This is a genomic window from Pantoea sp. EKM103V (assembly GCF_011800365.1).
Classification (GTDB): Bacteria; Pseudomonadota; Gammaproteobacteria; order Enterobacterales; family Enterobacteriaceae; genus Pantoea; species Pantoea anthophila.
The window spans coordinates 269,771-383,459 of sequence record NZ_JAALFQ010000001.1 but is presented as its reverse complement, the minus strand read 5'-3'; the positions used below and the strand labels follow the sequence as shown (position 1 = coordinate 383,459).

At 57.9% G+C, this 113,689-nt stretch carries 106 protein-coding genes, 8 tRNA genes, 1 pseudogene and 1 riboswitch (1 of these 116 only partly in view); of the genes and pseudogenes, 43 read left to right on the top strand and 72 right to left on the bottom strand.

What is annotated here, in order from left to right; all coding sequences use genetic code 11:
- From HFD97_RS01945 to HFD97_RS22230, 3 genes and pseudogenes are all read right to left on the bottom strand, one after another.
- On the bottom strand, positions 1-3 hold the start of the coding sequence (locus HFD97_RS01945) for an OsmC family protein (protein ID WP_167431100.1). Its footprint begins 468 nt before the window's first position; the window shows 3 of its 471 coding nt (coding positions 1-3); it begins with the start codon at positions 1-3; its stop codon lies off the left edge, out of view.
- A gap of 132 nt (positions 4-135) precedes the next feature.
- Complete coding sequence (locus HFD97_RS01940; RefSeq protein ID WP_046101469.1) at positions 136-363, bottom strand: hypothetical protein; 228 nt, start codon at positions 361-363, stop codon at positions 136-138.
- Positions 364-379: 16 nt separating this feature from the next.
- Positions 380-520 (bottom strand): annotated as a pseudogene (locus HFD97_RS22230) (suppressor of fused domain protein); the annotation flags it as partial.
- Positions 521-594: 74 nt separating this feature from the next.
- Between HFD97_RS22230 and HFD97_RS01935 the strand changes: the two are divergent.
- Positions 595-1,401: a DUF4225 domain-containing protein gene (locus HFD97_RS01935; RefSeq protein ID WP_167431101.1), complete on the top strand. Its 807-nt coding sequence runs from the start codon at positions 595-597 to the stop codon at positions 1,399-1,401.
- Positions 1,402-1,403: 2 nt separating this feature from the next.
- Here the strand turns inward: HFD97_RS01935 and HFD97_RS01930 are convergent, their stop codons facing one another.
- The 3 genes from HFD97_RS01930 to bglX all read right to left on the bottom strand — a co-directional run bounded on the left by HFD97_RS01930 (position 1,404) and on the right by bglX (position 5,225).
- On the bottom strand, positions 1,404-1,718 hold the full coding sequence (locus tag HFD97_RS01930) for a hypothetical protein (RefSeq protein ID WP_167431102.1): 315 nt from the start codon (positions 1,716-1,718) through the stop codon (positions 1,404-1,406).
- A 247-nt stretch (positions 1,719-1,965) separates the two neighbouring features.
- The gene (locus HFD97_RS01925) at positions 1,966-2,841 is read right to left on the bottom strand and encodes an oxygenase MpaB family protein (RefSeq protein ID WP_167431103.1); all 876 of its coding nucleotides are present in this window, start codon (positions 2,839-2,841) and stop codon (positions 1,966-1,968) included.
- A gap of 86 nt (positions 2,842-2,927) precedes the next feature.
- Positions 2,928-5,225, bottom strand: a complete 2,298-nt coding sequence (gene bglX / locus HFD97_RS01920) for a beta-glucosidase BglX (protein WP_167431104.1) — start codon at positions 5,223-5,225, stop codon at positions 2,928-2,930.
- Between the two features lie 156 nt (positions 5,226-5,381).
- Here bglX and dld point away from each other — a divergent pair, with 156 nt between their 5' ends.
- Both dld and HFD97_RS01910 read left to right on the top strand, forming a co-directional pair.
- The gene (dld, locus tag HFD97_RS01915) at positions 5,382-7,085 is read left to right on the top strand and encodes a D-lactate dehydrogenase (protein ID WP_046101465.1); all 1,704 of its coding nucleotides are present in this window, start codon (positions 5,382-5,384) and stop codon (positions 7,083-7,085) included.
- Between the two features lie 285 nt (positions 7,086-7,370).
- Complete coding sequence (locus HFD97_RS01910) at positions 7,371-7,865, top strand: carbohydate-binding domain-containing protein (RefSeq protein WP_244319725.1); 495 nt, start codon at positions 7,371-7,373, stop codon at positions 7,863-7,865.
- Between the two features lie 17 nt (positions 7,866-7,882).
- On the opposite strand, the gene HFD97_RS01905 is transcribed toward HFD97_RS01910, so the two are convergent.
- The 3 genes from HFD97_RS01905 to HFD97_RS01895 form a co-directional block, all read right to left on the bottom strand.
- The gene (locus tag HFD97_RS01905) at positions 7,883-10,324 is read right to left on the bottom strand and encodes a DUF3772 domain-containing protein (RefSeq protein WP_058957733.1); all 2,442 of its coding nucleotides are present in this window, start codon (positions 10,322-10,324) and stop codon (positions 7,883-7,885) included.
- Between the two features lie 215 nt (positions 10,325-10,539).
- On the bottom strand, positions 10,540-11,487 hold the full coding sequence (pbpG, locus tag HFD97_RS01900; protein WP_009091304.1) for a D-alanyl-D-alanine endopeptidase: 948 nt from the start codon (positions 11,485-11,487) through the stop codon (positions 10,540-10,542).
- A gap of 177 nt (positions 11,488-11,664) precedes the next feature.
- Positions 11,665-12,252 carry a Yip1 family protein gene (locus HFD97_RS01895; RefSeq protein WP_009091306.1) on the bottom strand — a complete coding sequence of 196 codons (588 nt, stop codon included), beginning with the start codon at positions 12,250-12,252 and terminating at the stop codon, positions 11,665-11,667.
- A 204-nt stretch (positions 12,253-12,456) separates the two neighbouring features.
- On the opposite strand from HFD97_RS01895, the gene HFD97_RS01890 reads away from it, so the two are divergent.
- The 4 genes from HFD97_RS01890 to HFD97_RS01875 all read left to right on the top strand — a co-directional run bounded on the left by HFD97_RS01890 (position 12,457) and on the right by HFD97_RS01875 (position 18,019).
- The gene (locus HFD97_RS01890; protein ID WP_009091308.1) at positions 12,457-13,035 is read left to right on the top strand and encodes a DedA family protein; all 579 of its coding nucleotides are present in this window, start codon (positions 12,457-12,459) and stop codon (positions 13,033-13,035) included.
- Between the two features lie 76 nt (positions 13,036-13,111).
- The gene (locus HFD97_RS01885; RefSeq protein WP_167431105.1) at positions 13,112-14,926 is read left to right on the top strand and encodes a glycoside hydrolase family 15 protein; all 1,815 of its coding nucleotides are present in this window, start codon (positions 13,112-13,114) and stop codon (positions 14,924-14,926) included.
- Positions 14,927-15,123: 197 nt separating this feature from the next.
- Complete coding sequence (locus tag HFD97_RS01880) at positions 15,124-16,233, top strand: L,D-transpeptidase family protein (RefSeq protein WP_009091312.1); 1,110 nt, start codon at positions 15,124-15,126, stop codon at positions 16,231-16,233.
- Between the two features lie 187 nt (positions 16,234-16,420).
- Positions 16,421-18,019: an inorganic phosphate transporter gene (locus tag HFD97_RS01875; RefSeq protein ID WP_167431106.1), complete on the top strand. Its 1,599-nt coding sequence runs from the start codon at positions 16,421-16,423 to the stop codon at positions 18,017-18,019.
- 12 nt (positions 18,020-18,031) lie between these two features.
- Here HFD97_RS01875 and HFD97_RS01870 read toward each other — a convergent pair whose 3' ends face one another.
- The 4 genes from HFD97_RS01870 to HFD97_RS01855 form a co-directional block, all read right to left on the bottom strand.
- A complete protein-coding gene (locus HFD97_RS01870) occupies positions 18,032-19,222 on the bottom strand; it encodes an MFS transporter (RefSeq protein WP_046101459.1) in 1,191 nt (396 codons plus the stop codon).
- A 70-nt stretch (positions 19,223-19,292) separates the two neighbouring features.
- Positions 19,293-20,243, bottom strand: a complete 951-nt coding sequence (gene dusC / locus HFD97_RS01865) for a tRNA dihydrouridine(16) synthase DusC (RefSeq protein WP_140028245.1) — start codon at positions 20,241-20,243, stop codon at positions 19,293-19,295.
- Between the two features lie 2 nt (positions 20,244-20,245).
- On the bottom strand, positions 20,246-21,607 hold the full coding sequence (gene rhlE, locus HFD97_RS01860; RefSeq protein ID WP_009091317.1) for an ATP-dependent RNA helicase RhlE: 1,362 nt from the start codon (positions 21,605-21,607) through the stop codon (positions 20,246-20,248).
- Positions 21,608-21,825: 218 nt separating this feature from the next.
- Entirely contained in the window at positions 21,826-22,218 is a 393-nt protein-coding gene (locus HFD97_RS01855; protein WP_009091318.1) for a YbhQ family protein, read from the bottom strand.
- Positions 22,219-22,397: 179 nt separating this feature from the next.
- Between HFD97_RS01855 and HFD97_RS01850 the strand changes: the two genes are divergently transcribed.
- From HFD97_RS01850 to HFD97_RS01840, 3 genes are read left to right on the top strand one after another with little or no spacing between them, the layout of a single operon-like run.
- Positions 22,398-23,159 carry an endonuclease/exonuclease/phosphatase family protein gene (locus HFD97_RS01850; protein WP_009091319.1) on the top strand — a complete coding sequence of 254 codons (762 nt, stop codon included), beginning with the start codon at positions 22,398-22,400 and terminating at the stop codon, positions 23,157-23,159.
- Complete coding sequence (gene clsB, locus HFD97_RS01845; protein ID WP_009091321.1) at positions 23,156-24,400, top strand: cardiolipin synthase ClsB; 1,245 nt, start codon at positions 23,156-23,158, stop codon at positions 24,398-24,400. Before HFD97_RS01850 ends, clsB begins: the two co-directional genes overlap by 4 nt.
- A complete protein-coding gene (locus HFD97_RS01840) occupies positions 24,400-25,368 on the top strand; it encodes a lysylphosphatidylglycerol synthase domain-containing protein (RefSeq protein WP_009091322.1) in 969 nt (322 codons plus the stop codon). The genes clsB and HFD97_RS01840 overlap by 1 nt, the downstream gene beginning before the upstream one ends.
- Positions 25,369-25,452: 84 nt before the next feature.
- Here HFD97_RS01840 and HFD97_RS01835 read toward each other — a convergent pair whose 3' ends face one another.
- Both HFD97_RS01835 and HFD97_RS01830 read right to left on the bottom strand, forming a co-directional pair.
- The gene (locus tag HFD97_RS01835) at positions 25,453-26,160 is read right to left on the bottom strand and encodes a Bax inhibitor-1/YccA family protein (RefSeq protein WP_046101458.1); all 708 of its coding nucleotides are present in this window, start codon (positions 26,158-26,160) and stop codon (positions 25,453-25,455) included.
- 103 nt (positions 26,161-26,263) lie between these two features.
- Positions 26,264-27,358 carry a DUF1615 domain-containing protein gene (locus HFD97_RS01830; protein ID WP_058958322.1) on the bottom strand — a complete coding sequence of 365 codons (1,095 nt, stop codon included), beginning with the start codon at positions 27,356-27,358 and terminating at the stop codon, positions 26,264-26,266.
- A gap of 106 nt (positions 27,359-27,464) precedes the next feature.
- Between HFD97_RS01830 and HFD97_RS01825 the strand changes: the two genes are divergently transcribed.
- Entirely contained in the window at positions 27,465-28,250 is a 786-nt protein-coding gene (locus HFD97_RS01825; RefSeq protein WP_167431107.1) for an OBAP family protein, read from the top strand.
- Positions 28,251-28,257: 7 nt separating this feature from the next.
- Here HFD97_RS01825 and moaE read toward each other — a convergent pair whose 3' ends face one another.
- The 5 genes from moaE to moaA form a co-directional block, all read right to left on the bottom strand.
- Positions 28,258-28,710 (bottom strand): molybdopterin synthase catalytic subunit MoaE, encoded by a 453-nt coding sequence (moaE, locus tag HFD97_RS01820; protein ID WP_009091326.1) that lies wholly within the window; start codon positions 28,708-28,710, stop codon positions 28,258-28,260.
- A 1-nt stretch (position 28,711) separates the two neighbouring features.
- Positions 28,712-28,957, bottom strand: a complete 246-nt coding sequence (gene moaD / locus HFD97_RS01815) for a molybdopterin synthase sulfur carrier subunit (RefSeq protein ID WP_009091327.1) — start codon at positions 28,955-28,957, stop codon at positions 28,712-28,714.
- Complete coding sequence (gene moaC / locus HFD97_RS01810) at positions 28,950-29,435, bottom strand: cyclic pyranopterin monophosphate synthase MoaC (protein WP_111207711.1); 486 nt, start codon at positions 29,433-29,435, stop codon at positions 28,950-28,952. Before moaC ends, moaD begins: the two co-directional genes overlap by 8 nt.
- Positions 29,436-29,437: 2 nt before the next feature.
- Positions 29,438-29,953: a molybdenum cofactor biosynthesis protein B gene (moaB, locus tag HFD97_RS01805; protein WP_009091329.1), complete on the bottom strand. Its 516-nt coding sequence runs from the start codon at positions 29,951-29,953 to the stop codon at positions 29,438-29,440.
- A gap of 14 nt (positions 29,954-29,967) precedes the next feature.
- On the bottom strand, positions 29,968-30,954 hold the full coding sequence (gene moaA / locus HFD97_RS01800; protein WP_167431108.1) for a GTP 3',8-cyclase MoaA: 987 nt from the start codon (positions 30,952-30,954) through the stop codon (positions 29,968-29,970).
- A riboswitch (molybdenum cofactor riboswitch) is annotated at positions 30,944-31,077 on the bottom strand. (Overlaps the previous gene by 11 nt.)
- Before the next feature lie 204 nt (positions 31,078-31,281).
- Here moaA and yvcK point away from each other — a divergent pair.
- Entirely contained in the window at positions 31,282-32,205 is a 924-nt protein-coding gene (gene yvcK / locus HFD97_RS01795) for a uridine diphosphate-N-acetylglucosamine-binding protein YvcK (protein ID WP_009091333.1), read from the top strand.
- On the opposite strand, the gene uvrB is transcribed toward yvcK, so the two are convergent.
- Positions 32,189-34,210 (bottom strand): excinuclease ABC subunit UvrB, encoded by a 2,022-nt coding sequence (gene uvrB / locus HFD97_RS01790; protein WP_009091335.1) that lies wholly within the window; start codon positions 34,208-34,210, stop codon positions 32,189-32,191. The genes yvcK and uvrB overlap by 17 nt on opposite strands.
- A gap of 893 nt (positions 34,211-35,103) precedes the next feature.
- On the opposite strand from uvrB, the gene HFD97_RS01785 reads away from it, so the two are divergent.
- Positions 35,104-35,826 carry an ABC transporter ATP-binding protein gene (locus HFD97_RS01785; RefSeq protein WP_009091339.1) on the top strand — a complete coding sequence of 241 codons (723 nt, stop codon included), beginning with the start codon at positions 35,104-35,106 and terminating at the stop codon, positions 35,824-35,826.
- A 53-nt stretch (positions 35,827-35,879) separates the two neighbouring features.
- On the opposite strand, the gene bioD is transcribed toward HFD97_RS01785, so the two are convergent.
- Genes bioD through bioB form a run of 4 tightly spaced genes read right to left on the bottom strand, consistent with a single transcriptional unit; the run spans position 35,880 to position 39,469 of the window.
- Positions 35,880-36,551 (bottom strand): dethiobiotin synthase, encoded by a 672-nt coding sequence (gene bioD / locus HFD97_RS01780; protein ID WP_046101450.1) that lies wholly within the window; start codon positions 36,549-36,551, stop codon positions 35,880-35,882.
- Positions 36,548-37,303, bottom strand: a complete 756-nt coding sequence (gene bioC / locus HFD97_RS01775) for a malonyl-ACP O-methyltransferase BioC (RefSeq protein ID WP_167431109.1) — start codon at positions 37,301-37,303, stop codon at positions 36,548-36,550. The genes bioD and bioC overlap by 4 nt, the downstream gene beginning before the upstream one ends.
- Complete coding sequence (bioF, locus tag HFD97_RS01770) at positions 37,287-38,438, bottom strand: 8-amino-7-oxononanoate synthase (protein ID WP_167431110.1); 1,152 nt, start codon at positions 38,436-38,438, stop codon at positions 37,287-37,289. The genes bioC and bioF overlap by 17 nt, the downstream gene beginning before the upstream one ends.
- The gene (gene bioB / locus HFD97_RS01765; RefSeq protein WP_009091343.1) at positions 38,438-39,469 is read right to left on the bottom strand and encodes a biotin synthase BioB; all 1,032 of its coding nucleotides are present in this window, start codon (positions 39,467-39,469) and stop codon (positions 38,438-38,440) included. Before bioB ends, bioF begins: the two co-directional genes overlap by 1 nt.
- Before the next feature lie 85 nt (positions 39,470-39,554).
- On the opposite strand from bioB, the gene bioA reads away from it, so the two are divergent.
- Both bioA and HFD97_RS01755 read left to right on the top strand, forming a co-directional pair.
- Positions 39,555-40,859, top strand: a complete 1,305-nt coding sequence (gene bioA / locus HFD97_RS01760) for an adenosylmethionine--8-amino-7-oxononanoate transaminase (RefSeq protein ID WP_167431111.1) — start codon at positions 39,555-39,557, stop codon at positions 40,857-40,859.
- 74 nt (positions 40,860-40,933) lie between these two features.
- Positions 40,934-41,410, top strand: coding sequence for a kinase inhibitor (locus tag HFD97_RS01755; RefSeq protein WP_009091345.1), 477 nt, complete (start codon positions 40,934-40,936; stop codon positions 41,408-41,410).
- 135 nt (positions 41,411-41,545) lie between these two features.
- Here the strand turns inward: HFD97_RS01755 and pgl are convergent, their stop codons facing one another.
- Positions 41,546-42,547, bottom strand: a complete 1,002-nt coding sequence (pgl, locus tag HFD97_RS01750) for a 6-phosphogluconolactonase (protein ID WP_167431112.1) — start codon at positions 42,545-42,547, stop codon at positions 41,546-41,548.
- 155 nt (positions 42,548-42,702) lie between these two features.
- Between pgl and HFD97_RS01745 the strand changes: the two genes are divergently transcribed.
- Positions 42,703-43,521 (top strand): pyridoxal phosphatase, encoded by an 819-nt coding sequence (locus HFD97_RS01745; protein WP_167431113.1) that lies wholly within the window; start codon positions 42,703-42,705, stop codon positions 43,519-43,521.
- Here HFD97_RS01745 and modC read toward each other — a convergent pair whose 3' ends face one another.
- The 4 genes from modC to HFD97_RS01725 all read right to left on the bottom strand — a co-directional run bounded on the left by modC (position 43,522) and on the right by HFD97_RS01725 (position 46,341).
- Positions 43,522-44,580, bottom strand: coding sequence for a molybdenum ABC transporter ATP-binding protein ModC (gene modC / locus HFD97_RS01740; protein ID WP_009091349.1), 1,059 nt, complete (start codon positions 44,578-44,580; stop codon positions 43,522-43,524). It abuts the gene before it with no gap.
- Entirely contained in the window at positions 44,580-45,269 is a 690-nt protein-coding gene (modB, locus tag HFD97_RS01735) for a molybdate ABC transporter permease subunit (RefSeq protein WP_167431114.1), read from the bottom strand. The genes modC and modB overlap by 1 nt, the downstream gene beginning before the upstream one ends.
- Positions 45,266-46,039, bottom strand: a complete 774-nt coding sequence (gene modA / locus HFD97_RS01730) for a molybdate ABC transporter substrate-binding protein (RefSeq protein ID WP_058958447.1) — start codon at positions 46,037-46,039, stop codon at positions 45,266-45,268. Before modA ends, modB begins: the two co-directional genes overlap by 4 nt.
- Positions 46,040-46,185: 146 nt before the next feature.
- The gene (locus HFD97_RS01725; protein WP_009091356.1) at positions 46,186-46,341 is read right to left on the bottom strand and encodes an AcrZ family multidrug efflux pump-associated protein; all 156 of its coding nucleotides are present in this window, start codon (positions 46,339-46,341) and stop codon (positions 46,186-46,188) included.
- 140 nt (positions 46,342-46,481) lie between these two features.
- On the opposite strand from HFD97_RS01725, the gene modE reads away from it, so the two are divergent.
- From modE to gpmA, 6 genes are all read left to right on the top strand, one after another.
- On the top strand, positions 46,482-47,264 hold the full coding sequence (gene modE, locus HFD97_RS01720; protein WP_009091358.1) for a molybdenum-dependent transcriptional regulator: 783 nt from the start codon (positions 46,482-46,484) through the stop codon (positions 47,262-47,264).
- Between the two features lie 69 nt (positions 47,265-47,333).
- The gene (gene modF, locus HFD97_RS01715; RefSeq protein ID WP_167431115.1) at positions 47,334-48,806 is read left to right on the top strand and encodes a molybdate ABC transporter ATP-binding protein ModF; all 1,473 of its coding nucleotides are present in this window, start codon (positions 47,334-47,336) and stop codon (positions 48,804-48,806) included.
- Between the two features lie 234 nt (positions 48,807-49,040).
- Entirely contained in the window at positions 49,041-50,087 is a 1,047-nt protein-coding gene (gene galT / locus HFD97_RS01710) for a galactose-1-phosphate uridylyltransferase (RefSeq protein ID WP_009091362.1), read from the top strand.
- Positions 50,084-51,232, top strand: coding sequence for a galactokinase (galK, locus tag HFD97_RS01705; protein WP_058958449.1), 1,149 nt, complete (start codon positions 50,084-50,086; stop codon positions 51,230-51,232). The genes galT and galK overlap by 4 nt, the downstream gene beginning before the upstream one ends.
- Positions 51,226-52,260 (top strand): galactose-1-epimerase, encoded by a 1,035-nt coding sequence (gene galM, locus HFD97_RS01700; RefSeq protein ID WP_167431116.1) that lies wholly within the window; start codon positions 51,226-51,228, stop codon positions 52,258-52,260. The genes galK and galM overlap by 7 nt, the downstream gene beginning before the upstream one ends.
- A gap of 151 nt (positions 52,261-52,411) precedes the next feature.
- Positions 52,412-53,164: a 2,3-diphosphoglycerate-dependent phosphoglycerate mutase gene (gpmA, locus tag HFD97_RS01695; protein WP_009091367.1), complete on the top strand. Its 753-nt coding sequence runs from the start codon at positions 52,412-52,414 to the stop codon at positions 53,162-53,164.
- 429 nt (positions 53,165-53,593) lie between these two features.
- On the opposite strand, the gene aroG is transcribed toward gpmA, so the two are convergent.
- A complete protein-coding gene (gene aroG / locus HFD97_RS01690; protein WP_009091369.1) occupies positions 53,594-54,646 on the bottom strand; it encodes a 3-deoxy-7-phosphoheptulonate synthase AroG in 1,053 nt (350 codons plus the stop codon).
- A gap of 287 nt (positions 54,647-54,933) precedes the next feature.
- Here aroG and HFD97_RS01685 point away from each other — a divergent pair, with 287 nt between their 5' ends.
- From HFD97_RS01685 to zitB, 4 genes are all read left to right on the top strand, one after another.
- Positions 54,934-55,296, top strand: coding sequence for a YbgS-like family protein (locus HFD97_RS01685; protein WP_033736370.1), 363 nt, complete (start codon positions 54,934-54,936; stop codon positions 55,294-55,296).
- Positions 55,297-55,395: 99 nt separating this feature from the next.
- Positions 55,396-55,977 carry a response regulator transcription factor gene (locus HFD97_RS01680; RefSeq protein WP_009091372.1) on the top strand — a complete coding sequence of 194 codons (582 nt, stop codon included), beginning with the start codon at positions 55,396-55,398 and terminating at the stop codon, positions 55,975-55,977.
- Positions 55,959-59,036, top strand: a complete 3,078-nt coding sequence (locus tag HFD97_RS01675) for an ATP-binding protein (RefSeq protein WP_167431236.1) — start codon at positions 55,959-55,961, stop codon at positions 59,034-59,036. Before HFD97_RS01680 ends, HFD97_RS01675 begins: the two co-directional genes overlap by 19 nt.
- A complete protein-coding gene (gene zitB, locus HFD97_RS01670; RefSeq protein WP_167431117.1) occupies positions 59,014-59,997 on the top strand; it encodes a CDF family zinc transporter ZitB in 984 nt (327 codons plus the stop codon). The genes HFD97_RS01675 and zitB overlap by 23 nt, the downstream gene beginning before the upstream one ends.
- A 45-nt stretch (positions 59,998-60,042) precedes the next feature.
- Here the strand turns inward: zitB and pnuC are convergent, their stop codons facing one another.
- From pnuC to HFD97_RS01655, 3 genes are all read right to left on the bottom strand, one after another.
- Positions 60,043-60,777, bottom strand: coding sequence for a nicotinamide riboside transporter PnuC (pnuC, locus tag HFD97_RS01665; protein WP_167431118.1), 735 nt, complete (start codon positions 60,775-60,777; stop codon positions 60,043-60,045).
- Between the two features lie 24 nt (positions 60,778-60,801).
- On the bottom strand, positions 60,802-61,863 hold the full coding sequence (nadA, locus tag HFD97_RS01660; protein WP_009091379.1) for a quinolinate synthase NadA: 1,062 nt from the start codon (positions 61,861-61,863) through the stop codon (positions 60,802-60,804).
- Between the two features lie 127 nt (positions 61,864-61,990).
- Positions 61,991-62,536, bottom strand: coding sequence for a methylated-DNA--[protein]-cysteine S-methyltransferase (locus tag HFD97_RS01655; protein ID WP_140028230.1), 546 nt, complete (start codon positions 62,534-62,536; stop codon positions 61,991-61,993).
- A gap of 158 nt (positions 62,537-62,694) precedes the next feature.
- Here HFD97_RS01655 and HFD97_RS01650 point away from each other — a divergent pair, with 158 nt between their 5' ends.
- Positions 62,695-64,170, top strand: coding sequence for an AlkA N-terminal domain-containing protein (locus tag HFD97_RS01650; RefSeq protein ID WP_167431119.1), 1,476 nt, complete (start codon positions 62,695-62,697; stop codon positions 64,168-64,170).
- Between the two features lie 452 nt (positions 64,171-64,622).
- Here the strand turns inward: HFD97_RS01650 and HFD97_RS01645 are convergent.
- The 22 genes from HFD97_RS01645 to sdhC all read right to left on the bottom strand — a co-directional run bounded on the left by HFD97_RS01645 (position 64,623) and on the right by sdhC (position 84,291).
- A tRNA-Lys gene (locus tag HFD97_RS01645) sits at positions 64,623-64,698 on the bottom strand.
- Positions 64,699-64,744: 46 nt separating this feature from the next.
- Positions 64,745-64,820 (bottom strand) — tRNA-Lys (locus tag HFD97_RS01640).
- Positions 64,821-64,887: 67 nt separating this feature from the next.
- Positions 64,888-64,963, bottom strand: a tRNA-Lys gene (locus HFD97_RS01635).
- Positions 64,964-65,127: 164 nt separating this feature from the next.
- Positions 65,128-65,922, bottom strand: coding sequence for a cell division protein CpoB (cpoB, locus tag HFD97_RS01630; protein ID WP_009091386.1), 795 nt, complete (start codon positions 65,920-65,922; stop codon positions 65,128-65,130).
- A 9-nt stretch (positions 65,923-65,931) separates the two neighbouring features.
- Positions 65,932-66,459, bottom strand: coding sequence for a peptidoglycan-associated lipoprotein Pal (gene pal / locus HFD97_RS01625; RefSeq protein ID WP_009091388.1), 528 nt, complete (start codon positions 66,457-66,459; stop codon positions 65,932-65,934).
- A 51-nt stretch (positions 66,460-66,510) separates the two neighbouring features.
- Positions 66,511-67,806 (bottom strand): Tol-Pal system beta propeller repeat protein TolB, encoded by a 1,296-nt coding sequence (tolB, locus tag HFD97_RS01620; RefSeq protein WP_167431120.1) that lies wholly within the window; start codon positions 67,804-67,806, stop codon positions 66,511-66,513.
- A gap of 115 nt (positions 67,807-67,921) precedes the next feature.
- Positions 67,922-69,262 carry a cell envelope integrity protein TolA gene (tolA, locus tag HFD97_RS01615; protein ID WP_167431121.1) on the bottom strand — a complete coding sequence of 447 codons (1,341 nt, stop codon included), beginning with the start codon at positions 69,260-69,262 and terminating at the stop codon, positions 67,922-67,924.
- Between the two features lie 26 nt (positions 69,263-69,288).
- Positions 69,289-69,717 carry a colicin uptake protein TolR gene (tolR, locus tag HFD97_RS01610; RefSeq protein WP_009091394.1) on the bottom strand — a complete coding sequence of 143 codons (429 nt, stop codon included), beginning with the start codon at positions 69,715-69,717 and terminating at the stop codon, positions 69,289-69,291.
- Between the two features lie 13 nt (positions 69,718-69,730).
- Complete coding sequence (gene tolQ, locus HFD97_RS01605; protein WP_009091396.1) at positions 69,731-70,417, bottom strand: Tol-Pal system protein TolQ; 687 nt, start codon at positions 70,415-70,417, stop codon at positions 69,731-69,733.
- A complete protein-coding gene (gene ybgC / locus HFD97_RS01600; protein WP_009091398.1) occupies positions 70,414-70,818 on the bottom strand; it encodes a tol-pal system-associated acyl-CoA thioesterase in 405 nt (134 codons plus the stop codon). Before ybgC ends, tolQ begins: the two co-directional genes overlap by 4 nt.
- A gap of 177 nt (positions 70,819-70,995) precedes the next feature.
- The gene (ybgE, locus tag HFD97_RS01595) at positions 70,996-71,289 is read right to left on the bottom strand and encodes a cyd operon protein YbgE (RefSeq protein ID WP_167431122.1); all 294 of its coding nucleotides are present in this window, start codon (positions 71,287-71,289) and stop codon (positions 70,996-70,998) included.
- Entirely contained in the window at positions 71,289-71,393 is a 105-nt protein-coding gene (gene cydX, locus HFD97_RS01590; RefSeq protein ID WP_009091402.1) for a cytochrome bd-I oxidase subunit CydX, read from the bottom strand. Before cydX ends, ybgE begins: the two co-directional genes overlap by 1 nt.
- 15 nt (positions 71,394-71,408) lie before the next feature.
- Positions 71,409-72,548 (bottom strand): cytochrome d ubiquinol oxidase subunit II, encoded by a 1,140-nt coding sequence (gene cydB, locus HFD97_RS01585; protein WP_046101429.1) that lies wholly within the window; start codon positions 72,546-72,548, stop codon positions 71,409-71,411.
- An 11-nt stretch (positions 72,549-72,559) separates the two neighbouring features.
- Positions 72,560-74,131, bottom strand: a complete 1,572-nt coding sequence (cydA, locus tag HFD97_RS01580) for a cytochrome ubiquinol oxidase subunit I (protein ID WP_058956301.1) — start codon at positions 74,129-74,131, stop codon at positions 72,560-72,562.
- A 572-nt stretch (positions 74,132-74,703) separates the two neighbouring features.
- Positions 74,704-75,579, bottom strand: a complete 876-nt coding sequence (sucD, locus tag HFD97_RS01575) for a succinate--CoA ligase subunit alpha (protein WP_009091407.1) — start codon at positions 75,577-75,579, stop codon at positions 74,704-74,706.
- Entirely contained in the window at positions 75,579-76,745 is a 1,167-nt protein-coding gene (gene sucC, locus HFD97_RS01570; protein WP_009091408.1) for an ADP-forming succinate--CoA ligase subunit beta, read from the bottom strand. Before sucC ends, sucD begins: the two co-directional genes overlap by 1 nt.
- Positions 76,746-76,815: 70 nt before the next feature.
- Positions 76,816-78,039: a 2-oxoglutarate dehydrogenase complex dihydrolipoyllysine-residue succinyltransferase gene (gene odhB, locus HFD97_RS01565; protein ID WP_009091410.1), complete on the bottom strand. Its 1,224-nt coding sequence runs from the start codon at positions 78,037-78,039 to the stop codon at positions 76,816-76,818.
- Between the two features lie 15 nt (positions 78,040-78,054).
- On the bottom strand, positions 78,055-80,862 hold the full coding sequence (gene sucA, locus HFD97_RS01560; RefSeq protein ID WP_009091412.1) for a 2-oxoglutarate dehydrogenase E1 component: 2,808 nt from the start codon (positions 80,860-80,862) through the stop codon (positions 78,055-78,057).
- 200 nt (positions 80,863-81,062) lie between these two features.
- On the bottom strand, positions 81,063-81,779 hold the full coding sequence (locus HFD97_RS01555; protein WP_009091413.1) for a succinate dehydrogenase iron-sulfur subunit: 717 nt from the start codon (positions 81,777-81,779) through the stop codon (positions 81,063-81,065).
- 14 nt (positions 81,780-81,793) lie between these two features.
- The gene (gene sdhA, locus HFD97_RS01550) at positions 81,794-83,560 is read right to left on the bottom strand and encodes a succinate dehydrogenase flavoprotein subunit (protein WP_009091415.1); all 1,767 of its coding nucleotides are present in this window, start codon (positions 83,558-83,560) and stop codon (positions 81,794-81,796) included.
- Complete coding sequence (gene sdhD / locus HFD97_RS01545; RefSeq protein WP_009091417.1) at positions 83,561-83,908, bottom strand: succinate dehydrogenase membrane anchor subunit; 348 nt, start codon at positions 83,906-83,908, stop codon at positions 83,561-83,563.
- Positions 83,902-84,291 carry a succinate dehydrogenase cytochrome b556 subunit gene (sdhC, locus tag HFD97_RS01540; RefSeq protein WP_009091418.1) on the bottom strand — a complete coding sequence of 130 codons (390 nt, stop codon included), beginning with the start codon at positions 84,289-84,291 and terminating at the stop codon, positions 83,902-83,904. Before sdhC ends, sdhD begins: the two co-directional genes overlap by 7 nt.
- 633 nt (positions 84,292-84,924) lie before the next feature.
- Between sdhC and HFD97_RS01535 the strand changes: the two genes are divergently transcribed.
- Positions 84,925-86,208: a citrate synthase gene (locus HFD97_RS01535; RefSeq protein WP_009091420.1), complete on the top strand. Its 1,284-nt coding sequence runs from the start codon at positions 84,925-84,927 to the stop codon at positions 86,206-86,208.
- A gap of 362 nt (positions 86,209-86,570) precedes the next feature.
- Here the strand turns inward: HFD97_RS01535 and nei are convergent, their stop codons facing one another.
- From nei to HFD97_RS01480, 11 genes are all read right to left on the bottom strand, one after another.
- Complete coding sequence (gene nei / locus HFD97_RS01530) at positions 86,571-87,359, bottom strand: endonuclease VIII (RefSeq protein ID WP_167431123.1); 789 nt, start codon at positions 87,357-87,359, stop codon at positions 86,571-86,573.
- An 11-nt stretch (positions 87,360-87,370) separates the two neighbouring features.
- Positions 87,371-88,018: a pyroglutamyl-peptidase I gene (pcp, locus tag HFD97_RS01525; protein ID WP_046101426.1), complete on the bottom strand. Its 648-nt coding sequence runs from the start codon at positions 88,016-88,018 to the stop codon at positions 87,371-87,373.
- Between the two features lie 6 nt (positions 88,019-88,024).
- Entirely contained in the window at positions 88,025-89,044 is a 1,020-nt protein-coding gene (locus tag HFD97_RS01520; RefSeq protein ID WP_141629823.1) for a DUF979 domain-containing protein, read from the bottom strand.
- The gene (locus tag HFD97_RS01515) at positions 89,041-89,769 is read right to left on the bottom strand and encodes a DUF969 domain-containing protein (RefSeq protein WP_009091426.1); all 729 of its coding nucleotides are present in this window, start codon (positions 89,767-89,769) and stop codon (positions 89,041-89,043) included. Before HFD97_RS01515 ends, HFD97_RS01520 begins: the two co-directional genes overlap by 4 nt.
- Positions 89,770-89,819: 50 nt before the next feature.
- Positions 89,820-90,557 carry a 5-oxoprolinase subunit PxpA gene (gene pxpA, locus HFD97_RS01510; RefSeq protein ID WP_009091428.1) on the bottom strand — a complete coding sequence of 246 codons (738 nt, stop codon included), beginning with the start codon at positions 90,555-90,557 and terminating at the stop codon, positions 89,820-89,822.
- Positions 90,547-91,476, bottom strand: coding sequence for a 5-oxoprolinase subunit PxpC (pxpC, locus tag HFD97_RS01505; RefSeq protein WP_167431124.1), 930 nt, complete (start codon positions 91,474-91,476; stop codon positions 90,547-90,549). The genes pxpA and pxpC overlap by 11 nt, the downstream gene beginning before the upstream one ends.
- Positions 91,470-92,126 (bottom strand): 5-oxoprolinase subunit PxpB, encoded by a 657-nt coding sequence (pxpB, locus tag HFD97_RS01500; RefSeq protein WP_046101422.1) that lies wholly within the window; start codon positions 92,124-92,126, stop codon positions 91,470-91,472. The genes pxpC and pxpB overlap by 7 nt, the downstream gene beginning before the upstream one ends.
- Before the next feature lie 248 nt (positions 92,127-92,374).
- A complete protein-coding gene (locus tag HFD97_RS01495) occupies positions 92,375-93,118 on the bottom strand; it encodes a type 2 GTP cyclohydrolase I (RefSeq protein WP_167431125.1) in 744 nt (247 codons plus the stop codon).
- Positions 93,119-93,136: 18 nt separating this feature from the next.
- Positions 93,137-94,561: a deoxyribodipyrimidine photo-lyase gene (gene phrB / locus HFD97_RS01490; protein WP_167431126.1), complete on the bottom strand. Its 1,425-nt coding sequence runs from the start codon at positions 94,559-94,561 to the stop codon at positions 93,137-93,139.
- Between the two features lie 12 nt (positions 94,562-94,573).
- Complete coding sequence (locus HFD97_RS01485; RefSeq protein ID WP_009091437.1) at positions 94,574-95,533, bottom strand: 2-thiouracil desulfurase family protein; 960 nt, start codon at positions 95,531-95,533, stop codon at positions 94,574-94,576.
- Between the two features lie 153 nt (positions 95,534-95,686).
- The gene (locus HFD97_RS01480; protein ID WP_009091439.1) at positions 95,687-95,887 is read right to left on the bottom strand and encodes a YbfA family protein; all 201 of its coding nucleotides are present in this window, start codon (positions 95,885-95,887) and stop codon (positions 95,687-95,689) included.
- A gap of 258 nt (positions 95,888-96,145) precedes the next feature.
- Here HFD97_RS01480 and kdpE point away from each other — a divergent pair, with 258 nt between their 5' ends.
- The gene (kdpE, locus tag HFD97_RS01475) at positions 96,146-96,820 is read left to right on the top strand and encodes a two-component system response regulator KdpE (RefSeq protein WP_009091441.1); all 675 of its coding nucleotides are present in this window, start codon (positions 96,146-96,148) and stop codon (positions 96,818-96,820) included.
- Positions 96,821-96,985: 165 nt separating this feature from the next.
- Here kdpE and pgm read toward each other — a convergent pair whose 3' ends face one another.
- Both pgm and seqA read right to left on the bottom strand, forming a co-directional pair.
- The gene (gene pgm, locus HFD97_RS01470; RefSeq protein WP_009091443.1) at positions 96,986-98,626 is read right to left on the bottom strand and encodes a phosphoglucomutase (alpha-D-glucose-1,6-bisphosphate-dependent); all 1,641 of its coding nucleotides are present in this window, start codon (positions 98,624-98,626) and stop codon (positions 96,986-96,988) included.
- A 26-nt stretch (positions 98,627-98,652) separates the two neighbouring features.
- Positions 98,653-99,201 (bottom strand): replication initiation negative regulator SeqA, encoded by a 549-nt coding sequence (gene seqA / locus HFD97_RS01465; RefSeq protein WP_009091446.1) that lies wholly within the window; start codon positions 99,199-99,201, stop codon positions 98,653-98,655.
- Positions 99,202-99,451: 250 nt separating this feature from the next.
- Here seqA and ybfF point away from each other — a divergent pair, with 250 nt between their 5' ends.
- The 4 genes from ybfF (at position 99,452) to fur (ending at position 102,112) form a co-directional block, all read left to right on the top strand.
- The gene (gene ybfF, locus HFD97_RS01460) at positions 99,452-100,216 is read left to right on the top strand and encodes an esterase (protein WP_009091448.1); all 765 of its coding nucleotides are present in this window, start codon (positions 99,452-99,454) and stop codon (positions 100,214-100,216) included.
- 168 nt (positions 100,217-100,384) lie between these two features.
- Positions 100,385-100,660 (top strand): LexA regulated protein, encoded by a 276-nt coding sequence (ybfE, locus tag HFD97_RS01455; RefSeq protein WP_009091450.1) that lies wholly within the window; start codon positions 100,385-100,387, stop codon positions 100,658-100,660.
- A 132-nt stretch (positions 100,661-100,792) separates the two neighbouring features.
- On the top strand, positions 100,793-101,323 hold the full coding sequence (gene fldA, locus HFD97_RS01450; protein ID WP_167431127.1) for a flavodoxin FldA: 531 nt from the start codon (positions 100,793-100,795) through the stop codon (positions 101,321-101,323).
- Between the two features lie 345 nt (positions 101,324-101,668).
- Positions 101,669-102,112 carry a ferric iron uptake transcriptional regulator gene (gene fur, locus HFD97_RS01445; protein ID WP_009091454.1) on the top strand — a complete coding sequence of 148 codons (444 nt, stop codon included), beginning with the start codon at positions 101,669-101,671 and terminating at the stop codon, positions 102,110-102,112.
- Between the two features lie 68 nt (positions 102,113-102,180).
- On the opposite strand, the gene HFD97_RS01440 is transcribed toward fur, so the two are convergent.
- From HFD97_RS01440 to nagE, 3 genes are all read right to left on the bottom strand, one after another.
- On the bottom strand, positions 102,181-102,576 hold the full coding sequence (locus tag HFD97_RS01440; RefSeq protein WP_009091456.1) for a hypothetical protein: 396 nt from the start codon (positions 102,574-102,576) through the stop codon (positions 102,181-102,183).
- Positions 102,577-102,810: 234 nt separating this feature from the next.
- Positions 102,811-104,478 carry a glutamine--tRNA ligase gene (glnS, locus tag HFD97_RS01435; RefSeq protein ID WP_009091458.1) on the bottom strand — a complete coding sequence of 556 codons (1,668 nt, stop codon included), beginning with the start codon at positions 104,476-104,478 and terminating at the stop codon, positions 102,811-102,813.
- A gap of 152 nt (positions 104,479-104,630) precedes the next feature.
- Positions 104,631-106,661, bottom strand: coding sequence for an N-acetylglucosamine-specific PTS transporter subunit IIBC (nagE, locus tag HFD97_RS01430; protein WP_167431128.1), 2,031 nt, complete (start codon positions 106,659-106,661; stop codon positions 104,631-104,633).
- Between the two features lie 326 nt (positions 106,662-106,987).
- Between nagE and nagB the strand changes: the two genes are divergently transcribed.
- The 10 genes from nagB to HFD97_RS01380 all read left to right on the top strand — a co-directional run bounded on the left by nagB (position 106,988) and on the right by HFD97_RS01380 (position 113,689).
- Complete coding sequence (nagB, locus tag HFD97_RS01425) at positions 106,988-107,788, top strand: glucosamine-6-phosphate deaminase (protein ID WP_009091462.1); 801 nt, start codon at positions 106,988-106,990, stop codon at positions 107,786-107,788.
- A gap of 62 nt (positions 107,789-107,850) precedes the next feature.
- Entirely contained in the window at positions 107,851-108,999 is a 1,149-nt protein-coding gene (gene nagA, locus HFD97_RS01420; protein WP_058956312.1) for an N-acetylglucosamine-6-phosphate deacetylase, read from the top strand.
- Positions 109,000-109,006: 7 nt separating this feature from the next.
- The gene (locus tag HFD97_RS01415) at positions 109,007-110,227 is read left to right on the top strand and encodes an N-acetylglucosamine repressor (RefSeq protein ID WP_046101417.1); all 1,221 of its coding nucleotides are present in this window, start codon (positions 109,007-109,009) and stop codon (positions 110,225-110,227) included.
- A gap of 39 nt (positions 110,228-110,266) precedes the next feature.
- Positions 110,267-111,019, top strand: coding sequence for an HAD-IIA family hydrolase (locus tag HFD97_RS01410; protein ID WP_009091467.1), 753 nt, complete (start codon positions 110,267-110,269; stop codon positions 111,017-111,019).
- Between the two features lie 308 nt (positions 111,020-111,327).
- Positions 111,328-112,995, top strand: coding sequence for an asparagine synthase B (gene asnB / locus HFD97_RS01405; RefSeq protein WP_009091468.1), 1,668 nt, complete (start codon positions 111,328-111,330; stop codon positions 112,993-112,995).
- 218 nt (positions 112,996-113,213) lie between these two features.
- A tRNA-Met gene (locus HFD97_RS01400) sits at positions 113,214-113,290 on the top strand.
- A gap of 9 nt (positions 113,291-113,299) precedes the next feature.
- A tRNA-Leu gene (locus HFD97_RS01395) sits at positions 113,300-113,384 on the top strand.
- Positions 113,385-113,406: 22 nt separating this feature from the next.
- Positions 113,407-113,481 (top strand) — tRNA-Gln (locus tag HFD97_RS01390).
- 34 nt (positions 113,482-113,515) lie between these two features.
- Positions 113,516-113,590 (top strand) — tRNA-Gln (locus HFD97_RS01385).
- A gap of 22 nt (positions 113,591-113,612) precedes the next feature.
- Positions 113,613-113,689 (top strand) — tRNA-Met (locus tag HFD97_RS01380).

Genomic DNA, 113,689 nt, shown 5'->3' with positions numbered 1-113,689 from the left:
CATTTTTCTGACTCCTTTATTAAGGATAAAACGGGGGGAAACAGAGAGGGAGCTTCTGCTGTTTACTAAACCACACTCTGTCGGGTGATAAAATCAGCACAATGAAAACGCGTGCAGGTACGTGTACAACCCTGCTCAATGCTTTCTGAAAATACGTTTCAGCATCCACAAAAGCGCAACAGACATCAGGACAGAAACAACGATATTAGCTGTGAGTACAAAGTCGGGGATTGCCTCATCGCCATTGATATGAAAAACATCTGCAATGGCATAAAAGAACTCTACAGGCACGATGAGAGCAATAGCTTTTGATATGGCGATGACACAAAAAACAAAAATAAAAACAGGTAAAATAAAGCGCATTATCAGTAACCCTTTAATTTCGCAGCCAGCAGACGCACACCGCATACTGACTAAGGAGCAGGTCGGTGAGCCAGATGTAAAAACAGGCGTTGCGCGCATCCTGTTCAATAATGACGATCAGGGTACGCTGCTTATTATTACCCCTGCTGATGCCCAACGGAGCAACCTGCCGCTGTTTACAGCTAATAATCAAAGAGTATTATCGAAGATGCGATGCATAGGGAGATAAAAATGGACGCAGTCTTGCTTGAAATGATGCGCTCGGGTGGGAGGAATAAAGCCTGGGCTGAAACAATGGTCAACCTTGAAGCCAGAAAGCTAATCAACACAGCCAATAGGCTGTCTGCTTTCCATCTCAAGGATGGGCTTACCCGTATACAATTTGTTCAGGAAATAAAATCGCTTATTGACAAGCAGTTCACTGCTGCCCGTCAGGCTAAGTCTGATGAAGAATGCCTGGAGTGCGTCAGGAACCTCAGATCTGAAACAGAGAACCTTGAAGAGCAGGCGCGATTATTGCGTTCCAGGACAGCAGAACTCTACGCCAAAGTAGAGTTTGTGCGTGAAAACAACAAAATTGTGGGTTACATGATTTCCGCTGTTCGTGTCGTGATTTCAGGTTTTGCTGTTGTCGGCGGTGGTTTGATGATCTCGACAATGACACCTGTTGGCGTACTGGCTGGTGCCGTTCTCGTTGTGGACGGGCTTAATGGCCTGTCCAAAGAACTTATTACCAGCCTGTCTGACGTGCAAACAGAAGGTATGTTTGCCGATGGTGTAATGCAGGCTGCGAAATTCATGGGATTCAAAGCAGAGTCAGGACTGGCTTTTTACAATATGGCAACGCTTTCAGCCAGTATTTACAGCGTCTGGGGGCTGGCGAGAAAGCCCGGTGCATGGCGACTATACAGATGGATGGCCCGTGATTACACCCGTGAAATTGACACCATAAGTCGCCCAAAGCTGACCATGAAAATAATCGGCTGGGGTGTAACAGCTAAGGTGACATTCGATTTACTCAGCGTAAGTAACCAATGACGCTAAGCCTTTTTCAACCGCCAGTAGCGCCATGACTTCCAGGCCAGGACTGGCGGTTGAATAAACGTCACTAAGACTATCCCGATAAGCAATGACAGGCCACCGCCTAAGATGTATGGCTTAGTTGAGAAACTGAGAAGAAATATAAATACGAGCGTGCAGGCGGAAACAATCCACAATAGCATTCTGAATCTGTTTTTTAAATCCACTACAGCCTCATCCAGCGTACCACCGTAGCTTTCAAGATTATTTTTGATTTTTTTCAAATCAGCATCAGTAAAGCCCGACTTCAACAGCTCTGATTCACTAACTATCATTGTGCACTACCTTTCATCTTTAAAACGTGCAGTCATTCTAACGCAATTATATACGTGTTTGCTTCTCATGCGGCAACTTGCTCTGTTGGCACAAACGGACATTACTATCTTCCCTATCAGTCTGAGGTGGCTAGCGCCATTTAATTGACTGTCTGAACGAAAGCCTTTACTTATAACCTTTTATTAACGACTACGGTTAGATGATCTTATTATAAACGGCAATAACCCGCTTTTTCTGGTGAACCTCTTACCCCACCTCCCTCCCCATCCTCACCATCGCCCGATACCAAGCTCCTCTCTGAATCGACCAGCGCAACCCGACCGCAATCGCATTAATCTTCCGATCAATCATCGCCTGCTGAAAGCGCCCTGTCTCACGGCCGGACATCGCCTGCGCCCATGCTGGCATCAGCCCGAACCCCGACGCCAGCATCACTTTCATCACCGGCTTCGCCTGCCAGCTCGGGGCTGGCGCATTCATCAGCAGTCGTGTCACTTCAGCGGTGCGCGCATCAAAGCGTAACTCCGGACGCATCTGCTGCAGATAATCCGCCACATCCACGACGCTTTTCGGCACCCGCTCCGCGCCCAGCGACTCAGCAATCAGCGCCGCTTCCTGATAGTACCGATCCTGTTCGGCGCATGTGAGGTGAGGATTTTTGTAGCGCAGATGGGCCGCCAGGAAACGGCTGGTCTCCGCCACATGCACCCAGGTCAGCAGATGCGGATCGCTGGCGGCATAAGGTTTGCCTTCGCTGTCGACGCCGCTGACTTTAAGGTGAATGCGTTTCACCCGGTCGATCAGCGTCTGCGCATCCTGCTGATTACCGTAGGTGGTTACGGCGATGAACTGACTGGTACGTCGCAGCCTGCCCATCATATCTTCGCGGAAATTGGAGTGATCCCAGACGCCCGCCAGCGCCGCCGGATGCAGCATCTGCAATAGCAGCGCGCTGATCCCGCCGCACATCATGGAGGTAAAGTCGCCGTGGACGCGCCAGATTACGCTGTCCGGGCCAAACAGGCCGGGATCGCCAGGCGGCTGGGAGAGGTCAAACTCATTCATCGACAGGCCGTTAAGGCGAAAGACCTGCTGCTGAATACGGTCTCGCAGATTTATCATGGTGGCTCTAGTGAAATGACGCGGCGCGCCGTAGCAGGACGCTAACGACGCGCCGCACCCCCCTTTCTCAGGAGAAAGGCGGGCGGTTACAGATAGTTGAACTGCGCATCCTGAGTACGAACGGAATCGAGTCCAATCATCACGTTGAACTTGCCGGGCTCCGCCACATGCTGCATCTGCTGGTTCCAGAACTTCAGCGCATCGACGTCGATCTTAAAGGTCACGGTCTGAGACTCGCCCGCTTTCAGCATGATGCGTTTGAAACCACGCAGCTCCTGCACCGGACGGCTGATGGAGGCGACCGGATCGTTGAGATACATCTGCACCACCGTCGCACCGTCGCGCTGACCGCTGTTGGTCACCGTCACGCTGGCTTCGATGCTGCCGTTACGCGGCATGGTCGGCGACGACATTTTCACCGGAGACACGGTAAAGCGGGTGTAGCTCAGGCCGTAACCAAACGGATAGAGCGGGCCGTTAACCGCATCATAGTAGTGCGACGTATATTTGTTCGGCTTAGCAAAGTTGTAAGGCCGGCCGGTGGGCAGATGGTTGTAGTAGATCGGAATCTGCCCCACGGAACGCGGGAAGGAGACCGGCAGCTTGCCCGACGGGTTATAGTCGCCAAACAGGACATCGGCGATGGCGTTACCGCCTTCCGTACCGCTGAACCAGGTCTCCAGCATCGCATCGGCCATACGATCTTCATTCACCACCGACAGTGCGCGTCCGTTCATCAGCACAATCACCAGCGGTTTGCCGGTGGCTTTCAGCGCGGCCAACAGCTTCTGCTGGCTCGGCGGGATCACCAGGTCGCTGCGGCTGGAGGCTTCGTGGGCCATACCCTGCGCTTCACCCACGGCAGCAACGATGACATCCGCCTGCTTCGCTTTGGCGACCGCGTCATCGATCATCTGCTGCGGTGAACGCGTGTCGATGGAAACCGCCGGTTCATAGAGGTTCAGGAAGTCCTGAATGCCCTTATTATCGGAAACGTTGGCGCCCTTCTCATAGAGCAGCGTCGCTTTGCCTTCGGTGGCGTTGCGCATCCCCTGCAGCAGCGAGACAGATTGTTTCGCCACGCCCGCCGCGGACCAGCTGCCCATAATGTCGCGCTGGCTGTCGGCCAGCGGCCCGATCAGCGCAATGGTGCCCGATTTCTTCAGTGGCAGCGTTTCCAGCCGGTTTTTCAGCAGCACGATACTCTTGCGCGCTACGTCGCGCGCTTCGGCCCGATGCAGACGGCTCTCGGCGTTGGTGTCCTGCGGGTCGCTCTCTTTCGGCCCTAAATGGCTGTAGGGATCGTTGAACAGCCCCATATCATATTTAACGTTAAGCACATGACGCGCCGCATCATCAATTTCGGCCATGCTGACGTCGCCGCGCTTCACCAGATCCGGCAGATATTTGCTGTAATACTCGTCGCTCATGCTCATGTCGACGCCCGACTTCAGGGCGATGCGCACCGCGTCCTGCGGATCGCTGGCGACGCCATGCTTAATCAGCTCTTTAATGGCGCCGTGGTCGCTGATGGTAATGCCTTTGAATTTCCACTGACCGCGCAGCAGATCCTTCAGCAGCCAGCTGTCCGCCGTCGCCGGTACGCCATTAATGGAGTTCAGCGCCACCATGACGCCGCCGCTGCCCGCATCCAGAGAGGCTTTATAAGGCGGCAGATAGTCCTGGAACATGCGCTGCGGACTCATATCCACCGTGTTGTAATCCCGGCCGCCTTCGACCGCGCCATAGAGCGCGAAATGCTTGACGCTGGTCATCACGCTGTAGCGATCGGCGGCGCTTTTACCCTGCATCGCCTGCACCATGCTGCGGCCCATCTCGCTGGTGAGATAAGTATCTTCACCAAACCCTTCCGAGCCACGCCCCCAGCGCGGTTCACGGGTGACATCCACCATCGGTGCCCAGGTCATATTCAGGCCATCGTCGGCCGCCTCATAGGCGGACACGCGCCCGACCTCTTTCACCGCATCCAGATCCCAGCTCGACGCCAGCGCCAGGGGAATAGGAAAAATGGTGCGCTGGCCGTGGATGACGTCGAAGGCGAAAAAGAGCGGGATCTTCAGCCGGCTGAGCTGCATCGCCTGATCCTGCATGGCGCGGATATCCGGGCGGGTCACCGTGTTAAAGATCGCACCAACCTGACTCTTCTGAATCATGTCGCGAATCGCTTCTTTGGGATTATCCGGTCCGACGCTGATCAAACGCAGCTGACCGATCTTTTCGTCCAGCGTCATTTTTTTCAGCAGCTGGTTAACGAAGGCATCCCGCGCCTGTTCGGTCATCGGGTGGTGACCTGGCACGGTCTCAGCCAGTGCCGGTTGCATCGCGAGGGAAACAGCGAGACTAACAGAGTAAATCCATTTCATCAGGTTGGGTTCTCTTAAGTAACTGCGCAATATCGTATTAACAGGCGGCAGTGTGCCACAAGATGAGAATAGCAGGTAGCCTGCCGCTGTCACACTGCGAGGAGATGAGCGGACGTGCTACAGTTAAGGCGCACTGATAAGACAAGGGAATTGCTCATGATACCAACCTCTGCCCTGCTTTCTGACCTGCGCCGCCTCGTCGGCCCCTCTCATCTGCTGACTGAACCTGAACAGACCGCCCGCTATCGCAAAGGCTTTCGCTCCGGCGAAGGGGATGCGCTGGCCGTGGCGTTTCCCGGAACGCTGCTGGAGCTCTGGCGGGTTCTGCAAACGCTGGTCAGGGCGGATGTCATCATTCTGATGCAGGCGGCGAATACCGGCCTGACTGAAGGCTCGACGCCGCACGGCGACGACTACGACCGCCCGCTGGTGATTGTCAGCACCCTGCGGCTGGATAAGCTGCAGCTGATCGACAACGGCCAGCAGGTGCTGGCTTTCCCCGGCAGCACCCTCTATCAGCTGGAAAAAGCGCTGAAGCCACTGGGACGCGAACCGCACTCGGTGATCGGCTCCTCCTGCATCGGCGCGTCGGTCCTGGGCGGCATCTGCAATAACTCCGGCGGATCGCTGATCAAACGCGGTCCGGCCTACAGTGAAATGGCCCTGTTCGCCCGAATCGATGCGGAGGGCAAACTGCGGCTGGTGAACCACCTGGGCATTGAGTTAGGCAGCACGCCGGAAGAGATTCTGGGCCGGCTGGATGACGATCGCTGGCAGCCCGGTGATGTGCAGCACGATGGCCGCCACGCCTCTGACCACGAATATGCTGACCGGGTGCGTGACGTGAATGCCGATACGCCCGCCCGCTATAACGCCGATGCGCGCCGTCTGTTCGAAGCCTCGGGCTGTGCCGGTAAGCTGGCGGTGTTTGCCGTGCGACTGGACACCTTTGCCAGTGAACCCCAGCAGCAGGTGTTCTATATCGGCACCAACGAGCCTGGCGTCCTCACCGATATCCGCCGTCACATCCTGGCGCACTTCACCCATCTGCCGGTGGCGGGCGAATATATGCACCGCGACATCTATGACATTGCGGAGGTCTACGGCAAAGATACCTTCCTGATGATCGACAGGCTGGGCACCGACAAAATGCCGCTGTTCTTCACGCTGAAGGGACGGGTCGATGCCTGGCTGAACAAACTCGCCTTCGTTAAACCGCACTTCACCGACCGCCTGATGCAGCGCCTGAGCCGGCTGTTCCCGGCGCATCTGCCCAAACGCATGAAGCAGTATCGCGACAGATATGAACATCATCTGATGCTGAAGATGTCTGGTGAAGGCGTTGCGGAAGCGCGTAACTACCTGCGCGACTACTTCCGTGAAGGCGGAGGCGAATTCTTTGAGTGCGAAGGCAAAGAGGGGGCGCACGCTTTTCTGCATCGGTTCGCGGCTGCAGGGGCGGCCGTGCGCTATCACGCGGTGCACGCTGACGAGGTCGAGGATATCCTGGCGCTGGATATCGCCCTGCGTCGCAACGATGCTGACTGGTTTGAAACGCTGCCTGAAGCGATCCGCGCTTCGCTGAGCCATCGCCTCTACTATGGTCACTTCTTCTGTCACGTCTTCCATCAGGATTACATCGTCAGAAAAGGTGTCGATGTGCATGCCCTGAAAGCGCAGATGCTGGAGATTCTGCAGGCGCGCGGCGCGGAATACCCCGCCGAGCACAATGTGGGCCATCTCTATCAGGCGAAACCGCAGCTGGCGGCCTTCTATCGCCAGCTCGATCCCACCAACAGCTTCAATCCCGGCATCGGCAAAACCAGCAAGCAAAAAGGCTGGGCCGTAAAGCAGCCGTAATCGGCTAACCGGCCCGCCTGCTCATCAGCGCCGGCGGGCTGATTAAGGCTATTCAGATAACATCCGCATTAAAAACAGTTAACCTCCTTTCTGATATTCTCCCTGATTATTTATAAAGCGATTCTGTTCTGCGTAATATCTCACAAAAGATTGCCCTGCCAATTGATCATCCGCCAGCCGGAAAATAGAGTGCCGCTGAAAAATAACAGAAAAAGAGAGAATGCCTTATTCAGGCAGCGCTAACCCTCACGGGTAGCGCACTATCCGTTTCAGCAGGGATGAATCATGATGTTAAAGCGATACCTTATGGCGCTCACGCTGCTGAGCCTTACAGCCTCAGCTTACGGCAGCGCCTCAGTTCAGCGGGGAGTGAATCCAATTCGTCACTTCAGGCTCACCTGTCAGGTCAACGATAATCAGGCTGCCCTTCATGGCACCGACTGTGCCGCAGTGGGTGGCGACTACGCCGCCTGCAATCGCGCCACCCTTACCCTGACTAACAACGGCCCGGCCCTGACGGACAGGCACTGGGCCCTCTACCTGAGCAACGTCCACCAGAGGCTGCGGGTCGATCATTACCAGTTCAGAATGACCCACCTTGTCGGCGGTTTAACCCGGCTGGAGCCGACAGAGAAGTTCACCGGCCTTGGCGCAGGCGAATCGGTGCAGGTTCCCGTCGTCCATGAATACTGGCAGCCGTTCGCGCACAAACGCCCGGACAGAGCAGAGGATCGCCGCCTCGCCTCGCTGCGCTCGCGGAACGACGATCAGGGCCGGTAAAACCCGGCCCTTTTGCCTTAAACCAGCTTCTCTTCGGGTTCCGCATCCGGCTGCTGACGGCGTTCGATAATCATGGTCTGCGGTGTGGAAAGCAGGATGCCCTCTTTACGCAGGCGCGTCAGAATATCGAACAGCAGATCGCTTTTGGCGCCGGAAATCTGGCGCTGCCCGGCCACGTTACCGGTCACGCTCAGCACAATGCCCTGCTGGGTCAGATCTTTAAACGAAACAGACGGCTCTGGCGTCTCCAGAATACGTTCGTTTTCGTTGTAAACATCGAGCAGAATATCGCGCACTTTCACCGGATCGATGTTGAGCGGGAAGGTCAGCGTAATTGTCACCACACCCTGCGCATTGCCCATCGTGGCGTTGCGCACGTTCTGCGAGATAAACTGCGAGTTAGGCACGATGACCGTGGATTTGTCACCCAGCTGGATCTCGGTGGCACGCACGTTAATCCGGCGGATATCCCCTTCGATGCCGCTGATGGTCACCAGATCGCCCACCTTCACCGGCCGCTCGGTTAACAGAATCAGGCCCGAAATAAAGTTCTTCACGATCTCCTGCAGGCCGAAACCGATACCGACCGACAGCGCACTGACGATCCAGGCCAGCTTGTTCCACTGCAGCCCCATGATCGACAGGGTCAGCAGGATGATCAGCACGTAACCGATGTTGCTGAACAGCGTCACCAGCGACACCCGCATCCCCACGTCCATGGTGGTTTTTGGCAGGAAGTCGGTGTCGAGCCAGCGGCGCACCGAGCGCAGCACATAGATGCCGACAATCAGGCAGATCAGCGCATTAACCATGTGTGCCGGAACGATATTCAGGGACTCCAGCCCTTTCCCGCCCCAGAACTCAATCACCTTCTGCAACAGCTCAATCGGCGTTGAGGAGGCAAACGTCCCGTTGACCAGCGCCAGCGCCACAAACAGCACCAGGATGGTCTTACCAATCGCCGTCAGCAGCGTGGCGGTTTGCTGCAGATGCCGCTCATTGATGTTGAGCGAACTCTGAATGCGGCGGCCGGTTGCATTGCTGGTCGAAAAGAGACTCTCGCAGCCATCGTTGAGCAGATGGCTCAGGAAGTAGAAGGAGCCAAACAGCAGGCCACACCAGATCACCTCATAACTCAGGAATCGCGCCAGCGTGACATAACCCACCAGCAGCGAGATCAGGATCGCGAGCGCGGTCAGGGTCAGCCCCAGCTGGATCAGCCCGACCAGCGTAGAGCGGGCTTCCGGCGGCGTGCCTGCCAGCGTCATGCGACGACGAACGCGGTTGGTTCGCATGCTGATGGCCAGCGCGGTACTGCCTATCAGCAGCGCCGTCAGGCCGTTGGCAAAAATGGTGGTATTCAGACTGGTGCCGACGCTGTAGTTAAAGGCCTCCACCGTCTGGAAGATAAACACCAGCACCGCGGTAATGGGCGGGAACGGTTTGAGCGCCAGCGCCACTTCATTGGAGATGGTGGGCAAACGCCAGCTCGGCCGCCGCGTGGAGAGAAACGCACGCCCCAGTCCGGCGATCAGGCCGCAAAAGACGCTAAGCTGAACCAGCCGGTCGACAAAGTCCTGCACATTTTCCGAGACCTCATCGCGGCGGGTAAACGCCAGAGCGATAAAGTTAAAGGTGAGTACCACCGCCACCAGCGTGGTCAGGGCTATCGCGGCCGCCAGGAAGCTGCGGCGCAGTTTGCCTTCCGGCATTTTATGAATGCTGACCCAGGCGAGAAACTCCTCGCTGTAGCGACGACCCACCGTCATCACCAGCAGCGCCGCCAGCAGCCAGAGCGTACTGCCTATGCGCCAGCCCGGCTCCCAGGAGAGCGCCGCGGTGTCCTGCAGCTCCTGCAGAAACTCGCCGATCTTCTCACCGTCCAGGTCCTGGCTGTTGGTCAGGGGAGACCAGAAACGCGCACCGAGAATGGTACCGGAGTTGAGCGCCAGCTGACTTTTCAGCTGGTCACGGCGCAGGTTAACAATCTGCGACGACAGCGTTAAGGCACCATTTTTAATGCCCTCTGCCTGCTTGATCTGGTCGTCGAGTTTGCTTTTCTGACTCTCCAGCGCGTTTCGCTTGCGCGTCACCTCCGGCGTCTCTTTTACCCCGCTGTCAGCTTTGGGGGCCGGACCCAGCACCTGCAACTGCGCTTCCAGCTGCTGGCGATCGGGGATAAGCGCCTGACCCAGCGTGTCGGCATTGCCGGAAAGCTCCAGCGCCATCTCATTCAGCTGATTCAGTTTGTTTTCGCCCGCGTCGCCTGACACCTGGCTCTTAATCTTATCGAGGATCTTCTGCATTTTCGGCAGTTCAACCGAAGCATTCAGCTTCGGCTGGGCATCCTGTTCCTGTTCCTGTGCCGCCGCGGTGATATCATCCGCCGCCTGCGTCACCGCCGGGGCAAACACCACCAGCGTCAGCATTAACCATGCAAAAAAGGATCTTATAAACATATGAGTAAAATTCCGGCAGCTTATATCAGGCGATCGTCCCTCGCCAGTCGCGCGTAGTGTAGGACTTTGCAAGGGATGGCAATATAGGAATAACGGGTATTTTTCGGGCTAATTCCGGGCAGACCGCGCGCGTTACGCCGCTGCCCGGCTCGCCCGGCGCGCCTGCTCAGACAGCAGACAGCGCCGGGTAACACAGCAGACGTTCTCTGCTCTCTTTACTCCACGCCGGCACTGCTGTCCCCGTTGCTGGCGACCTGGCCCGACTTCTGCTTTTTGTACGCCAGCGCAGCCGCAGGCACCGGCGCGGCTTTGCCGGTCTCGATCCAGCTGCGCAGACGGTTGGCATCCGCGAAATGGGTATATTTGCCGAAGGCATCCAGCACCACCAGCGCCACCGGACGATTATTGATCATGGTGCGCATCACCAGGCAGTGCCCCGCCTCGTCGGTGTACCCGGTCTTGGTCAGCTGGATATGCCAGTCATTTTTGTAGACCAGATGGTTGGTGTTGCGGAACGGCAGTGCATAGCTCGGATGGGCAAACACGGCCGTCTCTTCTTTGGTGGTGCTGAGGGCGCCGAGCAGCGGATATTCGCGCGTCGCCTTAAGTAATTTGACCAGATCCTGGGCGCTGGAGACGTTTTGCGTCGACAGGCCGGTCGGCTCCACGTAGCGGGTCTGTTTCATGCCCAGCGACCGCGCTTTGGCATTCATCGCCCGGATAAAGGCGTTGTATCCGCCCGGATAGGCATGAGCCAGGCTGGCGGCGGCGCGGTTCTCCGAGGACATCAGCGCCAGCAGCAGCATGTTGCGGCGGCTGATCTGGCTGTTGAGCTTCACGCGTGAGAAGACGCCACGCATTTCCGGCGTCTGGCTGATATCGACGGTTAACATCTCGTTCATCGGCAGGTGCGCATCCAGAACCACCATCGCCGTCATCAGCTTGGTGATAGAGGCAATCGGCCTGACCCGATCCGGGTGACTGGAGAAGAGCACTTTATTATTGGTGAGGTCGACAATCATCGCACTGCCAGAGGCAATCTGCGGCTGAGCAATAGGCGTAAGCTGCGACAGGGAGGTGGTCGCCTGAGCCGGAAGTGAAACAATCTGCCCGGAAACGAGCAGTGCCAGCGAAAGCAGGCTGGAACGAATTTTTGCAGACATCGTAGAAAAACCCGGTTGGTGTTATGTACTGTGCCAGAGAGACACAGGCCGCCCGCCTCAGTCACGTCGGCGCGCGGGCTGGCAGCAGCATCATACGCGGAAGGTTAAGAAATTTCCTGGGGAGAGTGTATCCGGGCGTAAAAAGAAAACTGCCGCCAGGCCGGCGGCAGCGGTTGTCTAGAACAGGCGGGGACCATATCCCCACAGCACCACGGTCAGGGCCAGTAACACTTCAAACACCAGCACGCCGATCGCCAGGGTGGAACCGGAGAAGCGCAGGCTCTCTTCACGGTCAATGTTCAGAAACAGCGGAATGCCGATATAGAGCAAATAGCCGGTGTAGAGCAGCGCCAGCGCACCCGCCAGCACGCAGAGCCAGACCAGCGGATAGAGCGCCACCAGCCCGCTGAGAAACAGCGGTGTCGCCACATAACCCGCGAAGACGGTACAGCGCTGCACGCCGGGCCGCTGCGGATAATCACGTGCCATCCAGTGGATCACCCGCCCCATCACCGCGACGCCACCGAGAATAATCAGATAGAACAGGATGCCGAGCCCAAGCCCGGTCGCCAGATTAAGTTGCACATATCGCCCCTCGCCCAGGTTCCACCCCAGCTGAGTGGTCCCGATGAAGGCGCAGATCACCGGGATCGCCGCCATCAGCAGAACATGGTGGGTATAGTGGTGCGATACACTCTCATTCTCTTGCTTAATATCACGCATTTCCTGATTCGGATGCGCCAGAAGTCCCCAGACATGGTTCATACAGTCACTCCTCTGATGCAGTGGGCCGCCCGATGAGCATGCGTCTTTGGGGGCAGCGTCTTCTCAAGTATAAACGGCAGCAAAACTTTCGTGGCGACCGGACAAAAAAACAGCAGAAATAAACGCACCCGCGCGGCCCGGGCGGAAGCGAAGCCAATTCGCGTATAGACTTGAAGAAACAGCCACCGAACAGGGAGTGTCACTTTGCATCTGGATATCAACGCATTAATTACGCAGTACGGTTATCTGGCACTGTTGATTGGCTGTATTGCCGAGGGGGAGACATTTACCTTACTGGGTGGCGTGGCTGCCCATGAAGGACTGCTGCACTATGCGGGCGTGGTGCTGGCTGCGATGGGCGGCGGGATCATCGGCGACCAGCTGCTCTACTGGGTTGGCCGCCGCTGGGGGACGCGCATCCTGCGCCGCTTTAAAAAGCATCAGGATAAGGTGGTGAAGGCGAACCGCCTGATCAAACGCCGTCCCAGCCTGTTTGTGATCGGCGTGCGCTTTATGTATGGCTTTCGCCTGATTGGTCCCATCATCATCGGGGCCAGCCGCCTCAATCCGATGAAATTTTTTATCCTCAATATCATCGGTGCGGCCATCTGGGCGCTGATCTTTGTCACCCTGGGCTATTTTGCGGGCGGCATTATCGCGCCGTGGCTGCATAAACTCGATCAGCATCTGAAACATCTGCTCTGGCTGGTGGGTGCGGTAGTGTTCGCCTTTGTCCTGCGCTGGGTGATCCGGCGCTGGCATAACCGTCGGGCCGATCAATAAGCGCTGACAGCTCTCCAAACGAAGCCGCATTGGCATGCTCAGCTATAGTTAACAGCACACTGACAGGGAGATGAGCATGAGTAAGGTAAAACGTAAGATTGAAGAGCATGGCGTCATTGGCGATCTCCGCACCTGTGCACTGGTGGCGAATGACGGGACGATTGATTATCTCTGCTGGCCTGAACTCGACAGCCCGTCGGTCTTCTCTGCCCTGCTCGACAGCGACGATGCCGGCCTCTTCTCACTCTCGCCGGACTGGCCCGATGCGCGCCGTCAGCAGCTCTACCTGCCCGACACCAATATTCTGCAGACCCGCTGGCTGGATGAGCAGGGGGTCGCAGAAATTACCGACTATATGCCGATTTGCGATGACAGGGAGAAGCTGCCGCGCCTGATCCGGCGGGTCAAAATGGTACGCGGCAGCGCGACCTTTACCCTGCGCTGTTCACCACGTCACGACTACGCCCGGGCGCAGACGCGCGCCGAGGCTCATCACGGCTGTATCGATTTTCATGCCGAAGGTCAGCCCTCGCTGCGCCTCGCCGCCAGCGTCGTCATGACGCTGGAGGATGAGAGCGCGACCGCCGTCTTTACCCTGCAGCCGGGTGAACATGCGCAGTTTGAATTTGGCAGCGTCGACGATGCGCATATCGAAGCGCTGGCGACCGAACACTGCTTTGAAGATACCCTCAACTACTGGCGCCGCTGGAGCGCAAAGAGCACCTATCAGGGACGCTGGCGTGAAATGGTGCAGCGCTCCGCACTGGTGCTGAAGCTGCTCACCTCCCATCAGTATGGCTCTATTGCGGCGGCGGCAACCTTTGGCCTGCCCGAAGAGCTGGGCGGTGAACGAAACTGGGACTACCGCGCCTCCTGGATCCGCGACGCCTCATTCAGCATGTATGCCCTGATGCGGCTGGGCTATACCGATGAAGCCAAACACTTTACGGAGTGGGTGGGTCGCTGCGTCGAGAACAGTCATCACGACAAGATGCGCCTGCAGGTGATGTACCGGCTGGACAGCGGCACCGAACTGCATGAGATGGAGCTGCTCAACCTCTCCGGCTACGGCGATTCCCGGCCGGTGCGCATCGGCAACGATGCCTGGCAGCAGACCCAGCTCGACATCTATGGCGAGCTGATGGATGCGATCTATCTGGCCAATAAATATGGCGAGGCGATCTCTCAGCGCGGCTGGGAGCACGTAGTGAAGATGATCGACTGGCTGAGCGAGAACTGGGATCAGCCCGATGCCGGGATCTGGGAGATGCGTGGTGAACCGGAACATTTTCTGCATTCCCGTCTGATGTGCTGGGTGGCGATGGACCGCGCGCTGCGTCTGGGCATGAAGCGATCGCTGCCGATGCCCTATCAGCGCTGGGATGAGGCGCGGCGTAAGATCCGCGAAGATATCTGGGCCAATTTCTGGAACGAGGAGCGCGGGCACTTCACCTCCACACGTCACGGCGACTATCTCGACGCCTCCATGCTGCTGATGCCACTGGTGCGCTTTGTCGGTGCCACTGACCCGGACTGGCTCTCTACGCTGGACGCGATCAAAAAGGACCTGGTCAGCGATGGCATGGTGCGGCGTTACAATATTCATGAAACCCCGGCCGATGACCTGCAGGGAGGGGAAGGCTCTTTCGGTGCCTGTTCCTTCTGGTATGTAGAGTGCCTGGCGCGCGCAGGCCGGATACAGGAGGCGCATTTTGAGTTTGAGAAGCTGCTGAGCTACGCCAATCCGCTGGGTCTTTACGCCGAGGAGTTTGACAGCCACGGCCATGCGCTGGGCAATACGCCGCAGGCGCTGACGCACCTGGCGTTAATCAGCGCCGCCTTTTTCCTGAACCGGAAACTCAGCGGCGAACAGACCCAGTGGCAGCCTTAGTCATCGCGGTTTTCAGCGCCCTCTTTTCCCGAAAGGCGCTCATCTCTGCACGGTTTTAGGTAAAGTATTACTGTCAGGTTAAAATCCTGATTCACAACATCAGATCAATGAACATATAATGCGCAGCAGGTCACATTGGCCGGCATGAATTCGATACTTTGACCAGCCTGAAACAGGGCGATAAAGACTTGTAAAATATGAAAATGATTCGCGCTTTCGCTTCAATCGCACTGGCTCTGGCGGCGTTCAGCCAGTCAGCCTTTGCTGTGGTTTACCCGTTACCGCCGGCTAACAGCCGTCTGATCGGGGAAAATATTGAAATTACCGTTCCTGAAGACAGCAAATTGCCGCTGGAAGCTTTTGCGGCGCAGTATCAGATGGGCCTCAGCAACATGCTGGAAGCCAATCCGGGCGTTGACGTTTATCTGCCGAAAGCGGGCAGCAAAATGATTATCCCACAGCAGCTGATCCTGCCTGACGCCCCGCGCGAAGGCATTGTGATCAACAGCGCCGAGATGCGTCTTTACTACTATCCGAAAGGCAGCAAAACCGTGGTTGTCCTGCCGATTGGTATCGGTGAGCTGGGTAAAGATACCCCGATCAACTGGACCACGGCGGTTGAACGCAAAAAAGATGGCCCGACCTGGACGCCAACCAAAGGGATGCATGCCGACTACGCCGCTCGCGGTGAAACGCTGCCTGCCGTCTTCCCGGCTGGCCCGGACAACCCGATGGGCCTCTATGCGCTCTACATCGGTCGTCTCTATGCGATTCACGGCACCAACGCCAACTTCGGTATCGGCCTGCGCGTGAGCCACGGCTGTGTGCGTCTGCGTGCGGATGACATCAAGTGGCTCTATCAGAATGTGCCGGTCGGCACCCGCGTTCAGTTCGTTGACCAGCCGGTGAAAGCCTCGGTTGAGCCAGACGGTTCACGTTACCTGGAAGTGCACAACCCGCTGTCGACCACCGAAGAGCAGTTCAACTCCCGTGAGCTGGTGCCGATCACGCTGACTCAGGCCGTGACCAAAGTGCTGGCTGATGGCAGCATCAATCAGGATCAGGTTAACGCCGCGATTCAGGGCCGTACCGGTATGCCGGTAAAAGTGAACGGTGTGGAGAACAACGTTCAGACTGCGCCTGTTCAGGTGCCGGAAAACTCACAGGCCGCCCCTCAGGAGCAGCCAATGACCCCGGTGACGCCTCAGGGTGCCAGCAGTGATGCTGCGCAGCCTCAGCAGCCTGCGACAGAAGCGGCCCCGGTGACCCCGGCCGCCCCGGCAGCCGCCACGAATAACAATTCGTAACGGACCGCCTGTTCTCAGAAGCCAGCGCCTGTCGCTGGCTTTTTTATTGCCCGCGCTATACCGCCCGACCCGCTCTCTCCGGCTAAATTTCCTGCCTGCCCATCATTTTTCTGTCACATAAAGCGCGTATCACACAGCGATAACCCGGTGCAAATCAGCATCCGCTATCCGCCACATGAGGTACACCATGAGCGAAAACAGTCTCCCCTCATCCGTCCGGGGCCGGCCTGATTTCAACGGCAAAGGCAGTCGCTTCAGCAAACCGCTGTTTTTTATTCTGCTGGTCGCGGGTCTCGCGTTCGCCGGCCTCAACCTGGTCAGTGACGTTGAAGAGACCAACATGCCGGTTACCAGCTTCCTGCCCTTCTTTCTGCTGGGCCTGGCGCTGCTGATTGCGCTCGGTTTTGAGTTCGTCAATGGCTTTCACGACACCGCCAATGCCGTCGCCACGGTGATCTATACCCATTCGCTGACGCCCGGCGCCGCCGTAGTCTGGTCCGGTTTCTGTAATTTTATGGGCGTGCTGCTCTCCAGCGGCGTGGTGGCGTTTGGCATTATCTCGTTGCTGCCGGTGGAGCTGATCCTGCAGGCCAGCAGCGGCAACGGCTTCGCGATGGTCTATGCACTGCTCTTTTCCGCCATTATCTGGAATCTCGGTACCTGGTATTTTGGCCTGCCCTCCTCCTCCTCCCACACCCTGATTGGCTCCATCATCGGCGTCGGCGTCGCCAACGCGATGCTACACGGGCGCAACGGCCTGAGCGGCGTGGACTGGGATCAGGCGCTGAAGGTGGGCTATGCCCTGCTGCTCTCGCCGGTGGTGGGCTTCGTCTGTGCCGGGCTGCTGCTGTGGGTCATGAAACGCTTTATCCGCAATCGCCAGCTTTACCGTGCGCCACAGAGCGATCAGCCGCCGCCGGTCTGGATCCGCGGCCTGCTGATCCTGACCTGTACCGGCGTCTCTTTTGCACACGGCTCTAACGACGGGCAGAAAGGGATGGGGCTGATTATGCTGATCCTGGTCGGCACCATGCCGATCGCCTACGCCCTGAACCGATCGCTGCCTGCCGACCAGATCCCGCGCGTGGCCGCGCTGACCGAAGTCACCGCGCATCAGCTGCGCCAGCTGCAACCGGCGGCGGCACACCCTCCGGCGGCCCGCGAGGTGCTGACCGGCTTTGTCGGCAGCAACCGGATGAACAGCGAGGTGTTACCGGCGCTGGCGATGACGCTCAATGAAGTGGGTGATGAGATTCGCCGCTATGGCTCGATGGATAACATTCCGGCGCAGGCGGTGACCAACACCCGCAACCAGATGTATCTGGCATCAGAGTCGATCAAGCATCTGCAGACCGCAAAGGTCACGCTGCCGCAGGAGACGGAACGCAATCTGAAAGCCGTGAAAAGCGAACTCGACAGCGCCACCCGCTTTATTCCGATGTGGGTAAAAGTGGTGGTGGCGATTGCGCTGGGGCTTGGCACGATGGTGGGCTGGCGGCGGATTGTGGTCACGGTGGGAGAACGCATCGGCAAAACCCATCTCAGCTATGCGCAGGGCGCCAGCGCCGAGCTGGTGGCGATGGCGACCATTGGCGCGGCGGACGGTTTCGGTTTGCCGGTTTCCACCACCCATGTGCTCTCCTCGGGCGTGGCAGGCACCATGGCGGCCAATCGCTCCGGCCTGCAGCTTGCCACGCTGCGCAACCTTGCGGTCGCCTGGGTCTTAACCCTGCCGGTCTCCGTTCTGCTCTCCGCCCTGCTCTACTGTCTGTTTACCCGTTTCTGATGACCCGGCGGCTCACCCGCTGGTGAGCCGCTGTTGAGCGCAGAGCCGCAGGGTAATCAGCAGCGCACCCAGGACCATGATCGCCGCCGCGAGGTAGACCGACTGCATGCCCCAGTGTCCGATAAAGAGTCCCGCCACCGGGCCGGTTAAGCCCAGCCCCAGATCAAGAAAGGCGGAGTAGGTGCCGAGCGCCGATCCCTGATCCTGACGCTCGACCCGCTTAACGGCTTCCACCCCCAGGGCCGGAAAGACCAGCGAAAAACCGCTGCCGGTCAGAAACGCCCCCGCCCCCACCAGCCACGCGCTGTCCGCCTGCCAGATCAGCAGCAGTCCCACACACTCCAGCAGAAAGGAGAACAGCGAGACGCGCAGTCCGCCAAAGCGGGTGATAAAGCGTCCGAAGCCGAGACGCACCAGCACAAAACCCAGGCTGAACAGCGTCAGCGCATAGGCCGCGCCCTGCCAGTTGCGGCTGGCAAAGTAGAGGGTAATGAAGGTGGCAATCACGCCAAAGCCGATGGTGCCGAAGCCCAGCGCCAGACCGTAGAGCCAGACGCGGGAAAAGACGCGATGAAACGGAATGCGCTCGCCCAGGCTGACGGTGACGGCGGGTTTGCGGCTCGCCATCAGATAGCCAGCTATCCCCATCACCGCAATCAGGCCAGCAAAGCCGCTCATGCCGAACTGCCCGTTGAGCATCACGCCCAGCGGTGCGCCCACCGCCATCGCCAGATAGGTGGCGACGCCGTTCCAGGAGATCACGCGGGCGGTCTGCAGCGGCCCGACGATGTTCATGCCCCACAGGGTGGAGCCGGTGCTGCTGAAGCTTTCGCCCACCCCAAGAAACAGCCGTCCGACAGCCAGCAGCGTCAGGCTCAGCCACGGCCAGCCGCTCAGCAGGGCGGCCACGATGGTCAGCACCCCGCTCATGCCGCAGCAGAGCAGCCCCAGCATCACCACGCGTTTAGGCCCAAGCCGGTCGGCCAGACGGCCCGACTGAGGACGGCTGAGCAGCGTTGCGAAATACTGAATACTGATAATCAGCCCGGCGATAAATGAGCTGAAGCCGAGGTGATTTTTGACAAAGCCAGGCAGCACAGCCAGCGGCAAGCCGACAGAGAGATAGCAGAAGAAGGTGAAAACGATAACGGAAAGGATACGTTTGTTGAGCTGGCTGTTGCTCAACACGGCGGTGTCAGACATAGCAGAGTTGCGGTGAAGGAAATTTGGCTCACTATACCGTCAGGCCGCTAAGGGGTCGCCTGATTTTTTATCACAAACCATGAACCGTCGCGTGACGATCGATCGCCTGTGCAATGTCGCCCGACGATTTTAACGCCCGGATTTCGCTGAACAGGCCATCCGCTTCTGCATACGCTTTGCGCAGATAGCCAAGCCACTGTTTGATGCGCGCGACGTGATAGAGTCCGGTGTCGCCCTGCTTTTCCAGCCGGCTATATTTTTGCAACAGGTGCACCACCTCAGGCCAGGCCATTGGCGGCTCGTTGTATTTGACCACCCGGCTCAGGTTAGGGATGTTCAGCGCACCGCGGCCAATCATCACCGCATCGCAGCCGGTGACCGCCATACAGTTCTGCGCGCTCTGCCAGTCCCAGATTTCACCGTTAGCAATCACCGGAATGCGCAGCCGCTGACGAATCTCGCCAATCGCCTGCCAGTTGATCGCCTCGGCACGATAGCCCTCTTCCTTGGTTCGTCCATGCACCACCAGCTCACTGGCTCCCGCCTGCTGTACAGCATCGGCGATCTCCAGACTGCGGGCGCTGGAATCCCAGCCGAGCCGCACTTTCACCGTGACCGGTAAGTCAGCAGGCACCGCTTCACGCATCGCTTTCGCGCCGCGATAGATCAGATCGGGATCTTTAAGCAGGGTCGCCCCGCCCCCGCTGCCGTTGACCAGCTTAGAGGGACAACCGCAGTTGAGATCCACCCCCCAGGAGCCCAGCGCCACCGCACGGGCGGCGTTCTCGGCTAACCATTCGGGATGCTGCCCCAGCAGCTGCATCCGCACCCGCGTGCCGGAAGGCGTGCGGCTGTTGTTATGCAGCTCGGGGCAGAGACGATAAAAGGATTTTACCGGCAGCAGCTGATCGACCACGCGCAAAAACTCGGTGATGCAGAGATCGTAGTCGTTCACTTCCGATAACAGCTGGCGCACCAGCGAATCAAGCACGCCCTCCATCGGCGCCAGTAAAACCCTCATACTCAGACGTTCCCGGTGCGCTTCGGTGCCGGACGACGCGGACGGGAAGCGGGCTTGTCGCCCTGAGGCGCAGGCTGTCCCTGACGACGAGGCTGAGAACGCTTGTCGCCGGATGAACGTGGTGCACCCGCACCCTGTCCGCCCTGACCACGACCGCGCCCGCCGCCTGCACCGCCACGCGACTGCTGCTGGCGACCGTTGATGATAGGCTCTGCTTTGATGCTCGGATCGGGTTCATAACCCGGAATCGCCAGGCGCGGGATTTCACGCTTCAGCAGGCGTTCGATATCACGCAGCAGTTTATGCTCATCGACGCAGACCAGTGACAGTGCTGCACCGGTGGCCGCCGCACGGCCGGTACGGCCAATACGGTGAACATAATCTTCGGCGACGTTGGGCAGCTCATAGTTGACCACGTGTGGCAGCTCTTCGATATCCAGGCCACGCGCCGCGATATCGGTCGCTACCAGCACGCGGATCCCGCCGGATTTAAAGTCAGCCAGCGCACGGGTACGGGCACCCTGGCTCTTGTTGCCGTGGATCGCGGCAGCGGTGATGCCATCTTTGCCCAGCTGCTCGGCAAGGTGGTTAGCGCCATGCTTGGTTCGGGTAAAGACCAGCACCTGCTGCCAGTTCCCTTCGCCAATCAGCTGCGACAGCAGTTCCCGCTTGCGCTTCTTATCCACGAAATGCACCTGCTGAGCAACCTGTTCAGAGGCGGTGTTGCGGCGCGCCACTTCCACCATTTCCGGGTTGGTCAGCAGTTTTTCAGCCAGGCCTTTGATCTCATCAGAGAAGGTGGCCGAGAAGAGCAGGTTCTGACGCTTAGCCGGCAGGCGCGCCAGCACGCGACGGATGTCGTGGATAAAGCCCATATCGAGCATCCGGTCCGCTTCATCCAGCACCAGAATTTCGACCTTAGAGAGGTCAACCGCATTCTGATGCGCCAGATCCAGCAGACGACCCGGTGTCGCCACCAGCACGTCGACGCCGCCACGCAGTTTAACCATCTGCGGATTGATGCTGACGCCACCAAACACCACCATCGACCGCAGCGGGAGATATTTGCTGTAGTCACTGACGTTTTCGCCGACCTGCGCCGCGAGTTCACGGGTCGGGGTCAGGATCAGGGCGCGTACCGGGCGACGGCCGCGCACCGGCGTGGTGGTCGCAGAGAGTTTTTCAAGCAGAGGTAAGGTAAAGCCGGCCGTCTTGCCGGTGCCGGTCTGGGCGCTCGCCAGCAGATCGCGGCCTGCCAGCACCACAGGAATCGCCTGGCGCTGGATAGGTGTAGGTTCGCTGTAGCCTTGTTCGGCGACCGCGCGCAAAATATCGGCACTCAGGCCGAGAGAGTCAAAAGACATTACGTGATTTACTCCGGTCCGCTCTGTCCGTGATTCACGGTGTAGTTTTCAGAGGGATAGTGACGGCAGCTGGGGCTGACGCGTGAAAAGGGCACAAACTACGATGCGTAAGCGGGCGAGTGTAGCAGCTTTAGAGCAAGTGTGCGAGATAGCTCACATTTACACACACATCTTCCCGGCCCCATAAACAGGAAGGCCACCTTTCGGTGGCCTTCAACTTAGCTACGTTTTTTTTCGATGCGCCGTGGCGGTTCTTTCGCCAGCAGCGACACCAGCGCCGGACCCAGCAACATCACCACGCCGAGGCACGCCAGCAGCAGGTTGTTGTGGTAGATCCGCGACACCAGGAACAGTGTCATCATGGCAGCGCCAAAGTAGTAAGTGGTGGTCGCTTCTTCAAGATAATCGCCAAGGGTCCGTAAACGGGCGATGCGCTGTGTTGCCAGCATGGCAACAAAAACCAGTGCGTAGACGGCCACCAGCGTGCTGCAGACATCGACCAGGGCCTTGTGCTTCCAGCCCCAGATCAGCGCAGCGATCACCAGCAGATGCATAGCGATATGCATGTACGTCTGACCCGTGATGATTTGAATACGATTAGACCATTTCATTCAGTTCTCCTGGCAGACCCAACAGGTCGCCCAAGTGCTACCGGCACAAGCCGGAAACGGTTTCCTCAATGTAAAACAATTTTCGGATAACGCCTTAATTATCGCCCTCTCTCACCACCCATTTGTGACAAAGACTACACTTTGATTCTGGTGATGATGAAAAGGAGTGCGTCGCGAGTATGCCACAAAACACGCAAGGATTTTCAATAAAAGTCCTGACGATCAATACACACAAGGGTTTTGCCCCGTTTAATCGCCGCTTCATCCTGCCGGAATTACGCGAAGCCGTTCGCGCAACGTCGGCGGATGTGGTCCTTCTGCAGGAGGTGATGGGCACGCATGCCATCCATCCGCTTAACCATGACGCGTGGCCCGAGGCGCCACACTATGAGTTTCTGGCCGACACCATGTGGAACGATTTCGCCTACGGGCGCAATGCGGTCTACCCGGAAGGACATCACGGCAATGCCGTGCTGTCGCGCTTTCCGATTGCAGAGTATGAGAACCGTGATATCTCGGTGGCGGGCAGTGAGAATCGCGGCATGCTGCACTGTCAGATCGCCCTGCCCGAGCCGCATGGCACGCTGCACGTTATCTGCGTGCACCTTGGCCTGAAGGCCTCGCACCGCCGCGCGCAGATGAAGATGATATGTGAAATGGTCACCTCGCTGCCGCCCGACGCGCCGGTTGTGGTGGCGGGTGATTTTAACGACTGGCAACGACGCGCTAACGCGATCTTAAAACAGGGCGCAGGCCTGAAAGAGGTATTCAGCATGAAAACCGGACGCCCGGCGCGCACCTTCCCGGCGCGCTTCCCGATTCTGCGGCTCGACCGCATCTATGTGCGCAATGCCACCGTCACTCATCCGTGGGCGCTGCCGCGTAAGCCGTGGTCCCATCTCTCCGACCATGCGCCGCTGGCCGTGGAGATTCACCTATGAATTTCAGCTGGCAGGAAGGCAACCGGCTGCTGTTGCTGGAAAATGGTGAGGCGTTTTTCCCGCGCGTCTTTGGTGCGATACAGCGGGCCGAGCGCACGGTGCTGATTGAAACCTTTATTCTGTTTGAGGATGAGGTCGGCAATGCCCTGCATCGCGAACTGCTGGCGGCGGCCCAGCGCGGGGTGCGGGTTGAAATCATGGTCGATGGCTACGGCTCCGCCGAACTCTCCGACAACTTTGTGAACAGCCTGACCAGCGCGGGCGTGCGCTTCATCTACTACGATCCGCGCCCGCTGGTGATGGGCATGCGCACTAACGTGTTTCGCCGCCTGCACCGCAAAACCGTGGTGGTGGATGATGTGGTGGCCTTTGTGGGCGGCATCAACTTCTCTGCCGAGCACAACACCGACTACGGCCCCGAGGCCAAGCAGGATTATGCGGTGCAGGTCAAAGGGCCGGTGGTGGGCGATATCGCCCGCTATCTGCAGCAGGCGATTGGCAGTGAACAGCCTACCCGCCGCTGGTGGGGGTCGCGGTCTCACCGTCCGGCGGTCAATGCCAGACCCGGCGATGCCCAGGTGCTCTATGTCTATCGCGACAATGACGAACATCGCGACGACATCGAAATGCACTACCTTGAGATGCTGCGCGAGGCGAAGCGGGATGTGATTATCGCTAACGCCTACTTCTTTCCCGGCTACCGGCTGTTGCGTGAGATGCGCAACGCAGCGCAGCGCGGCGTCAGGGTGCGTCTGATTGTGCAGGGCGAGCCGGATATGCCGATTGTGAAAGTGGGTGCGGAGTTGCTCTACAACTATCTGGTCGATGGCGGGGTTGAAGTCTATGAATATATCCGTCGTCCGCTGCACGGCAAGATCGCGGTGAAGGACGATCAGTGGGCCACCGTCGGCTCCAGCAATCTCGACCCGCTCAGCCTGTCACTCAACCTGGAAGCCAACCTGATCATTCACGACCGGCCGTTTAACCAGACGCTGCGTGACAACCTTGAAGCGCTGCTGGCAAATGATTGTCAGCGGGTGCAGGAGGATCGTCTGCCCCCGCGCAACTGGTGGCAGCTCAGCAAAAGCGTGGTGGTCTTCCACTTCCTGCGCCATTTCCCGGCTATTGCGGGCTGGTTACCGGCGCACACACCGCGGCTGGCCCAGGTGGCAGCCCCGGTGCAGCCAGAGATGGAGACACAGGATCGCGTAGAAGCCGACAACCAGGGAGCAAAATCCTGATGGCAAAAAAACATCCACGCTGGCAACTGGCAAAAAAGATCCTCACCGTGCTGTTCTTTATCGCGGTGGTGGTGCTGCTGGTGGTTTATGCCCGCAAAGTGAACTGGGAAGATGTTTATGACGTCATCGTTAACTATAACCGCTTTGTGGTACTGACCGCCGCCGGACTGGTGGTGCTGAGTTACCTGGTCTACGGCTGCTATGACCTTATCGGGCGCGCCTACTGTGGGCATAAGCTGGCGAAGCGGCAGGTGATGCTGGTGTCGTTTATCTGTTACGCCTTTAACCTGACGCTGAGCACCTGGGTCGGTGGCGTGGCGATGCGCTACCGGCTCTACTCCCGCCTGGGACTCGACAGCGCCACCATCACCCGCATCTTCTCCCTGAGCATCGCCACCAACTGGCTGGGCTACATTCTGCTGGCTGGCGTGGTGTTCAGTGCGGGCATGGTCTCCATCCCCAGCGGCTGGTTTATCGGCGAGACCACCCTGCGGCTGATCGGTGTGGTGCTGCTGGTGCTGGTGGCGATCTACCTCTGGGCCTGTGCCTTCTCGAAACAGCGACGCTGGACGGTCAAAGGGCAGACGCTGCAGCTCCCCTCGCTGCGTATGGCGCTGCTGCAGTTTGGCGTCTCCTGCGCTAACTGGATGGTGATGGGGGCGATTATCTGGCTGCTGCTGGGACGCGATGTCGGCTATCCGATGGTGCTGGGCGTGCTGCTGATCAGCAGTATTGCCGGGGTGATCATTCATATTCCGGCGGGGATTGGCGTGCTGGAGGCGGTCTTCCTGGCACTGCTGAGCGGCCAGCACGCGTCGCATGGCACCATTATCGCGGCGCTGCTCGCCTATCGCGTCCTCTATTTCATCCTGCCGCTGCTGCTGGCGCTGGTGCTCTATCTGGTTCTGGAGAGCCGGGCGAAGCATCTGCGCCAGAAGAACGAGCAGAAGCTTCAGAAGTCATCATAAAACGGGGGAGGCGCAACCGATGCGCCTCCCCCTTTACCTCTCAGCCGTTCAGCGCGGCGCTGGCCGCGAAACGGCTAGCCTGACTCAGCGACGGTTGCCCATAATCCGCAGCAGCATCAGGAAGAGGTTGATGAAGTCCAGATAGAGCGTTAACGCCCCCATGATCGAGTAGCGACGCAGGTTTTCCGTGTCGCGCGCATCAATCTGCTCACCGATATTTTTCAGCTTCTGGGTGTCATAGGCGGTCAGGCCGACAAACACCACCACTCCGATATAGGTAATCGCCCACATCAGCGCCGGGCTCTTCAGCCAGAAGTTCACCAGCGACGCCAGCAGGATGCCGATCAGCGCCATAAACAGCAGACTGCCAAACCGGCTCAGATCGCGTTTGGTGGTGTAGCCGTAGAAGCTCATCGCGCCAAACATCCCGGCGGCGACAAAGAAGGTGCTGGCGATGGAGGAGTAGGTGTAAACCAGGAAGATGCTGGCCATCGTGACGCCGGTCAGCGCCGAATAGAGCATAAACAGCCCGGTCGCCACCGCCCCGCTCAGGCGATGCACCATGCCTGACAGGAAGAACACCAGCGCCAGCTGCGCGATAATCAGCCCGAAGAAGGTGATCCGGTTGGCGAAGACCAGCTCCATGACCGCAGGCGTACGTGCAGCGAACCAGGAGACAAACGCCGTCAGCAGCAGACCACAGGTCATCCAGCCATACACCTGGGCCATGTAAGCCTGAAGCCCGCGCGAGGCGGGTTGAACGATAGAATCATGTCGTGGATATCGATCCATGATGCACCTCTTGATAAGGGGATGAGTAGTAAGACGCTCCACAGGGAGCCCTGTCAGATTTAAGTGTGGCACAGCTCAGCTCAACTGTGCCACAACATGCCGTTTAACGCCGCGACAGGCATTGCTGATAACGGCTGTCGACGCGCTGCGCAAACCACGCCGTCGTGAGATTGCGGGTAATTTTCGGGCTCTCCAGCTTAATGCCCGGCAGCATTTCACGCGGCAGCTTACGGCCCGCCATTTTATCCGCCAGGGTAAAGACCTGCTTCCAGAGTTCGCTGTCACTGAACGACGCTTTCTCCCCTTTCTCCAGATCGCGCCGGATGGCGCTGTTGCTCATGTCGATCTGCTTCGACAGGGTGCGCACCGCCAGTTCGGTGCCGCCCGCCGCGTCTGAGCCATAGAGGATGAGATCGCCATCCAGCGCCAGCTTCATCCCGGTCGCCTTCGCCACCGCCGCCTGGAATGCCGCGTTGCGACTGGCGTACCAGCCCGCATTGAAGTCCGCGAAGCGGTAGAGTGGCTGGCTGTAGTCAGCCGGGTAGCCGAGCAGGTGCATGGTGCCGAAGTAGATCCCGCCGTGACGGGTAAAGACTTCACGCCGGATCGTGCCATCAACCGGCCACGGGTAGCCTTTGGCATGCGCCTCGGCAAAGGCAATGCTGACCTGCATCGGCCCGCCCGTGTGGATCGGATTGAGATTGCCAAACAGCGTCTGGCCCATCGGCACCATGTCGATCAGGTCGTCAAAGATGGCGCTCAGCTCTTTTTCACTGCGCACTTTGTCGAGCCGCGCCGCGTAACTTTCGCCGGTCGGGGATTTAATCAGCAGCGCCGTGCGCACCAGAAAAGCCGGCACATGGACTTTGGCTGCCCGCCGATTGATCTCACCCCAGGCGATTTTAGGCAGGCCGGGCACGGCCGCCTCAGCGCTGAAGTTACTCTCCTGATCCGCCACGGCGATCACCGCGCAGAGGTTGCTGGCGCTGGGATCGATCTGCTGGGTGCGGAAAGAGGTGTAGATATCGTCGCTCCATGCCGCTTTGTTGCTGACATGCGACGGCAGCAGCCGCTGAATTTGTGCTTTCACATCCTCAGGCTGCCGGACCGGCGCCTCGGGGGTTTTCTTGCTGCTACAGCCCGCCAGCACCAGCGCGGCGACCAGTGTCAGACGTTGCAGAATCGGGGTGGATGACATGCCTGTCCTCAGAATGAACCAAAACCCTACTCTATCATCGCCAGCGTTTCACAGGCAGGCGGGAACTGAACTAAGGTTACCTTTTTTAACGTTAAAGGAACTTACGATGTTTAAACTCTGGCCTGTTGCGGCGTTCAGCCTGTTCTTAACCGGCTGCGGCGCCAATAATACGCCTGCTCAGGTGCAGTCACCGGGCGCGCCCACCTCCTCCTCGCTGAAGCTGCTGGAGACCGGCGCCAGCGTGATGCAGTCACGACCGCCGATTGAGGCGATCAACACCTATCTGGATGGCTTCCATTTTTACAATGGTGACCAGAACGGTCAGATGGAGGCACACCACTACGTTACCGTGCTGAACGAGGATGTGATGCAGGCGGTGATCTATGACGGCAACACCCGCGACGCGCGGCTGATGGGGGTGGAGTACATCATCAGCGAACGGCTGTTCAACACCCTGCCCCCGGAGGAGAAGAAGCTGTGGCACAGCCACCAGTATGAGGTGAAGTCGGGCACGCTGATTGCGCCGGGCTTACCCGCCAGCGCCGATCACGCCCTGATGAAACGCATCGTGAATACCTACGGGAAAACCTGGCACACCTGGCATACCGATCGCGATAAAACGCTGCCGCTCGGCATTCCGGCACTGATGATGGGCTTTACAGCGGATGGTCAGATGGATTCCCGGCTGCTGGCCGACCGCGATCGCCGCTTCGACGTCGACAGCAAAGCGATTCGCGCCCAGCGCGCCGATATCGTGGCGCACCCGGCGGCGGCGGGTGCGAACGCGTGGCAGCAGGGCCAGGTGATCCAGCTGAAGCGGACGACGGGCGGCGGTGAGCACAGTCACGGCCAGACCCGCTTTGGCCCGGCGGAGCAGCTGAAGCAGCCGTAATTCCGCGCTACTCCCAGCGCTGAGCGGCCTGGTGATCGCTGTCGCGGGCATCCACCCAGCGGTCACCCTGCTCTGTCGCTTCGCGTTTCCAGAAGGGCGCGCGCGTTTTCAGGTAATCCATGATGAATTCGGCGGCGGAAAAGGCGCTGCCGCGATGGGCGCTGGTCACGCCAACCAGCACGATTTCATCGCCGGGAAACAGCTCGCCGACGCGATGGATCACCGTGACGCGCTGCAGCGGCCAGCGTTCACGCGCCGCCGCCACGATCTCCTGCAGTGCTTTCTCGGTCATACCGGGATAGTGCTCCAGCGTCAGCGCCGCCACATCACTCCCCAGATTGTGGTTGCGGACTTTACCGGTAAAGGTCACAACCGCGCCATCTTCATCACAGGCGGCCAGCCAGCGATACGCTTCCGCCATGTCAAACGGCGCGGGGCCGACGCGAATCTGCGTATCCATCTCAGCCTCCGGTCACGGGCGGGAAAAAGGCCACTTCATCCCCGGCGTGCAGGGGATGCGTCATCGGCACCAGCGTCTGATTGACCGCCGCCAGCAGCTTACCCGACGCCAGCGCCAGCGCCCAGCGGTCGTCCCGTGCAGCGAGGGATGCGCGCAGTGCCGCCACGTCCGGATAGTCAGCGCTGACCTCCAGTGCGGCCGTGCCGGTCAGCTCGCGCACCTGGGCAAAAAACAGCACCTTAATCATGGGCCACCGCCTGAAAATCGCCGCTTTTGCCACCGCTCTTGCTGATTAAACGCAGCTGATCGATGACGATATCTTTCTGCACCGCTTTGCACATGTCGTAGATAGTCAGCGCGGCCACCGAAGCCGCGGTCAGCGCCTCCATCTCCACGCCGGTTTTGCCACTCAGGCGGCAGAGCGAGGTGATGCGGACCCGGCTGTGTGCCGGTTCTGCTTCGAGGTTCACTTCCACTTTGCTCAGCATCAGTGGATGGCAGAGCGGAATCAGCTCCCAGGTGCGTTTCGCCGCCTGGATACCGGCGATGCGGGCGGTGGCAAAGACATCCCCTTTATGATGGCTGCCCTCGATAATCATCTGCAGCGTTTCCGGCTGCATCAGCACCAGCACTTCTGCCCGCGCTTCGCGCACGGTTTCAGCCTTGGCGGAGACATCCACCATGTGCGCTTCGCCCGCGGCGTTAATGTGTGTAAGTTGAGACATGCTTATTGTTTCTTCAGATGTGAGACAAAATTACAGGGCGCGGTGCGCGCATCGATCTGATCGGCAATGATGCGCTCCCAGGCGGTACGGCAGGCGCTGGTCGAACCCGGCACGGCCAGAATCAGCGTCTGATTCGCCAGACCGGCAATGGCGCGTGACTGCAGGGTCGACCCGCCAATCTCCTCATAGGAGATCATCCGGAACAGTTCGCCAAATCCCTCAATCTCGCGGTCAAACAGCGGCAGCAGCGCTTCCGGCGTGCTGTTCTTCAGGTTAAACCCGGTGCCGCCGTTCACGATCACCACCTGCACATCGTCACTGGCGATCCAGCGCGACACGGTGGCACGAATGCGATAGAGATTCTCCGGCACGATAGCGTGATCGACCACGCTGTGGCCCGCTTCCGCCGCCGCGCTGCGCAGGTAGTCACCGGAGGTGTCGTTGCTGGCATCGCGACGATCGGAGACCGTCATCACCGCAATCTGCACCGCCTGAAATTCGCTGGCTGGTTTACCCATACTGCCTCCTGATATTAGCCGCCAATGTAAGAGAGATTCTGTGTAATGCCCGTGTTGCCCTGATGGAGAAAATGGGTCTGCTTCTTCTGCCCCAGGCTGCTGGCAATGCGCGCCTGCAGTTCAGCCTGCTGGTCATCCGACGCCAGCAGATCGCGCAGCGGAATGCCGCCGTCGCCAAACAGACAGAGGTGCAGATTGCCCTGCGCGGAGACGCGCAGACGGTTGCAGCTGGCACAGAAATCTTTGGCGTAGGGCATAATCAGGCCGATCTCGCCGACATAATCGGGATGGTAAAAAACCTGCGCCGGGCCGTCACTGCGTTCGCTTTCGCGACGCTGCCAGCCCTGAGCGATCAGCTGGTCGCGGATCACCGCACCGGAAACGTGCTGATCGCGGAACAGCGAACCGCCGTCACCGGTTTCCATCAGTTCGATAAAGCGCAGCTGAATCGGACGGGTGCGGATCCAGTCCAGGAAGGTGGCGAGATTGCGGCTGTTAAGATCGCGCATCAGCACGCTGTTGACTTTAACCTGGCGAAAACCGGCGTCAAAGGCGGCATCGATGCCGCTCATCACCTGATGAAATTTATCCTGACCGGTAATGACGTGAAACTGGCGGGCATCCAGACTGTCCACACTGACGTTCAGCGCGGTTAAGCCTGCCTCGCGCCACTGCTTCACGTCACGCGCCAGCCGGTAGCCGTTAGTGGTCACCGCGATCTGACGAATGGCGGCGTTTTCACGCACCGCGGCGATGATGTCGGTGAAATCACGGCGCAGCGACGGCTCACCTCCGGTCAGCCGCACTTTTTCCGTGCCGGCTGCCGCAAAGGCCCGCGTGACACGGCGGATTTCATCCAGAGAGAGAAAGCTTTTGTTACGAATTCCCTGCGGCTTGTAGCCGTCCGGGAGACAGTAGGTACAGCGGAAATTACAGACATCCGTGACCGACAGGCGCAGGTAATAGAACTTACGCGCGTATGCATCAGTAAATTGTGACACCAGAACACCTTTCCAGATTGGGAGATGCAGTCATTTCTTCCTGCACCCTGGCAGCTCGATGGCTACGGCCTGAACCCCCTATCCGCAGACTTAGGCATTCAGGCTTGAGTGTACGCTGACCCGTTGATCAGCGCGGTAAACATGATGGTAGCGTGATTCACGCCACTCTTCCATTCGCTGTTTTCGCTATATATTCTTATACATATCGAATTTTCACCGCATTTTCGCGACAGGATACGTTAAAATGCCCGCCTGATTTTGACGTAAGTCATCCGCGCGGGCTTAGCGTTTAGAGCCTCGCCACGCGAAAGGAAAGTAAGGAGAAGTATGAATCGCACACTGGCCGATCTTGATCGCGTTGTGGCACTGGGTGGCGGACATGGTCTGGGCCGCGTGATGTCTGCCCTTTCCCCGCTGGGCTCGCGTCTCACCGGCATTGTCACCACCACCGACAATGGCGGTTCAACCGGCCGTATCCGCCGTTCCGAAGGCGGGATCGCCTGGGGGGATATGCGCAACTGCCTGAACCAGCTGATTACCGAACCCAGCGTCGCCTCTGCGATGTTTGAGTATCGTTTCGCCGGTAATGGCGAACTGGCCGGGCACAACCTGGGTAACCTGATGCTGCGCGCGCTGGATCATCTCAGCGTGCGCCCGCTGGAGGCGATCAACATCATCCGCAACCTGCTGAAGGTGGATGCCTTTTTAATCCCGATGTCGGAGCAGCCGGTGGATCTGGTGGCAATGGATGCGGAAGGCAACATGGTTTACGGCGAAACGGCGATTGACGAGATGAAGCAGCCGCCGCAGGAGCTGATGCTGCATCCCAATGTCCAGCCTACGCGGGAAGCGCTGCAGGCGATTGGTGAGGCGGATCTGATCCTGATCGGGCCGGGCAGCTTTTACACCAGCCTGATGCCGATCCTGCTGATGGATGAGATGGCGCAGGCGCTGCGACGCACGCCCGCCACCATGGTCTTTATCGGCAATCTGGGCCGCGAGCTCAGCCCCGCCGCCGCCAGCCTGTCGGTGGCTGACAAACTGGCGATGATGGAGCGTTACATCGGCAAGCGGGTGATTGATGCCGTGGTGGTCAGCCCGGCGGTCGATACCCGGGGGATTGACGATCGGCTGATCGTCCGTGAACCGCTGGAGGCCGCCGACATTAAATATCGTCACGACCGCCAGCTGCTCAGGGTGGCGCTGGAACACGCCATTCAGGGTTTTAACGGCGCTATGAGGCCGCAATAAACAGCGTACGCAGCTCATGCAGCTGGTCGCGCACGTTCGCCGCCTGCTCGAACTCCAGATTCTGCGCATGCTGCTGCATCTGTCCCTCCAGCTCGTGGATTTTCTTCTGCAGCGCCTGAGGCGTTAAGGTCAGCAAATCGGCCTGAGCCTGCGCTTCGCCCGGGCGGGCCGGTCTGGCTTTGCCACGGGTTTTCACCACGTTGTTGCCGAGTTCCAGAATATCGGTGATCTTCTTGTTGAGGCCCTGCGGCACGATGCCATTCTTTTCATTGTGCAGCTGCTGTTTCTCACGGCGGCGTTCAGTCTCTTCAATGGCGCGCGCCATCGACGGCGTAATTTTATCGCCGTAGAGAATCGCCTTACCGTTGACGTTTCGTGCCGCACGACCAATGGTCTGGATCAGGGAACGTTCTGAACGCAGGAAGCCCTCTTTATCCGCATCCAGGATCGCGACCAGCGACACTTCCGGCATATCCAGCCCCTCACGCAGTAAGTTGATGCCCACCAGCACATCAAACTCACCCAGACGCAGGTCGCGGATGATCTCCATACGTTCCACCGTATCAATATCGGAGTGCAGATAGCGCACCTTCTCGCCATGCTCTGTCAGGTATTCGGTGAGATCTTCCGCCATGCGTTTGGTCAGCACCGTTACCAGGATACGTTCGTTGGCCGCCACACGCTGACGGATCTCCGACAGCAGATCGTCAACCTGGGTGCCGACCGGACGCACTTCGATGATCGGATCGAGCAGACCGGTCGGACGCACCACCTGATCGACTACTTCATTGCCCGATTTTTCCAGCTCATATTTACCCGGCGTCGCCGACACGTAGATGGTCTGGGGCGCCAGCGCCTCAAACTCTTCAAACTTCATCGGGCGGTTATCCAGCGCCGACGGCAGACGGAAGCCATACTCCACCAGCGTCTCTTTACGCGCCCGGTCGCCTTTGTACATGCCGCCAATCTGCGGAATGGTGACGTGGGACTCATCCACCACCAGCAGGCCATCGGCAGGCAGATAGTCAAACAGCGTCGGCGGCGCTTCGCCCGGCCCGCGTGCAGAGAGATAGCGCGAGTAGTTTTCGATGCCGGAGCAGTAGCCCAGCTCGCTCATCATCTCCAGATCAAACTGGGTACGCTGGGTGATACGCTGCTCTTCCAGCAGTTTGTTGTTCTCCAGCAGCACCCGCCGGCGATCCGCCAGCTCCACTTTGATCTCTTCCATCGCCTGCAGGATGCGCTCGCGCGGCGTGACGTAGTGGGTTTTAGGGTAGATGGTGAAGCGCGGCACCACCGACTCGATCTGGCCGGTCAGCGGGTCGAACAGCGACAGCCGCTCAACCTCTTCGTCAAACAGCTCTACGCGCAGCGCAATGTCATCCGACTCCGCCGGGAAGATATCGATCACCTCGCCGCGCACCCGGAAGGTTCCGCGCTGGAACGCCTGGTCGTTTCGGGTGTATTGCAACTCGGAGAGACGACGCAGAATACTGCGCTGATCGATGATCATGCCGCGGGTCAGGTGCAGCATCATTTTCAGATAGAGATCGGGGTCGCCCAGACCGTAGATCGCGGAGACGGACGCCACCACGATCACATCCCGCCGCTCCAGCAGCGCCTTGGTGGCCGACAGACGCATCTGTTCGATGTGCTCATTCACCGAGGCATCTTTTTCGATAAAGGTGTCGGAGCTGGGCACATAGGCTTCAGGCTGATAGTAGTCGTAGTAAGAGACGAAGAACTCCACGGCGTTATCCGGGAAAAACTCTTTCATTTCGCCATAAAGCTGGGCGGCCAGCGTCTTATTGGGCGCCAGCACCATGGTCGGACGGTTGAGGTCGGCAATCACGTTGGCGACGGTAAAGGTTTTACCGGAGCCGGTTACCCCTAATAAGGTCTGATGGGCCAGTCCATCCTCCAGTCCCTCTTCCAGGCGACGGATCGCCTCAGGCTGATCGCCTGAAGGTTTAAAGGCAGAGTTTAATTTAAAGGCTTTGCTCATGAATGCATTTCCTGCTGGAGAAGTCGGCGGGCAGGCACTTATTTTACTCGGCTATGGTGATTTTGCCAGAAAATAATACTGGATATAAAAACAGTAATGGTGCAATGTTAACCCTGTTGCGGTTCCGCTCCCCTCTCTGGCGCGCGATGAAAATCCAGGCGAAGCGTGTTGCGCAAGGTTATCCCCAGGCAGAGATCGGATTTAACATTTGTCAATAGAGCGTCACAAAATTACAGTCTGGTTACCTGACAGAGAAATCGCAGGCTTGTTTTTTAATAAAATACTGATTTTACTGGCTTTAGCTTATGAGGCCAGAATCTCGTCATTATGTTACCAGGCCCCGTATTTCCTCGCTTCCAACTGGTTTTCATTACCTAATGCACAAGGTTATCCACAGGAATAGTGGATAAGTGATGGCAGCCCCGCCGCCATCAGCTGTGTATAGTTTTTCCCTGCCCTTCTGACACCGCGAAAATAATTTTTTTTCCGTTAAATTTCGCGCCCGCGGCTGGCGGAATAGTCTGCATTTTTAATCCTTCCCCCCGCTGGCCAGGCAAATTTCCGGGCGCCGACTAGAATTCTTAATCAGATTCGTTGCCTTCTCAGAGCACGCCTGCACCAGGAACAGCGCCGCCAGGCACTGCAAAAGTGCAGGTGCGTAATGACCGTGGGGAATTGATAAGTTTTTCTCACCTTTCCTTCCCCGAAAGCAGGCACAGCAGCAGAAAACAGGGCCGTTTTAAGATCTGGCCTGGGAATTGCAGGACTCTCTGGCACCAACGCGCACCAGGCGCACTGAGCTGCAACGGCGACAGGGCCGCTGCTGATGACTTGTTTGCCAGACGACAGAGAGCGGAAGCATTCAGGCTAATGATCGGGAAGGAGAGTGTCAGATGCTGAGTTTACGTTCGGTGAATCAATTTTACGGTCAGAACCACATTCTCTGGGATGTGGACCTCGATCTGGCGCCTGGCACCTGCACCGGCGTTCTGGGCCGGCCTGGCATGGGCAAAACCACGCTGGTGAACTGCATCATGGGCAGACTGCCTATCAACAGCGGCTCTATCTCCTGGAAGGAAGATGGCTCCCCGCCGGAAGATCTGCTGCTGCAACCGGCTGAACAGCGGGCACAGATGGGGATCGGCTACGTGCCGCAGGGCCGCCATATTTTTACCCAGATGAGCGTGGAAGATAACCTGCTGATCGCCCTGCTGGCGGGTGCCAGTCAGCACGATCGCCATCGCGCCATTCCTGAAATGGTGTTCGATCTCTTTCCGGCACTCTATTCGCTGCGCCAGCAGCGCAGCGGCGATCTGCCTGTCGATCAGCAGCAACAGCTGGCCCTGGCGCGTGCGCTGGTGCTGCAACCTAAACTGCTGATTCTCGATGAACCCACCGACGGCATGTCGCCGTGGCTGGAGGAGGAGATGGGCAATCTGATCCGGCGGCTTAACCTCGACTACGGGCTGACCATTCTCCTGCTGGAGCAGCGCCTGTCGCTAATCCGCCGCGTGGCAGACTACTTTCTGCTGCTGCACCGCGGTCGCAATGTGGCGCACGGCAGCATGGCGCAGCTTGACGACTACACCGTCGATAAATGGCTGACGGTGGCCTGAGGCAAAACCGGTTGCGGCGGGCAGAGCCGCCGCTGGCCGCAGCCCGGGTCCGCTTATTCAGGCAGCGTCAGGTAGTGTCCACAGGCAGCCTGCTGCGCCTCATCCGTGAGATAGGGGATCGTGCCCAGACAGGGGGCAGGCAGGCGCTGTTTCAGGCTGGCGAGATAGTGCTGATAGCGTTTGCCCGGTGGCTCGATGGTATTCGCAATCCAGCCTGCCAGGGGCAGCCCGCGCGCCCGTACCGCCTCTGCGGTGAGCAGCGCATGGTTGATGCAGCCCAGCTTAATCCCCACCACCAGAATCACCGGCAGCTGTTCGCTGACTACCCAGTCCGCATAGGTGTGCGTCTCCGACAGCGGGGTGTACCAGCCCCCGGCCCCCTCGACCAGAATCCAGTCCGCCAGCGGCTCCAGTGCCGCCAGACCGGCCGACAGCGCCAGATGGGTAATCGGCCTGCCCTCTTCCGCGCTGACGATGTGCGGCGATGTCGGTTCCATAAAGGCCAGCGGATTGACCTGCTGATACGTTAACGCGACGCTGCTGTAACGCTGCAGGGCCAGTGCATCGCTGTTGCGGATGCCCTCCGGCGTCATCTCACAGCCCGACGCCACCGGCTTATAGCCCGCACAGCGGAAGCCTGCGGCGGCGGCGGCCTGCAACAGCGCGCCGCTGGCGACCGTTTTGCCGACTTCGGTGTCGGTGCCGGTTATAAACAGGCGTTTCATGATGCATTTACTCCATAAATTAAATGATAACTCAGGCGGTAGCCGTGCCGGTCGCGCGGCCAGTGCGCCTCTAACCGGCTGAGGCGTTGCCGGGTTAACACCTGGCCGTCACGCCCCTGATGCAGATGGGTCGCGCCAATGCCCTTCAGTGAGCGCATGGCGCTGAGCGCATCGGGAAAATGGATCGTCACCCGCTCCGAGGTGCAGCGCAGCGGCCAGGCATGGCAGGCGGCGGCAATCTGCGCCTCGCTGAGAAAGCGATTGGCATGCGGCAGTGCGTCCAGATGTGACCAGGCTTCATGCACCTCCTGCAGCGAATCATCCCCCAGGGTGGAAAAGAGCAGCGTGCCGCCGGGCCGCAGCACCCGCCGGAACTGGGCCAGCGCCTGCGGCAGATCGTCACTCCACTGCACCGCCAGGTTGCTCCAGACCAGGTCAAAGCTGTTGTCCGCCAGCGGCAGCGCATCAATGTCTCCCGCCAGATAGTGCTGCGCCGCGTCGTTGCGGCGTGCCTGTTGCAGCATCTGCGGGGAGAGATCCAGCGCCGTAACCTGTTTGCCGCGCGCGCGCCAGAGCCGGCTGTACCAGCCGGTGCCACAACCGGCATCCAGCAGGTGCAGACCACTGTCGACCGGGGCGTGTGCCAGCAGGGCATCGCCGCTCAGACGCTGCAGGGCGGCATGCGCATCGTAGTGGCTCGCCGCCCGGCCAAAAGCGCGAGCGACCGCCTGTTTGTCAACCTGCAGCGTCATGCAGCGCCTCCAGTAGCAGATCGATATCCTCAGGGCGATGTGCCGCCGTCAGGGTGATGCGCAGCCGGGCGGTACCCGGTGGCACGGTAGGCGGCCGGATAGCGCTCACCCAGCAGCCCGCCTCAGCCAGCCGCGCAGAGAGCGCCACCGCCTCGCTGTTTTCACCCACCAGCAGGGGCTGAATCGCACTCTCTGAATCCATCAGCTGCCACGGCAGCGACGCCGCGCCGCGCCGGAAATGGCGGATATTCTGCTGCAGGCGCTGGCGCAGCGCCTCGCCCTGCTGAACTTCATGCAGCGCCGCCTGCAGCGCAAAAGCCTGTGCAGCGGGCATGGCGGTGGAGTAGATCAGATGACGGCTGAACTGCAGAAAGTAGTCGGCGGTGTCGGCATCGCACAGCAGGGCCGCGCCGCTGACGCCAAAGGCTTTGCCAAAGGTGATCACCTGCAGTTCCGGCCGGACGCCCTGCTGCCAGCAGCTGCCGCGCCCCTGCTCACCCACCACGCCAATGCCGTGCGCATCATCCACCAGCAGCCAGCCTCCGGCCTGACGCGTCTGCTGCGCCAGTGCAGCCAGCGGCGCGCTGTCGCCATCCATGCTGAAAATCCCCTCCGTCACCACCAGCGTCTCCCCCTCACAGGGTGAGGCGAGCCGCACCGCCAGACTCTCCGGCGCGTTGTGACTGAACCGGCGCAGCTGCGCCGGGCTGTGGCTGGCCGCGTCGAGCAGTGAGGCGTGGCTGAGCTTATCAGCCAGGATGCGATCGTTTTTCTCCCCCAGCAGATGGATCACCGCCTGGTTGGCCGCGAAACCGGAGATAAAGAGCAGCGCACGGTCATAGCCGAGCCAGTCGGCCAGCTGCGCCTCCAGATCGGCATGCTGCCGGTGATAGCCGGTTACGTGTCCTGAGGCCCCCGCGCCCGCCCCGGTCAGCGCCGCCCCCTGCTGCCAGGCCGCGATTACCGCCGGATGGCGGGTCAGGCCGAGATAATCATTGCTGGAGAAGTGGTGATAGCAGCGACCGCCGCTGTGCAGCGTGCGGGTCGTCTGTTCGTCGATAATCCGTCGCTGCCGCCAGCCGTCGGCCGCACGACGCTGATCCAGCGCCTGCCGGAATCGTTGCTGCCAGCTCATTACAGCGCCGCGTTGTAGAACTGTTCCGTGTCCGCATGGAACAGCTGCTCGCTGAGATGCTCTTCCTGCTGCTGATCGCCGTGCTGCGTGTGCGTATGCTCCGGGTTCAGCCCCAGTTTGCGGAACAGCACCCGATCGGTATCCTCTTCCGGGTTTGGCGTGGTCAGCAGTTTGCAGCCGTAGAAAATGGAGTTCGCCCCGGCCATAAAGCACATCGCCTGGGTCTGTTCGTTCATCTGCTCCCGGCCTGCTGAGAGACGCACATGGGAGGTCGGCATCATGATGCGCGCCACCGCGATGGTGCGGATAAAATCGAACGGTTCCACATCGTCGTTATCCGCCAGCGGTGTGCCTTTCACCTTCACCAGCATGTTGATCGGCACGCTCTCGGGTGGCGTCGGCAGATTGGCTAACTGCACCAGCAGACCGGCGCGATCGTTCACGGTTTCCCCGAGGCCGACGATCCCGCCTGAACAGACTTTGATCCCGGCGTCGCGCACTTTGCCCAGCGTATCCAGGCGCTCCTGATAACTGCGGGTGGTGATGATGGAGCCGTAAAACTCCGGCGAGGTGTCGAGGTTGTGGTTGTAGAAATCGAGACCCGCGCCCGCCAGTCGCTGCGCCTGCTGCTCGCTGAGGGTGCCCAGCGTCATGCAGGTTTCCATTCCCATCGCCTTGACGCCTTCAACCATCTTTTCCAGATAGGGCATATCGCGCTCGTGCGGATTTTTCCATGCGGCACCCATGCAGAAGCGGGTCGAGCCCGCGGCTTTGGCCTGACGGGCGGAGGTCAGCACCTCTTCCACTTCCATCAGGCGTTCCGACTCCAGGCCGGTCTTGTAGCGCGCACTCTGCGGGCAATATTTACAATCCTCAGGGCAGGCACCGGTTTTGATCGACAGCAGGGTACTGACCTGCACCTGACGCGGGTCGAAGTGCTGACGGTGCACCTGCTGCGCTTTAAACATCAGTTCAAGAAAGGGTTCATCAAACAGCGCTTGCGCCTGTGCAATTGTCCAGCGTTGAGCCATTACTTACTCCAAAAAGGGTGTCATCCCGACAGAAAGCAGGGGTATACTTGTAAACTATATTTTTTTATTTTGGTTTACAACTCCGATGACCCTCTCCGCGTTCACCTCTGAAGATGCCCGTTTTGACCGCCAGCATATCTGGCACCCCTACACCTCCATGCAGGATCCCCTGCCCTGCTACCCCGTGGTAGCCGCCCGCGGGGTTACGCTGCAACTCGCCGATGGCCGTGAGCTGGTGGATGGCATGTCCTCCTGGTGGGCCGCGATCCATGGCTACAACCATCCGCGTCTGAACCAGGCGCTGACCGAGCAGGTTGCACAGATGTCCCACGTCATGTTTGGTGGCATCACCCACCCGGCAGCAGTGGCGCTCTGCCGCCAGCTGGTGGCGATGACGCCTGAGGCGCTGGAGTGCGTCTTCCTGGCGGACTCCGGTTCGGTGGCGGTGGAAGTGTCGATGAAGATGGCGCTGCAATACTGGCTGGGCCGCGGTGAAACGCGCCAGACCTTTCTGACGCTGAAGCGCGGCTATCACGGCGATACCTTTGCGGCGATGTCGGTGTGCGATCCTGAGAACTCCATGCACAGCCTGTGGCGCGGCTATCTGCCGGAACATCGCTTTGCAGCGGCACCGGCCTGCGGCTTTGACGATGCGTGGCAGAGCCAGGACTTTGAGGATTTTGCCCGGCTGATTGAGACACACCATCAGCAGCTGGCGGCGGTGATTCTGGAGCCGATTGTGCAGGGCGCTGGCGGCATGCGTTTTTATCATCCGCGCTACCTGCAGCAGGTGCGGGAGGCGTGCGACCACTACGGCGTGCTGTTGATTGCCGATGAGATCGCCACCGGATTCGGCCGCACCGGCAAGCTCTTTGCCTGCGAGCACGCGGGCATCACCCCGGATATTCTCTGCGTCGGCAAGGCGCTCACCGGCGGCATGATGACCCTGGCGGCCACCCTGACCACCCGCGAAGTGGCGGACACCATCAGCCGTAGTGCGGCAGGTTGTTTCATGCATGGCCCGACCTTCATGGGCAATCCGCTGGCCTGCGCGGTCGCGTCGGAGAGCCTGAAGATGCTGGCGGAAGGAGAGTGGCAATGCCAGGTGGCAAACATCGAACGGCAGCTGCGGGCTGAACTGCTGCCGCTGCGCCACTCGCCGCAGGTGGCCGACGTGCGCGTGCTGGGCGCGATTGGCGTGGTGGAAACGCATCAGGCGGTCAACATGGCGGCGCTGCAGCAGTTCTTTGTGGAACAGGGGGTCTGGATCCGACCGTTTGGCCGCTTAATCTACCTGATGCCGCCCTACATCATCACGCCACCGGCGTTAAGCCGGCTGACCGCTGCGATTGCCGGCGCGCTGGATCATCCGCACCATTTTGTCTCCTGAGCAGGCTGACCGCTGGCACTGGCTGCGCTTTTGGTTATGATGAAAGGCTATTCATCGACAGTTAAGGAGATGTGATGCGCGTTTTTAGTCAGGATTTTAATGACGGCGAGAAGATGCCTGAGAAGCATGTTTTCAACGGCATGGGTTATCACGGCGAGAATATCTCTCCGCATCTGGCCTGGGAAGCGGCACCGGCGGGCACCAAAAGTTTTGTTGTGACCTGCTACGATCCGGATGCCCCGACCGGGTCCGGCTGGTGGCACTGGGTCGTGGCGAACATCCCGGCCAGCACCACCTCCCTGCCGCAGGGTGCCGGTTCCGGTAAAGCGGAGCTGCCTGCAGGCGCCGTGCAGACCCGAACCGATTTCGGTCAGGCGGGTTACGGTGGCGCAGCACCGCCGCAGGGCGAAACCCATCGCTACATTTTCACCGTGCATGCACTGGATGTGGAGACAATTGAAGTGGATGAAGGTGCCAGTGGCGCGATGGTCGGCTTTAATGTGCATTTCCACGCTCTGGCGAGCGCCTCGCTGACCGCGAACTATCAGTAACAGAGGACGCTTCCCTCTTCTGACCGTGTTCCCTGCATGCTCTGAGCGGATTCATCGCGGTCAGGGGCACCCGGATTTGCGTTTTTCAGCCCTCTGGATGCCTCTCCTGCTCAGGAGAGGCGTTTTCAGGATAGGTTACGCCTGCAGCGGATGGATCACGACCCACATCGGACCCTGGCCCACGGCATAACGCCCCAGCGGCTCTAACAGCCCTTTCGGTTCATTAATGGCATAGACTTCAATGTGATGCGACTTCTGCCCCGCCGCCACCAGATAGCGTCCGCTGTGGTCGATATTAAAGCCGCGCGGCTGCGTTTCGGTCGGCTGGAACCCTTCCAGCGTCAGCTCATCACCCAGTTCGCTGACGCTGAAGATCGCCAGCGTGCTGCTGGTACGATCGCAGGCATAGAGGAAACGACCATCCGGCGTCAGATGAATATCGGCTGCCCAGCGCGTGCCGCTGAAGTCCGGCGGCATCATGTCCAGCGTCTGCACGCTCTCGGCCTCTCCCCCGCCCTGATTTAACGCCCAGACCTCAACCGTGCTGTCGAGTTCGTTCACACAGTAAGCGTACTGGCCACCCGGATGGAACTGCATGTGACGCGGACCGGCACCCTCAACCGTCGTCACCTGCGCCTGCTCACGCGGCGTCAGCTGACCGTCTGCGCCCAGCGCAAACAGACAGATGCGATCCTGCTTCAGGGCCGGCACGTAGAGCGTCTTATTGTCATTGTCGATGTTGGCGGAGTGACAGCCATCCAGTCCGTTAATCACCTGCAGCGGCGCCTGCGGAATCCCATCCTCACCAATCGGGCTGACGCTGACGCAGGCATCGTTGTAGGAGCCACAGAAGAGGAATTTCCCCTGATGATCGGTGGAGATGTGGGTCGGACTGCCGGGCAGCGGCGCCTGGCCCGCTTCCGTCAGCGTGCCGTCTGCGGCAATACGGAATGCCAGCACGCGAAAATTAGGACGAACACCGACATAGAGAAAATCGCGCTTCGGACTCACCACCATCGGCTGAACCTGGCCGGCGACATCGGTCACCTGAAGCAATGTCAGCCCACCCTCATCATTCATCTGCCAGACGTGGATCTGCTGGCTCTCGGGACTGGCGGTGTAGACAACTTGTTTCATGCATTCTCCTTTTTTGCTGCCTGCTCATGAACTGTCAATCACTGTAGCGCGTTTTATTGCCGGACGCTGGAATCATTTGTGCCCTGTTTTTTGTCTCCGGGCCGCGGTCAGGTGTAGACTTTAGCCCTCGCAAACCCGGATGAATGGAAGTATTAATGAGCTACCGTGTAATTGCCCTCGACCTCGACGGCACACTGCTGACCCCCGCCAAAACGATTCTGCCGCAGTCCATCGAGGCGCTGAACCAGGCACGCCAGGCGGGTATTCACGTCGTTATCGTGACCGGACGCCATCACTGCGCCATCCATCCTTTTTATCAGGCGTTACAGCTGGAGACACCTGCGATCTGCTGCAATGGCACCTATCTGTACGATTATCAGGCGAAAAAGGTGCTGGCGTCCGACCCGCTCGATCCGCAACTCGCCCTTGAGGTGATCGACAGGCTGAACGCGCAGCGGATTCACGGCCTGCTCTATGTGGATGATGCGATGCTCTATCAGACCGCAACCGGACACGTGACGCGCACCCTGAAGTGGGCCGAATCACTTCCTGCCCACCAGCGCCCGCTGTTTCGTCAGGTGCCTGACCTCGCTCAGGCGGCGCGCGATGCCGGTTCGATCTGGAAGTTTGCGCTGTCGCATACCCACATTCCGGAACTGCAGCAGTTCGCCAGCCAGGTGGAATCGGAACTGGGGCTGGCCTGCGAATGGTCGTGGCACGATCAGGTGGATATCGCCCGCGGCGGCAACAGCAAAGGCAAACGACTGGCGCAGTGGGTTGAATCACAGGGCCTGAGCATGTCGGATGTGATCGCCTTCGGTGACAACTACAACGATCTCAGCATGCTGGAAACGGCCGGACTGGGGGTGGCGATGGGCAACGCCGACGAGGCGATTAAAGCGCGGGCGAAGAAGGTGATCGGCACCAACCTTGAAACCGCCATTGCCGATACCCTCCATCAGTACGTGTTGTAATCAGGGCGTCACCGAGACGCTTTTAATCTGGGCATAGAGCCACTGATCGGGCCGGATGCCCAGCTCATCCCGCGCCCACGGCGTGATGCGTGCCCAGAGTTCGCTGATGCCGATGCGTAGCTTCACCTCAACCTGATCGCCGACCTCCACCAGCTCCACCACCTGCGCGGGCAGAATGTTGCGGATGGAGCTGTGCTGGGGTGGCTGCAGCGCCAGCGAAACGTCGGCCGAGGCGATGCGAATGCGCAGCGGGGTCTTCACCGGCTGATTCACCCGGCTGACCCAGATGTGCTGATCGCCCAGCGACAGCGCGGTCATCGGGTAGTCGGGATGCTGCTCCAGCACCTGCACCCGCAGCACGCTGGTCAGTTCACTCATCGGCAGCCAGGGACGCATCGCGCTGCTGCTCCAGACCCGCTCCAGCGGTCCGAAGGCTTTAACCCGCCCCGCATCCAGCACCAGCACGTTATCGGCCAGCTGCAGGATCTCCTCCAGGCTGTGCGAAACGTAGAGCATCGGAATATCGACCTGCTTCGCCAGCTTTTGCAGATAAGGCATCAGTTCGCGTTTGCGCGGCAGATCCAGTGACGCCAGCGGCTCATCCAGCAGCAGCATATCCGGTGCGGTCAGCAGCGCACGGCCAATGGCGACCCGCTGCTTCTCGCCGCCCGACAGCGACAGCGGGAAGCGTGGCAGCAGCGCCTCCAGCCCCAGCAGTGACACCAGGGTGTCGAACTGCGCTTTCATCGCGGGCGCCATGCCATATTGCAGGTTGCCGCGCACCCGGTAGTGGGGAAAGAGCCGGGCATCCTGAAAGACATAGCCGATACGCCGCTTTTCCGGCGGCAGCGATATCCCCTGATCCGCATCGAACAGCAGCCGGTCATTCAGCGCTATCCGTCCGCGCTGGGGCTGAGTCAGGCCGCTGATCGCGTTGATCAGCGAGGTTTTACCGGCCCCGGAGACGCCGAAGATGGCCGTGATCCCGCTGGCCGGGATCTGCAGGTCGACCTCTAAGTGATGATCGCCCTGCTGCTGCATAAAATTCAGTGACAGCATCAGCTTCCCATCCGTTTACGACCGGCACGGGCCAGCCATTCCGACGCCAGCAGCGACGCCAGCGCCAGTACAATGGCGATCACGCAGAGGCGCGCCGCCGCCCCTTCTGCACCCGGCGTCTCGATCAGGGTAAACATCGCCAGCGGCAGGGTGCGGGTCTCGCCCGGTATATTGGAGACAAAGGTGATGGTCGCGCCAAACTCACCCAGCGAGCGGGCAAAGGCGAGCACCGTCCCGACGATCACGCCTGGCAGGGTCAGCGGCAGCGTAATAGTGAAGAACACCCGCCAGCGTCCGGCCCCCAGCGTGCGCGCCGCCTGCTCCAGCCGGCTGTCGACCGCCTCCAGCGCCAGCCGGATGGCGCGCACCATCAGCGGAAAAGCGATCACCGCGGAGGCCAGTGCGGCCCCCCGCCAGCTGAAGGCGAAGCTGAAACCGAACCAGTCATAGAGCTTTTCACCGATGATGCCGCGCCGGCCCAGGGTAATCAGCAGCAGATATCCCACCACCACCGGCGGCAGCACCAGCGGCAGATGGATCAGGCTGTCGAGCAGCGCTTTGCCGGGAAAACGGCAGCGCACCAGAATCCAGGCCATCAGGATGCCAAACGGCAGGCTGCCGAGCACGGCAATGCCAGAAACTTTGAGGCTGAGCAGTACCGCCTGCCATTCGGGATCGCTGAGTATCATTTCGTCGGTGTGAATCCGTAGTGTCTGAAGATAGCCGCCGCTTCCGGTCCTTTCAGGTAGTCATAAAACGCCTTAACGGCGGCGCGGTTGTGATCGTTAACGATCGCCATGGGATATTCCACCGGTTTGTGGCTGCTGGCCGGGAAATGCCCCACGACCTGCACTTTTTCGCTGGCCACGGCGTCGGAGCCATACACTATGCCATAGGGCGTTTCGTTGCGCTCGACCAGCGCCAGCGCTGCCCGCACGTTGTTAGCCGGGGCTAATACCGGTGCGACCTGCGGCCAGGCCCCCAGGTTCTGCAGCGCCTCTTTGGCGTAGAGTCCCGCCGGCACGTGATCCGGGTCGCCGACCGCCAGACGTTCACCGTGCAGCAGGTTTTTCCAGTCCGTCTGCTTGTCCAGCGTAACCGCTTTTGCCGCGGCGCTGCGCGGGGCGATTAACACCAGATCGTTGCCCAGCAGCGTATAACGGCTGCTCTTCATCATGCTGTTTTTAGCGACCGCATCGTCCATCCACTGCTGATCGGCAGAGATAAAGAGATCGGCAGGGGCCCCCTGTTCAATCTGGCGCGCCAGCGTGGAAGAGGAGGCGAACGAAGCGACGACGTTCACGCCCTTCTCCTGCTGATAACGGCTGGCAATATCCTGCAGGGCATTGGTCAGTGAGGCCGCCGCGAACACGGTAATATTATCGGCGGCAACCGCCTGACCGGCCAGTGAAAAAGTGACCAGCGCCGCGACGCCCCAGCGAGTGTAATGGTGTGACATGATCTTCTCCGGCTATTCGTTGTGTAGCGGATAATATAACGCATTATCACGGCATCCCGATAAATTATCGGCAGCAGAGAGAGAAGGATGAAGGGGGGCGGGATAAAAATGACCGCGCCCGCGCAGAGAGGCGGGCGGGGCAGAAATCAGTTGTGCGAACGGGCGGAGGATTTTTCGCGATGACCAAATTTTGAGATGACGTTAAACACTTCACCCAGGCCATAAATGATACCCAGCATCAGCGCCATCACCACAGGCACCATCAGGACGGCTACGGCGAGGCTTTTCAGTAATTCCAGCATCGGGAGTCTCACTCTGAGAATAAAAAAGTGATTGTAACGGGTCAGGAAAATTTTGCGCAGCCCTTTTCGTGCTTTTACTTTGGTCACGAAACGCCGCTATCATCGGCCTCCACACGCGTTAACCCTTTGCCGGAGCTGTCATGGAAGCCGAACTGTCCCTTCACATCCGTTTACAACAGAAACTGTTTGCCGATCCCCGTCGTATCGAGCTGCTGAAACGGGTCCGGGAAACCGGCTCAATCAGTCAGGGAGCAAAGCTGGCGGGCATCAGTTATAAAAGCGCCTGGGATGCGATTAACGAGATGAACCAGCTGGCGGATGAGACGCTGGTGGCGCGGGCCACCGGCGGCAAAGGCGGCGGCGGCGCGACGCTGACCCGCTACGGTGAACGCCTGATCCAGCTGTTTCAGCTGATGGAGCAGATCCAGCAGAAGGCCTTTGATGCCCTGCAGCAGGATGCCCTGCCGCTCGACAGCATGCTGGCGGCGATCGCCCGCTTCTCCCTGCAGACCAGCGCCCGAAACCAGCTGTTTGGCACCGTGATGAGCAATGACGCGCAGCAGGTGGTGCAGCATCTGCTGATTCAGCTGGCCGATGGGGTCACGCAGCTTAACGTGGCGCTGACGCAGCGCAGCGCCGATCGTCTTCAGCTGGCGGCGGGTAAAGAGGTGCTGGTGCTGATCAAAGCCCCCTGGATTCACATCAGCCGGGATGCCACCGGAGATGACAACCAGCTGGCGGCCACCGTCAGCGCCATTGAGCCGGGCGACGGCAAAAGTGAAGTGCTGCTGCAGATCGCCAGCGGCGAAACCCTGTGCGCCACCCTGACCCGCGAGCGGCTGCAGCAGCTGAAGCTGCAGCCGGGCGACGCAGTGACCGCCAGCTTTAATGCGGAGAATGCCATCGTCGCCACCCTGCTCTAGCGGGGAATTTGACATCACTACCGGCAGAGGTTACAACGCAGTAACATGATGCAAAAAACGGAACAGATTATGGCTTCATTGCATATTTCGCAAGGCACGTTTCGTCTTAGCGATACCCGGTTACTGCGCCTGAATCAGGTGGAACTGCAACGCGGCGAGAGCTGGGCGTTTGTCGGCGCCAACGGCAGCGGCAAATCCTCTCTGGCGCGTGCGCTCTCCGGGGAGCTGCCGCCGCTCTCCGGTTCGGTCAGCAGCACGTTCAGACGACCGGTCAGGCTGTCGCTGGAGCAGTTGCAGTCTCTGGTGGCACAGGAGTGGGAACGCAACAACACCGATATGCTCAGCGAAGGCGAAGAGGACACCGGGCTCACGGTGGCCGATGTCATCCAGATGGAGGGGCAGCACCCCGGACGGTGCGAACAGCTTGCCCGCCAGTTTGGCATTGAATCCCTCCTCTCACGTCGCTTCAAATATCTTTCTACCGGTGAAACCCGCAAGACGCTGCTCTGCCAGGCGCTGATGAGCCAGCCTGACCTGCTGATTCTGGATGAGCCGTTTGACGGGCTGGATGTGGCGTCGCGCGCCAGCCTGACCGACACCCTGCGCAGCCTGCAGCAGCCCGATTTCACCCTGGTGCTGGTGCTCAATCGCTTTGATGATATTCCCGATTTTATCGGGCAGGTGGGCGTGCTGGCGGAGTGTAATCTGACCCACAGCGGCGCGCGCCAGAAGATTCTGACGGAAGCGCTGGTGGCGCAGCTGGCGCACAGCGAACAGCTGCTGGGTATGGCGCTGCCGGAGGCGGATGTGCCGGATGCCCTGCCCGCCCTGGCCGATGATGCGCCGCGTGTCATCCTGCGCAACGGCACCGTCTCTTACCACGATCGGCCCATCATCAGCGGGCTGAACTGGCAGGTCAATCCAGGCGAACACTGGCAGATCACCGGTCCGAACGGTGCCGGTAAATCGACCCTGCTCAGTATGGTGACCGGCGATCATCCTCAGGGCTACAGCAATGACCTGACCCTGTTTGGCCGTCGCCGTGGCAGTGGCGAAACCCTCTGGGACATCCGGCAGCATATCGGCTATGTCAGCAGCAGCCTGCACCTGGATTATCGCGTCAGCACTAATGTGCGCACGGTGATCCTGTCGGGCTTCTTCGACTCTATCGGTCTCTATCAGGCGGCGTCTGACCGGCAGAAAGCGCTGGCGCAGCAGTGGCTGGCTCTGCTCGGCATGGACAACCGTCTGGCTGATGCCCCCTTCCACTCTCTGTCGTGGGGACAGCAGCGGCTGGTGCTGATCGCACGCGCACTGGTTAAACACCCGACGCTGCTGATTCTGGATGAGCCTCTGCAGGGACTCGATCCGATTAACCGTCAGCTGGTGCGGCGCTTTGTCGATGTCCTGATTGGCGAAGGACGCACCCAGCTGCTGTTTGTTTCGCATCACGCCGAAGATGCGCCGGCCTGCATCACGCATCGCCTGAGTTTTGTCCCTCAGGACGATGGCTACCGCTATCAGCAGGAGACCCTGCGCTAACGTTCTCTCCTCAGCCCTGACGCCGCGACAGCGGCGTTTTACAGCCCTCCTGTGTAAGCGTTACCATTCCTTCTCACCTTTCACCCTCCTGCACCACACGCAATGCCACCAAATAAGAATTTTCAGCTTGTGTAAACGATACCATTTATCCAGACTTGATCACGCTTTCGGGCGCGCTGATGTGCTAATTTTTACCGATGCCTCTTTGGCTTTTGACGCTTACCAGGACCTCACATGGACAAATTCAACCCGGTCGATCATCCGCATCGCCGTTACAATCCACTGATTGATCAATGGATTTTAGTCTCTCCTCACCGGGCCAAACGGCCGTGGCAGGGCGCGCAGGAGACCCCGGCGGTTAACACCCTGCCGTCCCATGATCCGGACTGCTTCCTCTGTGCCGGAAACACCCGCATCACCGGCGACAAAAACCCGGACTATACCGGCACTTACGTCTTTACGAATGACTTTGCCGCGCTGATGACCGACACCCCCGACGCGCCTGAGAGTGACGATCTGCTGATGCGCTGTGAAAGCGCGCGCGGCACCAGCCGGGTTATCTGCTTTTCGCCCGATCACAGCAAAACCCTGCCGGAGATGTCGCTGAGCGCGCTGGAAGAGGTGGTGCGCACCTGGCAGGAGCAGACCGCTGAGCTGGGACAGCACTATCCCTGGGTGCAGGTGTTTGAGAACAAGGGCGCGGCGATGGGCTGCTCCAACCCGCATCCGCATGGTCAGGTCTGGGCCAACAGCTTCCTGCCGAATGAAGCGCAGCGTGAAGATGACCACCAGCGAGACTACTTCGCGAAAAAGGGTTCACCGATGCTGGTCGATTACCTGGCGCGTGAACAGCAGGATGGCAGCCGCACCGTCGTGGAAACCGAACACTGGCTGGCCGTGGTGCCCTGGTGGGCCGCCTGGCCGTTTGAGACCCTGCTGCTGCCGAAAGCGCACGTCAGACGTCTGACCGATCTCAGCGCAGCACAGCGCACCGATCTGGCACTGGCGCTGAAACAGCTGACCAGCCGCTATGATAACCTGTTCCAGTGCTCCTTCCCCTACTCTATGGGCTGGCATGGCGCACCGTTTAACGGCGAAGCCAACGATCACTGGCAGCTGCATGCCCACTTCTATCCGCCGCTGCTGCGTTCAGCAACGGTACGCAAATTTATGGTCGGCTATGAAATGCTGGCCGAAACCCAACGCGATTTAACGGCGGAACAGGCGGCGGAACGTCTGCGTTCTGTCAGCGACGTTCACTTCCGTGAGGCACAACAATGAGCTTAAAAACCATCACGCAGCAGCTTTTCTCAGACACCTTCGGTTACGCCGCCACCCATACCATTCAGGCACCGGGTCGCGTCAACCTGATTGGTGAGCACACCGACTATAACGACGGCTTTGTGCTGCCCTGCGCCATTGACTACCAGACGGTGATCGCCTGCGCCCGCCGTGACGATCGCCAGATTCGCGTGGTCGCGGCGGATTATGAGAATGCACAGGACACCTTTTCGCTCGATGAAGAGATCGTCAGCGTGCAGGAGCCGATGTGGGCGAACTATGTGCGCGGCGTAGTGAAACATCTGCAACGGCGTCATGCCGATTTCGGTGGCATCGACATGGTGATCAGCGGCAACGTTCCGCAGGGCGCGGGCCTCAGCTCCTCTGCCTCGCTGGAAGTGGCGGTCGGCACCGTGGTGCAGCAGCTCTATAACCTGCCGCTGGATGGCGCGGCGATTGCGGTTAACGGTCAGGAAGCAGAAAACCAGTTCGTTGGCTGCAACTGCGGCATCATGGACCAGCTGATCTCCGCGCTGGGCCAGAAAGATCACGCCATGCTGCTCGACTGCCGCACGCTGGGCACCCGTCCGGTGTCGATGCCGGCAGATATCGCCGTGGTGATCATCAACTCCAACTTCCGCCGCACTCTGGTCGGCAGCGAATACAATACCCGTCGCGAGCAGTGTGAAGCGGGCGCGCGCTTCTTCAACAAAAAAGCGCTGCGTGATGTTGAGCTGGCGGAGTTTGAAGCGGCAGAGGCGAAGCTGGACCCGCAGGTGGCTAAGCGGGTGCGTCACGTTCTGACCGAGAATGCCCGCACGCTCGAAGCCGCCGATGCGCTGAGCCGGGGCGACCTCTCCCGTATGGGTCAGCTGATGGCCGAGTCGCACGCCTCCATGCGTGACGATTTTGAGATCACCGTGCCGCCGATCGACACGCTGGTGGAGATCGTAAAAGCGCAAATCGGTGAGCACGGGGGTGTTCGCATGACCGGCGGCGGCTTCGGCGGCTGTATCGTTGCGCTGATGCCGCTGGATCGGGTGGATCAGGTGAAAGCCGCCGTTGCGGAGCAGTATGAAGCGCAGACCGGCATCAAAGAGACCTTCTACGTCTGCAAAGCCTCTGAAGGAGCCGGTCAATGCTGAATGACGTCAACTCTCACGCGCCCGACGGTCAGCCGTGGCGCATCACGGTGCTGCGCAATGCCAACGGCATGCTGGCGACCTTTATGGACTGGGGCGCAACCTGGCTCTCCGCCCGCGTGCCAATGCAGGATGGCACGGTGCGTGAAGCGCTGCTTGGCTGCGCCACCCCCTCTGACTATCTGCACCAGGAGGCTTATCTCGGTGCCACGGTGGGCCGTTACGCTAACCGCATCGCCGGTGCAAAACTGACCACAATCAACCGTCAGCTGGTGCCGAACCAGGGCGCGCATCAGCTGCATGGCGGCCCGGAAGGGTTTGATAAACGTCGCTGGCAGATTGTCAGCCAGTCAGACAGCGACGTGCACTACCGCCTGGATTCGCCGGATGGCGATCAGGGCTATCCCGGTAACCTGATTGCCGACCTGCACTATCATCTGGACGATCAGAACTGCCTGAGCATCCGCTATGAAGCACGCTGCGACCAGCCCTGTCCGGTCAACCTGACCAACCACGCTTACTTTAACCTTGATGCGCATCATGGCGACGCCCGCCAGCATCGCTTACAACTGCACGCAGATCACTATCTGCCGGTCAACAGCGAAGGGATTCCTAATGCGCCGCTGAAAGCCGTGGCCGGCACCAGCTTTGATTTCCGGCAGGCGAAAACGGTCGCGCAGGATTTCCTGACAGACGACGACCAGCGTGCGGTGAAGGGGTATGACCATGCGTTTCTGCTCAACAGCGCAGGCGACGACAGCCAGCCTGCCGCAGAACTCTGGTCAGAAGATGGCAGACTGCAGCTCAGCGTCACCACCTCCGCTCCGGCCCTGCAGTTCTACTCTGCCAACTATCTGGCCGGTACCCGTGCCCGCGAGCAGGAGAGCTATACTGCATTTCAGGGCATTGCGCTGGAGAGTGAATTTTTACCGGATTCGCCCAATCATGCTGAGTGGCCTCAGCCCGATTGCTGGCTGCAACCGGGAGATCGCTGGGAATCGGTGACGCGCTATCGCTTCACGCCACGCTGATCTTCTGGCTGAAAAACGCGCAGTGCGTCACACACAGGCTTACGCGCTGCCCGCTTTTCCGCTATGGTATGGCGCAATCCGCTCGCGTGTCAGGCGGGCAGCAGCAGGTTTCCAATCTCACAGAAACATCACAGTATTAAGGAGTTAAGCTATGGCTGTAACTAAGCTGGTTCTGGTGCGACACGGCGAAAGCCAGTGGAACAACGAAAACCGCTTTACCGGTTGGTATGATGTTGACCTTTCTGAGAAAGGTCGTGGCGAAGCCAAATCAGCGGGTCAGCTGCTGAAAAAAGAGGGCTTTGTTTTCGATTTCGCTTACACCTCTGTACTGAAGCGCGCGATTCACACGCTGTGGAATGTGCTGGATGAGCTGGATCAGGCCTGGCTGCCGGTCGAGAAAACCTGGCGTCTGAACGAGCGTCACTACGGTGCGCTGCAGGGCCTGGATAAAGCGGAAACTGCGGCCAAATATGGCGATGAGCAGGTTAAGCAGTGGCGTCGCGGTTTTGCCGTTACCCCACCTGAGCTGGATCGTGCTGATGAGCGCTTCCCTGGCCATGACCCGCGTTACGCGAAACTGACCCCGGAGCAGCTGCCAACCACCGAAAGCCTGGCACTGACCATCGACCGCGTGATCCCTTACTGGAACGACACCATTCTGCCGCGCATCAAAAGCGGTGAGAAAGTGATCATTGCTGCACACGGCAACTCACTGCGCGCACTGGTTAAATATCTGGATAACCTGAGCGAAGATGAGATCCTCGAACTGAACATCCCAACCGGCGTGCCGCTGGTGTATGAGTTCGATGAAAACTTCAAACCGCTGAAACGCTACTACCTGGGTGACCAGGACGAGATTGCCGCGAAAGCCGCAGCCGTTGCGAATCAGGGTAAAGCGAAGTAATTTTTCGCTGAGAGGCAAAAAGGCCAGACAGAAGTCTGGCCTTTTTTATTGGGCTGCGTCCGGCAATGCTGTGTGTCATCTTTAACTGTCAGAGTAAAAGCCTGAATGTCCGTTCGTCCCGGACGAATCACATCGTCAAAGCCGTCTGAGTATGGCAGCAATAAATCAGCCCAATCTGCAGGGAACATGGTCAGAAGAGGAAAGCGTCCCGCGCCAGGGACAAAAACGCGGGGAGCGTTTTTGTACAACGCAACGCGTTGGCCCGGTTACGGGCGCACCTCAGGGATGAGGTGCGTAATCGCGCGGGCAGAGCGTGCCATGGATGGCGGTTGTTGCGTCTTTCCGATCTGACTGTGTTCCCTCAGCAGGCTCACTCTCCACCGCGTATTCAGACAGATCCGGCCAGTCGTCACGCCAGACAGCCAGCACTCAACCGCGGCGCTGTTTAACCGCTGCCGCCAGCTGACGCAGCACCTTATCGGTATCATCCCAGCCGATGCAGGCATCAGTGACACTCTTGCCATAGACCAGCGGCTCACCGCTCTCCAGGCTCTGATTGCCCTCTACCAGATGACTCTCGATCATCACGCCGACAATCGCCTGTTCACCGTTGATGATCTGCTGCGCGACATCGTCCGCCACGACCATCTGACGCTGGAACTGCTTGCTGCTGTTGGCATGGCTGAAATCGATCATAACCTGCTGTGGCAGGCCCGCTTTTGCCAGACCCTCTTTGACCTCAGCCACATGCTTCGCACTGTAGTTCGGCTCTTTGCCGCCGCGCAGAATAATGTGACAGTCGCCATTGCCGCTGGTTTCGACAATCGCGGAGTGGCCATATTTGGTCACTGACAGGAAGCAGTGCGGCGAACCGGCAGCGTTGATGGCATCGATGGCCACCTTGATGGTGCCATCGGTGCCGTTTTTGAAACCGACCGGACAGGAGAGACCGGAGGCCAGCTCACGGTGCACCTGGGATTCGGTGGTGCGTGCGCCAATCGCGCCCCAGCTCATCAAATCCGCCACATACTGCGGGGTGATCATATCCAGAAACTCGCCCGCCGCCGGTAAACCGCTGTCATTGATCTCCAGCAGCAGTTTACGCGCCAGACGCAGACCATCATTGAGCTGGAAGCTGTTATCCATGTAGGGGTCGTTGATCAGCCCTTTCCAGCCCACGGTAGTGCGCGGCTTTTCAAAATAGACCCGCATGACCACTTCCAGTTCGCCTTTCAGCTCATCCCGCAGCGCCAGCAGACGGCCGGCATACTCTTTGGCGGCCTCAGGATCGTGGATTGAGCAGGGACCAATCACCACCAGCAGGCGGTCGTCCTTGCCCTGCAGGATCTGATGGATCGCCTGACGCGCCTGGGAAACTGTCTGTGCAGCACGATCGGTCGCCGGGAATTTTTCGAGCAGCGCAACCGGGGGTAACAGCTCTTTAATCTCTTTGATGCGTAAGTCATCGTTCTGGTAATTCATACTGATTCCATATTATTTCTGGCCCGGCGCCCGCCGGACACAACCTGCCCAATGTAGCCCGAAGCGCCAGGGGTGTAAATTCCCGCTGCGGGTTAAATGTGCGGGTCATATTTGCATTAATCAGGTTAGCGACTAGACTTTTTAATGGTAAGCACTGAGGAACGTCCCGCTTACATGATTAAATCACCCTGTTTAAGCCAACTGGCGAATTTTATTTCGTCCGGGACTTTTTTATCCCCAATTTCACCTCTGGGCTTAAAACGTCTTCATTTATTAATGGGAGTATAATGATGAAAAAGTTTGCCTTACTCTTTTTGACAGCAGCAATGACATTAGGCAGTGGCGCGGCGCTGGCGGAAGGCAGCAACAACGGCACAGCTAACCAGGCAGCCAGTGCAGGTGCGGTCGCACCCGGCGCAAAAGAGAACCTGCCACCGAATAATGTCGATAACAGCAAAATTAATAACACCGGCACCAATACTAATCCGGCCACTTCTGGCAGCACCACCAGCAGCGGAAATATGTCTGCTAACGAAATTGACCAGAACAGCCAGTGTAAAGATGGCAAATGTCCGAACATCAACAAAAAAGTTGAAACGAAAGTGGGCGGCGGTGACGTTAATACTAAAACCGACGGCACGACCCAGTAATTCTGTCTGACCCGGAGAGCATCCGTTCTCCGGGTTTTTCTCCCCTCTGCCCCACTCTTCCGCTATGCTCATCCTGTGAAATTTACAGGGAAACCGTTCATGGCCGTTTTGCTCTTGATTGACGATCATCCGCTGGTGGAAGTGGCACTTGAAGCCGCGCTCAGCCAGTCGCCCATTCCGGTTCAGCTCCTCTCTGCCAGCAGTGAACACGCCGCCCGTCCTTTTCTTCAGCAGCCGCTGGACATTATCGTGCTTGATATCGGGCTGCCGGAGAGCGACGGGCTGGAGATCCTGCGCCGCCTGAAAATCCATCGTCCCGACTGCCCGGTGCTGATCTACTCGGCCCAGCAGACCCGTCACTATATCCGGCGCGCTCAGGCATTAGGGGCGTCCGGTTATGTGGTGAAAAGCCAGCGCATGACGCAGCTGCTCAGCGCCATTCTGGCCGTGCTCGGCGGACAGACCGCGTTTCCGGAAACCGAAGAGGAGCCTGAGCTGCCGCTGACGCACAAAGAGCGTCAGATTCTGGCGCTGCTCGCCAGCGGCCTCTCTAACCTGCAAATCGCCGCCCAGCTGCACATCAGCAACAAAACGGTCAGCACCCATAAAAAAAACATTCTGGAAAAAACCGGTGCCCGCTCTGTGGTTGAGCTGGCTGACCTCTGGAAGGCGCAGCAGTGAGATATGCGCTGCTGATTCTGCTGTGGCTATGCGGCAGCGCGCTGGCTGAGGTGCGCCCGGTCAGCAGCCTGAACCTGCCGATGATGCTGCCGGTCACGCACGCCGAAACCATGCAGGGAAAGAGCCTGCGCGTCGGGCTGCTGGAAGAGAACCACGCGCCCTGGACGATGCGGATCGGCAACGACCTGTATGGCATCAATGCCGACTATCTTGCTGCGCTGCGACAGCTGACCGGAGCGCAGTTTACCCTGCGCCTCTACAGCGACGCGCCGCAACTGATGCAGGCCCTGAACCGTGGAGAGATCGATTTTGCGCTGGGCATGTGGAACACCCCGCTGCCTCAGGGCACGCTGAGCAGTGAAAGCTGGTTCAGCAGTCCGCTGCGGGTCTATCGCAATCAGCAGAACCAGCGTGCCGTGATGTTCAACAGCCAGAATGCGCAGCTTGCGATCAGCGACAGCACTCTGGCGCAGCTGCCACCCGCCCTGGCGGCTCGTCACCACTGGCGACGCTACAGTAGCGACCTGCAGGCGCTCTATACCCTGCTCAATCAGCAGAACGACTATGTGGTGGCGGACGAGACCAGCGCCGGTTTTCTGCTGAGTCAGCTGCAGCAGGGGCAGATTTATCAGATCGCCTCACATATTGAGGCGGGACAGCTCAACCTGCGTGCCCTCTCCCGCGATCCCGCGCTGATTGAGTGGATAAATCAGAGCCTGCGTCAGTTACCGGCGGAACTGATGAACAGCCTGCAGGCGCGCTGGAGCAGCACGCTGCCGCGCTATCAGGATACGCAGACCCTGATGCTCAGCCCCGCTGAACGCGCGTGGATTGCCGACCACCCTCGCATTACATACACCGCCGAGCCCGACAACTATCCCTGGAGCTATCGCGACGCCAGCGGCACCGCCAGAGGCTATGGCGTGGATTTACTGAAAGCGGTCGCCCAGAGCACGGGCCTGCAGTTTGAACCCGTGTGGGTCAGCAATCCCCATCAGGCCAGTGCGCTGATTCAGCAGCAGCAGGCGATGCTGCAACTGATGCAGCCCCTTAATGGCGATGCGATGCAGAGCACCTCACTGCCGGTGTGGCGGGCGCTGTGGGGGATCTACAGCATTCACTCTGCCCCGCTGTCGCACTGGCAGGATCTGCGCGGCAGGCGGATCGGCGTATTGCAGGATGACCTGGCGCTGCGCCTGCTGCCGGAGGATCTGCATCCCGTGCCGTTTGCCGACCGGAACAGCCTCTATGATGCGCTGGCAAAGGGGCAGATTGATGCGCTGGTCGATAATGTGCTCTCCGCCCGCTGGCGCATCGCCAGCCGTGATGATGCGCGTATCCACCTCGCCTTTGCCGCCAGCGACATCGCCTGGCCGATCGCGCTGGGTGTCGCGCCCGATCAGCCCCTGCTGCGCAGCCTGCTGGATCGGGCGCTGCAGCAGATCCCGGCGGATACTCAGGGCAAAATGCGCGACAGCTGGTCAACACCGCCGCAGCCCGGCAGCGTGATGGTGATGCGATCGCTGCCGATGATGGTGCTGGCGGTAGCCGGGGCCGCCATTGTACTGCTGCTTCTGCTGCTGGCGCGCCGTTACTGGCAGCAGCGCCGCGAGCGTCAGCAGCGCGAACAGGCGGAGCGGGCCAACGCCCTGAAGAGCCAGTTTCTGGCTACCGTCAGCCATGAGCTGCGTACGCCAATGCAGGCGATCCTCGGCCTGCTGGAGCTGGAAAAGCAGCAGCACAACAGCCAGAACCTGACCCTGCTGCACAGCAGCGCACACTCCCTGCTGACCCTGCTGAATGACCTGCAGGATCACGCACGTATCGAGAGCAACAGTTTTACCCTGGCGCCACGCCCGCTGGCGCTGGCGCAGTGGCTTGAACAGCAGCAGCATTTTTATCATCCGTTAATGCGGGCGGACGGCCCGCGTCTGATCGTCGCGGCACAGACGCCGCTGCCTGACACGGTAATGATCGATGCCGATCGCCTGCAGCAGGTGGTCAATAACCTGATGACCAATGCGCTGAAATTTACCCGTTACGGCACCATCCGCCTCACCCTGGCGGCAGAGCAGCAGCAGCTGGTGCTGACGGTCACTGACAGCGGCAGCGGTATTCCGCCTGAGGAGCAGCCGAAGCTGTTTGATCCCTGGTATCAGGCGCCGTCGGGCAAAACCGTGTCGGTACAGGGCAGCGGTCTGGGCCTGTTTATCTGCCGCGAGATGGTACAGCGGATGGGGGGCGATATCCGGCTCACCTCGCAGCCCGGCCAGGGAACGCAGGTCACGGTGACCCTGCCTCTGCAGATCGCGGAGCCGGTCAGCAGCACCGATGAGTCTGGCCTGCCCGGCTTTCCCCATCTGCGGGTGGCGATTGTCGATGACCATCCGGCCAATCTGCTGGTGATGCAGCAGCAGCTGGCGCGCTTTGCCATTCAGGCCGACATCTTCGAAGAGGGACGTGCGCTGCTGAAGGCCGATGCGCAGCAGCCTTTTGACCTGCTGTTTATCGACCAGATGATGCCGCGTCCTGACGGCACGCTGCTGCTGCGACTGCTGCGACGCCGTGACCGGCAGCGGGGACGGCAGGCGATGCGGGTGCTCTGCTCCGCAGACGCCCAGCTGCTGTCACGACCGGCTGAGGCGCAGGAGCGGGTTCTGATTAAACCGGTGCAGCTGGCCGATCTCCGCGCACTGCTGGCGGAGTGGCAGCCCGACCCGCTGGCACCGCTGGATGAGAACCTGTGGCAGCTGGCACAGCAGAATGACAAATTTCTCAGTCGGCTGAGTCAGACGCTGCACAGCACGGTGACCCAGGATCTGACCGTGATGCGTGAGGCGCGCGCACGCGCGGACTGGAACCAGTTTGCCGACGCGGCACACCGGATGAAAGGCAGCTGGTTGCTGGTGGGGCTGGAGCAGGGTGCACAGCTGAGTCAGCAACTCGCAGAGCAGGCAAAACAGCATCAGGACACGTCAGAGACGTGGCAATTACTGATATTATTAGCAAACAGGTTACTGAAAAAACTGGAATCTTATGGCACATACCCACACTCATAGCGGGCAGGATAGTAATCGCACGCGTCTGGCGGCCGCCTTTGGCGTGACCGTCCTCTTCATGGTTGCCGAGGTAATTGGCGGCTGGCTTTCAGGTTCACTGGCGCTGCTGGCAGATGCCGGACATATGCTCACCGATGCCGCCGCCCTGCTGATGGCGCTGCTGGCGGTCCACTTCTCGCGCCGTAAACCCAATGCGCGTCATACCTTTGGCCTGCTGCGCCTGACCACCGTAGCAGCCTTTGTCAATGCCATCGCCCTGCTGGGTATTACCGCGCTGATCGTCTGGGAGGCAATGCGTCGCTTCAGCGATCCGCAGCCGGTGACCGGCGGCCTGATGCTGGGCATCGCGATTGGCGGCCTGCTGGCCAACCTGCTCTCATTCTGGCTGCTGCACCACGGCAGCGAAGAGAAGAACCTCAACGTGCGGGCAGCGGCACTGCACGTCATGGGTGACCTGCTCGGTTCGGTGGGGGCGATTGTGGCGGCAGCCATCATTATGCTGACCGGCTGGACGCCGATCGACCCGATTCTGTCGCTGCTGGTGTCACTGCTGGTGCTGCGCAGTGCCTGGGCGCTGCTGCGTGAGAGCCTGCAGGAGTTACTTGAAGGGGCACCCCACTCCCTGGATGTGAACCGGCTGATGCGGGACCTCACCCTGAACATCGCTGAAGTGCGCAATGTTCATCATGTGCATCTGTGGCAGGTGGGTGAAAAGCCGCTGCTGACGCTGCATGTGCAGGTGATCCCGCCCTATGACCACGATGCGCTGCTGCACCGCATTCATGACTATCTGCGCCAGCACTATCAGATTGACCATGCGACCGTGCAGATGGAGTATCAGCCCTGTGCCGGTGCTGAGTGTGAGCTGAGCTTCAGCAGCGCGGCTGAGGCCGGCCACGGTCACAGCCATTCCCATTCCCACGACCATACTCACGCCAGAGGCGACGAGCACGCTCACTAAACGACAGCGCGCGGTAACCCGGTTACCGCGCGCTGTGACCGCCCCTTACTGGCCTGTCTGCTGCGCCGACAGTGCGCGTGACCCCTGCTCCCGGGCACTACGGATCCACATGCGTGAGCCATTAAGCGCAATCAGCGTCAGAATCACATACTCCAGCGACATCGCATAAACCCCCTGACGGGCAAAAATCATCACGCTGATGACGTTAATGATCACCCACAGCAGCCAGTTCTCAACATATTTGCGCGTCATCAGAATCATCGCCGCAATCGACAGCACCATCATGCAGGCGTCCCAGAACGGGAAAGCATCCGGCTGCAATGCCGGCATTGCCACCGACAGGCCAATCGCGTTCATCAGCGTCACCGCCGCGCGGGTCAGCATGGCAAACACCGGGTCAATGTAGAGCGTCATCAGCGCAATCGCGACGACGCAGCTCACCGCCCAGACGATCGCTTTCGGCAGCGGCAGCCAGCGAATCTTCAGCGCCGCCTGATGATCGCTGGTCTGCCGGCTCCAGGCGTACCAGCCGTAAATATTGGCGGCAAAAAAGAAGAGCTGCAGCAGCAGGCTGGCGTAGAGCTGAATCTGAAAGAAGATCACCGCAAACAGCGTGACGTTAATCAGGCCGAAGGGGTAGTTGATGATTTTTTCCAGGCTGGCAAACCAGATACAGAGTAAGCCCGCCAGGGTGCCGATAGCCTCAATCCATGAGAGATCGTAGCCGCCTGCACCCAGAGGAATGTGAACCAGAATATTATGCGTGCTGAAAAAGTCCATGCAGAGCACCTGTCAGGAAAACGGCTAGGCGTTTCCCTTCACGTTGAGTTTAAGTTCCGCTGCAAAGGATAGCATGCGATTCAGGGGCAGTAACGCCGCCTCTCGCAGCGTCTCGTCCACCTGAATCTCATGTTCCGCGCCGCCTGTCTCCAGCGCGTCTGCGATGGCTTTGAGCCCGTTCATCGCCATCCACGGACAGTGCGCACAGCTGCGGCAGGTGGCGCCCTCCCCGGCTGTCGGCGCTTCCAGCAGCTCTTTGTCCGGCACCGCCTGCTGCATTTTGTAGAAGATGCCGCGATCGGTCGCCACAATCATCTGCGGATGCGGCAGGGATTTGGCGGCCTGAATCAGCTGGCTGGTCGAACCCACCGCGTCGGCCAGATCCACAATCGCCTGCGGCGACTCGGGATGAACCAGCACCGCCGCATCGGGATAGAGCGCTTTCATGCGCTGCAGCGCCTGAGTCTTGAACTCATCATGGACAATGCAGGCACCCTGCCAGCACAGCACATCGGCGCCCGATTTCTGGGTGACGTAGCGGCCGAGGTGACGATCCGGTGCCCAGATAATTTTCTCGCCCAGGCTGTCGAGGTGCTCAATCAACTCAACCGCAATGCTGGAGGTGACGACCCAGTCAGCGCGCGCTTTTACCGCCGCCGAGGTGTTGGCGTAGACCACCACGGTGCGATCGGGATGGGCGTCGCAGAAGGCGTTAAACTCCTCAATCGGACAGCCCAGATCCAGCGAGCACTCCGCCTGCAGTGTCGGCATCAGGACGGTTTTCTCCGGGCTGAGGATTTTGGCGGTCTCCCCCATAAAGCGCACGCCCGCCACCAGCAGCGTGGTCGCCGGATGGTTGCTGCCAAAACGGGCCATCTCCAGTGAGTCGGAGATACAGCCGCCGGTCTCTTCGGCCAGCGCCTGAATTTCCGGGTCGGTGTAGTAGTGCGCGACCATCACGGCATTTCGCGCCTTCAGCAGGGTTTTGATTTTCTCACGATAAAACGCCTTCTCGTCGTCACTCAGGCGGGCGGGTTTAGGGGGAAAGGGGTAAACGGTGCTTTCAGGATCGAACATCACACTCATGACACAGCTCTCGTTTTATCTAATTAACGAAAATCGCCAGAAGAGGCGAAATATGGCGTTGAATCCGCCGTCGTGTTTTATATGCTAAACACGATAACGGAAAAGCCCGACTGTGTCGTGTGATTTTTTAATCGGCCTGCATGACCGCACCGCCAGCCCGACCCTGTGCGCCTTGTTCGCCCGGCTGCGGCAGGGGTTGTGATGTTTCCAGCGCCAGCAGAAACGCTTTAACCGTCAGCCCGCCGGCAAACCCGGTCAGCTTGCCGTTGGCCCCTATCACCCGGTGACACGGCGCGACAATCGAAAGCGGATTACGACCGTTGGCCGCGCCAACCGCACGCACCGCCAGCGGATGCCCGATCTCACGGGCAATCTGGCTGTAGCTGCGCGTTTCACCAAACGGAATCGCCACCAGTGCCTGCCAGACTTTTTTCTGAAAGTCAGTGCCGGCAAAATCGAGCGGCAGTTCAAAGCCGCGTCGCGCACCGGCAAAGTACTCGCCGAGCTGACGTGCCGTTTCGACCAGAATGGGATGGTCATCATCGCGCGTCTGCGGTAAAAAGCGGGTGCGATGAGGATCGTCGTTCTCCCACAAAATACCCGCCAGGCCGCGCTCGCTGGCCACCAGTTTCAGTTCGCCCACCGGGGTAACAGTCAATTTGAAGTAATACATGGTGATTCTCCCGTCACGGTTTCGACACGCATTATCGCACTTTTCCTCAGCCTGACTGGCTGTTTTCGGTCATGGCGATAAACTGATGTGTTGTCCGAAAACAGCCAGTCTGCCGGGAATCACCGGTGTAGGCTCCGCATATTTACCGGAGAAATACCATGCTTAATCCCGACATTGCCTATCAGGCGCTGACCTCCCGTGATACCCGTTTTGACGGCGTATTTTTTGTTGGGGTGACCTCAACCGGTATCTATTGTCGTCCGATCTGCCCGGTCAAAGCGCCGATGCAGAAGAACTGCCTCTTTTTCAGCAGCGCTGAAGCCGCCGAAAAAGCGCGCTTTCGTCCCTGCCTGCGCTGCCGGCCTGAACTGGCGCCGGGCAATGCGCCGGTGGATCAGCCGCACCGCGTGGCGGAACGGCTGATTCAGCGCATCGAAGAGGGAATGCTGGAGGAGCGCGAAGGGCTGGAGGCGATTGCCACTGAGTTCGGTTTAAGCCTGCGTCAGCTGCGGCGTATCGTGCAGCAGGAGCTGGGGGTCTCACCGCTTGAGCTGAGGCAGACGCGACGGATGCTGCTGGCAAAGCAGCTGCTGACGGAGACGCAACTGCCGATTACGGAGATCGCCTACGCCAGCGGTTTTGGCAGCCTGCGCCGCTTTAATGATGTGTTTCAGGCGCGCTATCGCATGACGCCAGGCGCCCTGCGCCGGAGCGAGGCGGGTGACGGGCGCACGCAGCCCGGTGACCGCGTGACGCTGCGGCTCGCCTATCGCCCGCCCTACGACTGGGCAGCGATGCTCTGGTTTTTACAGACTCACCTGATGAAAGAGGTCGAAGCGGTGGAGGATGGCACCTGGCGACGCACGGTGGCGATGGGCCGCTATCGGGGCTGGGTCAGTGTCGCGCATCTGCCGCAGAAGAATGCGCTGCAGGTGACGCTCTCCACCTCGCTGACGCCGGTTCTGCCTCTACTGCTGCGCCGCCTGCGCGACCTGTTCGATCTTGATGCTCAGCCGCAGCGTATCGCCGCCTGTCTGTCACAGGATCCGCTGCTGGCGCCCAGCCTGATCGCCCACCCGGGCCTGCGTGTTCCGGGTGCCTTTGACGCCTTCGAGCTGGGCGTGCGCGCGATCATCGGTCAGCAGGTGACGGTCAAAGCCGCCACCACCGTCAGCAGCCGCTTTGCCGCCGCCTTTGGCGAGCCCTGTGAAACGCCGTTTGCCGACCTGACCCGCTACGCCGCGCCGCCGGCACGTATCGCTGGCCTGACGGTCGACGAGGTTGCGCCGATGGGCATTGTCAGCGCCGCGCGCTCACGCGCCATTATCGCCTTCGCTGAAGCCTGCGCCAGCGGGGATCTGCGCCTCAGTGCCGCTCAGCCGCCTGACGAGGTGATCAAAAAGCTGATCAGCCTGCCAGGCATCGGTCCCTGGACTGCCCACTACATCGCGATGCGCGCCCTGCGCTGGCCGGATGCCTTTCCCAAAGAGGATATCGCCATCCGGAATAACCTGGGCGGCATGTCATCCAGGGAAGCAGAGGCACGCTCGCAATCCTGGCGTCCCTGGCGCAGCTATGCGGTGATGCATATCTGGGAGAGCCTGGCAGTGGCGAAAGCGAAGAAAAAGGCGTAACGGTGGATACAGGCCTGCTCTCCTCATAATGCAGAAGCAGCCCGCGCCAGTAGCGCGTTCAGACAGCTGAAAAAGCTAAATCGAGCTAATCTCACAGCGCACCACAGAAGCTTAACGTGCAGGGAGCAGGGTCAGAGGAGGAAAGCGTCCCGCGCCTGGGACAAAAACGCCGGGAGCGTTTTTGAACAACGCGAAGCGTTGGCCCGGCTACGGGCGCACCTCAGGGACGAGGTGCGTAATCGCGCGGGCCGAGCGGGTCATGGATGACGGCTTTTGCGTCTTTCCGATCTGATCCTGCTCTCTGCGCATGCTCCTTCTCACAGCCATCCCGGATAGACTTCACTGACAATCTCAAACTTGCGAGACGTGTTGTACTGACTCATCCAAAGCCGCGCCGTAAAGTCCGTGCCCTGGAAACGAAAAAAGCGCCCTGAGGGCGCTTCTTTCTTAATTGGTGGGTCGTGCAGGATTCGAACCTGCGACCAATTGATTAAAAGTCAACTGCTCTACCAACTGAGCTAACGACCCGCTTGGGGCTTACAACCGTTCAGCACGCCAGGCGGCTGAAGTAAGATGGTGGGTCGTGCAGGATTCGAACCTGCGACCAATTGATTAAAAGTCAACTGCTCTACCAACTGAGCTAACGACCCATCTTAGGTTGTGAAGCAATCCTGAACTCTTCTTCGCGCGTCGCACTGATGCGCGACTGAGAGAAGATGGTGGGTCGTGCAGGATTCGAACCTGCGACCAATTGATTAAAAGTCAACTGCTCTACCAACTGAGCTAACGACCCATCTTCAGGCTTGCCAGACACTTTGCATTGTGTCCCGGCAACGGCGGCATATATTACTGATTTAGCGGGGTAGCGCAACTCTTATTTCTGCTAAATGCTTCAGTTGCTTACCTTTCATACGGCAAGACCAGAAATCACACGATATCTGGCCTGAACCGTACCGATTACAGACCTGACAGACGTTTTTGCGCCTGTTTTGCAGATTCGCTATCAGGATAAAGTTTGATCACCTGCTGGAAGACCGCTTTGGCTTTCGCCGTGTCTTTCTTCTCCTGCATGATCACACCCACCTTCAGCAACGCCTCTGCGGCTTTCGGCGACTTCGGATAGTTTTTCACCACCGTGGCGTAATAATAAGCCGCGTCGTCCTTTTTGCCTTTGTTGTAGTTCAGCTGCCCCAGCCAGTAATTGGCGTTGGGCTGATAGGTCGAATCGGGGTAACGCTTTACCCACGCCTGAAGCGCGCTGATCGCCTGATCATACTGTTTCTTTTCCAGAATCAGCGCCACAGCCGCATTGTAATCGCTGTTGGCGTCACCGGTCTGCGCAGGTGCGCTCTCCGTTGATGCCGCTGCGCCTGTGCTGGCTGCTGCACCGGTATCGGCTGCGGCATCGCCGCCCGCCGCCTGCTGGCCGCCGCTGCTGCTGGCGCTGCTCAGGCTGTCGATCTGCTGGTAGAGCTGCTTCTGGCGCTCAACCACCTGATTCAACTGATACGTATTTTGCTGGATTTGCCCACGCAGCGCGTCGATATCACGCTGATTGTCGCTCATCTGCTGCTGCAATTGCTGCATCAGCTGCGCCTGGGCATTAGAGATTCGTTCGAGAGTGGTGACACGGTCTTCGACCGAGCCGGAGCCAACGCTACTGATTGACGCTTGGGCATTAGCGGCCCAAGGGGCCGCTACGCCAATCAGTAACGACAGACTCAACAGATGACGTCTGAAGTTACTAACCATGTGATTCTCTTAGTAGACCAGTACGGCACGACGGTTTTTAGCATACGCTGCTTCGTCATGACCCAGAACGGCTGGCTTCTCTTTACCGTAAGAAACGATAGACATCTGATCAGCTGACACGCCTTTGCCCTGCAGGTACATTTTAACTGCGTTAGCACGACGTTCGCCCAGGGCGATGTTGTATTCCGGCGTACCGCGCTCATCCGCGTGACCTTCGATGGTCACTTTGTAGGATGGGTTGCTGCGCAGGAAGGAAGCGTGCTGATCCAGCATCTGTGCGTAATCAGACTGAACGTCATACTTGTCCAGACCGAAGTACACGATGTTGTTCTGCTGCAGCTGCTGCATCTGCAGACGCGCCTGCTCGTCAGAAGACATGTTGCCGCCGTTGCCGTTCATGCCAGAGTTTGCACCGTAAGCGCCATCAGCGCCCATGCCAGTCTGGTCATTGTTGTTGTTTTTGTGTGAGCTACAAGCCGCTACTGCCAGAACCGGCAGAGCCAGCATCAAACCCTTCAGCATTTTGTTCAGTTGCATTTCAAAAATCCCATTATTGTTTATTGTTTGCGATGTCTGATCGATCAGACATTACAGATACGGCGACCAGGCAGGAAATTTGACCTGTCCATCGGTTGCCGGAAGACGCGCTTTGAAACGGCCGTCGGTTGAAACCAACTGCAGCACGGAACCCATCCCCTGAGTAGAGCTATAGATTACCATTGTGCCGTTTGGTGCCAGGCTCGGCGTTTCATCCAGGAACGTGTCCGTTAACGTTTGAACGGCTCCCGTTTCCAGATCCTGTTTGGCGACGTGCTGTGATCCACCGCTGGTGCTGATCATCACCATGGATTTGCCATCGGTTGCAACATCCGCATCCTGGTTCTGACCGCCTTCCCAGGTAATACGTTGTGGCGCGCCGCCATTAATGCCTACTTTATAAATCTGAGGTGCACCCGCCTGATCCGAGGTATAAGCCAGCGTCTGGCTGTCCGGGAACCAGGTTGGTTCTGTACTGTTATAACGGCCATCGGTGACCTGACGCGTCTGACCTGAAGCCAGATCCATCACATAGAGGTTCAGGCTGCCGGTTTTAGAGAGTGCGAAAGCCAGCTTAGAGCCATCCGGTGAGAACGCCGGGGCACCGTTGTGGCGCGGGTACGAGGCGACCTGACGGATAGCCCCGTTCGACAGCGTCTGAACCACCAGCGCAGACTTGCCGCTTTCAAAGGTCACGTAAGCCACTTTGCTGCCATCCGGAGACCAGGCTGGCGACATCAGAGGCTGTGGTGAACGATGAACCACAAACTGGTTGTAACCATCGTAATCCGCTACGCGCAGCTCATACGGGAACTGGCCGCCGTTGGTCTGCACGACATAGGCGATACGGGTACGGAAAGCGCCCTTGATGCCGGTCAGCTTCTCGAAGGTTTCATCACTGGCGGTGTGACCGGCATAACGCAGCCACTGTTTGGTGACTTTATAGGTATTCTGCGCCAGCACGGTTCCCGGTGCACCACCGGTATCGACCAGCTGGTAAGAAACCTGATAGCTGCCATCCGGGTTAGCGGCAACCTGACCAACCACAACCGTGTCGATGCCCAGGGCGCTCCAGGCCGCAGGCTGAACTTCCTGTGCGCTGCCAGGCTGCTGAGGCAGACGTGAGCGATCCAGCGGATTAAATTTGCCGCTGTTGCGCAGGTCAGCAGCCACGATGCCGCCGATATCTTCCGGCGCGGCACCTGCACCCGTCCATTTAAATGGCACAACGCCAATCGGGCGTGCGGTGTTGACGCCCTGGGTAATCTCAATTCGAACTTCTGCATGCAGCATGGCTGCCCACAGCAGGATAAAAAAGCCTAACGTAACGCGAAGAGCTTGCTTCATTTTATCTCCCTTATCTGAACCTCAGTCCACGATAATTGGCACTGTTCCTGGAAACCACGAGTAGAACTTAAGTACGGCAAGCTAAACATAGATCAACTTGCCGCCCGTTACTGCATTATTGCGGTTTAAAACGCATAGGGGCGTTCTTAAACACTTCGTAGACCGCCTGGGAAGGCGGCTTCGGAATACGTGCCTGTCGGGCGGCGGTAATCGCGGCCTGACAGAGCGCGGGGTCCCCACCTTCTGACTTAACATCAATCAACAGGCCATCCGGCGCAAGTTTAATCCGCAAATCACAGGTTTTTCCGCGATACAGATCGGCATCATAGAAGCGGCTTTGAATCGCACTGACCACCTGCCCCATGTAGGAGTTGATTTCCGCGCCTGACGCACCCGCTTTCTTCTGGTTTCCCTGCCCTGCTGCGCCGCCGCCAGCAGCCCCGCTTTTCGGTGCATTTTTACCGGAAGCCAGTCCACCCAGCAGATCGTCGACATCGCTGTCGTTGGCCGCATCGGCGGCGGCTTTCGCTTTCGCGTCGGCTTTGGCCTTCGCGGCGGCATCGGCTTTCGCTTTGGCAGCCGCGTCCGCTTTGGCTTTCGCTGCCGCATCGGCTTTCGCTTTGGCCGCGGCTTCCGCTTTCTCTTTCGCCGCTTCTTTCGCCGCCTCTTTCGCGGCTTCCGCTTTGGCTTTTGCGGCTTCCGCCGCTTTCTCTTTCGCTGCCTCTGCGGCTTTTTCTTTGGCTTCTGCGGCTTTCTCTTTCGCCTCTTCAGCCGCTTTCGCTTTGGCCTCGGCGGCCGCTTTCACTTTAGCTTCCGCTGCCGCTTTGGCCTCCGCGTCAGACTTTGCCTTCGCTTCGGCGACGGCTTTCTCTTTTGCCGCCGCCGCCGCAGCGGCTTTCGCCTGCTGATCAGCCTGCTTCTTTGCTTCGGCAGCAGCCTGTTTCGCCTCCTCAGCCGCGGCTTTCGCCTGGGCATCCGCCTGTGCTTTAGCTTCAGCCTTCGCTTTTGCGGCTGCCGCTTCAGCGGTTTTCTGTTGCTCAGCCGCCTGTTTAGCGGCCTGTTCGGCCGCTTTCTGCTGCTCAGCCTGCTGTTTAGCCTCTTCTTTTGCCGCTTCCTGCGCAGCTAAGCGCTCTTTTTCCAGCGCTTTCAGACGCTGCTGTTCGGCGGCCTGCTTCTCCTGCAGCTCTTCAGCCTGCTGCTGCGCCTGCTTTTTACGCTGCTGCTCAGCACGCTGGCTGTCGCTCTGCTGGTTCTGCTGACGGTTATACTGGCTGACGACGGCGCCGGGATCGACCATCACCGCATCGATATCACTGCCGCCGCCACCCGCACTGCTGGGGTCAACATGCTCATTAAACGAGCTCCATACCAGCAGCGCGATCAGCACGATATGCAGAATCACCGAAATGATTATCGCGCGCTTTAACTTCTCGTTTTGCTCGGTTGCCTTCGACACACTCGGTTCCCAAAAACGGTTCGATTTTAAATCGGCTGCGTCATCAAACCGACAGATTTAACACCCGCCTGGTGCAGCAGGTTGAGCGCTTTAATAATTTCATCGTAAGGCACCTCTTTCGCGCCCCCGATCAAAAAGACCGTCTTAGGATTCGCTTCCAGTCGACGCTGCGCTTCGCTGATCACCTGCTCGGGCGGAAGCTGATCCATGCGATCGTGATCCACCACCAGGCTGTACTGACCCACGCCCGCCACCTCAACAATCACCGGCGGATTGTCGTCGCTGGAGACGGTTTTAGAGTCGGTCGCATCCGGCAGATCCACTTCCACGCTCTGGGTAATAATGGGTGCGGTTGCCATGAAGATCAGCAACAGCACCAGCAGGACGTCCAGCAGCGGAACGATGTTGATTTCCGACTTCAGGTCGCGGTGTTTGCGACCACGTACTCTGGCCATCATTAACCTCTATTTACTTAGCGTTATCGCTGGAGAAAGCCTGGCGATGCAGGATGGCCGTGAACTCTTCCATAAAGTTGTCGTAGCCCTGCTCCAGTTTGTTGACGCGCTGGTTCAGGCGGTTGTACGCCATCACCGCCGGAATCGCGGCAAACAGACCGATCGCGGTCGCAATCAGTGCTTCAGCAATACCTGGCGCCACCATCTGCAGCGTCGCCTGCTTCACCGCGCCCAGCGCGATAAAGGCGTGCATGATCCCCCAGACGGTGCCGAACAGCCCGATGTAGGGGCTGATTGAACCGACGGTGCCGAGGAAAGGAATGTGGTTTTCCAGCGTTTCCAGCTCGCGGTTCAGCGAGATGCGCATCGCACGGCTGGCGCCATCAATGACCGCTTCCGGCGCATGATTATTGGCGCGATGCAGACGGGCAAACTCTTTAAAGCCGGCGTAGAAAATCTGCTCAGAACCGGCCAGTTCGTCCCGACGCTCCTGACTCTCCTGATAGAGACGCGAAAGTTCGATACCCGACCAGAACTTGTCTTCAAACGCCTCCGCTTCTCTTCCGGCCGCATTCAGAATACGTGTGCGCTGAATAATGATGGCCCAGGAGGCAATAGAAAAGCCGATCAAAATCAACATGATAAGTTTGACCAGAAGGCTCGCCTTCAGGAACAAATCAAGAATGTTCATGTCAGTCACTGCTTGAACTCCGCGACAATAGACTTGGGAAGCGCAATCGGCTTCATCAGATGTGGGTTAATGCAGGCAATCAGGACTTCTGCCTCATTGAGCACTTTGCCTTCAGTATTCACGATACGCTGCGTGAACGTCATCGTGGCCCGTGTCATTGATGTCACTTCACTCTGGATCTCCAGAAGGTCATCAAGACGCGCCGCCGACAGGTAGTCCACCGTCATACGTCGTACCACAAAAGCGACCTGCTGCTCTAACAGCGTCTGCTGATTGAAATGGTGCTGTCGCAACATCTCGGTACGTGCTCGTTCATAAAAAGCGATATAGCTGGCGTGATAAACCACACCACCGGCATCAGTGTCTTCGTAGTAGACCCGAACCGGCCAGCGAAACAGCGTTGTACTCACTCTACATCCCGGCCTCGTTTTAAACGATGCTACTATACGCAAGAGAATTGGGGTTGGGAATGGGTCGCCAGAGCCAGGCGAAAATAATTATCGCTCCGTAACAAACGGAACGATTTCAGGGAGATTTATTGACCGTACGCTGACAAATATTCACTGACAGCGCCGGTAAGGCGGGGGCTAAACGTAAAAACGGTAAAGGGCAATCATTAACACCAGTATGGCGGGTAACGGCGTAAACAGCGCCTGCCATCGGGTTTTTCGTGGCCGGAAACCCACGCCGTGGATCACCCCGCAGCAGACCGCCCAGATCAGCACCAGCGCCTGCAGCGCAGGTAACTCCCCTGCCTGATTGGCAAAGCGTGCAGGATCCCACATCACCCCGCCCGCCGTCAGCAGTGCCAGCAGCAGAGAGAGGGCCCGTAACGGGCCCTTATCCATCAGATCATACAGCATCCGAATCAGCGTTCGCATCAGTGAGACTCATCCTGCGCTTCAATGTGCTCAATCGCCAGCGCGGTGATGATACCAAAGGCACAGGCCAGCAGAGTGCCGAGAATCCAGGCAAAATACCACATGCGACATCTCCTTAATCAGTAGAGTGAGTGACTGTTGCTTTCAATATGCTCTTTGGTGATACGACCAAACATCTTCCAGTAGCACCAGGTGGTGTAGGCCAGAATGATCGGCACAAAGATAACGGCGGCAATGGTCATGGTTTGCAGGGTCAGCAGGCTGGACGTGGCGTCCCACATCGTCAGGCTGGTGCCCGGCACGGTGCTGGACGGCATGATGAACGGGAACATCGCAATACCCGCCGTCATGATGACGCAGGCCAGCGTCAGCGAGGAGAACAGGAACGCCCAGGCCCCCTTCTCCACCCGTGAGCAGAAGATGGTCAGCAGCGGCAGAAGCACACCCAGCAGCGGGAACAGCCACAGCACAGGATGCTGCTGGAAATTCACAAGCCAGGCTCCCGCTTCGCGCACTACGGTTTTACCCAGCGGGTTGGAGGCGGCGAAGTGATCCAGAGGGCTGGTCACCACATAGCCATCAATGCCATATTTCACCCAGACACCTGCCAGGATGAAGCAGACCATCATCACCAGCGCGGCAAGCTGTGCGGCGGTGCGTGAACGCAGATGCAGTTCACCGGTGGTGCGCATCTGCAGATAGGTCGCACCCTGCGCCAGAATCATCGCCACACTGACCACTCCCGCCAGCAGACCAAATGGATTCAGCAGCTGGAAGAAGTTACCGGTGTAGAACAGACGCAGATACTCGTCGGCATGGAACGGCACGCCCTGTAACAGGTTGCCAAACGCCACGCCAATCACCAGCGGCGGGACAAAACTGCCAATGAAAATGCCCCAGTCCCAGGCACCGCGCCAGCGGTTGTCTTCAATCTTTGAGCGGTAGTCGAAACCGACCGGACGGAAGAAGAGCGACGCAAGCACGAGGATCATCGCCACATAGAAGCCCGAAAAGGCGGCCGCGTAGACCATCGGCCAGGCGGCAAACAGCGCCCCGCCGGCGGTGATCAGCCAGACCTGGTTGCCGTCCCAGTGCGGGGCGATGGTGTTAATCATGATGCGGCGTTCGGTATCGGAGCGTCCCAGAATGCGTGTCAGCATACCGACGCCCATATCGAAACCATCGGCGACGGCAAAGCCGATCAGCAGCACGCCAATCAACAGCCACCAGACAAAGCGCAGAACTTCGTAATCAAACATGGTCGCTCTCCTTATCCCTGTACCGGCTGAGGGGTTGCCGTGATCTGCTCGTGGTGATAACGCCCGGTTTTCAGACTGCTCGGCCCGAGGCGGGCGAATTTGAACATCAGGTACATTTCAGCCACCAGGAACAGGGTGTAGAGGCCACAGATCAGAATCATTGAGAACAGCAGATCGCCTGTGGTCAGGGAGGAGTTAGCCACCGCCGTCGGCAGAATTTCACCGATGGCCCAGGGCTGACGGCCATACTCCGCGACAAACCAGCCTGACTCCACCGCAATCCACGGCAGCGGAATCCCCAGCAGTGCCGCTTTCAGCAACCCACGGTTCTTACCGATGCGATTACGTATCACGCTCCAGAAGGAAAGCGTGATGATGGCCAGCAGCAGCACGCCGCACAGCACCATGATGCGAAACGCGAAGTAAAGCGGTGCCACACGCGGGATAGAATCCTGCGTCGCCTGCCTGATCTGCGCGTCCGTCGCATCCGCCACGTTGTCGGTATAGCGTTTCAGCAGCAGACCGTAGCCGAGATCCTGTTTGTGACTGTTAAAGGCGTCACGTACTGCCGGATCCTGGCTGCCGCTGCGCAGCTCATTCAGCAGGGTGTAGGCCTTCATGCCGTTGCGGATGCGCACCTCATGCTGTGCCATCAGATCTTTCAGGCCGGTGACGGGCGTATCGGTGGATCGGGTGGCGATCAGGCCCAGCAGCCAGGGGATCTGAATCGCATAGCGGTTCTCCTGAGTCGCCTGATCCGGCAGACCAAACAGCGTAAATGAAGCCGGTGCCGGCTGGGTCTCCCACTCGGCTTCAATCGCGGCGAGTTTGGTTTTCTGCACGTCACCCATTTCATAGCCGGACTCATCGCCCAGCAGGATCACTGACAGCACCGCAGCCATACCAAAGCTGGCGGCAATGGCGAACGAGCGTTTTGCAAAGGCGAGATCACGTCCTTTCAGCATGTACCACGCGCTGATGCCGAGAATAAACATCGCACCGGTGGTATAACCCGCCGCCACGGTGTGTACGAATTTGACCTGCGCGACCGGGTTCAGCACCAGCTGCGAGAAGCTGACCATCTCCATACGCATGGTTTCGAAGTTGAATTCAGAGGCGATCGGGTTCTGCATCCAGCCGTTGGCGACCAGAATCCAGAGCGCCGACATGTTCGATCCCAGCGCCACCAGCCAGGTGACCGCCATGTGCTGCACTTTACCCAGCCGATCCCAGCCAAAGAAGAACAGGCCGACAAAGGTTGATTCCAGGAAGAACGCCATCAGACCTTCAATGGCGAGCGGCGCACCGAAGATATCGCCGACGTAGTGAGAGTAATAGGACCAGTTAGTGCCGAACTGAAATTCCATCGTCAGTCCGGTGGCCACACCCAGCGCAAAGTTAATACCAAATAACTTGCCCCAGAACTTCGTCATATCTTTATAAATCTGTTTGCCGCTCAGCACATAGACCGTTTCCATAATCGCCAGCAGAAACGCCATACCCAGCGTTAAAGGGACGAACAGAAAATGGTACATCGCCGTTAAGGCAAACTGTAATCGCGACAGCTCGACGATATCTAACATAAGGACTCCTTGCTCCTCGCTTTCTCTCAATTGCGCGCGCGAATCGCGAACGTAATCGGGGTCAGGAACGACTGTTTATTGATTCCAGTTTTTTTTATTACCCGCAGACCCGGCCTGTAAGCTGCCGGGACAGGTCAGTCACGCATGCAGCAGCTCTGAATTGTCAATCCGCGCTTTCATTAACGCGTGCTTTAACAGGAGAAAAGCGGGTGTCATCCCGGGTTGAGCAGACGTTTGAAAATGTGTGTAAAAGGCTGGATTGATGCAGCGCAATTTACGCCCTTAGCGTTGCGCTTTGCCAGAGAAATAGTTGGATATAAATCGCGATTAATTGATCTGGAATAACGCAATAAGTTTCCAGATATGGTCAGGTAGGATTCTTGTTAATAAGATGTCATTACTTAAATCAGGAGTGAGAAAATAGATCACGTTTGCCATTATTTATTAACCTGGCAGGCGCCCGGACGACATGATCATGCAGCCTGTTTCCCTTCACGCTGACAGTCCTCTCCCCCGGGTTAATCGCAAAAAAAAAGCCACCCGAAGGTGGCTGAGTCTCAGATGACGCTGGCTTATTTAGCCGGTAATACTGCTTTCACGGCGTCACCGATGTCCGCCAGACTGCGAACGGTCTTCACGCCTGCCGCTTCCAGCGCCGCGAACTTCTCATCAGCGGTGCCTTTACCACCGGCAATGATGGCGCCCGCATGGCCCATACGTTTGCCTTTAGGCGCCGTCACACCCGCGATGTAACCCACGACAGGCTTGGTCACGTGCTCTTTGATGAAGGCTGCCGCTTCTTCTTCTGCGCTGCCGCCGATCTCGCCGATCATCACGATCGCTTCCGTCTGCGGGTCGTCCTGGAACAGTTTCAGGATGTCGATGAAGTTAGAGCCTGGGATCGGGTCGCCGCCGATACCCACACAGGTCGACTGGCCGTAACCGATATCGGTGGTCTGCTTAACCGCTTCATAGGTCAGCGTACCGGAACGTGAGACGATACCCACGCGGCCCGGCTGGTGAATGTGGCCCGGCATGATGCCGATTTTGCATTCGCCTGGGGTGATGACACCCGGGCAGTTTGGACCGATCATCCGCACGCCCGCTTCATCCAGCTTCACCTTCACGGTCAGCATATCCAGCGTCGGGATACCTTCGGTGATGGTGATGATCAGTTTGATGCCCGCTTCAATCGCTTCCAGGATGCCATCTTTGCAGAACGGTGCCGGAACGTAGATCACGGTTGCCGTTGCGCCGGTCGCTTCTACCGCTTCACGCACGGTGTTGAACACCGGCAGGCCGAGGTGAGTCGTGCCGCCTTTGCCTGGCGTGACGCCGCCAACCAGTTGGGTACCGTAGGCCAGTGCCTGTTCAGAATGGAAAGTCCCCTGGCCACCGGTGAAACCCTGGCAAATGACTTTGGTGTTTTTGTCGATCAGAATGGACATTATTTACCCTCCGCGGCAGCAACAACACGCTGTGCGGCGTCTGTCAGGCTGGTTGCTGCAATGATGTTCAGACCGCTGTCCGCCAGTTTCTGGGCGCCCAGCTCGGCGTTGTTACCTTCCAGACGTACCACCACTGGCACGTTCACACCCACTTCAGCAACTGCGCCGATGATGCCGTCGGCAATCAGGTCACAGCGTACGATACCGCCGAAGATGTTAACGAAGACGGCTTTCACCGCATCGTCAGAGAGGATGATTTTGAAGGCTTCAGTTACGCGCTCTTTGGTTGCGCCGCCGCCGACATCAAGGAAGTTTGCTGGCTGGCCGCCGTGGTGCTTAACGATGTCCATGGTGCCCATCGCCAGACCTGCGCCGTTAACCATACAGCCGATGTTGCCTTCCAGCGCAACATAGTTCAGTTCCCACTGTGTCGCGTGCGCTTCACGGGGATCTTCCTGGCTTGGATCGCGCATTTCGCGCAGCTCTGGCTGGCGGAACAGGGCATTGCCATCGGCACCCAGTTTGCCATCCAGGCAGATCAGGTCGCCCTGCTTGGTGATCACCAGCGGGTTGATCTCAACCATCGCCAGATCGCGCTCCAGGAACAGTGTCGCCAGACCCATAAAGATCTTGGTGAACTGGCCGACCAGCTTACCGGTCAGACCGAGTTTGAATGCCAGCTCGCGGCCCTGGTACGGCTGCGGACCGGTCAGCGGATCCAGCGCCATTTTGTGGATCAGATGCGGAGTCTCTTCCGCTACTTTTTCGATTTCCACGCCGCCTTCGGTTGAGGCCATGAAAATCACACGACGGGTAGCACGATCCACCACCGCGCCCAAGTAGAGTTCCTGGTCGATGTCGGTCGCGGCTTCAACCAGAATCTGGTTAACCGGCTGGCCGTTCGCATCTGTCTGATAGGTCACCAGGCGTTTGCCCAGCCAGTTTTCAGCAAAAGCACGGATATCTTCTTTGCTGTTAACCACTTTCACACCGCCCGCTTTACCGCGGCCACCGGCATGAACCTGACATTTAACTACCCACGGGCCTGCGCCAATTTTAGAGGCTGCTTCTTCCGCTTCACGTGGTGTAGTACAGGCGTAACCCGTTGGTGCCGGCATGCCATACCGTGCAAACAGCTGTTTCGCCTGGTATTCGTGTAAGTTCATGATGTTCTATCCATTCAGGTCTGAAAAGAGTAATGAGGTTGGGCGCACGCGAAGGTGCGCCCGGTGAAAATCAGACATCCAGCAGCAGACGTGCTGGATCTTCCAGCATCTCTTTCACTGCAACCAGATAACCCACAGATTCACGGCCATCGATCAGGCGGTGGTCGTAGGAGAGCGCCAGATACATCATTGGCAGCACCACAACCTGACCATTGACCGCCATCGGGCGATCTTTGATAGCGTGCATGCCCAGAATGGCGCTCTGCGGTGGGTTGATGATCGGCGTAGACATGAGTGAACCAAAGACGCCGCCGTTGGTGATGGTAAAGTTACCGCCGGTCAGATCCTCAACCGTCAGTTTACCGTCACGGCCTTTCACGGCCAGCTCTTTAATTTTCTTCTCGATGTCCGCCATGCTCAGCGCATCGACGTCACGCAGCACTGGCGTCACCAGACCGCGCGGCGTGGAGACCGCAATGCTGACGTCGAAGTAGTTGTGGTAAACCACATCTTCGCCATCGATAGAGGCGTTCACTTCCGGATAACGTTTCAGCGCTTCAACGACCGCTTTCAGGTAGAAGGACATGAAGCCCAGACGCACACCGTGACGCTTCTCAAAAGCCTCACCATACTGCTTGCGCAGATCCATGATGGGCTTCATGTTGATTTCGTTGAAGGTGGTCAGCATCGCGGTGCTGTTTTTCGCTTCCAGCAGACGCTCAGCAACACGCTTACGCAGACGGGTCATCGGCACGCGTTTTTCGCTGCGATTTGCGATCGGCTGCGGCGCGGCAGCGGCTTCAGCGGCCGGTGCGGCAGCTTTGGTGTCCTGCGGCTTGCTGGCAAGATGTTTTTCAACATCTTCACGGGTCAGGCGTCCGCCCACACCGCTGCCTTTGATCTGCGAGGCATCCAGGTTGTGCTCAGCAATCAGACGGCGAATAGCCGGGCTGAGCGCATCGTTGCTCTCTTCTTCCAGCGACGCGGTCTGACGCTGAGCCGGAGTCGACTCTTTGCTTTCAGACTTCGCGCTGGTCTCTTTACCGGCGCTGTTGCCCTCTTTCAGGCGGCCCAGGATCTGGCGTGAAGTGACGGTGGCGCCCTCTTCTTCCAGCACGGCTTCCAGGATACCGTCAGCCGCCGCAGGCACTTCCAGCACCACTTTGTCGGTTTCGATTTCAACCAGCACTTCATCGCGAGTGACGGCATCGCCTGGTTTTTTGTGCCAGGTTGCCACTGAGGCATCGGCAACCGATTCAGGCAGGTCGGGAACGAGAATATCTACGCTACTCATTATCTTTCCTTTTAATTAATTAACGTTCAGCGCGTCATTAACCAGGTCTTGCTGCTGTTGTTGGTGTACGGACATGTAACCCACGGCCGGTGAGGCGGATGCCGGGCGGCCTGCATAACGTAAGGTCGCGCCAAACGGCACAACTTCACGGAAGTGATGCTGGCTGCAATACCAGGCGCCCTGATTCAGCGGCTCTTCCTGACACCAGACAAAATCCTGCACGTGAGAATACGCTTTTAATGCTTCCTGTACCGCCTGATGCGGGAAAGGATAGAGCTGCTCGATGCGCACGATGGCCACATCGGTCTGCTCGTTTTTACGACGCTGCTCCAGCAGGTCGTAATAGACTTTACCGGAACAGAGCACGACGCGTTTCACGCCCTGCGGATCGAGATCGTCAATTTCACCAATTGCCGGCTGGAAACTGCCGTTTGCCAGTTCATCCAGCGTCGAGATCGCCAGCGGATGACGCAGCAGTGATTTCGGTGACATCACAATCAGCGGACGACGCATACCGCGCAGCGCCTGACGACGCAGCATGTGGTAAACCTGCGCCGGGGTTGAAGGCACGCAGACCTGCATGTTCTGCTCAGCGCAGAGTTGCAGATAACGCTCCAGACGCGCAGAGGAGTGCTCCGGCCCCTGACCTTCATAGCCGTGCGGCAGCAGCATCACCAGACCACACATGCGGCCCCATTTCTGCTCACCGGAGCTGATGAACTGATCGATAACCACCTGTGCGCCGTTGGCGAAGTCACCAAACTGCGCTTCCCAGATGGTCAGGATGCGCGGTTCAGCCGTTGCGTAGCCATATTCAAAGGCCAGCACCGCCTCTTCGGACAGCACGGAGTCCCAGACTTTAAACTGGCCCTGACCACTGTGCACATGGTGCAGCGGGGTGTAGGTAGAGCCATTCGCCTGGTTATGAATAACAGCGTGACGGTGGAAGAAGGTGCCGCGACCGGTATCTTCGCCCGACAGGCGCACCGGAATGCCTTCATCGACCAGTGTGGCGTAGGCCAGGTTCTCTGCCCCGCCCCAGTCGAAGGCTTTTTCACCTTCGGCCATCAGGCGACGATCGTTGTAGATCTTGGCGACACGCGACTGAACTTCCACCTCTTCAGGCACCTGGCTGATACGCAGCGCCAGCTCCTTCAGACGTTTCAGCTCAACCTGCGCCGGATAAGGCTCATCCCACTCATGGTTCAGGTAAGGTGACCAGGTAAAGGAGTGCAGGCTCATCGGACGCCATTCCGGCACCACACATTCGCCCGCATCCAGCGCGTCACGGTAAAGATTGACCATCTCGGTCGCATCTTCCTGCGTGGCAACGGCTTCACCTTCCAGACGGTCGGCGTAGATTTTGCGTGGCGTCGGGTGTTTTTTGATTTTCTGGTACATCAGCGGCTGGGTCGCGCTTGGCTCATCCGCCTCGTTGTGACCATGACGGCGATAGCAGACCAGATCGATAAACACATCACGCTTAAAGGTGTTGCGGTAGTCGAGTGCCAGACGGGTAACAAAGGCCACCGCTTCCGGGTCATCAGCGTTGACATGGAAAATCGGCGCCAGCACCATTTTGCCGATGTCGGTGCAGTATGGCGTAGAGCGCGCATCTTTCGGGTTAGAGGTGGTAAAGCCCACCTGGTTGTTGATCACGATACGAACCGTGCCACCCACTTCATAACCGCGCGCCTGAGACATGTTCAGGGTTTCCTGAACCACGCCCTGACCAATGACGGCCGCATCACCGTGAATGGTGATCGGTAAAACTTTATTGCTGGCTGGCTCATCAAGGCGATCGAGACGGGCACGAACCGAGCCCATCACCACCGGGCTGACGATCTCCAGATGCGACGGGTTAAACGCCAGCGCCAGATGCACCAGGCCGCCTTCCGTTTCCACGTCAGAGGAGAAGCCCATGTGGTACTTCACATCACCGGTGCCCAGATGCTCTTTGTGCTTACCGGCGAACTCGTCGAACAGATCCTGCGGCTTTTTACCCAGCACGTTGATCAGCACGTTGAGACGGCCGCGGTGCGCCATACCCAGCACCACTTCACGGGTTCCGCTCTTACCGGCATGACGGATCATTTCGCGCAGCATCGGAATCAGCGCGTCGCCACCTTCCAGCGAGAAGCGTTTCGCACCCGGGAATTTCGCTCCCAGATATTTCTCCAGCCCTTCTGCGGCGGTCAGCTCTTTCAGGAAACCTTTTTTCTCTTCGTTGCTGAACGCTGCACGGCCCGCCACGGACTCAAGACGCTGCTGGATCCAGCGTTTCTCATCGGTGTTGTTGATGTGCATATATTCCGCACCAATCGAGCCGCAGTAAGTCTGGGTCAGCGCCTCGAAGAGATCGGCCAGCTTCATGGTCTCTTTGCCGATGGCAAAAGAGCCGACGTTAAAGCTTTCCTGAAAATCGGCCTCGGTCAGATCGTGAAAAGCGGGATCAAGATCGGCCACCCGGTCCTGTTTCCACAGGCCAAGCGGATCGAGGTTGGCGTGCTGATGACCGCGAAAACGGAACGCGTTAATCAGCTGCAACACTTTCACTTGCTTGGAGTTGGTTTCCGGATCGGAAAGAGATGAGGTGTAACGAGATGCGTCTTTCGCCAGGCGACGGAAGTACTCACGTGTGGTGGAGTGAAACTGCTCAGGTTTCATTCCGGTGCCCGGTAACTGCTGGAACATCGAGCGCCACACTGCATCGACAGAGTCAGGATCGGTCAGGAAATCCTCATAGAGCTGCTCTATGTAAGACTGATTCGCGCCGGCCAGCCAGGAAGAGTCCAGCCAGGGTTTCATCGCGCTGTTCTGCATTGTGATCCCTTAAGCATTGCTATGCTTTTTTGAGGTTTCATTTGTTGCCGCTTTCGCGGTTTGCCGTAGTGAGTTCAGCGATACGAGCACTCTGCGCAGCGCGCGTGGCCCGTAAGGGAACCTTTGTAAACGTGGTCATCACCGCGCTTACAGAGGCTTCCGTAAAACACCGGGAACCTGAGGTTCCCGGCAAGTACACATCATGCACCGCGCTGCAGCAGCATCGACTTGATATGGCCGATGGCGCGCGTCGGGTTCAGCCCTTTCGGGCATACGCTCACACAGTTCATAATGCTGTGACAGCGGAATACGCTGAAAGCATCATTCAGATTGTCGAGGCGCGACTCGGTTTCAGTGTCGCGGCTGTCAATCAGGAAGCGGTATGCGGCCAGCAGACCGGCTGGACCAATAAACTTCTCCGGATTCCACCAGAATGACGGGCAGGAGGTTGAGCAGCAGGCACAGAGAATACATTCGTACAGGCCATCCAGATGTTCACGCTCATCCGGTGACTGCAGATGTTCACGTGCAGGCGGATTTTCCCCATTATTCAACAGGAAAGGCTTAATTTTCTCATATTGTGCATAAAACTGGCTCATGTCTACTACCAGGTCACGCACGACCGGTAAGCCCGGCAGCGGACGGATAACAATTTTCTGTTTTCCGTTGCCCAGTGCCGATACCGGCGTGATGCAGGCCAGACCGTTTTTACCGTTCATGTTGAGGCCGTCAGAGCCGCAGACACCTTCACGGCAGGAGCGACGGAAGGCCAGGGTCGGATCTTTCTCTTTCAGGCGGATCAGCGCATCCAGCAGCATCATGTCACGACCATCTTCCGATTCCAGCGTGTAATCCTGCATACGCGGTTTGTCGTCGACGTCTGGATTGTAGCGATAAATTGAAAACTCGAGTCTCATCGTCGTCTCCGGAATTAGTAGGTGCGCACTTTCGGCGGGAAGGCCGCGCGCAGTTTCGGCTGCATGTTCACCTCACGGCGCGTCATGCTTTCGGTTTCCGGGACATAAAGACTGTGGCACAGCCAGTTTTCATCATCACGATCCGGGAAGTCGAAGCGACTGTGCGCACCGCGGCTCTCGGTGCGGTAGTTAGCCGCGACCGCCGTGGCAAAAGCCGTCTCCATCAGGTTATCCAGCTCCAGGCACTCAATACGCTGGGTGTTGAAATCGGGTGAGCGGTCATCCAGACGCGCTGACTTCAGGCGCTGGCGAATCTCTTTCAGCTCTTCCAGACCCTGTGCCATCGCATCACCTTCACGGAAGACCGAGAAGTTGTTCTGCATGCAGCGTTGCAGCGCTTTGCGAATCTCAACCGGGTCTTCACCGGTGGTGTTGTTTTCCCAGCGGTTGAAACGCTCCATCGCCACGGCGATTTCATCTTCGGTCGCATCACGCAGGTCGCCCTGCTCCTGGATGCTCTCCAGCAGATGCAGACCCGCCGCGCGGCCAAAGACCACCAGGTCCAGCAGGGAGTTACCACCCAGACGGTTGGCTCCGTGCACCGAAACACAGGCGATTTCGCCGACGGCGAACAGGCCAGGAATCACCACATCTTCGCCCTGCTCGTTCACGCGCAGCGCCTGACCGGTTACTTTGGTCGGAATGCCGCCCATCATGTAGTGGCAGGTCGGGATAACCGGGATAGGCTCTTTGATCGGATCGGCGTGAGCAAAGGTGCGCGACAGCTCCAGGATACCCGGCAGACGCGATTCCAGCACCTCTTTACCCAGATGATCGAGTTTCAATTTGATGTGCGGGCCCCACGGACCGTCACAGCCGCGACCTTCACGGATTTCAATCATCATCGAACGCGCAACCACGTCGCGGCCCGCCAGGTCTTTGGCGTTTGGCGCATAACGCTCCATGAAGCGCTCGCCATGTTTGTTCAGCAGGTAGCCACCTTCACCACGGCAGCCTTCCGTGACCAGCACACCCGCACCCGCGATGCCGGTTGGGTGGAACTGCCACATCTCCATATCCTGCACCGGCACGCCTGCGCGCAGCGCCATACCGACACCGTCACCGGTGTTGATGTGGGCGTTGGTGGTGGACTGGTAGATACGGCCTGCACCGCCGGTCGCCAGAATGGTCGCCTTCGCTTTGAAGTAGACGGTTTCGCCGGTTTCGATGCAGATAGCGGTACAACCCACTACCGCGCCATCGGCGTTTTTCACCAGATCCAGCGCGTACCACTCCGAGAAGATGGTGGTTTTGTTTTTCAGGTTCTGCTGATAGAGCGTATGCAGCAGGGCGTGACCGGTACGGTCAGCGGCCGCCGCCGTACGTGCCGCCTGCTCGCCGCCGAAGTTTTTCGACTGGCCACCAAACGGACGCTGATAAACGCGGCCATCTTCCAGACGGGAGAATGGCAGGCCCATATGCTCCAGCTCCAGAATCGCTTCCGGGCCGGTTTTGCACATATATTCAATCGCGTCCTGGTCACCGATATAGTCGGAACCTTTGACGGTGTCATACATATGCCATTCCCAGTTATCTTCGTGGGTATTACCCAGCGCAACGGTGATACCGCCCTGCGCAGATACCGTGTGGGAACGGGTCGGGAAAACTTTGGATAACAGGGCACAGCTCTGGCCGCCCTGGGAGATTTGCAGTGCGGCGCGCATTCCTGCGCCACCTGCGCCGATCACCACGGCATCAAATTCTCTGATTGGCAAACTCATTTACACACCCCACACCACAACAAAGCCATAAATCGCATACCACAACAGCGCCACGACAATCACAAACTGCAGCAACAAACGGGTTGGCAGCGATTTAACGTAGTCTGTTAACACCTGCCACATCCCGATCCAGCCGTGGATCAGAATGGAGAAGAGCGTCAGCAGCGTGAACACTTTGGTGAAGGCGGAGGCGAAGAAGCCACGCCACAGGTCATACGTCAGCGTGTCTGTCATCACCACGAAACCGAGGATGTAGACGATGTAGAGCGTAATGAGAATTGCAGTTGCGCGCAGCAGCAGCCAGTCCTGGATGCCGTTGCGACCCAATGCGGATGCATTGCTTACCATACGAGGACTCCCGCCAGAATTGCCAGCACGACAGTGATCACAAAAGTTATATGTGCTGAGCGCTTACCGACCTGCAGCGTTTCAGCCAGATAACCAAAATCCATCAACATATGACGAATCCCGCTCACCGCGTGATAGGCCAGCGCCGTTAAGATGCCCCACATGATGAACTTCGCGAAGAAGCCATCCATAATGGACGCAGCGTGCTGGAAACCTTCAGGAGAGGAGAGAGAGAGACCGAGTAGCCACAGCAGGATGCCAATGGCAACCAGGGTGATTACGCCGGAGACGCGGTGAAGAATGGATGATATTGCAGTAACGGGAAACCGGATCGTCGAGAGATCCAAGTTGACAGGTCTTTGTTTTTTCACGGTTTTGCCCACACAGCTCTTTTTTATTTTGCTTCCTCCGGACCTGAGGCGGAGTCTAATCACAACGCGTGGCAGACTTTAACCGTCACCAAACAAGCAACATCCAGTGTTAATTGACGCGGTAGTAAACGCTGGGTGGCTCCTGGTGTCAGGGTGTTCCGGAGACCTGCCTGGAGTATAGGAGGATCACATTCTGATTACAATTCCCCTACAAACTCTTTGGTATATTTTAGGTAGAACAGTGATCATACTCACGATTTTCACAATTGATACAATTTTAATTATCTGATTTGACAATAGTTCAACAATTCAGTTACAAACTAAGCCTGTAAATTCCTATGATGCACAAAAGTTATGGGGATACACTTTCCCCTAAGCGCAAGTTATGTAACATTGCGATAATGAGCATTAAAAAGCATCAGGTTATTGGTTACCAAGAAGTTATGTCCTGACCGGATCTTTAACAACCGCGATATGCAGCATGTCCATGGCTCACAGGTTCCCGCTGGGAACGCGCCGCTCACTCTGTACCCTGCACAGGCCTGATCGCCGCAGAGTGATACTGTGTTGTTTTGCCAACCGCAACATGAACGCGTTTCAGGTGTCTAAAGATCCTTACCTACATAAGGCGCTATGGAGACGAAAATGACAGATAAAAAAGTAACGCTAACCCTGCAAGATGGAACATCTATTGAACTGGACGTGCTGAAAGGCTCGCTGGGCCAGGATGTGGTTGATGTCCGCTCTTTGGGTGCAAGTGGCCTGTTCACCTTCGATCCCGGTTTCACTTCTACAGCGTCCTGCGAATCGCAAATCACCTTTATTGATGGTGACGAAGGTATCCTGCTGCACCGTGGTTTCCCTATTTCTGAGCTGGCGACCCACTCTAACTATCTGGAAGTGTGCTACATCCTGCTGAATGGCGAAGCGCCGGATCAGAAGCAGTTTGATGAGTTCCGCACCACCGTTACCCGTCATACGATGATTCATGAGCAGATTACCCGTCTGTTCCACGGCTTCCGTCGTGACTCGCATCCGATGGCGGTGATGTGCGGTGTGACCGGCGCACTGGCGGCGTTTTACCATGATTCGCTGGATGTAAACATTGAGCGCCACCGCGAAATCGCAGCATTCCGTCTGCTCTCCAAGATGCCGACCATGGCAGCGATGTGTTACAAATATTCCATCGGCCAGCCATTTGTTTATCCGCGCAACGACCTCTCCTATGCCGGTAACTTCCTGCACATGATGTTCGCTACGCCATGCGAAGAGTACAAAGTTAATCCGGTGCTGGAACGCGCCATGGACCGTATTCTGATTCTGCATGCTGATCATGAGCAGAACGCCTCTACCTCAACAGTACGTACCGCCGGTTCAAGTGGTGCGAACCCGTTTGCCTGTATCGCCGCCGGGATCGCCTCCCTGTGGGGACCGGCGCACGGCGGTGCAAACGAAGCGACACTGCGTATGCTGGAAGAGATCAGCAGCGTTGAGCACATTCCTGAGTTCGTTAAACGTGCCAAGGATAAGAATGACTCCTTCCGTCTGATGGGCTTTGGTCATCGTGTTTACAAAAACTACGATCCACGCGCGACAGTGATGCGTGATACCTGCCATGAAGTCCTGAATGAGCTGGGTATGAAAGATGACCTGCTGGAAGTGGCGATGGAGCTGGAACACATCGCGCTGAACGACCCGTACTTCATCGAGCGTAAGCTCTATCCTAACGTCGACTTCTACTCCGGTATTATTCTGAAAGCGATGGGGATTCCTTCCTCCATGTTTACGGTGATCTTCGCGATGGCCCGTACCGTTGGCTGGATTGCACACTGGAAAGAGATGCACGACGAAGGCATGAAGATTGCCCGTCCGCGTCAGCTCTACACCGGTTACACTGAGCGTGAATTCAGCTCTAAGCTGGAGAAGTAAGTTCGTGATGGCGGGGAGCGATCCCCGCCTGGCGACGTGATTCTGATCTGGCGCGGCGAGCGGTTATGCCGCGCCTGCATAGCAAACCTTTCCTCTGCGAAGCCCTTCTTTCCCTCTGTAATTCCCTTCACATGCCTGATGAAATGAGGTCTGCACAGTCACTGCTGCTGCGGGACCGAGCCTGCTCAGGGAACAGGGTCAGATCGGAAAGTCGCTCAGGCCATCCATGGCCGCTCGGCCCGCGCCTTCCCTGGCGCGGGACGCTTTCCTCCTCTGACCCTGTTCCCTGCGCTTTTGACCTGTTTGCCGCGGCCGGACTCAACCTGCTTTTGCTTATGATGGCGCCGCAGGAATCACTCTCTCTACCTCTGACAGCCCGGACACCAGTAAAAAGGCCGCGATGAGAGCGTGCCCTTCTCTATGGTTGTGCCACAGCGCCGGCACGACTTGCCCTGGCGGTGAAACACCTCAAACTGAAAGGCCGCTTCCTCATGATATTTCTTCATGGTTCCGCGCATCCGGTAGGCGTGACGCGGTACCGACAGCAGTGCTTCACTGAAAGCAGTCAGCTGATCGTCGCTCAGCTCCTGAGCCTTATGGTGAGGCAGCAGCTGTGCCAGCCAGAGGATTTCAGCGCGCAGGTAGTTGCCCAGCCCGGCAAGAAACGCCTGATCCAGCAGCAGACCGCTGAACTGGCGTCGCCGGAAGCGGAGTGAGAGCAACCGCTCCCTGACCTCATCCACCGTCACACCACTGCTCAGCACATCCGGCCCGATACGATTCAGGAACGGATGGGCCGCCAGCGTATCCGCGTTGAGCAGTTCAATGTCGGAGGCGCTGTAGAGCAGAATCGCTTTGCCCGCCGTCGCCAGCCGCACCCGCAGCTGACGTGTGGTGTTAAGTTCGGTGTCGGGTTTGACGATGCGCCAGACGCCGTAGAGCTGGTTATGGCTATAGAGCGTCAGGCCATTGCTGAAGTGCGTCAGCAACGCCTTTCCGCGCGTCTCAATCGCCTGCACCTGCTCGCCAATCAGGGCCGGTTCGTAGGTTTTCAGCTGAGGAAATGCAAACCACGCCTCTTTCAGCGGCTGCCCCACAATCGCGACTTCAAGTTTATCCGCCACACGGCGGATTTCCGGTCCTTCAGGCATCCTTCATCCTCTTAATGGGTGGCTCCGCCCACCTGTTTTATGTCGTCGCCGGTTTCCAGCGTCACCTGCACTGCAATTTCCAGCGCCCTGATAATCGTTGCGACCGCCATGCTCGGCACACCGGGATGCTGCGCCGCCTGCTCGGGCAGATAAGGGATATGGATAAAACCACCCCGCGCCGGACGCTCCTGCTGCGCCAGCCAGTGCAGCAGGCCATACATCACCCGGTTACAGGTAAAGGTGCCGGCGGTTTGTGAAACCGAGGCGGGAATGCCCGCTTCGCGCACGGCCGCAACGATCGCTTTGATCGGCAGACGGGAAAAGTAGGCTGCCGGACCGCCCGCGACTACGGGCTCATCCACCGGCTGATGACCGGCGTTGTCCGGGATACGGGCGTCATCCACATTAATGCCGATACGTTCAACGCTGATATCGCTGCGGCCCCCCGCCTGCCCCACGGACAGAATGAGATCCGGTTTAATTTCATCCAGTGCCTGATAGAGCACCGTCAGCACATCGCGGAAGACGACAGGTAATTGGCGGATAACGATGATGGCGTCACCGATCTGTTTGCCCTCCAGTGCACGGACCGCTTCCCATGACGGGTTAATCGTTTCACCGCCAAAGGGTTCAAAGGCGGTCATCAGAACAGTTTTCATGCGGCCTCACAGAAACATCAGGAAATAGAGCAGGAAAATGTTAACAATTAACAGTAGCACACCGGTTGGAATCTGAGCCCTGATCACCGCGTTACGGTCCGGCAGTTCCAGCAGCGCGGCCGGGACGATATTGAAGTTGGCCGCCATCGGCGTCATCAGGGTGCCGCAGTAGCCGGAGAACATGCCAATCGCGGCCATCACCGCCGGATTACCGCCGTGCTGCAGCACTAAGATCGGGATGCCGACGCCTGCGGTAATAATCGGAAACGCGGCAAAAGCGTTACCCATGATCATGGTCAACAGCGCCATTCCGACGGCATAAACGGTGACCGCGACAAAGCGGTTGTCTACCGCCAGCCAGGTCTCAGTCAGATGCGAAATCGCACCGCCCACGCCCGCGCTGGTAAAGAGCAGTCCCAGGGTGGCGAGAATTTGCGGCAGAATAAAGGCCCAGCCAACCGAATCCAGCAGACGGCGGGTCTCCTGCATCGACTGCACCGGTTTTTCATGAGTCAGTTTTAACGCCACCAGCCAGCCGATCAGACAGCCCACCATCATGGAGAAGAGCGTCACCAGCGTAGCGTGGTTGCCGGGGCCGAAAACCGCATCCTGCAGACCGGGAATATGGTTAAACGCCAGCACACCGATCACAGTCACGACCGGGATCGCCAGCGCGGGCAGAAACAGTTTATTGCCCAGACGCCCTGCGCTGGCCTGCTTCTCTTCATCACTGCGCTGATGATAACGACCCAGCCGGACACCCCCGAAACCGGCGATCAATGCCATCACGACCACAATGACACCGATGGTGATGTGCAGCATTCGGGTGCCTGCAGCATCCGAGCCCATCAGGCTGCTCATCATCTGCGTCGTCCAGTCCCCCACCAGAAATACCAGGCCATACAACGCCCAGAAGAGTCCGGTGGTAAAACGGCGCGGGTTTGCGCTGTCGCGCCAGGAGAGAATCGCGACCACCAGCAGGATAACGCCCGCCAGCCACATCAGATATTGTTGCTGGAACATTATTCACCTCCCCGGGCTTTCAGCGCCTGATTGTTCAGCTGCTGCAGTTCCCGCGCCAGCTGACGATCCAGACGCATCAGACGCGCCGAGTGGATCAGAAAGGCGGCAAGCGCGGTCGGAATGCCCCATAACGCAATGTGCAGCGGTTCGGTCTGAATCCCGGCTGACTCCTGCATAAAGTTATGCATAAAGATAATCGCGCCAAATGCCACGAAGATATCCTCACCAAAGAAGAGGCCGACATTATCGGTGGCCGCAGACATGGCGCGCAGCCGGTAGCGCAGTTCAGGCGTGATCTCACCATAGCGGTTTTCCGTTGCCCCCTCTGCCATCGGGGCCAGCAACGGACGTACCATCTGCGGATGGCCACCCAGGCTGGTTAATCCCAGCGCGGCGGTGATTTCACGGACAAACAGATAGACGATCAGCAGACGTCCGGCGGTGGCCGTTTTTATCTGTGCGATCCATGCCTGTGCCCGCTCCTTCAGCCCGTGACGCTCCAGCAGGCCGATGACCGCCAGCGGCAGCAGCAGAATCAGCGGCAGGTTACGGGTGTTCAGAAAACCGGCGCCGAGCTTTTCCAAAATGTCCGCCAGCGGCATCATCGCCGCCAGACCGGTGACGAATCCGGCGACGATCACGACCAGCACCGGATTGAAACGTAACACGAAGCCGATAACGATGGCGGCAATGCCCAGTAACGGCCAGAGATTGACTGCACTTTCCATGGTTTTCCCTCAGAGTTGAAAAACCCGGCATAAGCCGGGCTAAATGTTATTCAGGCGCTGGTAACCGCAATCTGCTGAGCGGCGAAGGCATCACGCAACCGCCGGGCAAACTGCAGCGCGTGTGCGCCGTCGCCATGTAAGCAGACGGTCTGCGCATTCACCGCGACCCATTCACCACTGATACTTCTGACTTTGCCCTGCCGGACCATCGTCAGCGTCTGATCAATGGCCTGCTGTTCATCCTCAATCAGTGCGCCCGGTTCGCTACGCGGCACCAGTGCCCCACTGCTCAGGTAACCCCGGTCAGCAAAAACCTCTTCCCGGGTGCGTAAGCCGTAGTGCGCCGCGGCGCGGATCGATTCGCTGCCAGCCAGCCCAGTCACGATCAGCTGGCTGTCAACCGCCCTGATGGCGCGGGCGATGGTGTCAGCCAGCACCGGATCGGCTGCAGCCTGGTTGTAGAGCATGCCGTGCGGTTTGACGTGGACCAGCCGCGCCCCTTCACTTTCCGCCAGGCTTTTCAGCGCGCCAATCTGGTAGATCATCTGGGCGTAAAGCGTCTCCGGCGGCAGCTGCATGGCGCGGCGGCCAAAGTTTTCCCGGTCGGGGAACGAGGGATGCGCGCCGATGGCCACGCCCGATGCCTGCGCCCAGCGCACCGACTGCAGCATGGTCTGCGCGTCACCCGCATGGAAGCCACAGGCGATGTTGGCAGAAGTGACCAGTTGCAGCAGTGCCTCATCGCTGGCGCAGCCCTCGCCGAGATCGGCATTTAAATCAATCTTCATTAAGCCCCCACATCATCTGATCCAGTGCGCGTTGCTGATGCTGGCGCGCCAGCATCGCCTCCGGCAGGGTGCAGTGAATAAAGTGAACAGGTTCACCCAGACGGATTTGTGCCAGGTGATAGAGATCGGCTTCGATAACCGAGGCGATGCGTGGATAGCCACCGGTGGTCTGGGCATCCGCCATCAGCACGATGGGCTGTCCGCTGGGTGGCACCTGAATCACGCCCGGCATGACGCCGTGTGACAGCAGTTCACGCGGATTTTCACGACTGAGTTGCCGCCCCTCCAGCCGGTAGCCCATCCGGTTACTTTGCGGGCTGAGTTTCCAGGCGGTGCGCCAGAATGCCTGCTGCGCGTCGCGGCTGAATTCGTGGTACTCCGGACCGGGCAGCGCACGAATCCGGTTGCCCCACAGCAGTTGCCGCACCCCGGCTTTGCGGTCGAACGTCCGGGTCGGTTTGCCCAGCGGCAGGCGATCGCCATCCTGTAAGATTCGCCCTTTGAAGCCGCCAAAACCCGCTTTGAGATCGGTGCTGAGCGAGCCGAGCATTTCCGGCAGATCAAAACCGCCCTGCACCGCCAGATAGCTGCGCATGCCGCGCTTCGGCATTGCCAGCGAGAGTACCTGCCCTTTTTTTACTGCGGTGCGCCAGCCTGTCCAGACCGGCTGACCATCCAGCTCCGCCTGACAGCCCGCCCCCGTCAGCGCAAACCAGCCATTGCGGGTAAACTCCGCTTTAAACTGGCCCAGCACGATCTCCAGCACTGCGCTGTGGGGCGCATTGCCCACCAGCACGTTGGCGGTAAACATAGCGGGATAGTCGAGCACGCCGCCGGGGCTGATGCCATACTGCCGCCAGCCAGTGCGACCGGCATCCTGAATCGTGGTGGCCAGCCCGGCTCGCAGAATGTTTAACATACGCCCTCCTGTTGCGGCACAAAGCGCACGCGGTCGCCGGGACGCAGCAACACAGGCGGTTGCTGGCGCGGATCGAACAGCGCGGTGGAGGTATGTCCGATCAGCTGCCAGCCACCGGGCGAGGCCAGCGGATAGATGCCGGTCTGGCTGCCACCGATGCCGACCGATCCGGCGGGCACCGCGACTCTGGGTTCAGCACGGCGAGGCGTGTGCAGACGGGAATCGAGTCCGCCGAGATAGGGGAAACCGGGCTGAAAGCCGATAAAAAACACCACATATTCGCTGCTGCTGTGCAGCTCAACCACCTGACGGGGCGTCAGTCCGGCATGTTCCGCCACTACGGTCAGATCGGGGCCAGTGGAGCCGCCATAGATCACCGGGATCGACACCTCCCGTGACGCGGGAAATTCCGCCTCACTCTCCTCCCACCAGCGCTGAAGACGCTCTATCGCATCCAGCGCATTCTGCTGGGGATCGCGCAGGATCAGGGTGATGTTGTTCATGCCGGGGATCACTTCCTGCACGCTCTCATGATCGCGCAGCCGCTGATTGAGTCCCCAGATGCGTTGCTGGCTCTCCAGTGAAACCGGCGGTTCCAGCTCCAGCACGACAGCGCGTTCCCCTGATAAATAACACCGTGCTCGTTGCAACCGCTACCTCCCGCTCAGTTGAGACCGCGCCTGGCTGTGCCGCCAAAAGAGGCGGCTCGGCCAGTGCCTTATCTACATAAAGCAAACAGTTATGCGAAAGTGACAGGAAGATGTCAATCAATAAGCTCCGCTGCAGGCACGCAGCAGCGTGGGTTCTCATCGAGAATAAGGACCTGCGCAGGCGCGCAGCAGCAGGAATAGCGTCAGGAAATAAGGCCCTGCGCAGGTGCGCAGGACCGGGAAGGACATCAGGCAGGGTTAGGAATATCGATGAAGGTTACGTCGAGATTGTGGTGCTGCGCCAGCCACTCGCCCAGCGCTTTTACGCCGCCCCGCTCGGTAGCGTGGTGCCCTGCGGCAAAGAAGTGCAGCCCCTGCTCACGCGCACTGTGGATGGTCTGTTCAGAAACTTCACCGGTTAGGTAAGCATCGACGCCTGCGGCCGCAGCCTGGTCGATAAAGCCCTGCCCGCCTCCGCTGCACCAGGCAATACGGCGAATCAGGGCCGGCGCGTTGTCACCGCAATGCAGCGGCTGGCGTCCCAGCCGCTCCCCGATTCGGCTGGCCAGCTGTTCGCCGGAGAGCGGCTCTGCCAGTTCCCCATGGAAAACGAGCGGCATCACTTCACCCCGGATTTCAATATCCAGCAGTTTTGCCAGCTGCGCGTTGTTGCCCAGTTCCGGGTGCGCATCAAGCGGCAGGTGCCAGCCGTAGAGATTGATATCATTCGCCAGCAGGGTCCGCAGACGGCGGCGCTTCATCCCTTTAATCGCGGCCGGTTCGCTTTTCCAGAAATAACCGTGATGGACGATTATCGCATCGGCCTCGCGGGCGACTGCCTCATCCAGCAATGCCTGACAGGCAGTGACACCGGTGATAACCCGCTTAACCTCACTGCGTCCCTCAACCTGTAAACCGTTGGGGGCATAATCGCTGAAGGTGTGGCTGTTGAGATGCTGATTAATCAGCGCCTCCAGTTCGTAATGATTCATTCAGGCTCCTGCGAGGCCTCAGGCGGCGCTTTTGGCGCGCTCAAAGGCGTCTAATGTCTTTTTACGTGCGGCCTTATGATCCACGATTGGCGCCGGATAATCGAGTTTCTTATGATACTTCTCCGCCCAGCGGTGCGGCTGGTGAATATCGCTGTCGGGGACATCGGCCAGTTCCGGCAGATAGTGGCGGATAAAATCGCCCTGCGGATCGAAGCGCTCGCCCTGGGTCGTCGGGTTAAAGATGCGGAAATAGGGTGCGGCGTCCGTCCCGGTTGACGCGGCCCACTGCCAGCCGCCATTGTTCGCCGCCAGATCGCCATCAATCAGCTGCTGCATAAAATAGCGCTCCCCTTCGCGCCAGTCGATCAGCAGATCTTTCACCAGAAAGCTGGCGGTGATCATGCGTAACCGGTTATGCATCCAGCCCATCTCCTTCATCTGCCGCATCGCAGCGTCAACGATCGGAAAGCCCGTTTTCCCGGCTTTCCAGGCGTCGAAATGGGCCTCATTGCGCTGCCATTCCACCCGGTGCGTCCAGTCAACAAAGGGCTTATGGCGGCACAGGGACGGATAGGCGACCAGCAGATGCCGGTAAAATTCACGCCAGATGAGTTCATTCAGCCAGGTAAATGCGCGGCTGTTGTCCAGCGCATCGGGATGTTCATGCAGGACACGATGCAGACACTGGCGGGGCGACAACACGCCTGTTGCCAGATAAACCGACAGACGGCTGGTCGCATCCAGCGCAGGCAGATCGCGTTTATCTGGATAGTCCAGCACCGGCTGTTTAGCGAAGTGGCGCAGACGCTTCAGCGCCGCGGTTTCGCCTGGCGGAAAAAGATCCCGGTCAAACTCGCCTTTGGGGTAGTCAAATGCAGGAATCGCCTGGGTCTTCAGCGGTGCGCCTTCACGCGCTTTTGGCGCAGGGACGCACTCCGGCAATCCCTGCTGAAGACGTCGGACAAAGGCTTTGCTGAAGGGCGTGAACACCTTATACATGGAGCGGTCGCCGCTCTGTACGCTACCGGGTGCCAGCAGCAGACTGTCATCAAATCCCTGACAGATAACCCCCGCCTTGTCGAGACGCTTTTCAGCTTCTGCATCACGCTGACGCTCATTGACCTCATACTGATAGTTATAGAAAAGCTGGTCGACCTTCTGCTTTTCACAAAACGCTGCCAGAGCATCAATGCTGTCGCTGAAGGTGTTACACGCCTGGTAGTGCAGTCTGATGCCCCGCTCTGCCAGCGCATCCTGCACTTCCAGCAGGCTGGCGTGGATAAAGGCAGCCTGTTTAGGTGACATCTCATGCTGTTGCCACTGTTCCGGCGTCGCCAGGAAGAGCGCAATGACGTTCGCCTTGCTGTCGCGACAGGCGGCGTGCAGCGCCAGATTATCGTTGATGCGTAAATCGTTACGCAGCCAGACCAGATGGGTGGTCATACGCCTCCTGAATTACTGTCCGTAGCGTAAGCACAAGGCTTCGGGATAGGGGTCAAAATAACGTTGCTGAGCCAGCCACGGATGCGGGAACTCCGCCATGTAGTGCTTGAGGATGGTGATCGGCACCAGCAGCGGCTGCGTCCCCTGGCGATAGCGATCGATCAGCGTGGCCAGCTCCTGACGCTGTGGCGAGCTGAGCTGACGGCGGAAATAGCCCTGCACGTGCATCAGGACATTGGTGTGATTGCGGCGTGACGCGGGACGAGACATCAGCGCCATCATGCGGTTGCGGTATTCAAACGCAAAGGCGTCCAGCGAATCCCACTGACTCATGGAAGCGACAAAAGGTCCCAGCTCGCGATATTTCTCCTGCGAGTGCGCCAGCATCATCAGCTTGTAGCGGCTGTGGAAGGCGATCAGCCCGTGGCGGGTCAGTCCCTGTTGCCACATCTGATTAAACTCATGCAGCGCACAGATGCGGCCGATGAAGTTTTCACGCAGCGCCGGATCGTGCAGGCGACCATCTTCTTCCAGCGGCAGCCAGGGCATTTCGCGCTGCAGAAATTCAGCGAAGATGCCGGTGCCGACTTTGCGGTTGTTGTTGGTGTCAGGTTCATAGACCCGCACACGCTCCATGCCACAGCTGGGGGATTTGGCGCACAGGATGTAGCCCGAAAGATGATGCAGCGATTTTACCCGCTCTGCTGACCAGTCACGCATCTGGCGGGTGACTTCTTCCCCGCCATCTTTGCTGAAGCAGAGGTGCAAGTCATCATCATCGCCCTGCTTCACCAGCCGTAATGCCGGACGCGGTGTAGGCAAACCGATTGCCATTTCAGGACAGATCGGCTCAAAACGGACAAAGGGCGTAAGATCCTGGGTCGCAAAAGTAAGACGCTTATGGCCACCATCAAACCTGACGCTATCGCCGAGCAGGCATGCACTGATTCCAACGGGGATTTTATTGCTCATACTTGTACAACCTCTGAAATCTTGTAGAGGTTTAAGTGTAGCGTAAAATGGTCAGGAAGACAGCGTTAAAGCAACAGGTTGCTCTCATTATTGTAGAAAAAAAGTAAAAAAAAGCCCGGTCTGCTGACCGGGCCTGCTTGCTGACAGGAGGCTTTACCAGAAGACGCCGCCTGCCGCTTCTGACTGCGCCAGCCAGACCGGTTTGGCGCTGGTTTTACACCAGATGCGGTGCAGATAGCTGTAGAAACGGGCGCGATCCTGGCGAAAAAGCATGACAGGAAGCGCCATAACGCCGAGAAGAACCACCAGCGTGCGGCGTGCAATAATTTTGTAGCGTGGATAAGCCTGATACATGGTTTTTCCTCCCGGCGAGCGAAACGGTGCGAATGTGATCTGTGTCTAACTTTACGCCAGATTGTGTAGTTTTACTACTCGTCTGACCACTTAATTACCGCTATTTTTGCTGTTTAAGAATCAGCCTGTAATTAAGTTACACAAAGGTTATCGCAAGGTTATTGAAGAGTTGAAAGTGGCCGACCGATGAAGCCGCCGGACGGCAGCCAGAAATATTGATAAAGTAGCGCTTCGGCACCCCGTTAAGGCAGGTATTGCGTGACCACGGTTTTGATCGTTGAAGATGAAAAAGAGATCCGTCGCTTTGTCCGGCTCGCACTGGAGAGTGAAGCCCTTAAAGTTTTTGATGCAGATACGCTGCAGCGCGGACTGATTGAGGCAGCGACCCGTAAACCCGATCTGGTTATCCTGGATCTGGGCCTGCCGGATGGGGATGGCACCGATTTTATCCGCGATCTGCGCCAGTGGAGCGCCATGCCGGTGATTGTGTTATCCGCGCGCAGTGATGAGCAGGATAAGATCGCGGCACTGGATGCCGGTGCGGATGACTATCTGACAAAACCCTTTGGCATCGGCGAACTGATGGCGCGCGTGCGGGTTGCGCTGCGCCGTCATAGCAGCCAGCAGCCCGACGCCCGGGTTCATTTTGCCGATGTCAGCGTCGATTTTGCCGCACGACGGGTGCAGCGCGGCGACAGTGAGGTTCACCTCACTCCTATTGAATTTCGCCTGCTGAGTATTCTGCTGAACAATGCCGGGAAGGTGCTGACACAGCGGCAACTGCTGAGCCAGGTCTGGGGACCGAATGCGGTGGAGCACAGCCACTATCTGCGTATCTATATGGGACATCTGCGTCAGAAGCTGGAGGCCAATCCGACACAGCCTGCGCATCTGCTGACAGAAACTGGCATCGGCTACCGTTTTATGCCATGAAAAAAGGCGCCAGAGGCGCCTTCTGATACTGACAGAATCGGGTAGCTATCGCTGTAAGACGGAGCCTGCTCAGGGAACAGGTTAATCCGCTGCAGCAGGATATGCCCTGATGCGAGTAAGGGAGCAGTCTGAGGCGCCCGCGGCGCCTTTTCATTGCCCGACGGATCAGGCGTTTTTCAGCACTTCGCTGACAATCTCTACTGCTTCTTTCTCGATCTGCGCGCGGTGTTCTGCGCCCAGGAAGCTTTCACAGTAAATCTTGTAGGCGTCTTCAGTGCCTGACGGACGGGCCGCAAACCAGCCATTCTCCGTCATCACTTTCAGACCGCCAATGGATGCGCCATTGCCCGGTGCTGCCGTCAGGCGAGCGGTGATCGGGTCACCTGCCAGTGTATCCGCGCTGACCATCTCAGGAGAGAGCTTCGACAGCGCCGCTTTCTGCGCGGAAGTCGCTGATGCCTGCAGACGGTTGTAGCTAGGAGCACCAAAGCGTGCAGCCAGCTCATCGTAATGCTGCTGAGGGTTTTTACCGGTCACGGCAGTAATCTCAGCCGCCAGCAGACACATGATGATGCCATCTTTGTCCGTTGACCACGGCGTACCATCGAAACGCAGGAATGAGGCACCCGCGCTCTCTTCGCCACCGAAGCCGAAGCTGCCGTCATACAGACCATCAACAAACCACTTGAAGCCGACCGGCACTTCCACCAGCTTGCGACCAATGTCATTAACCACACGGTCAATCATGGCGCTGGAAACCAGCGTTTTGCCGACGGCAACGTCCTGGCCCCACTGCGGACGATGCTGGAACAGGTAGTTAATCGCCACAGCCAGATAGTGGTTTGGATTCATCAGACCCGCCGGGGTCACAATGCCGTGACGGTCATAATCAGGATCGTTACCGAATGCCAGATCAAACTTGTCGCGGTAAGCCAGCAGGCCTGCCATGGCGCTTTCAGACGAGCAGTCCATGCGCACCACGCCATCTTTATCCAGATGCATAAAGCGGAAAGTCTGATCGACCGCGTCATTGACCAGCGTCAGATCCAGCTTGTAGTGTTCCGCAATGCGCTGCCAGTAGGCGATACCTGAACCACCAAGCGGATCAACGCCCAGCTTCAGGCCCGCTTTCTGGATAGCCGGGAAATCGATAATTTCGGCCAGGCCTTCAACGTAAGGCTGAATCAAATCTTTCTCGACCACATGACCGCTGGCCAGTGCCTGCTCCAGTGGCAGACGCTTAACCTCTTTCAGGCCATCTTTGATCAGCTGATTGGCGCGATCTTCCACCACTTTGGTGACGTTGGTATCAGCCGGTCCGCCATTAGGTGGGTTGTACTTGATGCCGCCATCTTCCGGTGGGTTATGGGACGGCGTAATCACGATGCCGTCAGCCAGCGGGCCACCCGATTTGTTGTGCTCAAGGATCGCATTTGAGATGGCAGGGGTCGGCGTATAGCCATTGTCCTGCTGCACAATCACGTCAACGCCATTCGCTGCCAGCACTTCCAGCACCGACAGGATTGCCGGCTCAGAGAGCGCATGCGTATCTTTGCCGACGTAGCAAGGCCCGGTGATGCCGTTCTTTTTACGCTCTTCCGCAATCGCCTGTGCAATCGCCAGAATGTGCATCTCGTTGAAGCTTTGACGCCCTGCACTGCCGCGATGGCCAGAGGTGCCAAATTTCACCGCATGTTCCGGGTTCGCCACATCGGGCTGCAGGACATAATATTGTGACGTTAATTGTGCAACGTTAATCAAATCGCTCTGCTGGGCGGGTTGCCCGGCACGTGGGTGATTGGCCATCGGCGCTGCTCCCTGACGCTTAAGTTTTAGATGGTGCCGCAAACTTTTTCGGTGAGTTCCGCAGGGAACTGCATCGACAGCATGATGTGTTCGATCATGCTGCATTTACGGCCGGTATTGGTGTTGGTGATCACCCAGTACGGCGTGCCGGGGACATGCTTCGGCTTAGTATGGGTGCCATTCTGCAACAGCGTATGCTCATCACCTGCAAAGTAGACGCGGGTGCGGCCCTGCAGCGATGCAGTGGCCTCAGCAAAGGCTGCGGTATCAAGACGATAGAGCGTTGACAAAACGAGCATAAAGCGATTGACCGCCCGCTTCTGCTCCGCATATTCATCGGAGAGCAGCAGCTCACGCATCGCGCGCACACGATCCTGCGGGCGTGAACCCACAGGCGCAGACGGCGCCTCTTTCGCTGCATCTTTTGAGGCAGGCTGAGCCGGCGAAGCGGGTGCCGTCTGACCGGCCGTAAACTTCAGCATACGACGCAGAATGTCAGATGCGCTTTCACCAATGTGCTGCGTGTGGCTGGCAATATAACGGTAGAGCTCTTCGTCAACTTCGATCGTTTTCATCTTATTCCGTACGGTTCTTTCTCATGACAGAACCACCTCTTTCCTGAAAAGCCCTGAGTATAGTCAGACAATTCAACGGATGTGCGGGTTCTAACATGAGGATTATAAAGTTAAATTCAGGCGGGTTGTTAGCAATCAAACGGTTTACGGGCAAAAGTCAGAATATGTCCTAATGCCGCCGGAACCGGCGCGCCTGAAAAGGTGAAACCATGATAACCTAAGCTCAGGTCTCAAACTTAAGAACTTTGCTATGATTTTGAACGCCCGTCTGCAAACTGAACAATCCCCTGCTGATTCTCTGCCCATCCTGCTTATTCACGGTCTGTTTGGCAGTCTGGACAACCTCGGCGTGCTGGCCCGTGGCCTGAAAGATGCCGGGCCACTGCTGCAGGTGGATGTCCGTAACCATGGACTCTCGCCGCGATCGGAGGAGATGAACTACGCTGTAATGGCGCAGGATATGGTCGATACGCTGGATGCGCACGGCATCGATCGCGTCGCGGTCATCGGTCATTCGATGGGCGGTAAAATCGCCATGACCATGAGCGCGCTGGTGCCGGATCGCATTGAGCGGCTGGTGATGATCGATATCGCGCCGGTCGATTATCAGACCCGGCGTCACGACCTGATCTTTGCCGGTATTCGCGCCGTCTCAGAGGCAGGCGTGACGCTGCGCAGCGAGGCGGCCCGCATTATGCGGCCGGTGATTGAAGAAGAAGGGGTCATTCAGTTCCTGCTGAAGTCATTTCATGACGGGCAATGGCGCTTTAACGTGCCGGTGCTGTGGGATAACTACCCTACCCTTTCTGGCTGGCAGCCTGTTCCCGCCTGGCCTCATCCGGCTCTCTTTATCCGCGGCGGCGACTCCAGTTACCTGGATAACCGCTATCGCGATGCGTTACTTCAGCAGTTCCCGGCGGCGCAGGCCCACGTGATCGGCGGTGCGGGCCACTGGGTGCATGCCGAGAAGCCCGATGCCGTTTTGCGCAGTGTGCGGCGCTTTTTTGCGCTTTAAAAGCAAATAGATGGCAGTAAAGGTTTAGGATTGGCGTCCGGAGTAAGCGTGCAGTATGATGGCGCGCTAAAATTTTGCCGCAGGTCGATTTTTCTGTGGCAACGGCCAATAATTTATAATCTGCGCGGTGAGCGTCTGGCGCCCGCACCCATTCAGTTTTACTAAGCCATGGCAAAAGAACACACTGACCGCACGACGCTCGATCTGTTTGCTGATGAGCGCCGCCCGGGTCGCCCCAAAACCAGTCCGCTTTCGCGTGATGAACAGCTGCGCATCAATAAGCGCAATCAACTGAAACGTGACAAAGGGCGCGGACTGCGTCGTGTCGAACTGAAAATGAACAGTGAGGCCGTCGACGCACTCAATTCGCTGGCCGCGCAGCGTAATCTCAGCCGCAGCGAACTGATTGAACAGATGCTGCTGGCACAGCTCAAACTGGATTGATGCGGGCAAATCGCACGCAGGAGCAAATGTCGAGGCTTTAACCGTTCCGCGGGTTTGTCTCGTCTGCTATTATTCGCAGAAATGTGCTGCGGCACACATCTCATTATCAGGATTTAAGAGGTTATTTTACTCATGGCACTCGTAGGCATCTTCTTTGGCAGCGATACCGGCAACACCGAAAACATTGCAAAAATGATCCAGAAACAGCTGGGTAAAGATGTTGCAGAAGTGCATGACATCGCGAAAAGTACAAAAGAAGACCTGGAAGCGTTTGATATCCTGCTGCTGGGCATCCCGACCTGGTACTACGGTGAAGCGCAGTGCGACTGGGATGACTTCTTCCCGACGCTGGAAGAGATCGATTTCAACGGCAAGCTGGTTGCCCTGTTTGGCTGTGGCGACCAGGAAGATTACGCTGAATATTTCTGTGATGCGATGGGCACAATCCGCGACATTATCGAGCCGCACGGCGCCGTTATCGTGGGTAACTGGCCAACAGAAGGCTACCATTTCGAAGCCTCAAAAGGTCTGGCTGATGAGACGCACTTCCTGGGCCTGGCCATTGACGAAGATCGTCAGCCTGAGCTGACCAGCCAGCGCGTCGATCAGTGGGTTAAGCAGATTTTTGATGAACTGCAGCTGAAAGAGATCATCGAAGCCTGATGCACCCCGCCTCAATGTGCGCGCCAGCTCACATTGAGGCAATGGAATTTCCTATAGAAATAATAGCCACATTTTTTTAACTTTCTTCGTTTAATCTGTAGAATACCCGCATCGATCTTCCGCGTATTAGCTCAGGCGGTATGACGCAGTGATGTGCTGAAAGACCTCTGCCAGAATCCTCCCCGGCCCGGTGAAGCTTCCCCCATCGCCCATGATGATTCACGGCCCTCAGGTTTTCATTTCATCCCCTGAGCTCTATAATGAGACGCAAATGCGAATGAGCACAGATCGACATTCAAGGCGACAAGCCACAAAAGTGAATATTAGTAACAGGACAAAATCCGCATGACTGACAACAACACCGCATTAAAGAAGGCTGGCCTGAAAGTGACACTGCCCAGACTGAAAATTCTGGAAGTGCTTCAGGAACCTGAGTGCCATCACGTCAGCGCGGAAGATTTGTATAAACGCCTGATCGACATCGGCGAAGAGATTGGCCTGGCCACCGTTTACCGCGTGCTGAACCAGTTCGACGACGCCGGTATTGTGACCCGTCACAACTTTGAAGGCGGCAAATCCGTTTTCGAACTGACGCAGCAGCATCACCACGATCACCTGATCTGCCTGGACTGCGGCAAGGTTATTGAGTTCAGCGATGAATCCATCGAAACGCGTCAGCGTGAAATCGCGACCCGCCACGGCATCAAGCTGACCAACCACAGCCTCTATCTGTACGGACACTGTACGCTGGGCGACTGCCGCGAAGATGAGACCCTGCACGACCAGTAATCTGGCGGGCGGAAATAAAAAAACCGGTTACGAGACCGGTTTTTTTTCGTCTGTGCTCTGCTGAACCCTCAGGCCACCAGCGTCTCCTGCAGATAACGCCAGCGTGGATTCGAGCTGCTGCAATCCAGAATCGCCAGCGAAATACGGCTCTGGTTATTGCCATTCAGCATCTGCATTTCACGATACTGCACGGTGATCTCATTTTCATGATGAGAGAGTATGACGTGCTCACAGGTCGCAATTCGCATCCCTTCCCGCTGCCCCTGCAGCTGTCGGAACAGCTCTTCGACCGCATTAAGATCGTACTCTTTACCTTTTGGCGTCACCATGCGGAAGTCAGGATGGAAAAAGGACATCATCAGCTCAAAGCTGTCATCCGATCCGGCAGGCTGATTAAAAATACGTTCAATGAGCTGATGTAAAACGACGACACTGTGTTTGGCTTCCTGAGCGAGGACTGGCATTTTTTTTCCTTATATAACCCGCTTTGCTACCTCTTAGAGCGCATAGCCTACCTGAAAGCGGACAATTCACATCCTGAAATTGATTAATTTTTTTAAACTCAGATTTCTCTCACAAGGCAGTCTGAGCAGGATTTGCGTTAAGCCAGAATAAACGTCGGCAATTCTCAATACAGGGGCAATAAAAAAGGGCGATTAATCGCCCTTTTGTCATTTTATGAGGTCAGCCCTAAACGATTATTCGCCCGTTTTAGCCCAGGTGTCACGAAGCCCCACGGTGCGGTTAAACACCAGCTGCGTCGGTTTAGAGTAAACGCTGTCGGCGCAGAAATAGCCCTCACGCTCAAACTGGAACGGGGTGGCTGCTTCCACATCGCGCAGGCTCGGTTCGACGAAACCATTTTTGATGCTCAGTGAATCAGGGTTGATCACCGCCAGGAAATCTTCAGCCGCGGCCGGATTCGGCACGCTGAACAGTCGGTCATAGAGGCGGAACTCGGCAGGCTGCGCATGATCCGCAGACACCCAGTGAATCACCCCCTTCACCTTGCGGCCATCGGCCGGATCTTTGCTCAGGGTATCCACATCACTGGTGCAGTAGATGCAGGTAATGTTGCCCGCTTCATCTTTGGCTACCCGCTCTGCACGGATCACATAGGCATTGCGCAGACGGACTTCTTTGCCCAGAACCAGACGTTTATATTGTTTGTTCGCCTCTTCGCGGAAATCTGCACGGTCAATCCAGATCTCACGGCTGAACGGCACTTCACGCGTGCCCATTTCCGGTTTACCCGGATGGTTAGGCATGGTGATGACCTCGTTGTGACCGGCGGGCAGGTTTTCGATCACCACTTTCAGGGGATCGAGTACTGCCATCGCGCGTGGCGCATTTTCGTTCAGATCATCACGGATGCAGGATTCCAGTGACGCCATCTCGACGATGTTATCCTGCTTGGTCACGCCAATACGACGGCAGAACTCACGGATAGAAGCCGCGGTGTAACCACGACGGCGCAGACCTGAAACGGTCAGCATGCGTGGATCGTCCCACCCTTCTACGTGCTTCTCGGTCACCAGCTGAGTGAGTTTGCGTTTTGACATCACCGCATACTCCAGATTCAGGCGCGAGAACTCATACTGGCGCGGATGAACCGGAATCGTGATGTTGTCCAGCACCCAGTCATAAAGACGGCGGTTGTCCTGGAACTCCAGCGTACAGAGCGAGTGCGTAATGCCTTCCAGCGCATCGGAAATGCAGTGGGTAAAGTCATACATCGGGTAGATGCACCACTTGTTGCCGGTCTGGTGATGTTCTGCAAACTTGATGCGGTAAAGCACCGGATCGCGCATAACGATGAAGTTCGAAGCCATATCGATTTTGGCGCGCAGACAGGCTGTGCCTTCCGCAAAGCCACCGTTTCGCATCTTTTCAAACAGCGCAAGGTTCTCTTCCACGCTGCGATCGCGATACGGGCTGTTTTTGCCCGGCTCTTTCAGGGTGCCACGATATTCGCGAATCTGATCCGGGCTCAGCTCATCAACGTAAGCCAGCCCTTTGGTAATCAGCTCAACGGCATAGTTGTAGAGCTGATCGAAATAGTCTGATGAGTAGCAGACTTCACCGCTCCACTCAAAACCCAGCCACTGGACGTCACGCTTGATGGATTCAACGAATTCCATATCCTCTTTAACCGGATTGGTATCGTCGAAACGCAGGTTGCATTGCCCCTGATAATCCTGGGCGATGCCAAAATTCAGACAGATCGATTTCGCATGACCAATGTGCAGATAGCCATTGGGCTCCGGCGGAAAACGGGTATGCACGCTGCTGTGCTTACCGCTCGCCAAATCTTCGTCAATGATCTGACGAATAAAGTTAGTTGGGCGGGCTTCAGCCTCACTCATCTCAAAAATCCTCAATACGAATAACGGGTGATTTGTACCACGAAGTAACGGAGTATGATCCACAAAGCGTCTGAGGGAAACAACCGTTTGTTAAGCCTTTAAAACAAAAAAGGCAGGAATCGCTTCCTGCCTGTGGGGTTCTGTTGCGGGGATTAGCCTTTCACTTCATACAGCGGGGTTTCACCTGCGACGACCGGACCGTGGGCCAGGAGTGTCAGACCCGCGAAATCTTCACTGTTACTGACCACCACCGGACTCACCATCGAGCGGGCATTTGCGTTCAGGAATTCAAGATCCATCTCCAGCACCGGCTGACCGGCTACCACGCTGGCTCCCTCTTCCGCCAGCCGGGTGAAGCCTTTTCCGTCCAGCGCAACGGTATCGAGTCCCATGTGAACCACGATCTCGACACCGTTGTCGGTTTCCAGACAGAACGCATGATTGGTATTGAAGATTTTCACCAGCGTTCCGGCAATCGGTGCCACAACCCATTTGTCGCTGGGTTTGATGGCCAGCCCGTCGCCTACCGCTTTGCTGGCAAAGGCTTCATCCGGAACCGCATCCAGTGCCACGACCTCTCCCGTTACCGGTGCCAGCAGCGTCGCAATAACGCGCTTCTCGCTGTTCAGCACGGCCTGCGGTTTAACCTCCGGCTCTGCCGCTGGCGTCGTACCGGAAGCAGCAGCAGCGACCGGGCCTTTGGCCAGCACTTTTTTCATGGCGGAGGCGATGCCTTCGGCCTGGGTGCCGACAATGATCTGCACGCTCTGTTTATTCAGACGGATAACGCCGGACGCGCCCAGACGCTTCGCCACGCTCTCGTTGACCTGAGCCGAATCGTTCACGTTCAGACGCAGACGGGTGATGCAGGCGTCAATGCTGGTCAGGTTAGCGGAGCCACCGACCGCACCGATGTAGCGACGTGCCAGGGATTCCGTGGCGCTTTCGCCGTTATCGCTGTTGTCCACGTTGACGTCATACCCATCGCTTTCATCACCGGCCACCGCCAGCTCGCGGCCAGGGGTCATCAGATTGAATTTTTTGATGGTGAAGCGGAAGACCACGTAATAGATAGCAAAGAACACCAGCCCCTGCGGGATCAGCATGTACCAGTGGGTCGCCAGCGGGTTACGGGTCGACAGCACCATATCCACCAGCCCGGCGCTGAAACCAAATCCGGCGATCCAGTGCATGCTGGCGGCGATGAAGACAGAAATACCGGTCAGTACGGCGTGGATCAGATAAAGCACCGGTGCCACGAACATGAAGGAGAACTCCAGCGGTTCGGTGATACCGGTAAAGAAGGCGGCAAACGCAGCGGCCAGCATGATACTGCCCACTTTGACGCGATTCTCAGGACGCGCGCAGTGATAGATAGCCAGCGCAGCACCAGGCAGACCAAACATCATGATCGGGAAGAAGCCCGCCTGATAGCGACCGGTAATGCCCACGGTGGCCGACCCATCCGCCAGTGACTGTGCACCGCCGAGGAATTTAGGAATGTCATTAATTCCGGCCACATCGAACCAGAACACGGAGTTCAGCGCGTGATGCAGACCGACCGGGATCAGCAGACGGTTAAAGAAGGCGTAAATACCGGCTCCGACCGAGCCAAGCTTCTGGATATGCTCGCCAAAGCCTACCAGACCATTGAACACCACCGGCCAGATATACATCAGGATAAAGGCGACGAAGATCATCAGGAACGAAACGAGAATCGGCACCAGCCGGCGTCCGCTGAAGAAAGAGAGCGCCTTAGGCAGTTCGACGTGGCTGAAGCGGTTATAGACTTCTGCCGAGAGAATACCGACCAGAATGCCGACAAACTGGTTTTCGATTTTGCCAAAGGCAGCAGGCACCTGAGCCAAAGGAATTTTCTGAATCATTGAGACAGCGGCTGGTGAGCAGAGCGTGGTGACCACCAGGAAGCCGACAAAGCCGGTGAGGGCCGCCGCGCCATCTTTATCTTTCGACATGCCGTAGGCGATACCGATCGCAAACAGGACTGACATGTGCTCAATAATCGCCGCACCGGACTTAATCAGCAACGCTGCCAGCGCGTTATCTGCACCCCAGCTGACGGGATCGAGGTAGTACCCTACCCCCATAAGTATCGCTGCCGCTGGCAGGGTGGCAACCGGCACCATCAGTGCCCGCCCTACCTTCTGTAAATAACTTAACATGGACCTTCCCCCTATGAGCCTGACTTGTCGCTTTGCGCCGCTTAATGTTGTTATGTCAGCTGCAAAGATTGTGAATACACTGCATGTCACGCAGCGAAGTGTAATGACAAATTAATTCGCCTCGCAAATTAAAACCCCGACATATGTGACTTTTATCACTAAAAAACATCGGGTCACACTGCAACATCTGGCTATGAATGCAAACTTATTTTATGATCCGAAATATTGAATTGCGCTCCGGCCGTGGCGAGAATAGAAAATCTGTTCAGGCTGATGATTTACGCAACGGTTCAGCGATCCCCTTTCCATTTCAAATGAGGTGAAACATGAGACTGATTCCTTTAGCGACGCCAACCCAGGTCGGCAAATGGGCCGCCCGACATATTGTTAACCGCATCAACGCGTTTAACCCGACGGCGGAAAAACCTTTCGTCCTGGGTCTGCCTACCGGCGGCACGCCACTGGAGGCATACAAACACCTGATTGATATGCACAAAGCGGGCCAGGTCAGTTTTAAGCATGTTGTGACGTTCAATATGGATGAATATGTGGGCCTGCCAAAAGAGCATCCGGAGAGCTATCACAGCTTCATGTATCGTAATTTCTTCGATCACGTTGATATTCAACCGGAAAATATCAACCTGCTGAATGGTAATGCACCCGATATTGACGCAGAATGTCGTCAGTACGAAGAGAAAATTCGCGCGCTGGGTAAAATTCACCTGTTTATGGGGGGTGTCGGAAACGACGGCCATATCGCCTTTAACGAACCGGCTTCGTCGCTGGCTTCGCGAACCCGCATTAAAACCCTGACCCATGATACCCGCGTAGCGAACTCTCGCTTCTTCAACGGCGACGTTGACCAGGTGCCTAAATACGCGCTGACGGTCGGCGTCGGCACGCTGCTGGATGCAGAGGAAGTGATGATTCTGGTTACCGGCCATGTTAAAGCGCAGGCCCTGCAGGCGGCGGTTGAAGGCAACGTCAACCATATGTGGACCATCAGCTGCCTGCAGCTGCACGCAAAATCGGTGGTGGTGTGTGATGAGCCGGCCACCATGGAACTGAAAGTGAAAACCGTGAAATATTTCCGCGAAATGGAAGCGGAAAATATGAAAGGCGTGTAACAGAACATTGTCATGCCCTGCTGTTACGCTGCGTGACAGCAGGCCAGGACGGGAGAAGAGAGATGTACGCATTAGTCAACGGTCGCATCTACAGCGGTCATGAGATTCTGGATAACTACGCGGTCGTGGTTGACGGGACGCAGATTGCGCACGTCTGCCCCCGTGAAGCGGTTGCGGCGGATGTTGAATTGCGGGATGTGGCGGGTGCCATCATTGCGCCAGGCTTTATCGATCTCCAGCTTAACGGCTGTGGTGGCGTGCAGTTTAATGACGACATTGATGCGCTCAGCGTTGAAACGCTGGAGATCATGCAGCGCGCCAATGAGAAATCGGGCTGCACCAGCTTTTTACCGACGCTGATCACCAGCAGCGATGCCCTGATGAAGCGGGCCATCGAAACCATGCGCGCCTATCTGCAGAAGCATCAGCATCAGGCGCTGGGTCTGCATCTGGAAGGCCCGTGGCTCAGCAAGGCGAAGAAAGGCACCCACGATCCGGCGCTGATTCGCCTGCCGGATGCGGCGATGGTGCAGTATCTGTGTGACAACGCCGATGTCATCACCAAAGTGACGCTGGCGCCGGAGAATGCCGGTCGCGAGGTGATTCGGCAGCTGACTGACGCCGGGATCATTGTGTCTGCCGGTCACTCCAGTGCAACGTATGAAGAGGCGAAAGCGGGCTTCTCTGCTGGTGTGAGTTTTGCGACACACCTCTACAACGCGATGCCCGCCTTTGCCGGTCGTGAACCGGGGCTTATCGGTGCGCTGTTTGATTCGCCTGATGTATACTGCGGCATTATTGCGGATGGTTTACATGTACATTACGCTAACGTGCGCAATGCTAAACGCATAAAAGGCGACAAGCTGGTGCTGGTAACGGATGCCACCGCACCGGCGGGCGCGGCAATCAGTGAGTTTATTTTTGCTGGCAAAACAATCTATTATCGTGACGGGCTCTGTGTTGACGAAAACGGCACACTCAGTGGTTCAGCCCTGACGATGATTGAAGCGGTACGGAACAGCGTCGAGCATGTGGGTATCGCACTGGACGAAGCATTGCGCATGGCATCACTCTACCCGGCACGGGCGATGGGCGTGGAAAAACAGTTAGGCTCGATCGAAGCAGGAAAAATCGCGAACCTGACTGTGTTTACGCGCGACTTTAAAATCATTAAGACGTTTGTCAACGGAGACGACGTCCTGAGCGAGTAAGCACTGAATGACCACTGGCGGCCAGTCACAAATAGGAAATGTCGATCTTGTTAAGCAACTTAATAGCGCAGCGGTTTACCGGCTGATTGATCAACAGGGGCCGATATCGCGCATTCAGATTGCCGAACTCAGCCAGCTCGCCCCCGCCAGCGTCACGAAAATTACCCGCCAGTTGATTGAGCGCGGCCTGATCAAAGAGGTAGACCAGCAGGCGTCTACCGGTGGTCGCCGCGCTATCTCGATTATCACTGAAACCCGCCACTTCCAGACCATCGGCGTCCGGCTCGGCCGTCACGATGCCACCCTTACGCTGTTTGACCTCAGCGGCAAATCGCTGGCGCAGGAGGATTATGCGCTGCCGGAACGCACCCAGGAGACGCTGGAGCATGCGCTGTTTAATGCCATCAGCGGCTTCATTGAGCAGCACCAGCGTAAAATCCGCGAGCTGATCGCCATTTCCGTGATCCTGCCCGGCCTGGTCGACCCGATTAACGGCGTGATTCGCTATATGCCGCACATCGCTGTCAGCCACTGGCCGCTGGTCGCCAGCCTGAAGAAACGCTTTAACGTCACCAGTTTTGTGGGTCACGATATCCGCAGTCTGGCGCTGGCCGAGCACTACTTCGGTGCAAGCCGCGACTGTGCTGACTCAATTCTGGTGCGGTTACACCGGGGGACCGGTGCCGGCATTATCGCCAACGGCCATATTTTTCTCGGCAGTAACGGTAACGTCGGCGAGATCGGCCACATTCAGGTCGATCCGTTAGGCGAACGCTGCCACTGCGGTAACTTTGGCTGCCTGGAAACCATTGCCGCCAATGGCGCCATTGAAAACCGTGTGCGTCACCTGCTGAATCAGGGCTACCCCAGTGTGCTGACGCTGGAGGCGTGCCAGATGCCCCACATCTGCAAAGCGGCGAATCAGGGTGATGCCCTGGCCTGTGAAGTGATCGAGCATGTGGGGCGCTATCTCGGCAAGGCGATTGCCATCGCCATCAACCTGTTTAATCCACAAAAAGTGGTGCTGGCGGGAGAGATTACCGAAGCAGAAAAAGTGCTGCTGCCCGCGATTGAGGGCTGCATCAATACCCAGGCATTAGAGGCCTTCCGTAAGCATCTGCCGGTTGTTCGTTCGACACTGGATCATCGTTCTGCGATTGGTGCCTTTGCGCTGGCTAAACGTGCCATGCTTAACGGCATTCTGCTGCAACACCTTCTGGAAGATTAAGCTCACCCGCTGCTGTGGCGGGCCACACCGGATCTGACTATGACCATAAAAAGCGTAATTTGTGATATCGATGGCGTGCTGATGCACGACAACACGGCCGTTCCCGGCGCACAGGAATTTCTGCAGCGCATTCTGGCCAAAGAGATGCCGCTGGTGGTGCTGACCAACTACCCTTCGCAGACTGAGCAGGATCTGGCTAACCGTTTTGCCTCAGCAGGCGTTGAGGTGCCCGATTCCGTCTTCTACACCTCGGCAATGGCCACCGCGGACTTCCTGCGCCGTCAGGAGGGCAAAAAGGCGTATGTGATTGGTGAGGGGGCGCTGATTCATGAACTCTACAAAGCAGGCTTTACCATTACCGATGTGAATCCCGACTTTGTGATTGTCGGAGAGACACGCTCCTTTAACTGGGACATGATGCATAAAGCGGCCTTCTTTGTTGCCAACGGCGCTCGCTTTATTGCCACCAATCCCGATACCCATGCGCGTGGGTTTATTCCCGCCTGTGGCGCACTCTGTGCGGGGATTGAGAAGATATCCGGCCGCAGCCCCTTTGTTGTGGGCAAACCAAGCCCTTACATCATGCGTGCCGCGCTGAACAAAATGCAGGCTCACTCCGAAGAGACGGTCATCGTCGGCGATAACCTGCGCACCGATATTCTGGCCGGTTTTCAGGCGGGTCTGGAGACGGTGCTGGTGCTCTCTGGCGTTTCCACCCTGAGCGATATTGACGCGATGCCCTTCCGCCCGGACTGGATCTATCCCTCTGTTGCCGATATTGACCTGTTCTGATTCAGTTTGCTTATGACGCATCGGGCTGAATTGTGATGCGTCTCCCCTTTTTCTCCGCTTTTACCCCCTGTTTGCCGCCTGATTTTTGCTCAAAAAATGCATTTCATTGCAGATCCAACAACAAAACAGCCATTAAATTATCGTTTATTCAATTTTATCGTCATGTGATCAATATTTTTATCAGTAAATCACGATTCCTCTTGCATTGACGGCACCAAATAGCGCATTTTCTTATCTATCACGCAGCGTCAGGCTGCCGGACAAACCTAAAAGATAACATCGCCGTAAGGTGAGCTCAGGAGTCAGTTATGTGTTCAATTTTTGGTGTGCTGGATCTGAAAAGCGATCCTGTTGAGCTGCGCAAAAAGGCGCTGGAATGTTCACGCTTAATGCGTCATCGCGGCCCGGACTGGTCAGGCGTTTACGCCGATGACCATGCCATCCTGGCGCATGAACGTCTCTCAATTGTTGACGTTAACAACGGCGCACAGCCGCTGTACAACGCCGACCACACCCATGTCCTGGCAGTCAACGGCGAAATTTATAACCATCAGGCGCTGCGCGCGGAACTCAGCGATCGCTATGCGTTTCAGACCGGTTCTGACTGTGAAGTGATTCTGGCGCTCTATCAGGAGAAAGGGGTCGACTTCCTTGATGACCTGGAAGGCATGTTCGCCTTTATCCTCTACGACAGCGTCAAAAACACGTATCTGATTGGCCGTGACCATATCGGGATTATCCCGCTCTATATGGGTAACGATGAGCATGGCAACCTCTATGTCGCGTCAGAAATGAAAGCGCTGGTACCGGTCTGCCGTTCGATTAAAGAGTTTCCGCCGGGAAGCTACCTCTCCAGCACCGATGGCGAAATCCGTCGTTACTGGCAGCGTGACTGGATGGAATATAAAAACGTTGAGCACAACACCACCGATGCGGCCGGCCTGAAGCATGCGCTGGAAGAGTCTGTGAAAAGTCACCTGATGTCAGATGTGCCTTATGGTGTGCTGCTGTCGGGCGGCCTGGACTCCTCCATCATTTCCGCCGTGACCAAACGTTTTGCGGCAAAGCGTGTTGAAGACCAGGATAAAAGTGATGCGTGGTGGCCACAGCTTCACTCCTTTGCTGTCGGGCTGGAAGGCTCACCCGATCTGAAAGCGGCGAAAGCCGTGGCGGAACATCTGGGCACCGTGCACCATGAGATTCATTTCACCGTGCAGGAAGGTCTGGATGCGATTCGCGATGTGATTTATCACATTGAAACCTATGACGTCACCACCATCCGTGCCTCCACGCCAATGTACTTAATGTCGCGTAAAATCAAGGCAATGGGCATCAAGATGGTGCTGTCAGGCGAAGGCGCAGATGAAGTGTTCGGCGGCTATCTCTACTTCCATAAAGCCCCCAACGCTAAAGAGTTCCACGAAGAAAACGTGCGTAAACTGCAGGCGCTGCATATGTTCGACTGTGCCCGCGCCAACAAAGCGATGTCCGCCTGGGGCGTTGAGGCCCGCGTGCCGTTCCTGGATAAAAAATTCCTGGATGTGGCGATGCGTATCAACCCGGAAGATAAAATGTGTGGCAGCAACGGCAAAATGGAGAAGCACATTCTGCGTGAATGTTTCTCCTCCTACCTGCCGGAAAGCGTGGCGTGGCGTCAGAAAGAGCAGTTCTCAGATGGCGTCGGTTACAGCTGGATTGACTCGCTGAAAGAGGTGGCTGCGAAGCAAATCAGCGACCAGCAGCTGGCAACCGCTCACTTCCGCTTCCCGCACAACACGCCGGGGTCGAAGGAAGCCTATCTCTACCGTGAGATCTTTGAAGAGCTGTTCCCGCTGGCCAGCGCCGCGGAGTGTGTGCCAGGCGGTCCATCAGTAGCCTGTTCGTCAGCCAAAGCGATCGAGTGGGACGAGGCGTTTAAAAACATGAACGATCCATCAGGTCGTGCCGTTGGTGTGCATCAGTCAGCCTATCAATAAGCCGATTGAGCACGGTCAGAATGGGCCCGCTGCGGCCCATTTTTTTGACGATTAGCGTTGTATTCACTGAAAAATTGCCGAATAAACCGCCATGCTGGTTATAAGCCACGCAAACAGCCATAACCAGGCAAAAATCGGTAAAAAAATTGTTGACGCTGTCAGGTCAACTCCGCATAATGCGCCCCGCAACGCCGATGAAGGTAACGCGAAAAAAAGATGGCTACGTAGCTCAGCTGGTTAGAGCACAGCACTCATAATGCTGGGGTCACAGGTTCGATTCCCGTCGTAGCCACCATCTTTTTTTGCGGGAGTGGCGAAATTGGTAGACGCACCAGATTTAGGTTCTGGCGCCGCAAGGTGTGCGAGTTCAAGTCTCGCCTCCCGCACCATTTCATTATTCGGCAGCGTGGATGGGATATCGCCAAGCGGTAAGGCACCGGTTTTTGATACCGGCATTCCCTGGTTCGAATCCAGGTATCCCAGCCAATTTTGATGATTCTCGATGCTGAGAACGGACGAATGGGATATCGCCAAGCGGTAAGGCACCGGTTTTTGATACCGGCATTCCCTGGTTCGAATCCAGGTATCCCAGCCATCATTAAAATGCAGTACAATTTGGCTACGTAGCTCAGCTGGTTAGAGCACAGCACTCATAATGCTGGGGTCACAGGTTCGATTCCCGTCGTAGCCACCA

Excerpts from the sequence above, each read along its gene's own strand:
- HFD97_RS01940 (WP_046101469.1), bottom strand. The coding sequence starts at position 363 with ATGCGCTTTATTTTACCTGTTTTTATTTTTGTTTTTTGTGTCATCGCC.
- HFD97_RS01935 (WP_167431101.1), top strand. The coding sequence starts at position 595 with ATGGACGCAGTCTTGCTTGAAATGATGCGCTCGGGTGGGAGGAATAAA.
- HFD97_RS01930 (WP_167431102.1), bottom strand. The coding sequence starts at position 1,718 with ATGATAGTTAGTGAATCAGAGCTGTTGAAGTCGGGCTTTACTGATGCT.
- HFD97_RS01925 (WP_167431103.1), bottom strand. The coding sequence starts at position 2,841 with ATGATAAATCTGCGAGACCGTATTCAGCAGCAGGTCTTTCGCCTTAAC.
- bglX (WP_167431104.1), bottom strand. The coding sequence starts at position 5,225 with ATGAAATGGATTTACTCTGTTAGTCTCGCTGTTTCCCTCGCGATGCAA.
- dld (WP_046101465.1), top strand. The coding sequence starts at position 5,382 with ATGATACCAACCTCTGCCCTGCTTTCTGACCTGCGCCGCCTCGTCGGC.
- HFD97_RS01910 (WP_244319725.1), top strand. The coding sequence starts at position 7,371 with ATGATGTTAAAGCGATACCTTATGGCGCTCACGCTGCTGAGCCTTACA.
- HFD97_RS01905 (WP_058957733.1), bottom strand. The coding sequence starts at position 10,324 with ATGTTTATAAGATCCTTTTTTGCATGGTTAATGCTGACGCTGGTGGTG.
- pbpG (WP_009091304.1), bottom strand. The coding sequence starts at position 11,487 with ATGTCTGCAAAAATTCGTTCCAGCCTGCTTTCGCTGGCACTGCTCGTT.
- HFD97_RS01895 (WP_009091306.1), bottom strand. The coding sequence starts at position 12,252 with ATGAACCATGTCTGGGGACTTCTGGCGCATCCGAATCAGGAAATGCGT.
- HFD97_RS01885 (WP_167431105.1), top strand. The coding sequence starts at position 13,112 with ATGAGTAAGGTAAAACGTAAGATTGAAGAGCATGGCGTCATTGGCGAT.
- HFD97_RS01880 (WP_009091312.1), top strand. The coding sequence starts at position 15,124 with ATGAAAATGATTCGCGCTTTCGCTTCAATCGCACTGGCTCTGGCGGCG.
- HFD97_RS01875 (WP_167431106.1), top strand. The coding sequence starts at position 16,421 with ATGAGCGAAAACAGTCTCCCCTCATCCGTCCGGGGCCGGCCTGATTTC.
- HFD97_RS01870 (WP_046101459.1), bottom strand. The coding sequence starts at position 19,222 with ATGTCTGACACCGCCGTGTTGAGCAACAGCCAGCTCAACAAACGTATC.
- dusC (WP_140028245.1), bottom strand. The coding sequence starts at position 20,243 with ATGAGGGTTTTACTGGCGCCGATGGAGGGCGTGCTTGATTCGCTGGTG.
- rhlE (WP_009091317.1), bottom strand. The coding sequence starts at position 21,607 with ATGTCTTTTGACTCTCTCGGCCTGAGTGCCGATATTTTGCGCGCGGTC.
- HFD97_RS01855 (WP_009091318.1), bottom strand. The coding sequence starts at position 22,218 with ATGAAATGGTCTAATCGTATTCAAATCATCACGGGTCAGACGTACATG.
- HFD97_RS01850 (WP_009091319.1), top strand. The coding sequence starts at position 22,398 with ATGCCACAAAACACGCAAGGATTTTCAATAAAAGTCCTGACGATCAAT.
- clsB (WP_009091321.1), top strand. The coding sequence starts at position 23,156 with ATGAATTTCAGCTGGCAGGAAGGCAACCGGCTGCTGTTGCTGGAAAAT.
- HFD97_RS01840 (WP_009091322.1), top strand. The coding sequence starts at position 24,400 with ATGGCAAAAAAACATCCACGCTGGCAACTGGCAAAAAAGATCCTCACC.
- HFD97_RS01835 (WP_046101458.1), bottom strand. The coding sequence starts at position 26,160 with ATGGATCGATATCCACGACATGATTCTATCGTTCAACCCGCCTCGCGC.
- HFD97_RS01830 (WP_058958322.1), bottom strand. The coding sequence starts at position 27,358 with ATGTCATCCACCCCGATTCTGCAACGTCTGACACTGGTCGCCGCGCTG.
- HFD97_RS01825 (WP_167431107.1), top strand. The coding sequence starts at position 27,465 with ATGTTTAAACTCTGGCCTGTTGCGGCGTTCAGCCTGTTCTTAACCGGC.
- moaE (WP_009091326.1), bottom strand. The coding sequence starts at position 28,710 with ATGGATACGCAGATTCGCGTCGGCCCCGCGCCGTTTGACATGGCGGAA.
- moaD (WP_009091327.1), bottom strand. The coding sequence starts at position 28,957 with ATGATTAAGGTGCTGTTTTTTGCCCAGGTGCGCGAGCTGACCGGCACG.
- moaC (WP_111207711.1), bottom strand. The coding sequence starts at position 29,435 with ATGTCTCAACTTACACACATTAACGCCGCGGGCGAAGCGCACATGGTG.
- moaB (WP_009091329.1), bottom strand. The coding sequence starts at position 29,953 with ATGGGTAAACCAGCCAGCGAATTTCAGGCGGTGCAGATTGCGGTGATG.
- yvcK (WP_009091333.1), top strand. The coding sequence starts at position 31,282 with ATGAATCGCACACTGGCCGATCTTGATCGCGTTGTGGCACTGGGTGGC.
- uvrB (WP_009091335.1), bottom strand. The coding sequence starts at position 34,210 with ATGAGCAAAGCCTTTAAATTAAACTCTGCCTTTAAACCTTCAGGCGAT.
- HFD97_RS01785 (WP_009091339.1), top strand. The coding sequence starts at position 35,104 with ATGCTGAGTTTACGTTCGGTGAATCAATTTTACGGTCAGAACCACATT.
- bioD (WP_046101450.1), bottom strand. The coding sequence starts at position 36,551 with ATGAAACGCCTGTTTATAACCGGCACCGACACCGAAGTCGGCAAAACG.
- bioC (WP_167431109.1), bottom strand. The coding sequence starts at position 37,303 with ATGACGCTGCAGGTTGACAAACAGGCGGTCGCTCGCGCTTTTGGCCGG.
- bioF (WP_167431110.1), bottom strand. The coding sequence starts at position 38,438 with ATGAGCTGGCAGCAACGATTCCGGCAGGCGCTGGATCAGCGTCGTGCG.
- bioB (WP_009091343.1), bottom strand. The coding sequence starts at position 39,469 with ATGGCTCAACGCTGGACAATTGCACAGGCGCAAGCGCTGTTTGATGAA.
- bioA (WP_167431111.1), top strand. The coding sequence starts at position 39,555 with ATGACCCTCTCCGCGTTCACCTCTGAAGATGCCCGTTTTGACCGCCAG.
- HFD97_RS01755 (WP_009091345.1), top strand. The coding sequence starts at position 40,934 with ATGCGCGTTTTTAGTCAGGATTTTAATGACGGCGAGAAGATGCCTGAG.
- pgl (WP_167431112.1), bottom strand. The coding sequence starts at position 42,547 with ATGAAACAAGTTGTCTACACCGCCAGTCCCGAGAGCCAGCAGATCCAC.
- HFD97_RS01745 (WP_167431113.1), top strand. The coding sequence starts at position 42,703 with ATGAGCTACCGTGTAATTGCCCTCGACCTCGACGGCACACTGCTGACC.
- modC (WP_009091349.1), bottom strand. The coding sequence starts at position 44,580 with ATGCTGTCACTGAATTTTATGCAGCAGCAGGGCGATCATCACTTAGAG.
- modB (WP_167431114.1), bottom strand. The coding sequence starts at position 45,269 with ATGATACTCAGCGATCCCGAATGGCAGGCGGTACTGCTCAGCCTCAAA.
- modA (WP_058958447.1), bottom strand. The coding sequence starts at position 46,039 with ATGTCACACCATTACACTCGCTGGGGCGTCGCGGCGCTGGTCACTTTT.
- HFD97_RS01725 (WP_009091356.1), bottom strand. The coding sequence starts at position 46,341 with ATGCTGGAATTACTGAAAAGCCTCGCCGTAGCCGTCCTGATGGTGCCT.
- modE (WP_009091358.1), top strand. The coding sequence starts at position 46,482 with ATGGAAGCCGAACTGTCCCTTCACATCCGTTTACAACAGAAACTGTTT.
- modF (WP_167431115.1), top strand. The coding sequence starts at position 47,334 with ATGGCTTCATTGCATATTTCGCAAGGCACGTTTCGTCTTAGCGATACC.
- galT (WP_009091362.1), top strand. The coding sequence starts at position 49,041 with ATGGACAAATTCAACCCGGTCGATCATCCGCATCGCCGTTACAATCCA.
- galK (WP_058958449.1), top strand. The coding sequence starts at position 50,084 with ATGAGCTTAAAAACCATCACGCAGCAGCTTTTCTCAGACACCTTCGGT.
- galM (WP_167431116.1), top strand. The coding sequence starts at position 51,226 with ATGCTGAATGACGTCAACTCTCACGCGCCCGACGGTCAGCCGTGGCGC.
- gpmA (WP_009091367.1), top strand. The coding sequence starts at position 52,412 with ATGGCTGTAACTAAGCTGGTTCTGGTGCGACACGGCGAAAGCCAGTGG.
- aroG (WP_009091369.1), bottom strand. The coding sequence starts at position 54,646 with ATGAATTACCAGAACGATGACTTACGCATCAAAGAGATTAAAGAGCTG.
- HFD97_RS01685 (WP_033736370.1), top strand. The coding sequence starts at position 54,934 with ATGATGAAAAAGTTTGCCTTACTCTTTTTGACAGCAGCAATGACATTA.
- HFD97_RS01680 (WP_009091372.1), top strand. The coding sequence starts at position 55,396 with ATGGCCGTTTTGCTCTTGATTGACGATCATCCGCTGGTGGAAGTGGCA.
- zitB (WP_167431117.1), top strand. The coding sequence starts at position 59,014 with ATGGCACATACCCACACTCATAGCGGGCAGGATAGTAATCGCACGCGT.
- pnuC (WP_167431118.1), bottom strand. The coding sequence starts at position 60,777 with ATGGACTTTTTCAGCACGCATAATATTCTGGTTCACATTCCTCTGGGT.
- nadA (WP_009091379.1), bottom strand. The coding sequence starts at position 61,863 with ATGAGTGTGATGTTCGATCCTGAAAGCACCGTTTACCCCTTTCCCCCT.
- HFD97_RS01655 (WP_140028230.1), bottom strand. The coding sequence starts at position 62,536 with ATGTATTACTTCAAATTGACTGTTACCCCGGTGGGCGAACTGAAACTG.
- HFD97_RS01650 (WP_167431119.1), top strand. The coding sequence starts at position 62,695 with ATGCTTAATCCCGACATTGCCTATCAGGCGCTGACCTCCCGTGATACC.
- cpoB (WP_009091386.1), bottom strand. The coding sequence starts at position 65,922 with ATGGTTAGTAACTTCAGACGTCATCTGTTGAGTCTGTCGTTACTGATT.
- pal (WP_009091388.1), bottom strand. The coding sequence starts at position 66,459 with ATGCAACTGAACAAAATGCTGAAGGGTTTGATGCTGGCTCTGCCGGTT.
- tolB (WP_167431120.1), bottom strand. The coding sequence starts at position 67,806 with ATGAAGCAAGCTCTTCGCGTTACGTTAGGCTTTTTTATCCTGCTGTGG.
- tolR (WP_009091394.1), bottom strand. The coding sequence starts at position 69,717 with ATGGCCAGAGTACGTGGTCGCAAACACCGCGACCTGAAGTCGGAAATC.
- ybgE (WP_167431122.1), bottom strand. The coding sequence starts at position 71,289 with ATGCGAACGCTGATTCGGATGCTGTATGATCTGATGGATAAGGGCCCG.
- cydX (WP_009091402.1), bottom strand. The coding sequence starts at position 71,393 with ATGTGGTATTTTGCCTGGATTCTCGGCACTCTGCTGGCCTGTGCCTTT.
- cydB (WP_046101429.1), bottom strand. The coding sequence starts at position 72,548 with ATGTTTGATTACGAAGTTCTGCGCTTTGTCTGGTGGCTGTTGATTGGC.
- cydA (WP_058956301.1), bottom strand. The coding sequence starts at position 74,131 with ATGTTAGATATCGTCGAGCTGTCGCGATTACAGTTTGCCTTAACGGCG.
- sucD (WP_009091407.1), bottom strand. The coding sequence starts at position 75,579 with ATGTCCATTCTGATCGACAAAAACACCAAAGTCATTTGCCAGGGTTTC.
- sucC (WP_009091408.1), bottom strand. The coding sequence starts at position 76,745 with ATGAACTTACACGAATACCAGGCGAAACAGCTGTTTGCACGGTATGGC.
- odhB (WP_009091410.1), bottom strand. The coding sequence starts at position 78,039 with ATGAGTAGCGTAGATATTCTCGTTCCCGACCTGCCTGAATCGGTTGCC.
- sucA (WP_009091412.1), bottom strand. The coding sequence starts at position 80,862 with ATGCAGAACAGCGCGATGAAACCCTGGCTGGACTCTTCCTGGCTGGCC.
- HFD97_RS01555 (WP_009091413.1), bottom strand. The coding sequence starts at position 81,779 with ATGAGACTCGAGTTTTCAATTTATCGCTACAATCCAGACGTCGACGAC.
- sdhA (WP_009091415.1), bottom strand. The coding sequence starts at position 83,560 with ATGAGTTTGCCAATCAGAGAATTTGATGCCGTGGTGATCGGCGCAGGT.
- sdhD (WP_009091417.1), bottom strand. The coding sequence starts at position 83,908 with ATGGTAAGCAATGCATCCGCATTGGGTCGCAACGGCATCCAGGACTGG.
- HFD97_RS01535 (WP_009091420.1), top strand. The coding sequence starts at position 84,925 with ATGACAGATAAAAAAGTAACGCTAACCCTGCAAGATGGAACATCTATT.
- nei (WP_167431123.1), bottom strand. The coding sequence starts at position 87,359 with ATGCCTGAAGGACCGGAAATCCGCCGTGTGGCGGATAAACTTGAAGTC.
- pcp (WP_046101426.1), bottom strand. The coding sequence starts at position 88,018 with ATGAAAACTGTTCTGATGACCGCCTTTGAACCCTTTGGCGGTGAAACG.
- HFD97_RS01515 (WP_009091426.1), bottom strand. The coding sequence starts at position 89,769 with ATGGAAAGTGCAGTCAATCTCTGGCCGTTACTGGGCATTGCCGCCATC.
- pxpA (WP_009091428.1), bottom strand. The coding sequence starts at position 90,557 with ATGAAGATTGATTTAAATGCCGATCTCGGCGAGGGCTGCGCCAGCGAT.
- pxpC (WP_167431124.1), bottom strand. The coding sequence starts at position 91,476 with ATGTTAAACATTCTGCGAGCCGGGCTGGCCACCACGATTCAGGATGCC.
- HFD97_RS01495 (WP_167431125.1), bottom strand. The coding sequence starts at position 93,118 with ATGAATCATTACGAACTGGAGGCGCTGATTAATCAGCATCTCAACAGC.
- phrB (WP_167431126.1), bottom strand. The coding sequence starts at position 94,561 with ATGACCACCCATCTGGTCTGGCTGCGTAACGATTTACGCATCAACGAT.
- HFD97_RS01485 (WP_009091437.1), bottom strand. The coding sequence starts at position 95,533 with ATGAGCAATAAAATCCCCGTTGGAATCAGTGCATGCCTGCTCGGCGAT.
- HFD97_RS01480 (WP_009091439.1), bottom strand. The coding sequence starts at position 95,887 with ATGTATCAGGCTTATCCACGCTACAAAATTATTGCACGCCGCACGCTG.
- pgm (WP_009091443.1), bottom strand. The coding sequence starts at position 98,626 with ATGGCCAATCACCCACGTGCCGGGCAACCCGCCCAGCAGAGCGATTTG.
- seqA (WP_009091446.1), bottom strand. The coding sequence starts at position 99,201 with ATGAAAACGATCGAAGTTGACGAAGAGCTCTACCGTTATATTGCCAGC.
- ybfF (WP_009091448.1), top strand. The coding sequence starts at position 99,452 with ATGATTTTGAACGCCCGTCTGCAAACTGAACAATCCCCTGCTGATTCT.
- ybfE (WP_009091450.1), top strand. The coding sequence starts at position 100,385 with ATGGCAAAAGAACACACTGACCGCACGACGCTCGATCTGTTTGCTGAT.
- fldA (WP_167431127.1), top strand. The coding sequence starts at position 100,793 with ATGGCACTCGTAGGCATCTTCTTTGGCAGCGATACCGGCAACACCGAA.
- fur (WP_009091454.1), top strand. The coding sequence starts at position 101,669 with ATGACTGACAACAACACCGCATTAAAGAAGGCTGGCCTGAAAGTGACA.
- HFD97_RS01440 (WP_009091456.1), bottom strand. The coding sequence starts at position 102,576 with ATGCCAGTCCTCGCTCAGGAAGCCAAACACAGTGTCGTCGTTTTACAT.
- glnS (WP_009091458.1), bottom strand. The coding sequence starts at position 104,478 with ATGAGTGAGGCTGAAGCCCGCCCAACTAACTTTATTCGTCAGATCATT.
- nagE (WP_167431128.1), bottom strand. The coding sequence starts at position 106,661 with ATGTTAAGTTATTTACAGAAGGTAGGGCGGGCACTGATGGTGCCGGTT.
- nagB (WP_009091462.1), top strand. The coding sequence starts at position 106,988 with ATGAGACTGATTCCTTTAGCGACGCCAACCCAGGTCGGCAAATGGGCC.
- nagA (WP_058956312.1), top strand. The coding sequence starts at position 107,851 with ATGTACGCATTAGTCAACGGTCGCATCTACAGCGGTCATGAGATTCTG.
- HFD97_RS01415 (WP_046101417.1), top strand. The coding sequence starts at position 109,007 with ATGACCACTGGCGGCCAGTCACAAATAGGAAATGTCGATCTTGTTAAG.
- HFD97_RS01410 (WP_009091467.1), top strand. The coding sequence starts at position 110,267 with ATGACCATAAAAAGCGTAATTTGTGATATCGATGGCGTGCTGATGCAC.
- asnB (WP_009091468.1), top strand. The coding sequence starts at position 111,328 with ATGTGTTCAATTTTTGGTGTGCTGGATCTGAAAAGCGATCCTGTTGAG.